Here is a 112,807-nt window from a genome sequence, read left to right on the forward strand (position 1 = left end):
CCTCGATGTAGCGGCGGATCGCGACCACAGCCGCCGGCGTGCAGGTCCGGTAGGTCTGCTGGAAGCCGTTATAGCCGCGGTTGAAGCCGGCGATCATGCGGGCGCGGCGGTCGCCGGACGGGGTTTCGGCGTCGATCAGGGCCTGCATCTCGTTTCGCCATTTGGCGCCTTCGTTGGAGCCGCAGATGCCCCGCAGATAGTGCAGGGTGCCGAGGATTTCGGCGAGCCGCTGCAGGTCGCCGTCGAACGGCGCAGCCGCGTCCTGCGCCCGCGCGGGCGTCAGGAGGCATGCCGAGGTCAGGATCAAAACGGCCAGAATGGCTTTGCGCATCAGGGGTTCCGGAACGGCCCGTGGTATGCCTCCTCAATGCGCCTGAGGCAAGGCGGTCAAGGCCCGGAATCGGGCCTCAGACCAGCTGCCGGGCGGCTGCCAGGACCTCCTGCAGGCCACCGGTGACCTTGAGGTCGCCGATCTCCTCCGGGGCCAGCCATTTGAAATCGTCATGCTCGTCGTTCAGCACCGGTTCCCGGGATACCCAGCGCGCCGCGAACGACATGATCAGATAATGCCCGCTGCCTGGGCCGGTCGGCAGCACCTCGCGCCAGCCCGCGAGGCCCCGAATATCGATCCTCAAGCCCGTCTCTTCATCGACTTCGCGATGCAGGGCGGTGTGCAGCGATTCGCCGAATTCGACCCGGCCCCCGGGTAGCGAATAGAACCCCTTGCCGGGTGAGCGGGCGCGGCGCACCAGCAACACCTTGCCGTCGCGAAAGATCGCGCCTGAGACGGCGAGCTGCGGGCGGATCGGGGGTTCGGGAGAGGTCAAGGCAATCGGAAACCGGTTTCGCTCGCTATCATGCCCGATAAATCATGCGCTCGCCATGATGCTGTCGACGTCGGCCTCGACGGCGCCGTTGATCACACCGGCGGTCAGCATCACCAGCGGCTTGACCCAGACGATCGCCTGCTCGGCGAGCGCCACCCGGCTCTTGTCCTGCTGCACCTGGCGCATCGCCGATCCGACCTCGGTCAGGATCCGCGTCATGCTGTCGGTGAGGTGGTCGAATTCGGTGCGGATTTGCGTATCCGCGGTCTGATAGGCCTCGATCGCCAGATCACGCGCCCTGAAATTGGAGGCGGTGAAGTGCTCCGCATAGGACAGCGGACTCCATTCCAGGAAGTCGCTGGCGCATTCCGGCATGTCCGGAACCATCTCCAGCAGCATGATGGCTTCGTTGAAGTGATTGAGGTAGTCGGTGGCGAGCCCGGTGCGGGGATTGATGTTGCCGGCGCGCAATTGCGCAGCCCGCGCCTCGTCGGGATACGTCGGTCGCGGGGATGCACCCGCTATGGCGGCCGTTGAGGTCATCTGTCGCAGTTTTTAACGGTCCGGGTTAAAGGGGGATAAACGATTACCGATCTGGACGGGATATGTGCGGACGCTTTGTGATCACCTCGCCGCCGGCGGCGTTGCGGCAGATGTTCGGCTACATCGAGCAGCCCAATTTCCCGCCGCGGTATAATGTTGCGCCGACCCAGCCGATCCCGGTGGTGATCCTGGCGAATGGCGGCCGGCATTTTCAATTGATGCGATGGGGCCTGATCCCGTCCTGGGTCAAGGACCCGAGGGGCTTCTCGCTCCTGATCAATGCCCGCTCCGAGACGGTGCGGGAGAAGCCCGCCTTCAAGAACGCGATCAAGCGCCGCCGCGCGTTGATTCCGGCCGACGGCTATTACGAATGGCAGGATGCCAGTGGCCGCAAGCGCCCCTTCTTCATCCATCGCCGCGATGGCCACCCGATCGCCTTCGCCGCGCTCGCCGAGACCTGGATGGGACCGAACGGCGAGGAGCAGGACACGGTCGCGATCGTGACCGCGCCGGCGAGCGCCGATCTTGCGCGGCTGCATCACCGCGTTCCCGTCACCATCACGTCTGATGCCTTCGAACGCTGGCTCGATTGCCGCGCCAATGACGTCGACGACGTCATGCCGATGCTGAAGGGACCTGATGTCGGCGAATTCGACTGGCACCAGGTGACGATGCGGGTGAACCAATTCGCCAACGACGATCCGCAATTGCTGCTGCCGATGACCGCGGACGAGATCGCCGCCGAGGAGGCGCCGCGGCCGAAGAAGCCCGCGCCGCGCAAGGCGACGGCTCCGCCCGAGGACGACGGGCAGGGGTCGTTGTTCTAGCGAAAATCCATCCTTCGTCGTCCCGGGCTTGACCCCCCCCGTGGCACAAGAGCTTTTTGAGCGGATCGGATCGCTTGCATCCATATGTCCGGCCTTTTGAGTGCGATCGGATGGATCGCTGGCCAAGATGGTTTGCGCGATGCGAGTTCCAAACAACCACGCGGCCTGTTGACGGCCGATGGGTCCCACGGACTGTCTCGCATCGTTGCTCGATCGATCGCTCCATCTGCTCCTGCAGCTCCGGGTCGGCTGACGAGCGAGCCCGCCAGCCGGCCAATCTGTTAGACGGCGACTGCCGCGGTGGCATTGATCCGTGCGGCGTCATAACTCTCGCCGGTCGCCATCAGCTTCCAGGCGATGCGGGCCACCTTGTTGGCGAGCGCCACGGCGGCAAGCTTCGGTGGCTTGCGCTTGATCAGTGCCAACAGCCAGCGCGAGTGATGGCCGCGCCCGCGTCTGGCCTGCTGGATGACCGCCGTTGCCCCGATCACCAGCAGGCGGCGCAGGTCCTCGTCGCCCGCCCGCGTGATCCTGCCAAGCCTGGTTTTGCCGGCGGTGGAGTGATCCTGGGGGGGAGGCCGAGCCAGGCTGCGAAGTGACGGCCGGAGCGGAAAGCATGGGGATCGGGTGTCTTCATCACGAGCGTCGTTGCAACGATCGGCCCGACAGAAGGGATCTGCGCCAGACGCCGGCCCACGGCGTCGGAGCGGTGCCAGGCCATCAATCTGGCTTCGATCTCCTGCAGCTCGCCCACGAGTCTGGTGTAGTCGCGGCCCAGCACCGTAAACAGCTCGCGTGCCAGGGCAGGAAGCGTCTCGTCCTGCGCAATCCGCGCCAGCAGCGGCTCGATCTTGTCGGTCCCTTGGGCCCCGATCAGGCCAAACTCCGCCGCATGGCCGCGGATCATATTGCCGAGCTGGGTGCGCCGGGCGATCAATCCAGCGCGGACACCCGTCAGCATCAGCGCGGCCTGCTGCTCGACCGTCTTGACCGGCACGAACCGCATGCTCGGCCGGCTCATCGCTTCACACAGCGCCTCCGCATCCCGACCGTCGTTCTTGTTCCGCGACACATAGGGCTTCACCAATTGCGGCGCCATCAACTTCACCTCGTGGCCCAGCTTGCGAAGCTCCCGTGCCCAATGGTGCGAGGCCCCACAGGCCTCCATCCCGATCACGGTCGGCGGCAACTTGGCGAAGAACTCCAGCACCTGCTTGCGCGCAAGCTTCTTGCGCAACACAGGCTGTTCCGCCGCATCAATCCCATGCAGCACAAAAATATACTTCGACGTATCCATTCCAATGCGGATAATCTCTCTCACGGACGGCTCCCTTGTCTGAGATTTGCAACAACCTCATTCTGGCACACTGATGCCGTAGGGGGCCGTCCACACCATCAACCACAAGTGTTTGTTATGCGCCGCGCTGTGGCCCCAGCGTGCCTCAACAACTTCACCCTGTGGTTATGGGTCCCGGCTTTCGCCGGGACGACAGTGTGGGTTGGGTCAGCCTTCATCGAAACAAATTCAGCGCTGCGTATTGCAGTAGCATGATGGTCTTGGCATCGACGATGCGGCCGTCGGCGATCATCGCGAGTGCCTCGTCGATCGCAAGCTCGAGCACCTCAATATCCTCGCCTTCGTCGGCAAGGCCGCCGCCGTCGCCGATGCGCATCGTGGCGTCGTATTCGGCGACGAAGAAATGCAGCTTCTCGGTCACTGCGCCGGGGGTCATGAACGCTTCGAACACCTTCCGCACGTGGTCGAGCCGGTAACCGATCTCTTCCTCCGCCTCGGCACGAATCCGCGCCTCGGGCGCGGCGTCGTCCAGCATGCCGGCGGCCGCTTCGATCAGGAGGTCGTCATAGCCCTTGACGAAGGCAGGATAGCGAAACTGCCGCACCAGCACGACGGTGCGGGTCTTCAGATTGTAGGGCAGCAGCACCGCGCCGTTGCCGCGGTCGTAGCTCTCGCGGATCTGTTCCTGCCACTCGCCATTGCTGCGGCGATAATCGAAGGTCGTGCTGGTGAGCAAGTAGCGTGCCTTGGAGAGGACGCGGACGTCCTTGACGCGGACGCGGTCGGAAATGCTCATGCGCAGACCCTGACTTCACTCACGGTGTCGGCTCGCGGCCGTCGAGCCATTTGGCGAGCATCACGGACGTGGATTCTTCGTAGCCGAGTGACTGGTAGAAGCCGCTTGCCTTGGCGTTCTCGCGCCGGACCAGCAATTGCAGCTTCGGCACGCCGGCCTTGCGCAGCCAGTCTTCAACAGCGCTCATGACGATGCGGCCAAGACCCTTGCCCTGGTGATCGGGATCGACCGCGACGTAATAGACCCAGCCGCGATGGCCGTCGTGGCCGACCATCGCGGTGGCCACGATCGCGCCACTGTGGCGGCCGGCCAGCAACGCCGAATTCGGTCCGCGCCGTGCCAGCGCGATGTCGGCCGTGGGATCGTTCCATGGCCGCGTCAATCCGCAGCGCTGCCACAGCGCGACGACGTCGGCGACGTCGCTGTCGGCAATCGGAGCAATGGAGAGGGTGGAAGAAGCCGTTGTCGATAGCGTCACAGCACTTTGCCCGGGTTCATGATGCCCAGTGGATCGAGCATCGCCTTGATAGCGCGCATCAGCTCGATCGCGACGTTGTCCTTTACGTCGGGCAATTCGTCGCGCTTCAGCACGCCGATGCCGTGCTCGGCCGAGATCGAGCCGCCCATGCGCAGCACGATCTCGAACACGACGGCGTTGACTTCGTGCCAACGCGCCAGGAAATCCGCGGCGTTGCCGCCGATCGGCTGGCTGACATTGTAGTGGATGTTGCCGTCGCCGAGATGGCCGAACGGCACCGGCCGCGAGCCCGGGATCAGCTTGACCACCGCGGCATTCGCCTGCTCGATGAAGGCGGGGACGGCGGCCACCGGCACCGAAATATCGTGCTTGATCGAGCCGCCTTCCGGCTTCTGCGCCGCCGACATCTCGTCGCGCAGCTTCCAAAACGACTGGCGCTGGCTCAAATTCGCGGCGATGACGGCGTCGTCGACGATGCCGTCCTCCATACCCCGGGCCAGGATCGCCTCCAGCGTGTCGCGGGCGTCCTCGCGCGACGACGACAGCTCCATCAGGACATACCAGGGGTATTTGGTCGTCAGGGGATCGCGGATGTCGATGCCGTGTCGGATCGAGAAGTCGACCGCGATATCGGCGAGCAGCTCGAAGCTGGTCAGGCTGCCGGCCGCCTCGTTGCGCGAGATCGACAACAGCTTCAGCGCCGCCTCAGGCGACTGCAGGCCGACATAGGCGGTCTCCACCGCGCGCGGCCTTGGAAACAGCTTGAGTGTCGCCGCCGTGATGATGCCGAGCGTGCCTTCGGCGCCGATGAAGAGGTTGCGCAGGTCGTAGCCGGTGTTGTCCTTCTTCAGCTTCGAGAGCGCGTTCAGCACCCGCCCGTCGGCCAGCACGACCTCGAGCCCCAGTGCCATCTCACGCGCGACGCCATAGGCCAGCGCCGCGGTGCCACCGGCATTGGTCGAGAGGTTGCCGCCGATGGTGCAACTGCCCTCGGCGCCGAGCGACAGCGGGAACAGCCGGTCGACATCGGCCGCGCGCTGTTGCGCAACCTGCAGCACCACGCCGGCCTCGCAGGTCATGGTGTTGGATTCGACGTCGATGTCTCGAATCTTGTCCATGCGCCGCATCGAGACGACCACTTCGCCATTGTGCGGCGTCTGGCCGCCGACCAGGCCGGTGTTGCCGCCCTGCGGCACCAACGCGATCCCGTGCTCGGTCGCAAGCCTGCAGATCGCGACGACTTCCGAGGTCGAGCCCGGGCGCAGCACCAGCGGCGAACGGCCGTGGAACAGGTCGCGCTCCTCGGTGACGTAGGGTGCGATGTCAGCAGCATCGGTGACCGCATATTTTTCGCCGACGATGGCGCGGAATTTCTGGATCAATTCGGGCGGAAGCGGCGGCACGGCAGGCTGGACGATATTCATTGTTCCTGGTCTTTCACTCCCGGTTTAGTCGCGTCCGACGGCCGCGCGGCGCAACCGGTCATTGATCGCTTCGCCGAGGCCTTCGTCCGGAATCGGCATCACCGCAATTGCATCAGCGTTTTTTGTGTCGAGCGTGCGAAGATAGCCGAAAAGATTGGCGGCGGCCTCGGCGAGATCGCCACGCGGGGACAGATTCATCACGGCAGAGGCGCTTTCGGCTCGCGCCACCTTGGCCGGCCCGAACGCCAGCAGCGCTTCGCCGACATGGACGTCGCTGGCATTGAGCCGGACCGGTGTGCGCGGTGCGTAATGAGACGCGAGCATGCCGGGCGCGAGTGGCTGGTTGTCGCTCTCCGCGTCGGGCGGCAACGATTGCAGCGGGTGGCCGAGCACGCGCTCGATCTCGGCGCGCGGCAGTCCGCCGGGCCGCAGCAGCACCGGATCGGAGAAGCAGCCGACGATGGTGGATTCGATGCCGACCTCGACCGCGCCGCCATCGACGATCAGGTCGATGCGGCCGGCGAGATCGCCGTTCACATGCTCGGCCGTGGTCGGCGAGACGTGGCCGGACAAATTGGCCGATGGCGCGACCACGGCGCCGCCGAAGGCTTTGATAATGTCGCGTGCCACCTTGTGGGCCGGGACCCGAATCGCGACGGTTTCGAGGCCGGCGGTGGCCAGCTCTGCCACCGGGCAGGACAGGGCCTTGGGCAGCACCAGGGTCAGTGGTCCCGGCCAAAAGGCCTGCGCGAGCCGCAGGGCCTGCCCGTCGAAGCGCGCGATCCGGCGGGCCGCGGCGAGATCGGCGACATGGGCGATCAGCGGATTGAAGGCCGGCCGGCCCTTGGCCTGGTAAAGGCGGGCGATTGCGGCGGCATTGCCGGCATCGGCACCGAGGCCGTAGACCGTCTCGGTGGGGAACGCCACCAGCCCGCCCTCGCCTAAAATGCCGGCCGCAGTCGCCGTGGCAGCAGCGCCGGCGGGCAAAAGCAGCGTTTTCAGGCCTGTTTCCACTGTGACTCAAATCCTCAATTCGGTGCCTTGCGGTCCCCGAAACCCGACGCTATAAGCCGCGTTCTTAGTCGGAGTGTGGCTCAGCCCGGTAGAGCACTGCGTTCGGGACGCAGGGGTCGCAGGTTCGAATCCTGCCACTCCGACCATTCTTTCAAGTACTTATAGATTCGATGTTTTTTGCGCGCAATGAAATGCGCAACGATTTGGGGCGTGACAGCCTTGTCTGTCGACGTCAAGGACGTCGAGGAGCCATCCGCGACGACCTTAAACTGTTCGAAACCGGAAAAGGGACGATCGGGGAGCGCGAGAGAACCAGCCCCTGGCAGGATGTTACGTAGAACAACATCAAGCACCACAAGTCCTCCCTTGGGACCTACGAGCTGATTTTGGTCGACCGCGCGGTTTGATCAGAAACGGTTCCGTTACGCGGCTTGATACCGGCTTTCCTGTTATTCTCGTTCGCGGTTCCGGTCGACCAATCGACAAAGTCGCGACAAAGCTGTGCCCTGAGCTCACTGACAGCTTTATCACCAAAGAAGTTGTTGAGATCGCGCAGGCGAATAAGGAGCAGGTCATGCTGCGACCACGCGCGTTCGTCGCCTTATTACGCGGCCTTCTACAATCGCGGGCTCGTGTTCATCGATAGGCAAGAATACGCAAAGGTGATCTCGGACTTTAAGTTCGTGTTGCAGGCTGATCCGAAGAACCCTCTTGTTCTCTATCGTCTGGGCGCGGTGCTTGTGAAGACAGGTGATACTGATGCTGGCAACGCCGATTTAGCTGAAGCAAAGGCAATCAAACCCGACATTGAGGAAGAGATTCGGCAGGGAGGTCCCTAAGTCCGGAGCTTAAAACTGCGTGTGCAGGCGCGTGGCGACCGCTGACACCGGGCCTCGATCTCTGTTGTAGGCTGGATTGGTGATGAACTGATAGTCGAACGTGAGCTGCCACATATTGATAGGTATCGTGTAGTACGTCTCCAATATCTTCTCAGGCCCGGGGTTTGGCAGCGCCCCATCTCCTATCAAGGCGGTGTAGCCGCCAGCGGCCAAGTAAGCCTGATGGGCTTTCGATATTGTGTTGAGAATGCCGGCGATTGCGAACGTATCGTTGGGTCGGCCCCAGAATTGCCCATTGACTTGTAAGCCCCCTGCGAGGGTCGCGTCGTCGTCAGTGAACGCATAGGCCTCGAGCTGACCTGGAGAGTAGCCCGCACGCATGAACAGGCCGAGACCCGGCAAGATTTGTTGCTCCAAGTTGGCGGAAATGCCTGACTTGCTGGTGTAGGTGCGCACCGATGCAAGGCTTGGTACGGTCCCGGTCAAGGCTGCGAGTTGAACCGCGTCGGTGAAGTTTCCGAGACGAGCGCGCGTCAGGTATCCGGTGACCAATACCTTGCCCGGTTGACCCCACAGGTCGTAACGCCGCTCAATTTCTCCCAACATCTGGAATTGACCAAACGATGGGTCAAGGTCGCTGCTGTTCGGGACATCCGGACCATCGAACACGCCCGCGCGAAACGTCCACTGCCCGGCGTACCACTCGACTGCCGCACCATAAGTGAATGCCCAAGCGTCAGCTGCGTAGTCGAAGGACCCGGTATTGACCAAGGTCCAATTCAGGAAGTCGCCACGCGGATCGTTCGCATATTTGTTCTTGTCGAAGATATCGACGACGCTGAGCTTGCCGACCGTCAACACGATCCGGTCGCTCGACTGCGTGCCGGCAAACTGATTGAAGCCAGCATCAACTTTCTGGCTTTCGCCGCCGAGGTCGATTGTCTGACGCAAGAATGCTCGCGGTAATCGCGCGTACGGATACGCCGAGCCGACCTTGTAGGCTTCTGCGCTTGGAAAGCCGGCAACACCAAACGTGCTGCTTAAACCAAAACCCTGGTCGATTTCCGGATCGATCCAAATCTCCGCGCCCTTCCAGGGTCGAAAGCCGAGATAAAGATCGAGGTCCCACGTTTCGCGCCCGGCATTCGGGGCAAGGCTGTTTTGCCCGCTATAGGGGGTGCTGAATGGAAAGGCGTATTGGGTGACTAAAGTCGTCTGACCGTGAATCGCGAAGTTGTCGTTTTCCAGCGATGGGACGCCCTTGGTGAATACATCGATCTTCGATGGATCAGCACCAAGCTGATAGTTCACGCCAAGCCTGACGCTTTGCATTGACAGGTCAGAACTGTACGTCTGGCCAGCTGCGGGAAAGCTCTTTTGGCGACTTCCGAAATTGGTTTCGAGGAATTCGAGTTTTGCTGTCCAGTTTGGCGCGATCGGAACCTCCACGCCTGCACCAGCTGCCCAACCCCATCGAGTCAGCAGAGCGGTATCAGTTGTGCCTAGGGTGACGTTGCCTCCCGCGAGTTGCGTCCGCTCCAGTTTGTCGTATGCCCAGGCAAGGCCGCCCGTCCCGTATACCAGCCAATTGCCGAAAGCGTAACCAAGGCGGCCGCGCAACGTTCCGTAATCCAACACGGTATCGGTATAGCTCGCCTGGCCGCTTAACGCCGACGCTATCGTTTGAGTGCCGGCAATCGTGTTTGGGGCCGAGAAATCCGCTTCAACGCCCAACAGGACGCGCGAAGGCAGCATGTAGTTGTAGCCCGCCTGCAATCCAAAGAGGTAGCTGCCGGTCCCCTTAAACGCATCGAATGAATTGAAGAAGTTCAGCGAACCATTCAAGGGTGCCGCTGCGCTTCCTTGGGTTGCGGTCCAGTCGGACGTGCCTGTCGCATAGCCAAAGTGGCTGCCGAGATAGAACCCGGTCCAATCCGAAGAAGTCGGCGCGGGCGGAGCTTTAACAGGCATGACCGGGAGGTCAGCTGCCGCCGCCGGACGGAAGACGAGAAAAGTAGAAAGAGCGACAGCTCCCCTCAAAAACGAGTGCCTCATATCCCGTCCCAAACGACATCCCACTTACTCAATATTCACGCAGGATTTGCAAGCGCACGTGTCCTTCTTCCATGGTTATGTGACGGATTTGCAACAGCAATTCGCCCTCGGCAGCAGGGATCGCAGGTGTCATCGCAGCGTGGGAGAAGGGCATCGAAAGCGGCGTGAGCCTCTGGCCGGATGGCCGTGCGTACCATCGGGCTTTCAGAAAGCCTCAACGTGACCATTGCGCTCGGTTCGCTTGAGGATTGCTTCGGCAGAGCAGATCTTTTTTGCAATGATAGGCCACACAGTGTTGGGCCGCTTACCGTGTCGAACTTTTACTCCCCCGCCCGCCGCCTTTTGCGCAAGTGCTGGGGCTTGAAGCGAATACAAAACGCAAATACAAAAGCCATGGCTCGCGAAACAAATTCGTTGGATTTATCAACGACGAAGCTGGCTGCAGGCAGTACCTACCCAACTGTACCAACAAAATCAATAGCTTATTCTAGTCCTCGCTCGAAGCCAATAACCGCTAGCTACCGTGAAGCTACCACGGCGACGGAAACGCGGTCTGGTTCTAAAAGCGGTCATCCGTAATGACGAGGTCATTGCTTCGAGTACTGTTTGCGACGTCACTCAACCTGATGAAATGCTCCCGAGTCCTTGCGCGATTCGCGGCGGTGATAACGTGAGAACGCAAGTCAGTCCCGACAGTCCCAGCGACCGACGGCAAGCGAATTCCCTACGCCGTCGTACCGGCTGATCGGTACGCATACGACGAAGACCGCCAGATTGACGCATGCGCGCGGGCATGGCGAGCTCTATGATGGCGTTGCGCGAAGGTCAGGCGGCCTGCTGATCGGCAGGCTTGTCGGCTTGGCGCAGGAGCTTCCATTCCCAGGGCAGCAGTTCGTGCAGACGCGATGCGGGAAGATCTGCGATACGGGCGAGGACGTCGGCGAGCCAGGCCTTGGGATCGACGTCGTTGAGGCGACAGGTCGTGATCATCGTCAGCATGATGGCGGCACGGTCAGCACCCCGCCGGCTGCCAGCGAAGGTCCAGTTGCGCCTTCCCAAGGCGATGCCTCTCAATGCGCGCTCAGCGCAATTGTTGGTCAAGCAGATCCTGCCATCGTCGAGGAAGCGGGCGAAGTCGTCCCAGCGCCTGAGCATGTAATTCATCGGTTTCAGGACCTCGGCAGAGCGCGACAGGGTTTCGCGCTCACGCAGCAACCAGGCGTGCATGTCCTCGAGAAGCGGCTTGCTCTTTTCCTGGCGCACGGCACGCCGCTCGTCGGCGCTACGGCCATTGATGGCGCGTTCGAGCTCGAACAGCGCGTCGAGGCGCCTGACCGCCTCCAGCGCGATCGGGGAGACCGGTTTGCCCTTGTTACCTTCCCGAGCATTTTTCTCGATGTCGGCCAGCTCGAAGAAGCCCCGCCGCGCATGGGCCAGGCAAAACGCCGGTGTGATCGGCAGCACCTTCTTGCGCGGGTCGAACAACGGCTCAAAACCATTGTAGCAATCGGCTTGCAGGATGCCGGCGAAGGCGGCCAGATGCTTCTGCGGGTGCTCACCTCGCCGGTCGCTCGAGGCGTAATAGACCGCCGCCGGCGGCGCAGGCCCGGCAAAGGGCCGGTCATCCCGCACATAAGTCCAGATCCGACCGGTCGTGCACTTGCTTTTGGCCAGGATGCGGATGGTGGTGTCGTCGCCATGAAGGCGCTCGGCAGCGAGCACATGGCGTTCGATCAAGTGGAAGAGCGGCATGACGGCGAAGGTCCCGTGGCCGACCTGGTCGGCCAGCGTCGACAACGGCAGGTCGATCCCCTCGGCCTTAAAGCGCGCACTCTGGCGGTTGAGCGGGATATGCATGCCGAACTTGTCGAACAGGATCGTCGCCAACAACTGCGGGCCGATGAAGCCGCGCGGCGTGGCATGGAACGGCGCCGGCGGCTGGCTGATCTTCTCGCAATCGCGGCAGGTGAACTTCTCGCGCACCGTCTCGATGACCTTGAAGCGACGCGGGATCTCCTCCAACGTCTTGGTCACATCCTCGCCGATCTTCGCCAGCCGCGATCCGCCGCAGCAGGCGCAGCTCGTCGGAGCCTCGATGACGACGCGCTCGTGTTCGATGTCATCCGGCCATGGCTTGCGCACCGGCCGCTTGCGCATGAAGGGGCGGACGTTCTGCGTCTTCGCCGCCGCGGCCTGTGCGGCAAGCTCATCCTCGCTCGCCGTGGTGACGAGTTCTTCGAGCTCCAACTCCAGCTGCTCGAGCAGCCGTGCCGTGCGCTCGGAGCGCTGCCCGTACAGTTCGCGTTTGAGCTTCTCGATCCGCAGCTCGAGATGCGCGATCAGCGCCTCGTTGTCCGACAGCTCTGCCCGCGCGCTGGCAGCCACCGCTTCGGCTTGCAGCCGCGCCTCACGCTCGGCCTGCAGTGCCGCCAGGGCACTCACAAGGTCCGAAGGAAGATCGTCCGGCTTCGATATCATGAAGCCATTGAATCAGATCAAGCAGCAGATGCAAACCGTAAAAGCGGCTATCCGACCCGCGTCGGACGTTGGGTTTCTTGAGGATTGCGCCAATCGATTCCGGACAACAGATAGCTCAACTGCGCCGGAGAGATCGTTACCGATTCACCGGCAACCGATGGCCAGATGAACCTTCCTCTCTCGAGTCTTTTGTAACTCAGTTGGAAATGCAAGCGGTTCATCAGTCCCGTTGCAGCTTGTGACGGTGAGCCATCCCTTTCATCCGTATTCCGGCCAGAGAGGTGCCTGCGTCGGGAGGCGTGGCAACCGAGCGGGCAAGCTGTTGCTGCTGCGCTTTGACGATGGCCGAATTTGCTCTGTTCCGCCGCAATGGACCGATGCAGCAGGCCCCAATCTCGAGGGGGTGGTGGGAGATGGGCGCGCACTGTGCAGTCTCGCCGATCTACTGGCTCTCAGCGGCCTTGTAGAGCGCCTCATGTTGCAAGGCAGGTGCATGACGCCGAAAGGCTGTAAAGTAAATTTTGCCGGAAATGTAAGCGAAATAACGCCGCAAAGCCCATGGACGCTTCGCTAAATGTTGCCTATTTGTAGATCTCAAATACACCATTAGGCGGCAGCGTGGTGCTTGACCATTTAGTCTTGTGCGGCATATTAATAGTTACGTTTATTGAGTCGACCTTGGAGAGCGACGCAGGTGTCGGACGGCGTCAAACACAAGCGATCGAAGGTCAGCGCTCTGGCCGCGGATGGGGTGCTCAATCCGGCTCCGGAGAAAGTCGGCGACCCGAAATTCCAGGAGAACGACTTCTTCGACCCGCGAGACATCGTGCAAGTGAAGTACGAAATGCTGCGGCGCGTATCGGTCGACAAAATGTCGGTAACGGAGGTGTCCGACGAATATGGCGTCTCTCGGCCAACTTTCTACCAGGCCAAAGCGGACTTCGAGGACGCGGGTCTGGCCGGTCTGGTGCCCAGGAAACGCGGACCGCGCGGGCCACACAAGATCCAAGGCGACGTACTGGCCTTCCTCAAGGCACAGGTGGAGCCCGGCGAACCCATTCGGGCGCGCGCACTGGCAAACCAGCTTCGGACCGAGTTCGGCCTCGATATCCATCCCAGAACAATCGAACGTGCGCTCGGCGTAAAAAAAACAGCGTGACCAATCGTGGCCCGGGACCGCATTGCACGATGTCGTCCAACGCCACCGAACAATACGAAATACTGCGCGCAGCCGCGCTCGGCGCCGTTTTGCCGCCGGAGGCGCGCAGCGGCCTTACCATCCTTCTACACCGCGGCATGTGGGCGTGGACGCGTGCGATTTTGCGTGAGCCTTGCCGGCGCCAACCCATTGCCGTGCCGCTGAGGGCTGGCCTGCCCATCGCGGACGAAACTTCCGAGCGACACACAATCATCCACTTGCTCGCCGCCATCGTGATGGCAACCCCTGAACGGAAAACAGCATGAACGAAAAGCTCAAGGTCCAATCGCATCATCTCGAGCGGAGCGCCTATCTCTACATCCGGCAGTCGTCGATGCGACAGGTCATGGAGAACGTCGAAAGCACCAAGCGTCAATACGATCTTCGCGGTCGCGCGATCGGACTTGGATGGCGCGACGACCAGATCATCGTCATCGACAGCGACCAGGGCGTATCCGGCGCATCTGCGTCATGGCGCGAAGGCTTCCAGCACTTGGTGTCCGATGTCGGCATGGGGCGCGCGGGGATCGTCATGGGGCTGGAGGTATCCCGCCTCGCCAGAAACAATGCAGACTGGCACCGACTGCTAGAGATATGCGCCTTGGCTGACACGCTTATCCTCGATGAAGACGGCGTGTACGACCCGGCCAACTTCAATGACCGCCTGTTGCTCGGGCTCAAGGGCACGATGAGCGAAGCTGAACTGCATGTTATCAAGGCCCGATTACGCGGCGGCATCCTCAACAAGGTGCGTCGTGGTGAATATCGTTGCCCTCTGCCGACCGGCTTTATCTATGATGAGATTGGCGATGTCGTTCTCGATCCGGACGCTCAGATCCGGGAGATGATCTCCCACTTCTTCGAGACGTTCTCGCGGGTCGGGTCGGCTACGCAGACCGTCAAGACGTTCACCAGGGAAGGTCTGCTCTTCCCCTCACGTCTGCGCAACGGCAAACAAGTGGTCTTCCAACAGCTGACCACATCGACCGCCATGCGCATGCTGCACAATCCTCGTTACGCGGGTGTCTATGCCTATGGCCAGCGCCTTTACCGCCGGACCGTCGATGGAAAGAAGCAGCTCCGCAAACGGGACCCCAAGGAATGGCTCGCCTGCATTCCGGACGCCCATCCCGGCTATATCAGCTGGGAGCAGTTCCAGCACAACCTCAAGGTACTCGAGGCCAATGGCCAAGGTTATCAAGCCGTTCGCGCTTCGCCACCGCGCGAAGGCGCGGCTTTACTACAAGGGCGTGTCATATGCGGGCGTTGCGGCAGTCATATGAGCGCCCGTTACGCGGCCCGACGCGGCCAGGTGGACACCTGGTATGTCTGTCACCGCGCTTACGCCTCTCGCGGCGAACCCCACTGTCAGTCGATCGCAGGCTGGCCTGTCGACGAAGCGGTCGGCGAATTGATCGCCGCCGAAATGACGCCTGCCGCCGTGGAGTTAGCATTGGAGATCCGAAAAGAGATCGAAGCGCGTCATGACGAAGCGGACAGACTCCGGCTCCGTGCCGTCGAACGCGCCCAGATCGATGCCGATCTTGCACAGCGGCGGTTCATGCTGGTTGATCCGAACAACCGCCTGGTTGCGGACACTCTTGAACGCGAATGGAACGAAAAACTGCGCGTGCTGGCTGATGTGCGAGAAGAAAGAGAACGTGCTCTGTGCGAAGATCGGGTGACGCTCGACGATGCGATCCGGGATCGATTGATCGCCATGACGGCCGACTTCAAAACAGTCTGGTGTGATCGGACCTTGCCGAACCGCGAACGCAAGCGGCTCCTTGCCTATCTCGTCGAAGACGTCACCTTGCTCAAGTTCCCGGCCGAGGGAGAGACCCGGATCCACATCCGCTTCAAAGGCGGAAAGACCGAAACATTGACCACTCAGAACCCAAAATCCTCCGCACAACAGGTAAAGACCCGGTCCGAGGTGGTCGAACTGGTCGACAAGCTTCTCGACGATCATATCTGCGCCGAAATCGCTGACATCCTGAATGACCGAGGGATCCGCCCCGGCGGCTCAGCACGCCGTGCTAAAGCCGACGCGAAGTTCACTGATTTGCGGGTCATCTATCTTGTTAAACAATATGGTCTGCGCTCTCGCTATGATCGGCTGCGCGAACGGGGGATGCTGACAAAAGCGGAGGCCTGCGCCAAACTCGGCATCACCGAAAGTACCCTGGTCAGATGGGCGAAATACGGCATCGTGAAAAGACATGCCTACAATGGCTATATCGGCCTCTATGAACCGCCAGGACCGCACGTTCCGGCCAAGCAATGCAGCCGATGGAATCAGCTTGCCCACCGCGCTGAGATCATTCGTCAGCTCAACTCATCAAAATGCACCGATCCCAAAGAAAGGGCTGTAGTATGAAGCCAATTAGTTGGTAAACAGGCATGCTCCCTGGCCATCGTGCCAAATGACCTTCAAAAGATCGCCGCGTTTGCCCCTGAAGCAGAAAAGACCGCCGCCCATGGCGTCGCGCTTGAGCACTTCCTGCACGCGCAGAGCCAGGCTCGGAAAGCCACACCGCATGTCGGTATGGCCCGTCGCCAGCCATACTCGCACGCCTGTCGGTATCGGGATCACCGTAGTGTCTCCAGCCCTCGCATGATCCGTAGCAAAACCGCGACATCGACGTTGCGATCCACGATCACGCGGCGGCCATTCGCGGTCACGACTTCCAGAGTGCCAGTCGCCGCCGGTGCCGCACGCTCCGTCGTGGACTGGACTTCCGACACAACCCGGGCCGGGACAAATCCACCTACCTGACAGCCGCCACCAAGCTGGCCGTCGCGATAGGCCTTGCGCCACGAAAACAGAAGCTGTTTCGAAAGCCCATGATGCCGTGCCGTCGCCGACACCAGCCGCGGACCCGAAAAACTTTCCTCGACAATCCGCAGCTTCTCGGCAGCCGACCAGCGCCGACGCCGACCAGTCTCCACAATTTCAAGGCGACGCACTTGGCGACTATCAGTAAGGATATCCATACCGACAGTCAGCTACAGACCGGATAAACTCGCAAGACGGCCGTCTTCGGACGAGTACGCTGATCGCGACGGCCAGTCAAGATCAGCGTCGACCCGGTTCGCAATGCGCTGTCGGTAGCGAGCCAAAGACGTTCATGGAAAAGCAAGCTAGGCGAGAAAGATCGTGAGTTTCTTCGAGCGTCTAAAGACAGAAGCATCAGCTGAGTGGCGGGCCTACACCGAGCATCCCTTCACCAACGGATTGGCAGACGGCTCGCTCCCAGAAGCGGCGTTTCGCCACTACCTCGTTCAGGACTACCTGTTCCTCATCGAGTTTGCTCGCGCTTACGCGCTCTCGATCTACAAGTCGCCCAAACTTGCCGACATGCGTGAAGCAGCGGCAGGCCTTTCGGCCATCCTTGATGTCGAGATGAACCTGCATATGAAGCTCTGTGCCAGTTGGGGTCTATCCCCTAGCGACCTTGAACAAACCCCTCCGGCGGTCGAGATGCTGGCCTATACACGCTACGTGCTCGACGCAGGAATGCGCGGCGATTTGCTGGCACTCAAGGTGGCGCTTGCCCCCTGCGTCATCGGGTACGCAGAGATCGCAACGCGGCTCGCCTCGCGACCCGATGCGGACGCTGCGACGAACCCCTATCGCGTTTGGATCGCCGAGTACGCCGGCGTGCCGTACCAGGAGGTCGCGGCAAAAGCGCGGGCGCACATGGAGCATCTCGCCGATCTCTACGCCACGCCGGCCCGCGAGGCAGAGCTGATTGCGATCTTCAAGGAAGCCACCCGACTCGAGGCAGACTTCTGGGAGATGGGCTGGCGCGCGGGCCAGCGTGTTGAATAACCCTTTCGGCAATCGTCGGGCTCATAACTTGAAAGTTATAGGTTCAAATCCTATCCCTGATTTGAACCTATCAAGCAGATAGCGTTGCACAGCTAATCCCTTTGACTGCCGCACAAGCGTCTATTTTGCGAGCTTGGCGAGTCTACGAAATTCATTGGGTAGGACACCATAGGCATCCCTGAAGCGGCGTCCAAAGTGGGTCATATCGGAAAACCCCCAACCATACGCGATCTCACTCACTGTTCGATGCGCCTGAGCCGGATCTTGAAGCGATTGTCGGCATCGGGCAAGTCTTTTGGCCAATATCAGGCGGCCGATTGACGTACCTTGTTCGGCGAGCAGGACGTTGGCATATCGAACGCTGATGCCCACCACATCCGCGACGGTTTGTGCGTCCAGATCGGGATCAGCTATTCTCGATTTGATAGCGGTTCCTATATTCGTAAGCATTATCGCTTTAGCAGACGAAACGCGTGCTCTGTTGTCCATCGTATTCGCGAGCGATATTGCCACCAAATCGAGAATGTGATTGGCGACTATCTCGTCGCTTGCGGCGCTCATCTTCCCCACAAGGCCGGGCATCATTGCCGAGAATGTTGATGTTAATTCATCTTCCGCCCGATCAGTCGTAATCAGACGTGCGGCAACGTTCCGAGCACTTCCCACACGAGCTTCCAAACTGGTTCGCGGGATCTTTAACACCAGCATCTGGGAGTTTCGCAGGAACTTGGCGCCGTATGGCAGCAGGGGATCCAACAGCGTCAAATGCCCTGTCGTCAGGATCACCTCTCGATCATTCTGCTCAAGAATGACCGAGCCAGATATCTGCCGACAAACAAACAGCTCGTCCGAGCCGGTGCGCGACACATGCACTGCCGTGTGCGACACGTTCATCGGCGAATTGCGAAAAAGAACAAGACCTAAGTTTCCAAGCGATCCTGCTTTGATCTCGGCCTCAAATTCCAGACGTGTCTCCGGCTCGGAGGAGTGACTAACCAACTGTTCGCAGGCAACGCTGTGCCAAAAGTCAAACCGCTCGCGCGGGTGCAAGAGAGAAGTCGTAAAGACGGTCTCCACTTAAAGTTCCTTTGCGTTGAGTGGCCGAGCCATATTTCCTACACGGCCGATCTACCTCTTCGTCAATGTTATATGACAAATCGGACGTCGGTTGGGAGGACTGACGCTACACAGACCAACCGCGTCCGCGCATCTGCGGACTAGGCGCGGTCTAATGCGAGATTGCGATCCTTAACCAACCAACCTGGCAGAACGCCTCCGACGAGTCCCGGAATCGACGCCGTTTCCGAACGACCTGCCAGCAAACGAGCCCGGTTCGTCTTGACCAGGGACCTGAGAGGTGGCGACGCGGAAGCCCCGGTATCGCTTGTGCGACCTCAAAAGAAACTGAAGAGCGTAACGTTCGGTCCCCCGCTGGTGGCCAAATGCGCATCGATCGATGGCACCGTGTGCACCGAATGCACCATGCTGACAGTTTGGGCTGATGGCGCGCGACGTAAGGTCAGCCCGATGGCGGGATCATTTACGGAGTTTCTCCTGCTGCTTGGTTCGTCACCGAAGCCGGTTGTTCGTCAATGCAAACGAGTTTGGGCGTAGGGTGACGAAATTGGCGTCGAATACGTCGACCTAGTCTCTTGGCGCACATCGATGGCCTATCAAGATCATAGTCCCGCACGCCTGTCATCAAGTTCTTGGTTGAAGCGGCTTGCTGACGATTTGGCGGCTGATGTCGATGCCTATACAGGGGAGACGCGCTTCACAGTCGAAGAGATGAGACGCTTTCTGGCAGTAAAGGGCTATCGGGAGCTATTGCAGCGCATGCAGGCAGCCCGAGACGGGAAGTGCGGCAGCGACGCCCTCAGGTGCGTCGCGCGAGCAATGCGGGACTACGCGCTCGAACGGCCAGCCCTGTCCGTGGCTACATTTCGCACGCCGACGACGGACACGCCTGAATGGCGCGCGGCCGAGGCCCAGATTCGCGAGTTCATGATGAGCTTGTTCGCAGAATGCGGGCTGCAAAAGGATGCCGCAGTGCAGGCGATCCGCATCTTGAGGAGTATCGTGCGCGGTTTCGTAATCCATGAAGTGATGAACTCCTTCTTCGATCCCGCTTCTTACGAAGAGTCTTATGAATGCGGTATCCAACTGTTCATCGCCGGACTTCAGGCGCTTGACCGGTGTGCCTTCGATGCGGACGCTGTCGGTGCGGACCGCGCATGACAACATGCAATGCCAAAGCGACAAAAGTCTCACTTTACATTCGGATCAAAATTGCAACTACTGGGCGTAATATGCTTCGAACCTCTCACGAATGAGATCTACGATGCCCGCACACACATCGTACTGCAACATTCCGATAGAAGTTGTTCGGACCGTGATCGCAGTTGCTGAAACAGGGAGCTTTACAAAGGCAGGTGCACGATTAGGCCTCAGCCAACCGGCGATAAGCTCGCAAATAAAGCGCATTCAAGGGCTGCTTGGCGGAGACCTTTTCACGCGTACTCCAAATGGAACATCAGTCACGGCTTTGGGCAAGCTGGCTCTTAACGAGGCACGAAAAATCATAGAAGCAAACGATCAAATGCTTCGATTGGGTGGAATTGCGGACGGGCCGCCGCCGCTTCGGCTCGGCGTCAGTTCACTGTTCGTGAGAGAGTTTTTGAGGAGTCAGAACCCACGGAGCCTCTCGGGGATCGTCATCCATACAGAAAACTCGATTGGCATCGCGCGGAGCTTGCTTGACGGATACATTGATATTGCGTTCTTGCTGGAAAGGTCCGAGAGCGCGATACTCGCCGATCTTGTAATCAATCAGTGCGAGGAGCCCTTTGTCTGGGTTCGGTCAAAAGACTTTGTTCTGCGGCCTGGAGCGCCCCTTCCACTGGTTACCTGGCCGGGGGATACTTTGATGATCCGCGCGCTGACCGAAGCCGGTCTGGGGTACAGTATCGTCTTTAACAGCCCTGACTATCATACGAAAATCGCTGCGCTGGAAAGCGGGCTGGGGCTGGCCGCTCTTCCCCGGCGCGTGATTCCACCATCTCTCGTGGAAGCCAAAGACTACTTCTTGCCTCGCTTACCGACTGTACGGTTACTGCTATGCGCTCAAAAAGACGAGCGAACTAGAGCGGCACCGATCCTGAGGGAACTTTCACCTCGCTTTTTCGGACAAACCCGAAATCCGGCATTGGATCAAATTTCATCGTGACGCGTAGTCCGGCCACACGTACCTTGCTACCTCGTCGTTGAGACCAGACTCGACGGTGCTGTCCGCGTTTGACACCTCGTGTCCTAATTCGATTTGTGGGTGTCCTTAATTGCTTACGCCGCGTTTTGCTGGGACTTAAAGAACAAAAAATAACCTGCGTGAGTTGGGCTCATGCTAGGGGAAAGCGCCATGTGCGAAGAATGCATCGGAATGGATCGGAAGCTTGAGCGCTGTTTCCGGCTGCAAAAATCAGTTACCGACAGCCAGTTTCTGATGCAACTCCAAGAGCTGATCGATGAACTCGAGTCGCGGAAGCTGGAACTTCACCCCGAGATCGACGACGGCTAAGGGCCGCCTCAGTTGGTGGCGTTCGCGTTCGGCTCCGGGCTTGAGGTTGGCGGCCTTCGAGCGCGCTGCATCTGCCAGTTGGAGCACCGGTCGATCCTGGCACGCTGGTCTCTCTGGTCCTTGAAGGGTGAGCGGGTAAGGTTGAGACAGATCGAACCGACCAAATCCGCCAACGCCCAAGCCCGGATCATCCTGCTGCCTTCCGGTGCAACTCTTCGTTTAGGAACTAATGGACCTCCCAAGAATCGATTCCGCGTGCCGACTGACTCCTCAGCACCAGGTCGGCTCGAGTGGCTCCGGGCTATCTGACGGTCGTCCGGCGCCGCTTGCTTGGCGGTAGCGTTGGATCGCCTGATGTCCTCTGACCAGGAGTTTCTGTTTTATCCGATCGACACGGGCGAAGATCCTGCGTGTCTCGGCTGCAGCAGGCTGATGCTTTTCGCCAACTACGAGGCTCGCGAAGGTAAGCCCGACTTCATCAACTTCCGCTGCGAGAATTGCGGCCGGTCCGAGAAGTTCATTTGCGAGCCATGACTCGCGAAGTCAGCGTCGGTGCTGATTCCGCTCGATGTCGCCCACCATTCCGGAATGATGTCGCCCACCGTTCCGATTTGATCTCGCCCGCCATTCCGAGATGATCTCGCCCACCATTCCGGGATGATGTCGCCCGGGGGTGACGAGGCCTCTTCTGGCTCCGCTACGGTCCCGCCTTTCGGCTTTGCGAAGGGGACCTGGATGCCGACGGAGAGGTTTGCGATGCGCCATGTGCGCGATGTGATCAGATTGAAGTCGGCCGGGATGCCGACCCGTGAGATTGCGCGGCGGTTGGGAACGGCGCCGTCGACGGTGCGTTTGACGATCCGCCGGTTCGAGGCGGCGGGCTTGACCTGGCCGTTGAGCGATGACCTGACGGATCCTGTCCTGGAGGCCCGGCTGTTCGCGGGGGGCGGCGCCGGTTCTGGCACCCGGCGGGGCCATCGCCGGCAATCCGAGCCGGACTGGGCGGCGGTGCACCGCGAGCTGCGGCGCAAGCACGTGACGCTGTCGATCCTGTGGGAGGAGTACATCGCGGGCGAACCCGGCGGGTATCGCTATTCGCGTTTCTGCGAACTCTACCGCACCTGGGAAGGCCGGCTGTCGGTCACGATGCGCCAGTCGCATGCAGCCGGCGACAAGCTGTTCGTCGACTATGCCGGCGACGGCGTGCCGGTCGTGATCGACCGGCTGACCGGCGAGCGGCGCACCGCGCAAATTTTCGTCGCGGTGCTCGGCGCATCGAGCTTCACCTACGCGCAGGCGACCTGGACGCAGGGGCTCGCCGACTGGATCGGCGGCCACGTCGGCGCCTTCGAGGCGATCGGTGGCGTGCCGGCGCTGCTGGTGCCGGACAACACCAAAACCGCAGTGATCAAGGCCTGCCTCTACGATCCGCAGATCAACCGCAGCTACGCCGACATGGCGGCGCATTACGGCATCGCCATTCTGCCGGCCAGACCGCGACGGCCGAGGGACAAGGCGAAGGTCGAGCAGGCGGTCCTCATGGTCGAGCGCTGGCTGCTTGGGCGGCTGCGCCACCGCATCTTCCACAGCCTCGCCGAGGTCAACGCGGCGATCGCCGAACTGCTCATACGGCTCAACGAGGAGCGGCCGATCCGACGGCTCGGCATCACCCGCCGCAAGCTGTTGGAGGAGATCGACCGGCCCGCGCTAAAGGCCTTGCCGCAGAGCCCTTACGTGTTCGCCGAGTGGCGGATCTGCCGGGTCAGCATCGATTATCACGTCGAGGTCGAGGCGCATTACTACAGCGTTCCGCATCGCTTCGTCCGCGTCGAGGTCGAGGTTCGCTTCACCGCCCGCACCGTCGAGATTTTCCACAAGGGCGAGCGGATCGCCGCGCATCAGCGCATGAGCGGCAACCACAAGCATACGACCGTGCCGGAGCACATGGCCTCCAGTCATCGGCGCTACGCCGGCTGGACCATCGAGCGTATCCGCAAGGACGCAGCCTCGATCGGGCCGGCCACCGCCGCGCTCTGCGACCTGATCCTCGACGAGCGCGCGCATCCGGAACAGGGTTTCCGCGCCTGTCTCGGCATCATCCGGCTTGCCCGATCCTACGGGCACGAGCGGCTCGATGCCGCCGCCGCGCGGGCGATCGACATCGGCGCACGCACCTACGGCTCGGTCAAGTCGATCCTCGCCAACAATCTCGATCGGCGTCCTTCACCCAAGCGCTCCGCGGACGACGCGCCGATCCTTCATCCCAACATCCGCGGGCCGCGCTACTACAACTAGGAGATCACGTCTTGCTCAATCATCCGACTCTCGATCAACTCCACACGCTCGGCCTTCACGGCATGGCCAAGGCCTTTGCCGACATCGAAGCCGGCGGCGAGGCCGCAAGCCTCGGCCACGCCGAATGGCTTGCCCTCCTGCTCGAACGCGAAGCGTCATTGCGGCGCGACAAGCGACTGTCGAAGCGGCTGCAATACGCCAAGCTGCGCCAGCAGGCCTGCATCGAGGACATCGACTATCGCACCCCGCGCGGCCTCGACCGCAGTCTCTTGACGATGCTGGTCGAAGGCGGATGGATCGACGACCACGTCAACCTTTTGATCTGCGGGCCCTCCGGCGTCGGCAAGAGCTGGCTCGCCTCGGCGCTCGGCAACAAGGCCTGCCGCGACAATCGCTCTGTGCTCTATCAGCGCGCACCCCGGCTGTTCACCGATCTCGCTTTGGCGCGCGGCGACGGCCGCCACTCCCGTCTGCTGCGGGCGCTTGGCCGCGTCGATCTGCTCATCCTCGACGACTGGGGCCTCGAACCGCTCGATGCCACGGCCCGCCACGACCTCCTGGAGATCCTCGAGGACCGCTACGGTCGCCGCTCCACCATCGTCACCAGCCAGCTCCCGGTGGATCAATGGCACGCGCTGATCGGCGACCCCACTTACGCCGACGCCGTCCTCGACCGCCTGGTCCACAACGCCCACCGCATCGACCTCAACGGCGAGAGCATGCGGCGAACCCGCAAACCCGGCCGGAAGGCCTGAACCCGTGGCGCTGTGGACATGCCGCTGCGCTTGGACAACGCGAAGTGCGTTGCCCACATGCCCACAGCAGATGCAGCAACAGACAACGAAGACTTCAAGCCGTGATTCAAGGTTGACCTCGCGGCTTCGCCGATGCCAGAAACCAGACAGCCAGAACGCCTCGCGCCCCGGGCGACATCAAATTGGAATAGTGGGCGAGATCATCTCGGAATCCTGGGCGAGATCAAATCGGTACACCCGGGCGAGATCATCGGAATCTGCAAGCGTCGGCGACTTCCATCCTAATGCTGAACGATTAAGCCACGGAATCGGTGCGAGAAACGAGATGCTGCCAACGGCGGCAGGTATGCGGCTGGGACGGCGGGACACTAGGAACCACGGGCAGCGTGAACGGTTGCAGGCAAACACTTCAAACCCGGGAGGATGAAATGCCTGAAAAGGATCTGAACGCCCTGTTTCTCGATACGCTCAAGGATATCTACTATGCGGAAAAGCAGATTTTGAAAGCGCTGCCGAAGATGGCCAAGGCCGCAGCATCGGAGCAGCTTCGCGGGGCATTCGAAAAACACCATGACGAGACCGAAGGCCAAGTCGAGCGCCTCGAACAGGTCTTCGAACTCCTTGGCAAACCGGCGCGCGGCAAGAAGTGCGATGCGATCGAAGGCATCCTTGATGAAGGTAAGGAGATCATGGAGGAGTATAAAGGAGAGCCCGCTCTAGACGCAGGCCTCCTGGCCGCGGCGCAGGCGGTCGAGCACTACGAGATTTCCCGGTACGGCACATTAAAGACGTGGGCCACCAAACTTGGGATGAAGGACGCCGTGAAGCTACTCGATCAGACGCTTGCGGAGGAAAAGAAGACAGATGATGCCCTGTCAAAGATCGCCGACACGGAGGTCAACGCGGAAGCTGCATAGTCGCACGGCCCAATTAGGCCAAATTCAAGCATTGAACTTAAGGCTGTGCTGAATTCGAAAAATGCAGAAACAGTAGCTAACCACAGCGCGCAACTGGCCTTCTCGGCGGCCGCAGTTGTCGCGGAACGGCGTAACGCGCGGGTCGTTCCTTCCAAAACAACACAGGAGGACGACATGGATTGGAACCGCGTGGAAGAAAACTGGAAGCAAGTTAAGGGCAAGGTCAAGCAGCGGTGGGGCAAGCTGACTGATGACGATCTCGACGTCATTAACGGAAAACAACAAGAACTCGGAAAACAACAAGAATCCGAAGGTCGACTGCAACAACGCTATGGCTATGCTAAGGATAAAGCGCAGCGTCAGATCTGGTAGGTCTCTCGCAACTTCGCGTTTGAGAAGGCGTAGCGGACAGCAACCATTGCTGCCGCTGCGCCGCTTTTTTAAATGAGGGGTGACGAACTAGGAACCTTCCGGTCTCCGCACCTTTAAACCGGCGTCGAAAGGTCGGAGGAGCGGATCATGGACGGCATTATTTATCTTGTTGGCCTCATAGTCATCATCATGTTTGTTCTGTCGCTCTTCGGCCTTCGTTGAGGCCGCTATGAGCATGGATGCTACTTTGGAACCCGCTCGTGTCGAATCGGCTCCGATGCCGCAGCGTGGAGGTATCTGGCGTTTCCAGTGGTCGCCCATCATCGTGGGCGCGTTCGCCTCGACCGCGGCCTCGTCAATAATGGTAACCTTTGGCGCATCGCTGGGACTTGGCGTGAGCTCGACGGCTCCTACCTGGCGAGACGCCTCGGTGGCGCTGTGGGTTCTTTCTGGTCTGTTCCTTATTCTTCAGGCCTTAATCAGCTTTGGTTGCGGCGGCTATCTCACCGGTCGCACCAGCATCCCCGTAGCCGAATACGATCACGAGGAAGTCGAGCGATATGATGGGTTACATGGCATTGCCGCTTGGGCGCTTGCCGTCGTTCTTGGCGTGTTCCTTGCTGCTGTCATCACAATTGCGGCAAACCGTCCTTCGGCTTTGACGGCGCCACCTTCTGCCACAGAGCCATCAGCGCTAAGCTATGAAATCGACATTCTTTTCCGGTCAACGCGCCGCCCAGCCAATGTCGATCTTGCACCGCAGCGTGCCGAAGCCGGACGCATCCTTCTGACATCGTCTTCCCATGAAGGGGTAACGACCGAGGATCGAGCTTATCTCGGCCAATTGGTGACAGCGACGACGGGTCTCAGTCCTGCAGATGCCGACAAGCGCGTGGATACGGTGATCGGGGATTCTCGCAAGGCCATATCGCGCGCAAGGGCAAGTGGCATCATTTTGGCCTTCTCGATCGCGGCAGCTTTGCTGCTGGGCGCGGTTGCGGCCTGGGGTGGTGCGGCTGCTGGTGGGCGTCATCGCGACGGAATGCCATTGTCGGGCTGGATGCTTCACGCCAACCGTCTGGGTTCACGTCGTCGCTCGCTATGGCGCAGACCCTCCGCAGCATCCGTGCTTGGCGGTGATCCGGTCGACCAGCGCAGCACCGGCTGAGGGCACCCTGTCCCTACGCTGATGGGCGCGGGGAAGGCGATGCTTGGATCATTCCAAGGCCGCCTCAGTTGGCGGCCTCTTCATTTGCCACCAGCTGCTTCTCATCTGTCTGCCCAGAGGAGATTGGATCGAAGACACGGGGTGTGATCGCCTTGCGAGCCTGCACGAGGTCAACTTGCGCGCGATCCTTGAAGCTTCCGAAAATGCTAAGCGCACGTTCAATCACGGTTGGAGCGAACACGTCTTCAAATCACACGGAACAAGGCGTTAGCCTTCGTTTGGTTCCGGCGTGTCGATCGACGAAGTCCTGGAAGCCCTTTCCAGTCTGGACCACTCGCCGCGAACGCCATCCGGTGGTAAGCAGGCAAGGCTGAAGTCGACCTGCATTCGCAACGACCGCTTTTGGTACAACTGCTGCAATCGGTCGGATGGCTTATAAATTGCGTCTCTCGATCAATTATCGCCGCGGAAAAGCGACAGTGCTCACCCGATTAAGCCATTCGGGGGCAAACTAAATCCTGATCGAATAGGTAAATTGACAATCAGGTTCCGCAAGGAGGAACCCATGATGCTGCGTTGCGTTGCTCATGGTCCCCGTCATTAACTGCAGGCCATTTTGTGAACCGCAGACACTTCCTCGCAGCTTCCGCCTTGCCGCTCGTATCAATCGCGGCACCAAGACTCCTGACGGCCGCCCGCGCGCAGCCGGTGCCGTTTGACCGATCCGTTGTGCGGCAAATGGCGCGTGACCTGGCCGGCAAATCGTTCAAGGCCCCAGATAATAAACTGCCGGATAATATGAAGGACCTCGACTACGATCGTTACCGGGCGATTCGGTTTTTGCCGGAACGCGCGCTCTGGCGCGGCGAACAGCTAGCTTTCGAGGCGCAATTCTTTCATCGCGGATTTTTCTATACCAATCGAGTCGACATCTATGAGGTGAAGAACGGCCAAGCGGCGAAAATCGCCTATCAACCCGACCTTTTTTCATTCGGGGACTTGGCGCCTCCAGGCGCAGGTGTCGATCTCGGCTTTGCCGGCTTTCGGCTCCATGCACCGGTCAACAAACCCGACTATTATGACGAGGTTTGCGTCTTTCTCGGCGCGAGCTACTTCCGGGCTGTCGCTAAGGGCCAATTGTATGGTCTCTCGGCGCGCGGGCTTGCGATCAACACCGGCGAGGCCAAGGGCGAAGAATTCCCGTCGTTCAAGGCATTCTGGATCGAAAAGCCCGCAGCCAACGCCAAATCCATTGTCGTGCACGCCTTGCTCGACAGCGAGAGCGCGGCGGCGGCCTATCGCTTTACTATCCGTCCGGGCGATACGACCGTCTTTGACGTGGAAATGGCGATCTATCCCAGAGTAGATCTGGAGCACGCCGGCCTCATGCCGATGACAAGCATGTTCTTTTTCGGACCGAACGACCGCAAGGACGTCGATGACTTCCGACCATCGGTACATGATTCCGACGGGCTGGCCGTGTTCAACGGCCGCGGCGAGGAACTCTGGCGGCCCCTTCACAATCCACGAGATCTTCAGATCAGTTCATTCGCTGATCTCAACCCACGCGGTTTCGGGTTAATGCAGCGTCAGAAGGATTTTTCTGCCTATCAGGACCTCGAATCCAATTTCGAACGCCGGCCAAGTTTATGGGCCGAGCCAATCGGAGACTGGGGTGAGGGTTCGGTCAAGCTAATCGAAATTCCGACCAAGGAAGAAGTACACGACAACATTGCGAGCTTCTGGCAGCCCACGTCAGCGCTGCAGGCAAAGGGCGAGCACACCTATACCTACCGGCTGCACTGGGGGCCGGACACTCCGAAACCGACCGCGCTTGCGCGATTTTCCCGGACCGCCATCGGCGCGAGAGGCGATAACGCGACGCTGTTCGTGCTGGACCTGATCGGCGACAGGTTGAAATCCGTTGACCCAAAGACTCTGCGAGGCGTTGTGACCGCAGAGAAAGCCAAGATCCAGAATACCGTCACCCAGCCGAATCCGGCCTCCGGCGGCTGGCGCTTGAGTTTCGAACTCTTGAAGGAGAAGAATCCCGTCGAGATACGCGCATCGCTCATGCAGGAGAATGAGGCGGTATCGGAGGTTTGGGTATATCGATGGACACCCTAGGGAAAGTCCACGGACCGCTTCAGCGCAGCGATCCTCCGCTGAACCAATTCCTTCCCCGGGAAGCGCCATTGGAAATGGCGGTGCAGCCGTTGCCGCCGTTTCGGCCGGAAGCTCAGGCTGCAGAGTTCGTCGCGGCATGGCCGCGACGTGCATACCTCCTTGCGGGCACCGTCTTCCTGACCCTGGTGGGCTGCTACGAGATGTACGAAGTGCTCCAAGTGGGCGGCGTGACGATCCTGGAGGCGATCATCCTCGCTCTGTTCGTCCTATTGTTCGCATGGATTGCGCTTTCCTTCATGTCGGCCATTGCCGGTTTCTTCGTGCTGCTGTTGCGACGGAAGGACGAACTCGGCATCGATCCCCGCGCGCCTCTACCGACGATCGAAAGCCGGACCGCGATGTTGTTGCCCACCTACAACGAGGACCCCTATAGGGTCCTGGCCCGGTTGCGTGCGGTCTATGAATCAGTCGAGGAAACCGGATGCGCCTCCAAGTTCGACTGGTTTATTTTGAGCGACACGACCGATCCCGCAATCTGGATCGCCGAAGAAAAGTGTTTTCTTCAACTCCGGGCCGAAGCTGGGCCAACGGCGAGAGTTTTCTACCGTCACCGCCCGGAAAACATCGCGCGCAAATCCGGCAATATCGAGGATTGGGTCAAGCGGTTTGGTTCCAGCTATGAATGCATGCTTATCCTGGATGCAGACAGCCTGATGACCGGCGACACCATCGTGCGGCTGGCCGCGGCGATGGACGAACATCGAAACGTAGCCTTGATCCAAACGCTGCCGATCGTGGTCAACGCCCGAACCCTGTTTGCACGGTGGCAGCAATTTGCCGGGCGACTGTATGGTCCGTTGATTGCCGCCGGTATTGCATGGTGGCATGGATCCGAAGGCAATTACTGGGGGCACAACGCAATCATCCGGGTTCGCGCTTTTGCCCGAGACGCCGCCCTTCCCGAACTGAAGGGCCGCAAGCCGTTCGGCGGGCACATCCTTAGCCATGATTTCATCGAGGCTGCGTTCATGCGACGTGGCGGTTGGGCCATCCACATGACGACAACGCTCGGCGGCAGTTACGAAGAAAGCCCCCCATCGCTGCTGGATTTCGCCGCGCGCGACAGGCGATGGTGTCAAGGCAATCTGCAGCATCTGGCACTGCTTCCGGCGCGCGGCCTCCATTGGGTCTCGCGGCTCCATCTCCTGACCGGAATTGGATCCTACCTGACGGCACCACTCTGGTTCATTTTTCTGTTATTCGGAATGATGGTATCATTGCAAGCGCAGTTTGTCAGGCCCGAGTATTTTCCAAAGGGGTTTTCGCTATTTCCGACCTGGCCCGCGCAGGATCCAATCCTGGCGGCATGGGTATTCGTTGCCACGATTGGCATGCTGATCCTTCCCAAGATGCTCGCCTACATCGTCATGCTCACTCACAAGGACGAACGAAAAAAGTTCGGTGGCAGCTTTCGTGCCTTTTCCGGTATCCTTGCCGAGACATTCCTTTCAGGCCTGACGGCGCCGGTGATGATGATCTTTCAATCGTCTGCGGTCGCAGGGATACTGTTAGGACATGATGCGGGGTGGCAGGTTCAACGCCGTGACGACGGCGCGGTGTCATATGAGGACACGCTTCGGAAATGCTCGGTTCCGACGCTTTTTGGGGTCGCCATGGCCATTGGCGCCTACGCGGTGTCATTGGCGCTGCTGCTATGGATGATGCCGGTTATTCTCGGCCTCCTGCTTGCCATTCCTCTTGCCATGTTGTCTTCCTCAGCAAGCGCCACGTCGATTTCCAGCCTGTTCAAGACACCGGAGGAGACCTCCCCGCCGCAGGTCTTGCTGAGGGCTAACGAGCTAGCCAACACCTTGCACCGGACGGTTTGCTGCCCGCTTCTCGAACTCCACCGCGATGCCGACCTGTGCGCGGCGCATCTCAATAATCTATCCGGTCCAAAACCGCGGAATCGTGGGGAGGTCGATCCTAATCTCGCGATTGCGCGCGCCAAAATCGAAGACGCTGAAACCTTCGACGAAGCGGCCGCATTCCTCTCCCCGCGCGAGAAATTTGCCGTCCTTAGTTCACCGACGGTCCTTGGCGGGCTGTTGGCCTTGCCGCCCTCCTAAACGGCACGGCGGGCGGAAGTTGTTTGGCGACGACCGGGGCGAGCGCCGGGTAATCGAAGAAATCGACTGAGGCGATTTCACCAACAGGTGCACGAAGGCGGCCCGGTGGGCCGCCTTCGCCTTTCTGCTTCGGTCGGCGCAGCCAAGATTCGGGAATTTTCGGCAATGTTGAAGGACGGCATATTGTGCATTGCCCAACGCAATTCTCCGCCGCAAGGAGTTGGGGCGGGTCGCACCTCCAATTACGTGGAAGGCGGAAGCCTGCCTGAATTGGCAGATCGCTCGTTATGAGGGAGGGGTGTCTAGTGGCACATCGAGTTTAATTGTGGCGCCCTTTGGTTCGGTCGCGGACACAGTGATGCGCGCGTCCAACTGGCCGACGAGGCTCTTGATCACCTTAAAGCCAAGGCTCGCGCGAGGCTGATCGAGGTCGAAATCTTTCGGGAGTCCAATGCCTTGATCGGATATCTCGACATGAAGGTCTTGGCCGCGATGTTCCCCGGAGACGCGGATCTCGCCCGAACCCGCAGGGTAGGCATGCTTGGCAGCGTTGGTCACAAGCTCGTTGATAAGGAGCCCGAGCGGTATCGCCTTATCGGCTGACATCATCAGATGGCCGAACTTGCAGCTTATGTTGTGCCCTGGCGAGGTTTCCTGCAGCTTGTGGCAGAGCTCACCGGCGAAGTCGGCGATGTCAACAAAGCCGATCTGGTTGCTTCGCCATAGATGGTCATGCACCTCCGCTATGGTCGTGATGCGCGACGCAGCGTCCTTGAGCGCGTCCTGAACGTCCTTAGACTGCGCGTTGCGGCCTTGCACGCGCAACAGCCCGACGACGGATGCCAAGCTGTTCTTGACGCGATGGCTCATCTCGCGCGTCAGCATGGCCTGGTGTTCGAGGGCGTCGCGAAGCTGGGCGTCCGCTTGTTGCCGCTCGATGGCGATGCCGAGCAATCCGGCGAAACCCGCAAGGAAATCCGCATCGGCAAGGTCGAACTGGCCCGCGTCAGGACTGTCCACTTCGAGTACGCCGAACGGCAGATGGCCTTCGCCGCCGCGCGCGATTAGGACGTTAATAGCCCGTTTGACGCCATGGTCCGCCAATAATCTCGGCGTTCGGAACCGGGTTTCTTCCTGAAGGTGGTTCGAGATCACGATTTGCCCGGTATGGAACGCATACCCCGCTGGCGATTCCATATCGATCCCAAGAGAGACGTTGCCTATCGTTTCCGGTGCCCACCCGACGCCTGCACGCACCAGCAGCCGCTTCTCGTCTGGCATGTATTCCAGGACCTTCGCAAACGGAGCATCGAGACCTTGCGCGCACAGTTCGGTGGCACGCTGGAGAATCTGTGTGATGTCGCGGGTCTGCAGGGCGGAACGTCCGAATTCGCCCAGCAGGGACTGCTGCCGCAAACGGTACGGAAGCTCCTCTCTCGACCTCGCGGTCGATGCCGCTGGAGACGATACCGACTCCTTTCCCGGTGAGATTGGCATGATTTGCCAGTCCTTATTGCCGATCTCGAACGAGGTCGAGGCCTGGCACCCTAGCATGCCCCAGCTTGGCGGACATAGGAATCCGGTTGGGAGCGTTGCAAGCCGCCGCTCCCAGGGTTCGTTAGCGCTAGAAAAACAACCTCGAAACAATCGTGGGAGACCCGAAAACCCCGATTCAGAAGCAAAAAATCGTCAATCGTGGGAGACCCCGGGCGGCTTCCGCCGTGCCTTCGGGTTAGGTTCTTGCATACCGGGCCCGCCGTTGTGGCCGAATAGACGAACGGCACGACAACGACGGCTCGCACTTCGCGCCGATTTGTTTAGGGCTTCCGGTCGGGTGCCACGAACGGATTGGTCTCTGCACCCTCTCGGCTATTTTTCTCGAAACAAGCCTCGAGGCGCTCAAACGCTGCGGAACTACCATCCAGCGGGATACGCAGCGTAGCGCCGTCTCCGCGAACATCAAGAACGTTAGCTGATCGAAGCTTTCCGTTAAACGGACGATCGGCAAGCGCGACCGTCACACCCCTCGTTTCAGCGAGGGCTTTGGCTTCAACGGACTGCGAACCCGCAACCAGGCGGACGGGGTAGGCTTTACCCCGATCGAGCTTCCATTTCGGAGAATCCAGAAACAGCAGAAGCCCGTCTTGAGTCCGCGTAAAGCTGATGCCGAGGCCGCCTACTGAACGATTCATGACGCAGGAATCGAACTTGTCGGCCTTGTAACTCGTCGCAATTTCCCAAAAGCCGACGGTCACGGTCTGGCTGTTCTGGGATTGTGCGACGGACGACGAAGTTGAACAGATAGAAACTACCAGAAGTGAAAGTGCTAGCAGCGTTCGCATGGGCTTACCCTCCATTTGGGAATACTCCATCTTCGCCGTTCGTCGAAGCGACGGTAAAAGGCTTTCTAGCAACCTCATTGTTTTGACCCTACCCGAATGCCAAATCTTCGAAGCGCGGCCAAGAGTTCCTCGGGATTAAATGGCTTTGACAGAACCGCCAATCGATCATCCTGTGCAAACCGAGTACGAACACTCTCGTCGGCGTAGCCGGTCGCAAGGACAATGGGCAAATCAGGCTGGACCACGCGAATATCTGCGATCAATTCATCGCCGCGCCGATCAGGTAATCCGAGATCGATAATAGCGCCGGCAAGGCCGTGCTGCTCAGCGCGAAATTTGGCCCATCCCTCTGAGGCGCTGGCAGCTTCGATTGAAACGCATCCGGCGTCAGCGAGAGTGTCTGCGACAAACATTTGCAGCAGGAACTCATCCTCAACCACCAGAATACGAATTTCTCGCTGCTCCTTCTGACGATCCAGCAATTCCCGAATTCGCGTTGCGAGCTCGGAATAAGAGAAGGGCTTATTGAGTAATTCGATCTCGGCATCGAGCCTGCCCTCGTGAACCAAAGCGCCGGCGGCATAGGCGGTCGTCATTAATATTTGAATGGAGGCGCGGATTGCCCGAGCGCGTTCCGCCAGGACCCGTCCATCCATACCGCCCGGCAGTCCAAGGTCGGTAAACAACAGGCAAATATCGTTCTCACGCGCCAGGATATCCAGCGCGGACGCGCCGTCGATTGCTTCGAAAACCCGATAACCCAGCTCCCGCAGGCTATCAACCGTATAGCGTCGAACGTCCGCCTCGTCCTCGACGACGAGGACCATCTCGCCTTGTTTGCCATGCGGCGCACCGGCAGTCGCTATGGGCTCCGCGACGGGGGCCCATGTGGGAGCAGCCGCATCCAGGACCTTGGGTAGATAAAGTTTGGCCGAGGTACCGATGCCGGGTTCGCTGTAGAGCCTCACGTGGCCACCGCTCTGTTTGACGAACCCGTAGACCTGGCTCAGCCCCAAACCTGTTCCACGTCCACCGGTCTTTGTCGTGAAAAACGGCTCAAAGACCTGCTGAAGCACATCGGGTGTCATGCCTGTTCCCGTGTCTGTAACCGTGATGAGAACATAAGATCCAGCAACAACGTCGATATCGGTCATTGCGGAGACGGCCTCAATCTCGGCATTGTCCGTCTCGATCACAAGTTGCCCGCCCGATGGCATCGCATCCCGCGCGTTGACGGCAAGGTTTATAATCGCTGCTTCGAGTTCCGTGGGATCAATTTCAACGCTCCAAGGGTCTTTGATCAACCTGGTCCGCACCACTATCTGCTCCCCCAGTGTGCGCTGAAGTAGATCGGACATGCCGGAAACAAGTACGTTGACATCAAGCACTTGGGGTTCAAGGGGCTTCCGCCGTGCAAACGCCAGCAACTTCTCGGTGAGCTTCGCGGCTTGTCGTGCACCGCGGGTAGCATTCTCTAGTGCACTCAACAAAGCGGGATCGGCGATTTTGAATCGTCGTTGAGCGCTCTCCAGATTGCCGAGCACGACCGTGAGGAGATTATTGAAGTCGTGTGCTATCCCCGCCGTCAGCAGTCCGACCGCCTCCATTTTTGCCGTGTGCCTCAGACGTTCCTCGGCTGCCTTGCGGGCCGAGACATCTCGAAGGCTTGCAAGGCGGGCAGGCTGACGGTCCCAGGTCGTTTCGACAATACGAATTTCTGCGTCAATTTGATCGCCGTCCGGTTTGTGAATAGCTATTTCGGCTGTGTCTCCGGCGAGAAACGGTATTCCGATCGGACGCCCGACCAATAGCTCGGCCTGCCGCCCGAAAATCTCCTCGGCCGCGGGGTTGGCAAATAGGACAGTCCCGCCCTCATCAATGACAATAATCCCATCGGCATTCTTCTCGACGAGGAATCTGATCTCGGCTTGATCGATGCCGCTGCGAGACTTGGCATCCGCACTATTCATGGATCGACCTTGCCGCGTGTTCACCGCTTATTGTGCAATATCATCACCGGTGAACACGTTTGGCGCAACTTTGAAGGAATCGCCAAAGTGCATACCGCCGCTATCGATTGTGAACTTCCGAATTTCCTTGGCATGCTCGCTGCCACGCATCTTCAGAACCATAAGCCCTCGATTCATGGTGTTCTGCTCCTGGATGTAGCGCAGCAAGATGATGGAATCGGTCAACGTCGAGATGTGTTGCTCGCTGACGCTCTCGCCACCGATAAGGGATTTGCTGGTGGCGGTACAAAGCCCGGCAATTTCCCGCTTCTTGATGAAGGAGGTAAGGCTGATCAGAAATTCGCGGAACCCGGTGTCCGGGGCGATCCGTTCCAGTGCCGACAGGCTGTCCACCGCGATCCGGTTCGGCTGGAATTCGTCGACCAGGCTCTGGATCGTAAGCAGATGATCCGGCAGACCTTGCGCTTCAGGATAGAGACAGACGATTTTTAGCTTTCCCGCGGCTTCCATCTGAGCGAAATCGGCGCCCCAGCCGCTCGCGTTGCGGAAGAGCTGGCCTTTGCTTTCCTCATATCCAAACAGGATGGCTTTCTCTCCGGCCATTACGCCGCCGGCGAGAAAGTTGGTGACGAGCAGGGTTTTGCCGGTGCCGGTAGCGCCGCTCACGAGCGTTACGCTGTCGCGAAAGAAACCACCTCCGCACATTTGGTCGATTTCAGAATTGCCACTTGTGACGCGCACCGTGCTTGATTGCTGTTCTAGTCGAAGCGAGGAAAGCGGGACCGCGACGACGCCTTGGTTCGCCAGCAGGGTAAAGGGTGCCTCGCCTTCGGCGTGGTGGCTGCCGCGCATCTTGAGGACTTCGATGGTGCGGCGACGCTTTTCGCGATGAAGCACGTTGCGCAAGATGACGACGTTATCGGCGACGAATTCTTCCAAGCGATGTCGCGTGATCTCTCCATATTCACTGTTGCGTTCCGCCGTCATAAGCACGGTGAGACCGCTCCTTTTGAGGGCGCTGCTAATATGAAATAGCTCGCGGCGCAGGATCTTCGGGTCGCCGATAAAATGGTCAAAAAGTTGAGTAAGCGAATCGAGAACGACGCGCTTCGCATTGACCGTCTTGACCGCGTGCTGAATGCGCGAGAGCAAGCCCACTAGATCGAAATCGCCGATAATCAGTTCATCGCTTGCTGGCGGGCTGGCGTCCACAAACCCCAAGCGGCCGTCCTTGCGCCATTTCGCCAGTTCCCAGCCAAATCCCAGCATATTGGCTTCAATATCCGCCGGCGGCTCCTCGAACGTTACAAGCACGCCATTCTCACCAAAAGTCGTAATTCCGTGAGCGAGAAATTGCGTGGCGAAGACTGTCTTGCCGCTTCCGGGTGTGCCGCCAACCACGGTGGTTCGAGCGCGAGGCAACCCACCCATGACCAGTTCATCGAAGGCCTGAACGCCGGTCTGCACCCGATCCAGCACGGCGGCAACGTCGACATCCTCTGTGATCATGTTTTCTTTCCTTCAGAGTCGATACCGAGAAAATCAAGAACCCTCTCCACGTCGCTGAGATCACCGATTATCCGCCGCGGGCGAACAGGGTGTTCAAACGCGAGTGTTGGCGTAGCGATGATCGCAGCTTGTTCGGCCCGCTCGGGATTCTTGATTACGTCGATAATTTCGACTTCCAGTCCGTTGTGCATCTTCGCGAGGTCTTGCAGGCGGCGCAGATTCTGCTCTGCCCGACGAGAGGTCGCTGACGGTCCGGCGATGTAGAGTCGAAGCAAGAGGTTGGTCACGTCGCAATCGCCTTCTTGGCGCTGAAAACATCGGGCGTCGCCGATGAAGCCGCAGCTGACCTCGCACCCGGCGTGCGAACCATGGCGGCGCATCCGAGTGCCCCATGAGTCGTCTTAGGAAACACGGTGCGGCGGTTTCAGACAAGAGAGAGAGAAATACCAACCCTACTAGTAGAGGCCGTCGCCTCGGGGCATTTGGCCCGAGCGTCTGGATGACCGTCGCGGGCTCGACGCGTCGTCACTTGTGACCGCACGCTCGCGCGCCCAGATGACAGCCGCACTACGGCGGTTTACGCCAATTTTGCGGTACAGGGACGCAATATGATTTCGAACCGTGTTCTGGGAAAGATGGAGCGTCTCGCTCATCTCGGAATCGCTTCGCCCTTCGCAAATAAGCCACAGCACTTCGCGTTCCCGGCCTGTTAAGATATCAATGTCGGACGATCGCGGGGGCGACCGCGTGCCTTGGCGCAGTGCGCTGAATTTCTCGACGATCATCCGGGTGAGCCAGGAGCTGTCGGCCATGATGGCCTCAATCGCGGCGATGAACTGCCACGACTCCTTTTGATCGCCGGTCTGTTGAATGACGCATACCGGGCGCGGCTCGTTATCGATCAAGACGTCGGCGGTCGTAATAAAGCAATCCAGCGCCGGGCGCTCAGACCTGCGAATCGGCAACTCAAGCTTGTGGAGGCCACCGTTAAGCCGACGGCGCAAGCTGTCGTCGATCCAGACGATTTGTCCTGTCGTATCTACGAGAATGGCACCATCCCCGAGAGCAGAAGCGATTGGCTTCATCTCTTCATCATCTCGTGCAGAATCCTTCGTCACCTGGTCCATGACGGCCCCCTGTGTTGCTCAATGACAAGCAGGAATTGAAATGTTCGGAGATAACGTTACGAGGCTAAACTGGTTCCGGCCTACTAACTCCCTAGTAGATCGGAACTATTTCGGCCTAAAGGCACGGAGAAGGGATCGCTCGGCGTGCCACTGTCGTTGAGCAAACGGTGGACAGGCGTCAGAAATGGCCTTCACCAATTCGCTGGCTTCGGATCAGAAATTCGTTTGCGACTGCATGTCGCCGCCACACCCCGCGATGGCTTGATCTACCGCAGCCTGGAGCGCAGCATTGCGGTCGCCTTCATCGGCGCGTCGCTCGCCTGGGTAGCCACCTCGGGGGCGGCCTGGTGCGTGCGCCAGAAGCTGCGGTCGGTCCAGAGGAGGCGGATCCCGGACAGCGGGACGCACGACCGACAACAAGTCAGAGCGCAACGCAGCGCTGGCCTTAGAACGAGCAGCGGCAGCGCGAAATCGAGCGCCGAAAGGAAGAGGCGACAAGGGAACGCGAGCGACGACGACAGGTAACCGCCAAGGCCCCGCGGCGCTCGAAAAGTCGAACGGGAGCACGACGGAAGAGCTGCGGACATCGAGGCCGAATGCGGCGTGCTCGAAACACGATCCGACGCCGAGAACAATCGTTGGCAGAAGCAAAAGGATGAGCTGGAAGCGGCTCTCCGCCGGGCGCGAGATTAGGAGCGGAATGCGCAACTTAATCTGCCGCCCCGATACGCGCTACCGAGGCGGCAGGATGTTCTCAGTCTAGTCCGGCGCGTCTTCTACCTGACGGTATCGGGCCGTCAGTGATGCAGGAGCATGATGAGGATGATGAGCGGAATCGGTATTCCGACGAGCCAAAGAAGAATGGGCATGGTGTCTCTCCTTGCGTCTCCGAGGGTTAGTGATTGATTGCGGTAGTGGCGTAGGCTTTCTTTCCCCATGTCCCGTCACGAAGTCCGCCGCCTTCGGTAGCGGCCAGCGACGCTGAAAATGCGCCGATGAATAGCGACAGCGTTAGCCAGATCGCCGTCTGCATCGCCGCCTTGCGCGCACTGTCCAGATCCGCCTTCACCCGGGTGACGGCATCGTTAACGCGCTTCTCGGCGTCGGCCTGGCTCAGACCGGTCCGAGCCGCCACAACCTTGGCGACGTAGGCCCGATCCGCCGGGTTGAGATCGCTTCCATTGTGGAAGCTGGTCGTAAACAGACGGACCATCTCGCCGCGGGAGTCCGACGAATTCTGCTGGGCTGGCGCGGAAGGATTGTCGGAGCGCAACAGCGTATCGACATAGCCCTCCATAGGAGACGCCTGAGCGGAATTGGCCGCAGCCTGCGTTGCGCCGCCAAGCGTGCCGCCCAACAACGAACTTGCCGGCGAGGCTAGCAACACAACGCCCAGCACGGAGGCGGCCGCCCAGGCCAGGAAGCCGTGCGCGGTATCGCGGAAGTGCACCTCCGTGGTCTGAACGCCGACCCACTTCGTCCGGAGGCGGCCGGCGAGATAGCCGCCGATCGCGGAAGAGATCATCGCCATCACGATGAAGTACAGCCCGGTGCCGATTTTGAATGTGGTCGCGGATACGCCGGAACCACCCCAAGGCGAGACGACCGAGAATCCCATTCCCCCGCCAAACGACAGGAGAACGAGCGTCAGCGCGAGGGATGCCACGGCACCTGCCAAGACAGCGGCCCAGGAAACCCCCGGCACGGACGGTTCAACCGCTTCTGCCTGCGTCGTTTGTCGAAGTGCTTGGTCCATTGGTTTCTCCCAGCAGTCTATTTGGCTGCCCGGAAAATGCGCAGATGGAACGAAAGTTCCTGAACTGATACCGGCCACCGCGGGATGGTCAAATCAGCGTCGACCCTCATCGAAAAAATATTGGTTCTCCCCTTGAAACCAAAACCGGTTTTGCTAATTCATTTTTCGCCACTTGACGTGGCTCCCGCGGTGCCCTCTGGGGCCTCGGGACTGAGACGGGCACCGGTCGTGTCCGGTGCCTCATACCCATCTTGCTCTTTGGAGGATTTGGCTATGCGCACTTATGACTTCTCTCCCCTATTCCGATCGACCGTCGGTTTCGATCGTCTGTTCGACCTCGCCGAGACCGCCCAGCGGGCCACGGACGAAGGCTATCCGCCCTACAACATCGAACGCTTCGCCGAGGACCGCTACCAGATCACGCTGGCAGTCGCGGGCTTCTCGCCCGATGAAATCTCCATCACGGCCGAGCAGAACGTTGTTACGATCGAAGGCGGCAAGACCGAAAAAGCTGAGCGCGAGTTCCTTTACAGGGGCATCTCGACCCGGCATTTCAAACGGCAATTCAGCCTGGCGGACTATGTTCAGGTGAGGGGCGCGACCTTCGACAATGGCTTGCTCAAGATCGAGTTAGTGCGGGAAATCCCCGAGGCTATGAAGCCGCGGCGGATCGCCATTAACGGCACATCGACCGCTGACAACATCCATCAGCTCGAGGCCAAGGCGGCCTAGTTTTCTGCTTCAGCAGCGCCGCGCGTCGCTTGACGCGCGGCATCGGAGTACGTCTAAGAATGGAGGAGACCATGCGGCCGACGACCGCTTTCAACGACAATGTTTTCGACATCAACGCGCTGCTGCATCCCGGAGCGATCTTCGACCATCCGAGAGACGTCGTGGCGCATCCCTCCCTGACGCTCGCCGAGAAGCGAGCGATCCTCGCGTCCTGGGCTTCCGATGCTTCGGCGATCGCTTCGTGCCCGGCGCTGCGGGCCCCCGAAGGATTGAAGGGGCCGGTGAGCATCGATGCCATCCTGGAGGCGCTGCGCGAACTGGACGGCGGCCCCCGCCATCCGCCGGGCGGAAAGCCCAAGCGCCGCTTCTCGACGGCGCGTGCGCTGGCGGCTTGAGGAGGATTCTCATGGAGGACATCCGACTACCGCGCCATGTGATCGACCGTCTCGAACACCGCTGGGAGGCGGTGGAGAAGCCCGTCAAGAAAGTCGGCAACGCGCGCAAGCGATGAGCGTGTTGACCCCGGGATGATCGAACGGCTTGAGATCTACGTTGAGCAGCTCGTGGCCAACGGCCTCAATCCAGTCGCTCCAAAGCGTGTAGAGCAATTCCAACCGCGAGCCATTGTGATCTGAAATCCGCACGGCCACGTCGTCGGGAAGGTTCATCATTCCCTTCCAGATTACAGGCTTGATCTGGTCGCTGGGTGGTGGGTCGTCCTCGTCTCCGCCTAGAGCAAAGTCCTGCGGCTCCAGGATATGCCGAACCGAGCGAAAATCTGTCAGTGGTAAAGCTTTCGTCATGTGATGCCGATCGGCCCCTCCGAGATTTTTCGGTCTTATGTAAATTCAGCACGTTACGTGAGCGGTGGTGCGGCCGCGACCGACGGGCATTCTAAACTATGCCCTGGACACAGATTTTGTCGTACTTGAAGTCGCTTAATGTATGGATTTGACCCCAAAAATTGAGAGGCTAACTGAGCCATCAATAAACCTGACGTGGATCGGCTAGGTCTGCTGATGAGCCAGTGGGCCGGACCAACGCCAGCCCGTCAAGGCCAAGCCGCTTCGCGGTGGCGCTCCGCGCCAGCCATTGACCGGTTGTCGCCGGCCCGGCAGGGGCTCTCCATGCAGTAAGGCGGATCGGGAGCGGAAGCGCTCCTGGGCTGACAAGCGGCAGGTCGCGGGGGGATGCTGCAGGTGCAAACTTGTCCTTTGAACCATAGTGTGGTACATAGGGTCATCTATCTGGATCAGTGGAATGATCGTCGGCTTTCGGGATCGGTGGCTGCGGGCTTTCTTCGTGGATGACGTCCGCTCGCGCCATGTTCCGCCCGATCTTGAGGCGCGCCTATTCCGCAAGCTCCAGATGATCGACGATGCCACGAGCGATCAGGATCTGCGCGTGCCGCCCAGCAATCACTTCGAGAAGTTACGGGGTGATTTGGCGGGATTCCATTCGATCCGTGTCAACCAGCAATGGCGGCTAATCTTCCGCTGGAACGGTACTCACGGCGAAGCGGCAGATGTCTATCTGGACGACCACAGTTATCGATGAGGGAGACGAGCCATGTTGATGACGAAGCGCAAGCCGGCGACGGTCGCCGAAATCCTCACAGAGGAATTTATGCAGCCTATGGGATTGACACAGGGCGCCCTGGCTCAGGCAATGGGTGTGCAGCGCAGGCACGTCAATGAGCTTTGCAACAATCGCCGAAACATCACAGTGGCCACCGCCCTCATTCTCGCCCGCGTGTTCGGCAATAGCCCGGATTTCTGGCTCAATGTGCAAAGGCGCAGCGACCTTTGGGAGGTGATGCACAGCCCGAAGGAGCAGGCGCGCATCCAACGCGCCCGCCCCTTGAAGAGCGCCGCGTAGTCGAGACGAGGCAATGATGCGCAACGCCAGGCCTGATTCACACGAGGATTCTATCTGCCGGCTGGCCGGCGTGCCTTGGCGTAGAATTGCGTCATTCTTTAATCCGAGCGGCCATGCGATCTTGTCAGGATGCCCCGAAAGCCTACGCGACTCCGCAAAGAGCGTGGCAGCGCGCCGCATTTCGGCGTTCTGCCTGACGATCTCTTCATCAAGCTCGAACCACGACCGCCTCGTCGTCCGCCGCGCAGATCGGAGGCTGACAGCGTCACGGTTACCGACGACTGGCCATCGATGGTGCCAATCACCGAGGCCGAGCTTGAGGTGTTCGAGGCGTATTTCCGGGAAGAGCCTGATGAGCTATTCGGACCGTTACCCCAGCCTTCAGCGTCATCGTCGTTCACAGCTTCTCGCGCTTCTTCCGCGACCAGTTCCGGTTCGAGTTCTATGTCCGCAAGCTCGCCAAGAATGGCGTACGGCTCACCTCCATCACCCAGGGTCTTGGCGACGATCCGATGAGCGTGATGATGCGGCAGATCATGACTCTGTTTGACGAATATCAGTCCAAGGAGAATGCAAAGCACACGCTGAGGGCGATGAATGAGAACGCCCGGCGAGGCTATACGGCGAGAAGCCTGCCGCAGGGTTGCGCGGACGCGGACGCTACCATCGGCGCCACCCGCCCGCTCATTCCGCGGGCGTCGCATATGCGCCATGCGGCGCGGCCTCGTGGCGCCTGAACAGCCACATCTGCAGCCGATCCAGATAGAGATAGACCACCGGCGTGGTGTACAGCGTGAGCACTTGCGACAGCGCGAGGCCGCCGACGATGGCGTAGCCGAGCGGCTGGCGGATTTCCGATCCGACGCCGGTACCGATCATCATCGGCACCGCGCCGAGGAGCGCCGCCATCGTCGTCATCAGGATCGGACGAAAGCGCTTGATGCAGGCCTGATAGATCGCCTCTTCTGTCGTGAGTCCCTCGGTCTGCTCGGCCTGGATGGCGAAGTCGACCAGCATGATACCGTTCTTCTTGACGATCCCGATCAGCAGGATGATGCCGACGATCGCGATCACGCTGAGATCGAAATGCGCCGCCATCAGGAGCAGCAAGGCACCCACGCCGGCCGACGGCAGAGTCGAGATGATGGTGATCGGATGGATCATGCTTTCGTACAGCACGCCGAGGATCAGGTAGATCACGAACAGCGCGGCAGCGATCAGGATCGGCGTGCTCTTCAGCGACGCGCCGAACGCCTGCGCATTGCCCTGGAAGCTGGTTTGCAGCGACAGGGGCGGGTGGAGCTGTTTCTCGACGGCCTGAATGCCGCTCACCGCCTGGCCAATGGCCGCACCGGGCGCAAGGTCGAACGAGATCGTCACCGATGGGAATTGTCCCTGGTGATTCACGACGAGCGGCGAGACCTTCACGACGGTATCGACCAGCGTCGACAGCGGGACCTGCTGTCCGCTCGACGACTTGACGTAGATGCCGTTGAGGGCCTCGGGGCCATACTGGAACTTGGGATTGACCTCCAGGATGACATGGTACTGCTGCAGTGTCGTGTACATGGTCGAGACGATGCGCTGGCCGAACGCGTCATCCAGCGTATTGTCGATCGTGTAGGGCAGGATGCCGTAGGAGGATGCCACCTCGCGCTTGATCTTGATGTCGAGCAGCGGCCCCGAATTGAGCTGGTCAGTCGTAACGTCAGCGACGCTTGGCAACGTCTTGATCCTGTCCAGGAACACGTTCGCCCAGTGACCCAACTCACCGCCATCGGCGTCGGTCATTGTGTACTGGAACTGCGTCTTGTTCAGCCGTGCGCCGATGGTGATGTCCTGCGCCGGCTGCATGTAGAGCGTGATGCCCTGGATCTTTGCGAGATTGGTACGCAGCCGGGCGATGACCTTGTCGATGGGGTCACGTTGCGCCGCGGGCTTGAGCTGAATGAACACGCGCCCGTCATTCACCGTGTAGGTGCCTCCGCCGGCGCCCACCGCCGAGCCCACCGTGAGCACGGCAGGATCGCGTAGGATGGCGTCGAGCATGGCTTGCTGGCGCTGTGCCATCGCCTGGAACGAGATGTTCTGGGCGGCTTCCGATTGACCCAGGATCAACCCGGTGTCCTGCTGAGGGAAGAAGCCTTTCGGGATGATCACATAGAGATAGCCGGTGACCACGATGGTGCTGACCATCACCATCAAGGTGATGAGGCGGTGCCGAAGCACGACCTTCAATCCTGCCTCGTAAATCCCGAGCAGGGCATCGAAGCCGCGCTCCGACCAGCGATAGAGCCGGCCATGTTGCTGGCTTTCCGGCTTCAGCAGGTAGGCGCACATCATGGGCGTCAGGGTGCGGGAAATGACCAGCGAAAGCACGAGCGCAACGCTCACCGTGATGGCGAATTCCCGGAACAGCAGTCCGACGTAGCCGCCCATGAAGAACAGCGGGATGAACACCGCAATGAGGGAGAAGGTGATCGCCATCACGGTGAAGCCGATCTCACCCGATCCCTTCATCGCAGCGTCATAGGGCGAAAGGCCCTCCTCGATATGCCTTGTGATGTTCTCGATCTCGACGACGGCATCGTCGACCACGAAGCCGACGGCAATCGACAGCGCCATCAGGGAAAGATTGTCAAGGCTGTAGCCCAATTCATAGAGGATCGCGAAGGTTCCGACCAGCGACAGCGGCACGGTTACGGCCGGGATGATGGTCGCCCAGAAGCTGCGCAGGAATATGAAGATCACCATCACGACGAGTGCGATGGTCAGGAGCAAAGTGAACTGGACGTCACTGATCGAGGCGCGGATCGTTTGGGTGCGGTCTGAAATGACATTGATCTTGATGGCGGCGGGAATCGAGGCCTGCAGGGTCGGCATCAGGGCCCGGATCCGCTGCACCGTCTCGATGACATTCGCGCCGGGCTGGCGCTGGATCGCCAGGATGATCGCACGCTGGTTGTTGTACCAACCGGCGATCAGATCATTCTCTCCGGCGCTGACGGCTCGCCCGATATCGCGAATGCGGACCGGCGAGCCGTTGCGATACGCGATCACCAGGTTGGCGTACTGATCGGGATTGAACAGCTGGTCGTTGGTGTTCAGCGTATAGGTCTGGCGCGGGCTGTTGAGCGTGCCCTTGGCCAGGTCCACATTCGCCTGACCCAGGACGGTGCGCACGTCCTCGAGGTTGATGCCGCGCGCCGCCAGTGCCTCAGGATCGACCTGGACCCGGACTGATGCTTTTTGTTGACCGCCAATTCCGACCAGGCCGACGCCTTGGATCTGCGAGATCTTCTGCAACAGAATGTTCTCGGCATAGGCATCCACCGTGGTGATAGGCAGGCTGTCCGAGGTGAGGCCGAGCACGAGGATGGGCGTGTCGGCGGGGTTGACCTTGCGGATCGTCGGGGGATACGGCATCCCGGTCGGCAGATAGGCGTTGGCGGCGTTGATGGCCGACAGCGTGTCGCTGACCGCGCCGTCGATCTGACGGTTCAGATCGAATTGCAGCGTGATCTGGGTGTAGCCGAGCGCGCTCGCCGACGTCATCTGGGTAAGGCCGGGAATTTCGCCGAACTGCAGCTCGAGCGGCGACGCGACAGATGAGGCCATGGTCTGCGGATCGGCACCCGGCAATTGAGCAGTGATCGAAAGCGTCGGATAGTTGACGTTCGGCAGCGCCGCCACCGGCATCAGCGGGTATGCGACGAGACCGGCAGCCAGCAACCCCACCATCAGCAGGGCGGTCGCGATTGGTCGTTTGATGAAGGGTGCGGATATGTTCATGGGATCGGTGCCTGCATTGCGTCCTGTGCGGCGGCTTCTTCCGCAGCCTTGCCGTGGAGCACGGTGACGTGCGTTCCCGGCTGCAGCTTGTACTGTCCGTCGACCACGATCTGCTCGTTGGCTGCGAGACCGGAGTCGATGAGGGTCTGGCCGTCGCTGACCTGCGTAACCTTGACCTGGCGGATCGAGACGGTGTTGTCGGGATTCACGACATAGGCGTAGGAGCCGTTCGGCCCCTGCTGGATCACCGCAGCGGGAACTGTGAGGCCGTTATGCCGGGTGTCGAGCAGCAGCCGGGCGTTAACGAGCTCGCCGGGCCAGAGGCTTCTCGACTTGTTCTGGAAGTTCGCCTTGAGCTGGATCGAGCCGGTGGTCTGCAGGATCTCGTTGTTGACGAGACCGAGCTGACCCTGGCCCAACCGGACCGTATTGTCCTGATTGTAGGCAAGCACCGTGAGGGGCGAGTTCGTCTTCTGCTGTTGCTGCTGGACCAGCGGCAGTACGGTCTCGGGCAGGGTGAAGATCAGCGAGATGGGGTTTAGTTGCGTGACGACGCAGAGACCGTTGGCGCTCGAGGGGCTTATGATGTTGCCGACGTCGATCTGACGGATGCCGACCACGCCATCGATCGGCGACGTCAATCGGGTGAAGCTGAGCTGCACCTTCGCGGCATCGATCAGCGCCTGGTCTGCCTTGATGGCTGCGGTCAACTCTCCGACCTGGGCATTTTGTGTCTCGATCAGCTGGGGCGTGGCCCAGCCCTTGTCGCCGAGTTGGGCGTAGCGAGCCTGGTTGGCCTTTGCGTTGACGAGCTGCGCCTGGTCGCGCTCGAGGTTCGCCGTATATTGATCGATCAAGGCCTGATACGGCCTGGGATCGATCTGGGCCAGCAGATCGCCCGCATGAACTTTCTGCCCCTCGGTGAAATTGATGCTGACGATCTGCCCCTGGATTTGAGCGCGGACGACATCGGTATTGTAGGCGATGACCGTTCCGACGCCGGTCAGGTAGATCGGGACGTCATGTTGTGTCACGGTCCCGGCAACGATCGGTACCGGAGGCGGCGGAGCCGGCTTGGCTACGGCCTTTTGCAGAGGCAGGACATGCGTCGCAAACAACAGTCCGGCAACCGCGGCGGTCGACACGACCACAGATGTAATGATTGTCTTCTTCATGAACGTGGCTCCGAAGGAGAGATGGCCTAGCAGCCGCCCGGCGTGGTCAACGCTGTCGATGTCTGGGTAGAGGAACATCCGGTCGTCGCAGGCGCAGTGACCGGCAGCACGCCTTGCGTGGGGACGAGCGCGTCAGAGCTGACGCCGAGATTGCTGATCTCCGTCGAACCCAGAGGAATGCCGGTTCGCGCGCCCGCGCCGGGTGCTGTCGGCGAAGTCGACGTCGGGCTGGATGAGGCGGCAATGCTGCTCGATCCCGAGCCGCACATGCCGGACATTCCGGCAGTGTCCAGCATGCCGGACGACGCCGTCGTTCCGGAGCTCTGTGCCATCCCCGATGTCATCGACATTCCGGAGGTGGCGGACATCCCCGACGAACTGTCTGCGGACATTCCGCCGCCGTCATAGGTCGACGACGAGCCGTACATTCCGGCGGGTGACGTTCCAAGGCTTGTGCATGCGGTGCCGGCCGACGGGACAGCGATGCTGCCGGTGGTGGCTGGCGCAGGGCTGATGCCGGGCGACGGCAGTTCAGTTGCGCCGAGGCCAATTCCCTCGGGTGACACCGGCGAGCCCGTCACGCTGGTGAGCGGAGACGTCGCGGTGACCGTTGGCGTCGGAACAGCCATGCCGGTGACCTGGGCCGATGCGACCCCGCTCGTGGCGAGTGCGACACAGATGGCGATTGGCCAGCATCTCATGTGGAGTCTCCGTTCAACCGATTGCGCAATTCAAGTCTATGGCGGCCATGCCGTGTATCCTTGCGCCTTCGCACGATTGGACTGGATCAGCTGTCCGTGGCGGCGCGGCGAGCGTGGCGGTTGCGACTGTGTCCGGCATCGTTCCACCCGCCGCGATCATGGCCAATAGCTGTCGGGGAGGTTCACGACGATCGGCGTCGCCGTGCTGCGCACGACGACCCACCGGAATGGCAACATCCGGGACGGATTGATCTCCATATGCGGCAGAAAGGCGGGGACGTGAATGAAGTCGCCAGCCACGGCGCTCGCGGAGAATTCGCCCCGTTCGCCCCAGCGAATTTCACACCGCCCGAACAGCACGTATGCGATGGTGTCCTGTTCGCCGTGATGGTGGATGCCGGTGCGGGCTCCCGGCTCGACCTCGAACAAGCCGGCCCAGATCGCCGACGCTATTCCGAGCGAAGGCGCGATCGCGGCGAAGCGATGCGAGCCGGGCGTCTGCGCTGTTGTGGAATCGAGTCGATCCCGCTTCACCACATTGATTGCAGCTGGGGACATCACGCGATCTCCCGATTGGAAGGCGCCATGAATTCCGGGCCGACAGGGCTCCTGATCGTCTCCGCAAGGATGCGGTCGATATCGGTCATCGCAGCTTCGTCGATCCGCCAGCCGAATACGGCGGCGATCGGCGCAAGCTGCTCTGCGCGGCGGGCGCCCCACAGGGCGACGTTCAATGGACCGCGGTCGAGGACCCAGCGCGCGGCAAGCTGGATCACCCTTCTGCCGAACCATTCCTGCGCGAAGCGATCCAGCCGCTTGACGGCCTCGAGATATTGCTCGAAGCGGGGCGATCGAAACTTTGGATCGCTGTGGCGGAGATCGTCTCCGGCAAACTGGCTGGAGCGGGACATCCGGCCCGACAATAGGCCGCGACACAACGACCCGTAGGCGAGCAGAGCGATGTTGCTATCCCGGCAGAAGGGAAGCACGTCCTGCTCGATTGCGCGTTCGAACAGGTTGTAGGGGGGCTGCGCTGTATGCAGCGGTGCGACCCTGCGGAACTCCTCCATCTGGGCCGGGCTGAAATTGCTGACGCCGACAGCGCGGATCTTGCCGGCGCGATAGAGCGCGCCGACCGCCTCGGCGGTTTCCGCGATCGGCGTCTGCGGATCGGGCCAATGCACCTGGTAGAGGTCGATCACATCGGTGCGGAGCCGGCGCAGCGACTGCTCGACTTCTGCAACGATGCGCGCTTTGCTTGCGTTCCGGAACGGTTTGCCGTCCTTCCAGTCGAGCCCGACCTTGGTGGCGATGACGGCGCGTTCGCGCCGGCCGTCGGCGAGCGCTTGTCCGACGATTTCCTCTGACCGGCCGAATCCATAGACGGGCGCGGTGTCGATGAGATTGATGCCGCGATCCAGTGCCGCATGAATCGTCTTGATTGCCTGGCTTTCGTCGCTGCCGCCCCACATCCAGCCGCCGATCGCCCATGTCCCGAGCGCGATGCGGGAGACGCGAATGGAGGTCCCGGGAATCTCGATGAACTCCATGTTGAGAGAGGGGGCAACGTTCATGGTCTACTCCTGCTTGGTGCTGCTGCTGCCGCCGGTCCGGATTCGCCCAGGCGAATTCCGGACCGAGGCTGGGTTGGATTCTGGCTTAGCCGCAGCTGAGCGGCAGGGGTGTATCCGGGTGCAACTCGTACCAGTCGTAGCAATCCGGATCGCCATAGCTGGGCGAGTATCGATCGTAACGGTGCATGGCGTGGTGGACGTCCGTGCCGTGGGCATGATCACCAATGCCGATGCGATCACCACCAAGCGGCGTCGCGCCGCCGACATGCATGCCTGTGCCGAGGCCGCCGATATGCGCAACGCCGACGCCGCCGATGCGTGCACCGCCGCCGAATGCGCCGACATGCGCGCCTCCGGTCATGGCGCCGATGTGCGCGCCGCCGCCGAAGCCGCCCATATGACCGCCGCCACCGAAGCCGCCGCCATGACCGCCGCCGCCGCCTCCGCGTGCGTCGGCGGCGCCCATTGCGAGAGCTGAGGCAACCGCTGCGGTTGCCAGGATCATCATCATTCGTTTCATTATGACACTCCTTTCCGTGTCGAAGCGCCAGGCGATCGATGTCGATCTGTCGGTCGCAACGCCGCCTGGCTTCCTGATGAAAGATCGGGAGCGACGAACGGCCTCGCCATTAAATTCAACTTCAGGAACGGCTGAAGCCGCCCGCTTCCCGAGAAGTTGAAGACGTCATTCGCCGCTGCAATTGCGTGGCGTCTTCTCACAATCGACCACAAACGAGAGAGCGGACTGGAACATGATTCCGGCCCGCTCTTTCCGACAATAGCGCTGATCAAATGGCCGCTTCGCCTGAAGCTGCGCGAACACGCGCGGCGCGCTGAAGCGTGGGCGCTCTCCGATCAGAAGCCGCCCGTATCCGGTTCGCAGGGAACATTGTTGCCGGTCCACGGCGCGGTTGCAAACGCGCCAACGCGCGGTGCCGGAACACAGGCGCGGCCATCAACGATGATGGGAGCCTGGGCCGCAGTGGAATCGGCTTCCACGGCGTGCCGCGCGTAGCGGACGTGTGCTTCACGAGCCATAGCCGGCGTTGCCAGCATCGCGATCGCAACCAGTGCGGTGGACAGCAGTGTGAGTTTGGTCATTGGGGTTCTCCGTTGAAGACAGCGGGCCGAATCAATGTCGGTCCGTTGCAGAAGATATTCACGATGAGAGATCATCCCAATGCACGAGCTGCTCACGCCTCTTCAATGCGATGTGAGTTAGTGATCGCGACAGCGGAAGGGGATCAGGAAGCATTGTGCTCGCAACCATTGCGTCGCCGCGGAATTACCAGGCCGCGCAAGCGCCGGCAGGCCGGGCACTGATCGACGTGCGGGAGTCTCGCAGAGTTGGTGCTCGCGGCCGAGCGTTGCTGCAACGGGTCGGCAGATCGAGCACGTAGTTGTTGAAGACGCCGCGTCAGGCGGATCGTCAGTGGTCGACGGCGCCGATCCCGGCTTCCTCGGACGCCACGAGGCCGAGCGCGGTCCAGTCGAGCCCGCCATGGCCGCGCGCAATTCCGGTGATCAGCCGGTCGCGAACGACGCCGACCGATGGCATCGGAGCGCCGGCGCGTTCGGCTTCTGCGAGCGCAAGGCGGACGTCCTTGAGCGCCAGCGGCATCGTCAACCCCGGCGCGAAGCTCTCGGCGATGAGCCGTCCGCCGTAACTCCTGTGGACCCGGCTGTCGAACATCGTGCCGGTCATGATGTCGACGAATTGCTGCGGATCCTGTCCACGCTTCTTCAACACCGTGATGATCTCTCCGAGGACCTCGAGACTTGTCGCCGTCATCATGTTGCCGAGCAGCTTGATCAGGTTGGCGCGCGCAGGATCGTTTCCGACCACGAAGGTCTGCCCCAGCGCGTCGGTCAAAGGCCGGCAACGTTCGCAATATTGCGGCGGCCCGGCGAGAATGATGGCGAGCTGCCGGGCCTTGGCCGCGTCGGGGTTCCCGAACACCGGGGCGGAAACATAGCCCTGGCCGCGATGCTCGTGCTCGCGCAAGAATTCGGTCGAGGCGCTGGTGCTGATCGTGCTCATCGAGAGATGGATCGCGCCCGACGGCAAGCAATCTGCCATGCCTGACGATCCGAAGAAGACGTCGCGAACGGCCGCGTCGTCGGGGAGCATGCTGATGAGGATGTCGCTATCGAACAGACGCGGAAGATGCGTGGTCGCCTGGATGCCGAGTGCCTCGAGATCTTGCACGCGCTCCGGCCGGCGCACATAGGCGATCACGTCGCGTCCGTCGGCGACCAGGTTGGCCGCGATCGCCGTGCCCATCAGTCCGAGCCCGATCACTGCGATCGTTGCATGCTGGCCTGGACCGGAGAGCGTGTTGCGCCTGATGCCCGATTTGCTGTCGTTTTGCATGTCCCGCTCACCCTGATGGCCTCGTGGATGGGCTACACTTAGGGTGGTCTCGCAAAGCTGTCGTCTAAATTCGATTTTAGGCTGCGCAGAAGGCGCGGCAGGACCACGGTGCGGACGCCCGCGGATATCAGCCAAACTCCCTAAATTGCTATTTAATGGTCGGGTGTCGGAAAGCGGGCTATTTGTCCAGATGGGATCCCGGCCGCGCTCCTGGAGGCGGTGAACGACCCCGGAGCGGACGGCGCCGGTTCTCGCCAGATCGGGCGGGCGGCGCGGTCCGGCTCATTGCTCTATTAGTGTCCTCGGTAGGAGGAGAGCTATGCCTTTGCCAGTCAGCGAGCGTATGCTGTCCTCTCCGGGAGCGAAGTGCTTCGGAGTGTTTGAGATCGAGCGGATGGCGAAGGTTCTTCTGATAGAAGACGACGACGGAACGGCCGAGGAGATTGTCGCCGAGCTGAGCGGGCTCGGGTTCGAGGTCGAGCGGGCGTCGAACGGTGTTCACGGTCTTGCCAAGGCGCGTGCGATTGATCCCGACGTCCTGATTGTGGACCGCATGCTACCCGGGATGGATGGCCTCACCGTCATCGAAACCCTGCGCAAGGATCAGGTGGCCACCCCGGTCCTCGTGCTGAGCGCGCTTAGCGCGGTGGATGACCGGGTACGCGGTCTGCGCAGCGGCGGAGACGATTATCTGACGAAGCCGTTTGCGGTCGTCGAACTGATCGCGCGCATCGAGGCTCTGCTTCGCCGTCCGGTCGATGCCCGTGAGATTACGTTGCGGGTCGGGGCTCTCGAGCTCGATCTGATCGAGCGGACGGCTCAGCGAGGGGACCGCAGAATGGATCTGCTGCCGCGCGAATTCCGGCTGCTCGAGTACATGATGCGGCGGAGCGATCAATTGCTGACTCGGGCGATGCTGCTCGAGGAGGTCTGGAACTACAAATTCGTGCCGGCCACAACCAATCTTGTCGACGTGCATATGGGCCGCTTGCGGCACAAGGTCGACGGCCCCGGCGAGACGCAGATGATCCAAAATGTGCGCGGCTCCGGGTTCATTCTCAGAGCGCAATCATAGTCCTCTCGGTGCTCGACATGTTGGCGGGAGATAGCAATAGCGGCCCGGCGGGATCGGTGCGCCAGTTCCACTTCATGCGTTCCAACACGTTTCGCTGGACCTCGATGGTGGCGATCTTGTTTGCGGTCGTCGTGATCGTATTATTTGGCTTCATCTACTTGAAGATCGATGCTTACCTGATTGACCGGTCCGATCGTGTGATCACCATGCAGACGGACTACATGGCGGCGCTGCCGCATGATCGTCGCATTGATGCTATCGCGGACCATCTCGGACAGGACTCCAGGCATGTGCAGTTTGCCGGATTGTTCGACGCGCGCGGCAACCGGCTTGCCGGTAATCTCGAAAGCGTCCCTCCGGGGTTCAGGATCGATGGGTCGGTGCAAGGCACCAAAGTGGCGCGAACGAACCCGGAGGATGGCCGCGACCCGATGATGCGGGCCGTGGGCAGGCGCCTGGAGAACGGCGACCTCCTGGTCATCGGGCGAAACGTCGACGAGACGCGGGAGATATCGAGCGTGGTCGGGCAGGCGCTCGCGCTTGGTCTCGTGCCGGCGCTCTGCCTCTGCCTGCTCGCAGGCGCTTGGCTCAGCCTGCGCGCGCAGCGGCGCGTCGAGGAGGTCAACCAGCGGGTCCAGCGGATTGTTGCCGGTGACCTGCGCGAGCGCCTGCCGCATCACAATGTCGACGATCCCTTCTCACGACTAGCCGTGATCGTGAACGGCATGCTCGATGAAATGGAAACCATGATCAACGCGTTGGCTGGCGTCGGCAACGATATCGCCCATGACCTCCGGACCCCCCTGACACGGGCGCGGCTGGCGTTGGAGCGAGGCCGTACCCACGCAACCACGCTGGAGCAGCTCCAGGACGTCGCCGACCGGGCTGTCGCCGGCATCGACCAGTCTCTTGCTATCATCACCGCGCTCTTGCGGTTGACGGAGATCGAGAACAGCCGCCGTTCCGCGAACTTTGGCAACGTCGCCCTGCATGAGATCCTGCGCGAGGTCTGCGACGTCTACGAGCCGATCGCGGAGGACAAGCAGATCGAGCTCGGCGTCGATATCGATCGCAAGCTCTACGTATGGGGCGATCCTGACCTGCTGTTCGAGGCCGTTGCCAATCTCGTCGATAACGCCATCAAGTTCACCGCTGCCGGCGGCAAGGTGAGCCTTGTTTTGTTGCGAGGCGAGAAGGAGTCGATCGTTCGGGTGAGCGACACCGGGCCCGGGATCGGCGAGGAGGAGCGCGAGGCGGTGCTGCGGCGCTTCTATCGGTCCGACAAGATGCGCAACACACCCGGTGTCGGGCTTGGACTGAGCCTGGTCACGGCCATCGCCAAGCTGCATGGTTTCCGGCTCGTCATTCAACCAGGTCCCAGCGGCCACTTCGATATTGTGTGTTCCGACCGGCAAGACCGGTAGGAGTTCCTCACCTGCGCCGTTCTGATGGCGACGCAGGCCGACCTGGAGGAATTGGGAATCGGTTTTGCGCTGACGGAAGGTATTGTCGAACGAGCCGGCGAAATCGCCAGCATCGAGCTCGGCGAGAGCGATTCCAGAATCGAGGTTCGAATGTGGCTCGCATCCGCGGGTGATGACACCGGCTGTTTGGTTACGCAGTATCGCGCCACCCATTTGCTGTCGTCTTCGTGTGCGCGCCGAGACCGGCGGGCGAGTTGCCCGCGGCGCGTTCGGCGGCACTATCGACCATGGCGCCGTGGTTCAAAGCTTCGGCATCAGGCCGGGCGCGTTCTGCGGCCACCTGGCGATCGTGGCTTCGTCGACATTGAGATGCTGGGCCACGAGCTTCGGCGGCGTATGGGTGAGCCAGTTGGAGAGCGAGATCTCCTGGTAATGCGAGGTGCGGAACACGCCGATGAACACCAGGTCGGTATCGCCGGCATTCTCGACATAGTGGCCCAGATTGCGGCTGACATAGCCGATGTCTCCGGCATTGAAATCCATCGTCATCGCCTTCGGGCCGGTATCGAACACGGTCATGCGCGCCTTGCCCTTGATGTAATACTGCCACTCGTCCGCATTCGGGTGCCAGTGCATCTCGCGCACGCCGCCGGGTCGGACCGTGACCAATGCGGCTGCGATTGTGGTGGAGGCCTCGAAGTTCACGCTATCGGCGATCTGGATGCTTCCGGTTTCGGAAGACTTGGCCGGACGGGATGACCCAAGCGGGAAGATGAAGGGATGCGTTGCAACAGGCGCGTCATGCCGGACGGCTGCACGATCGGCCGCCAGATCGCCAGGTACAGTACCCTGGAAGATCCACAAATTGTGCAGCGGTACCTTGGCGAAGGTCTCGGCCGGAACGCCGAAATTCTTGGCCAGCACCTCCGGTGGGGTGTGAGCGAACCAGTCGGTGACGAGCAGGGTGTTGAACTCGTCGGCATGGCCGTCGTCGAAGCAAATGACGAATTCGCAGCCATCCGGCCCCAGGCCCTGCAGCGAGTGCGGCGCCCCGGCCGGAAAGTACCAGAGATCGCCTTCCTTGACGTCGGCGACGTAGGGACGCCCCTGTGCGTCGAGAACCGTCACGCGGCAGGTGCCGTAGGTCATGATCGCCCACTCGGCCGCCTGGTGCCAGTGCAGTTCGCGGATGCCGCCGGCCGTCAGCCGCATGTCGACGCCGGAAATCTCCTTCGAAATCGCAAAGTCGTCGACCGTGACCTGACGCGCCCAACCGCCGTTCTGGATTCGCTTCGGTGCGTTGTTGAAAGAGGCCCAGGTCTCCGGCATGCCGCCGACATCAGTGGCGGGCGGAGATTGCGCCGACGGAAACTGGTCGCCAAGCGCCCTGTTCTGCGGGCCCGGGTCGCTCAGATTTCCAGGACCCTTTGCATTGATCGCTCCCTCGGCCGGCTCGTCGGGATTGCCGAAGGTGTTGGCCTTGGCCGTGGACACGGTCATGGCGGCACCGATCGCCGATGCGGCAAGAAGGTCTCGTCTTGAAATCATGATCGTGCTCTCCAATGGTGTGCGAGTTGCCGACGGCGGCTTCCTGTCTCTTCAAGCTAGGAGGGCGCCGGAACGGACCAAGCCCGAAACGACCTCGGATTTTCCGGAATGCACTACGGCGTTTTGCGCGCTGCGATACAAACGCGTCACGCGATGCGATCCGGCATTTTCGAAAGAACTTTCCGAACAGGGACATAACTGATCCGACATCGGTATCCGCAAGAGGGACTCGCGATGTCAGATCGGAAAGCAATTCGCCCCTACCATCATCCTGCGGGAGGGTGGGGCGCCCTCAAGGCCCTCAGTGCGCGCCTGCTCGAGCAGGGCATCCCCGTGAAGGGAGCAATGACGCTCGGATGCATGAACCAGCCCGAAGGCTTCGACTGCCCGGGTTGCGCCTGGCCGGATCCAAAGCACACGTCGTCGTTCGAGTTCTGCGAGAACGGCGCCAAGGCGGTAGCATGGGAGGCAACTGCCAAGCGCTGCACGCCGGAGTTCTTCGCGGAGCACACCGTGACCGCATTGTCGGGCTGGACCGACTATGAGCTCGAAATGGTCGGCCGCCTGACGCATCCGATGGCTTATGATGCGGCCTCCGACCGCTACCTTCCAGTGAGTTGGAGCAGGGCGTTCTCGATCATCGGTCGCCATCTCAACGGACTGCCGGATCCGAACATGGCGGAGTTCTACACGTCCGGCAGGACCTCGAATGAAGCCGCCTTCCTCTACCAGCTGTTCGTACGGGAATACGGCACCAACAACTTTCCCGATTGCTCCAACATGTGCCACGAGGCCACCAGCGTGGGCTTGCCGCAATCCATCGGCGTCGGCAAGGGAACGGTCGTGCTGGAGGATTTCGACAAGGCAGATTGCATCTTTATCTTCGGCCAGAACCCGGGCACCAACAGCCCGCGCATGATGACCAACCTGCGCGACGCGGCACGGCGCGGCGCGCTGATCATCTCCTTCAACCCGTTTCGCGAGCGTGCGCTCGAGCGGTTTCAGGCCCCGCAGAGCCCCGTTGAAATGGCAACCTTCGGCTCGACGCAGATCAGCTCGCGGCTCTATCAGGTGCGGGTCGGCGGCGATGTCGCGGTCATCAAAGGCATCATGAAGGTACTGGTCGAGCAAGACGGCGCGGCGCGCGCAAGCGGAGAACAGGCTGTTCTGGACTGGGAGTTCATTCAGGGCCATACGGTCGGCCTGGATGCGCTCGCGGCAGACCTGAAGGCGACGCAATGGCGCGACATCGAGCAGCGCTCGGGACTGAGCCGCGAAGACATCGAGCACGCTGCGCATGTCTACATGCGGGCCGAACGCGCCATCATCGTCTATGGCATGGGGATTACCCAGCACCGGCGCGGCGTGCAGAACGTCCAGCAACTGGCCAATCTTGCCCTGCTGCGTGGCCATATCGGGCGTGAGGGCGCAGGCATTTGTCCGGTCCGCGGCCATTCCAACGTTCAGGGAGACCGCACAGTCGGCATCACCGAAACGCCAGCGCCCGATTTTCTTGATCGGCTCGAGGCGCGCTTCGGCTTCAAGTCGCCCCGTGCGCACGGCCACAACGTCGTCACGGCGCTCGAGGCGATGATCCGTGGTGAGGTGAAGGTCTTCATCGCGATGGGTGGCAACTTTGCCGCCGCCATTCCCGACTGGCAGCTGACGCAACAGGCCATCCGGAACCTCGACCTCACGGTGCACGTTTCGACCAAGCTGAACCGCAGTCACCTGATCCATGGGCGCGATGCCTTGATCCTGCCCTGCCTTGGTCGGACCGAGGTGGACGCGCAGGCGAACGGGCCGCAATCCATCACGGTGGAAGATTCGATGTCGATGGTTCATGCGTCCGCCGGACGCAATCAACCGGCATCGGAGCATCTATTGAGCGAGCCCGTGATCGTCGCCGGGATGGCGCGGGCGACCCTGGGACAGCGCTCGGTTGTTGATTGGGAAGGTTTTGTTGCGGACTATGATCGCATTCGCGACGCCATCGAAGACGTGTTCCCGATATTCCAGGCCTACAATGCGCGCATTCGCGAGCCGGGCGGTTTCCACCTTGTCTCGAGCGCGCGCGAACGCATCTGGGCAACTGCAACCGGGAAGGCCAACTTCCTTATGTTCGACGGTCTCGGCGAAGATCCGAACGACGACCATCCCGATACGCTCTGGCTGAGCACGATCCGCAGCCACGACCAGTACAACACGACGCTTTACTCGCTATCCGACCGCTATCGCGGCGTGTACGGCCAACGCGATATCGTGTTCCTGAATCAACACGAGATGGAAAAGCGCGGCCTTGACGATGGCGACAGGGTCGATCTGGTGACGGTATCGACCGATGGCATCGAGCGGCGGGTGCGCAACTTCCGCGTGGTCGGGTATTCGTTCCCGAACGGTGGCTGTGCCGCCTACTATCCCGAGACCAACCCGCTGGTGCCGCTCTACGCGCACGACCCCATCAGCTTCACACCGTCGTCTAAGGGAATTCCTGTCAGGATCGAACGCACGAGCGCGAGCGGTGAGCCATCCCCGTGATGTTTCAGTGATGGTCGGCGACTTCCGGTTCGGCGCGGATGTGCGCCGGCGCCTGATGAATCATGCGCCAGTGCCGCGGCGTGCATCCCGAGAATCGCTTGAACACGGTCGTAAAATGGGCCTGCGTCTGGAAGCCGACGGCCATTGCGATTTCCAGCAAGGTCATCGTCGGATCCTGCATCAGCGCCTCGGCGCTTCGGACGCGTTCGCGCAACAGGAACTGATGCGGCCGCAGGCCCGTTGCGGCCCGGAACTGGGATGCGAAGTGCATCCTGCTCAGTCCCGCGACGGCCGCCAGGTCGAGCAACGTAATTCTCGACGAGATGTGGCGTTCGATGTGGTCGATGACCCGCTTCAGCCGCCACTTCTGCAAGGCCTTGACGCGCCGACCGTTGTCGCCGGCCGCGCCCGATCCAGGTGTGCCTCGAACGGCGGAGCGCAGGCCGAACTGTCTGATCGCTGTCGCCAGTTGACGAGCTTCTGCACGCTCGTTGTCGTCACCATGAACGGCAAGACAGGGTGCTTCAAGGAATGACCGAATGAAGGCGCAGTCCGACTCCAGCAGGAGTGCCTCCTGCGGCTGTACCGAAAAGCCGCCGGCGGTGACGGGTGCCGCTGCGCTGCGGCCTCCGGCTGGCTCGGCGTTCGGTTGGCGCTGGCACGTCTCGCCTGACATGACGATTGCTCCCAATGTAATGTGTCGCTTCGACCGTTCACGACCCTTCTATGCCACCTGCTTTTCTCACCCCACTAAATTGCGATTTATGGATTTAGGAGCCGGCTGGACGACCACGCTGAAATCGGCGGTCGCGTTGCTTAAACGCGAATTCAGATTTCTTAATTCCAATTTAGTGGGCTCCCCATGGTGCACCGACCTACAGTCTTGCTGCCGGGCCTCGAAATGGGAGCAGCAGATGCAAGGTCAGAGCGCGTTCACAGGTGTCAGCGCCGTTGGTGCAGGAGGGCCTCAAGCAGCGGGCTTCTTCAACGGCTATTCCGCCGCCATCAGGCGCTTCGGCCTGCTGCAGCGTGGTCGGGAGCAGCAACTCGCGCGACGTTGGCAGGAGCGTCGCGATCGGAGCGCGACGGACGAGTTGATCACGAGCCATCTTCGCCTCGCCGCAAAGGTGGCGCGGCGGTACAAGGGCTACGGCCTTCCGATCGCCGACCTGATCGCGGAAGCGAACCTCGGCCTGGTGATCGCCGCGGCTCGTTTCGAGCCTGGGCACGGCTCGCGTTTCTCGAGCTACGCCCTGTGGTGGATGAAGGCCACGATCCATGACTACATCCTGCGGTCCTGGTCCCTGGTCAAGATCGGAACCACCGCTGCCCAAAAGAAGCTGTTCTTCCGGCTTCGGGGCGCGATGAGGGCGCTCGCGGCCGAGGGGTCCATGCTGACCCCGGAAGCTGCCCAGGCCGTTGCAGAGAAGCTGGATGTGACTGCGCGCGATGTGGTCGAGATGGATACGCGGCTGCACGGCGACCTGTCGCTGAATGTCCGGTTCGGCGATGAGGATCACTCGACGGAGTGGGAAGCGATGATCGCCGACGAGGGACCGGACTCGGAGACGATGGTTGCCGAGCATGACGAGGCTACACAGAGATCAAAGGCGCTTCATGCCGCTCTCGATGTGCTGACCGAGCGCGAACGGCGCGTGTTCGAGGCGAGACGGCTTACCGAGCAACCGTTGACGCTGGAGCAGCTGGGGCTCGAGTTGTCGATCTCAAGCGAGCGGGTGCGGCAGATCGAGACGAGCGCGTTTGCCAAGGTCAAGCGGGCCACGATTTCGGCCGCGAAGGGCCACGGCACTTTCTAAATCGAGTTCAAGAAGAACCCAACACACATGGAGCACGAAGATGAAACGTCTTTGGTTTGTTTGCGTCGCGGCTTGCCTTTTGCTTTCGGCCTCGGCTGCGTTTGCCCGAGGAGGCATGGGCTCGCATATGTCGATGGGCGGCGCGTTCGGTACGAGCGCGGCGACACCCGGAACGAATTCGCTCGGCACGGCGCTGCCAGGGGCCGAAGTCGGCGGTCATCCGATGAAGGGGCTGCCGCTCGGCACGAGTCCTGCCATCGATAAAGAGGATGCGCGGCTTGAAAAAATGCTTGAGGGATCCATCTGCCGCGGATGCTGAACGATCCCTCGTCCGTTCACCAAGATGACGTCGAGGGTATCCTCATGCGTGACGTGTTGGCTGCCGCAACGCTAGCTAGCTCTCGCGTGGCACATCGTGGTTGCGCTGCCGGGTGAGGGTGGTCACAGCGCCGTCCTTTCGCGGGGCGAGAGCTGCGGCAACTCGGCTGCAGGGCGCTTGCCGGCCCTGCCGGATTTCTCGCAGCGCAGCCGGTGCGCCAGGTCATGGACCAGCCTGGCATCGCCCGCGCACGGCCAAGTTCTTTCTTCAACGCTTTCCGGTCGCTCGCTGACAGCGGTGCCGGTGGTGTAAAGCGTGGGCTCTCCCGTTGAGCGGTGTGCCCTAAGCTGAACGATGGAACGGGGACCTCAGCCGCGGCTAGGTTGTCCGATGGCACGTCTGCCCGGAGGATGCCATCGTGCCGGTGATTTGCCCGACGAGTCAATCAAGTTCGGAAATGGCGTAACCCATTGATCCGGCTTGCATGACCTACTTTGCATGGGGTTGTTTTCGACATTTTTTGATGAGGCGGTTCCGAAGGGCACCAGAATGTCGACAATCAGCTCTGCACCCGGCAGGGTTCAGGCTGAATGGTGGACGCACAAGGGATCGAACCTTGGACCTCTCCCGTGTGAACCACAATCCGTAGACCATAGCTAACCAAATTCCGCCATAGTAAAAGCGCAGAATCCCTTGTAGCGAAGGGGTTTATTGCCGTAAGCCGCCATAGTTGCCCATAGCAGCCCCTACCGCATTTTGTATGCCCCGGCTGTGCCCTCGGTAAGTTTTTCTCCCGGGGCACACAGAGCTGGGAACGCAGAGGGAACGGTATGTGATCCGATTCTCGGGTCTCCCTCTTATGTGCCCCGGGGCACAAGGTAGAAGGGCACTAACAATGGAAACAAGCGGGAAGGATCTGAGTGCCGATGTGACGGCGAGCTACATGAAGCTCACTGACGCGGCGATCCGTGCAGCCACGCTGCCGTCGGGCAAGTCGCAGCACTATCTCCACGACACAGAGCAGCCAGGGCTTGCGATCAGGATGCGTGCGACTGGCGGCCGAACCTGGGTATACATGTTCACGAAGCCTGGGATGAGGGGCACCCAACGCAAGACGCTAGGTGCATGGCCCAAATTCAACGAGAAGGCCGCACGTCAGGCTGCCACCATCGCCGCTGGCGAGGTGGTCAAGGGTGTTGATCCGAACGACGCCAAGCGGGAAGCCAAGCAGCAGCAACTCGCCGACAAGCACTGCACCACGTTAGCCGCACTGATCATTGAAGATGGCCCCTACGAGACGTCCCTGACCGGACGCCAGGTGATCAACTGGAAGCCGGCAATGTCGGCGCTGCGACGTGGTCTCAAGGATCATTTCGCTCTCGCCATCGGCAAGTTAACGCGGCGGCAGATCATGGCGGCGGTTGATAAGATCGCCAAGACCGGCAAGCGCGGCGCAGCCAAGGACTTACGCAAGCATGTGCACACCTTCCTCGAATGGTGTGTCGGCGAAGGTTACGTCGAACACAACGTGCTCGCCGGCTATCGCGAGCCCAAGGAAACACGTGCGCAGAGGGTGGGACGCCGAACCAAGGGCCGCGCGCTGGCCGATGAAGAAATCATCAAGGTCTGGCATGCCTCCGCCAAGCTCGGAGCTTTCGGGCTATTGGTACGCATGTGCCTACTCGGCGGCCCGCGCCGCAGCGAGCCAACCATAATCAAGTGGCAAAAGCACATCATGGATGACCGCATCACCTTCGATGCGGCGTGGACCAAGATGGGCTTGCACCACGACGTGCCGCGCACCCACCTCGTTGACGAGGTACTCGCCACCGCCAAACACTTCCAGCGCGCGACCTCCGACCATGTCTTCCCGTCGCCGAAGACCGGGGGCCAGATGTCGGGCTTCACCAAGATGGTCAACCGTTTGGTCAAGGAAGCGCGTGTTGCCAAGTTCACCATGCATGACTTGAGGCGCAGCTTGCGCACCGTCATGTCACGCTGCGGCTACGACAACGAAATCCAGCGGCTATGTGTCGGTCAAAAGCCGCGTGGAATCGACCAGGTCTACAATCACGACGAACAGTGGATCATCCGCAAGATGGCGTTCGAAGCGGCTCACGACTACATCGCGGAATTGGTCGGCGCGAAACGGCTAGGCAAGGTCGTGCGCTTGCAGCGAACGAATCCTCTCGACCCCATCAAGGCCGAACTGCTCGGCCGTCTCCGCGAGCATTATGCGGCTGAGACGGCCTAGTTGGCTTTATCGCATCCGGCGAGGTAGTCGCGCACCGCATCGACACGATAGAGCGGGCGGCCATCGACGTGGCGCCATTTCAGCGGGTGGTTCGGGTGGCGCCGCCACTGCTCCAGCGCTCCTGGCGTGCGCCGGATGACCGCGGCCGCCTCTAGTGCCGTCAAATTTGAGCTGCCCGGCAGCGTATCTATATCGAACGTCGCGGGCGGCGGTGTGCCGCGGTTCTTGCGAGGGCGCTTCGCGGCACACGGCATTTGTGTACTGCCCGGTAACCCAAATGCTTCGACCGGCGTCTTTTTGTCCTTACCGCGCATGCTTGCGCCCCATGATGGTCTGAGGCAATAAGGTCGTAGACTTCTCCGGCAAGCAAGACATCAAGCGCGCAGGTATGGATGTTGGGTGGCTGTGGCGGACAAAAAGGACGAGCCGGTTCGACCGTCCTGGGGCCCACGGGGAGCGCTTCTCGCTTTCAATCCGGCAAATCAATAACCGGAACTGCGTCTTCGGCTATCTACCTGGCTTGCAGTGCTATTCGGGCACTCCAGTTGCGGGGTCGTCGGCCCGCACGGAAGTCTGCAACTGGGCTGGATCGACTTTCTTGCGCTGCGCCCATTCCACGAGATTCTTTGGCCGGTAGGTCGGGTCGGCTCGCCACCGCTTGAAGACGCTGGCGTCGATCGTTTCGTTGATGTTGATGTGGCTGCCATCGTCCCTTTCATCGGGGTCACGGCCGATGGTGCGGTAGAGTGGCGGAAAGACCCTGGCGTAATATCCGGCCAGGAAAGCCCCGTAGGAATCGGTGGTCGGTGCAGTCACCGAATCTCCGTCAAGATCGACTTCCGAGCGTAACGAAAGGCCGAGCAATTCCGCCTTCTTCATCATCCAGCGCAGGGGCGCCTGATTCAGAAGGTCGGTTTCGTAGCCGCCTCCCACGTTGGCATGCGCGCCCACGAACCAGCGCTGCTCGACGCCCGACAGCGGCCGCAGCGGAGGGACAGGCGCGCCGGGGTCTTTCGAATGATGGACGTCCCAGAGGGTGGGGGCGAAATCAGGCCGATGCTCGTCGATGGCGATGGCGTGATATCCATTCTGGATAGGCAGCCGCAGCCCCGTCTGAAGGTAATCGAACTGCGAGCGGCTGATGCCCCGAATGTTTCCGGCCGCAACGCCGACGGATCCCACGGTATCCCATACTCCGATCATCTTCACGTTCGCGAGCTGGGAATATTTGAGCAGCCATCGTTCCTGTTCGGTCAGTTTGCCGGTGTCGCTGGAAGCTTCTATTTCCTTCAGTTTCCAGATCGTTTCCTCGTTTCCCTTCCGGTAACGCTCGAACAGTTCAGAGACCCCGATGGGCGAGCCGGCCTTCAAAACGCCGTCGAGGGCGACCAAATTCGCCAACGCTCTCGCGGTGAACGCACCCCGACTGAAGCCGAAGATGAAGATCTCGTCGCCGTCATTGTAGTTCTCAACGATCCACTCATAGGCAAGACGAATGTTCTCATCGAGCCCTTGGCCGAAGACGCCACCCAAGAAGCCGTTGACTCCGATCTCGTAGTAGACGAGCTGGGGCTTGCCGTCCTGGCTCTTCGATGCACAAAGCGCCCGCATTCGCCAGACGTTCGTGTTGCTGTTGATGCTGTTCCACGTGCCGTCGAGGAATATGGCGAGGCGTTTCCTCTGCAGCTCCGCGCCCGCGAAGGAGGGCTGACTCCCGCTCTTCTCCGCAGGTCGTCCGATGAACACGCCGATCCATACGATGGCTATGATAGCAAGCAAAAGGCCGATGGAGTGGCCGACCCGTTCAATCAACCTGAGAAATTTCTTCATCACATGCTTCCAATTGGCCGCCGAGACGATGCGCGGCGGACTGAGGTCATGCTTCAATCCATGATCATCGAAGGTTGGTAGCTCTTGTTGCCGCGCCGATCGAAATCGAACTCGTAGACGACGCACGGCGCAATCGCCTGGTGCTGTTGGCCGAGATAAAAGACTATGGCGTTCGGCGCGGCGGCAAACATGTGCGCCACGGTGTCGGCGTCGTTGCCCTTGGTCAGCCGCAGGTGGTTCGCGAGGCTTTCGGCAAGGGCTGCCGCATGTCCGCCGCCCAATACGCCTCGCTGGCTTGGACCGGCCGGCAGCGCAAAATTAATCAGCCGGCCGACCTTCGGCAACGATGCCGAACAGTAGGCGCGTGCGGCAGCTTCAGCGGACTGCGCGACGCTGACGGCCACCGCGATCTCCTGCCCGTCGCCCAGCGCATGCTCGGTGACCTGGAACGCCGGAGCACCGTTCTCCGACCCGTCGTCTGCTCGCCACAGGCGCGAGCCGACACGGCCTTTCTGCACAAGCTCGATGGAGACCCCGGACTTCACGTCCAGCACCGAGCCGGCGATGAAGGCGACGGAGGCGTGGGCATCGAGGATCAGGCGCAGCTTCGGATTCTGCATGACCTTCGCGCGCAGGAAGCTGTCGACCTGCGGGCGAATGTCGCGCTGCCAATCGAGGTCGTCGCGAAGATAACGCTGTCGGAAGGAATCGGTCAGCAGAAGCGTGTTCTCCGGCGAGGCGCCGACAATGTCCGACGCGGGCCCGAGAAACGAGCGAACGGCGACGGGTAGGTAGGGGTCCGCGGCGGCGATGATCTCGGCGAGTAGCGCTTCGTCCTTGCACATCTGCTTGAACGTCTCTCGCGTGAACGAGTTGAGGCCGCGCTTCTTGAGCGCGCGCGCCAGCTCGTCGAGCCGGAAATCGGAGCTGGTGGGCGAGCTGGTGATGACGCCGACCGTCCTGGCGCGCAGCGTTATCGACTCCTTGAGCTCGTCGAGCGAGCGGTGTCCGTCGAATATTCGGAAACCGGTCAGCACCCCGCGCAGGGCATCGTTGTCCGCCAAGCCGAGGTGTTCACGCCACAGCTTGCGCACCTTACCCATCCGGCTGCCGTCGGTTTTGGTTCCGTCGAACAGCTTCTCGATCAGAAGGGACCGGTCGGTCCCAGAAATCAGTTCGGCCAGCGGATCATCATCCCTGATGCGGTAGGTCGTTAGGAACGTGAAACAGGCGCCAGGACCGGCCTTCTGCCGCGCCTCGGCCAAGCGCTGCAGGAGAGAGAACGTCTTCGCGCCGATAAACTCGGGATCGACGAAATCCGCGTAACCGAAGCGACCTCCGAGCTCGACGTGCCACTTCACCTGGTGATAATCGGCGGTGACGCGTTCGGGTCCCGATCGTGCCACCGGTGGATCGTAGCGGACGACGACATCGTCGAAGGCCTTGGGTCCGTCGGCCTCGAACGCCACCTCGACGATGCACGAGGTGCCTTCCTTATCCAGGAGGCTGAGGGCATTTTCCCAAAACACGCGCGACTGGTAATTGTCGCCATGCCATCTCGGTAGCACCGCGTCAGCCATGGTAGTGTACTCTGCGCTGGAGCGTCATGGCAGGCTCACGAGACCGGAAACTTGGGGCCGAACAGCGCGCGCCAAGCCTTGAGCGAATCGCCCTGCCGCCCCTTGCGGGCCAGGTCGATGGCGAAAGCGGCTTCGCGCTCGGCCGCCCGCAGGAGGTTGCGCGCTCGCTCCTTGCGTGCCTGGTCCATGCCGTCGCTGATCGGCGGCCCCAGTCCCGCCGGGTCGGGCCAAGTATCGAAGATCCGATCGGCCAGCGTCGCGAAAAATCCCTGGATCTCGCGGTCGAAGCTGCCGCCGAAACCGCCGTGAAGGATCGAAAGTGCCATGACTTCGATCAGGAACGACGGCTTGACCGGCTTCTCGCCGTGTTTCGGGTTGTTGTTCCAATATTTCACCATGCGCACCAGGCCCTTCCACTCGCTGGAATAGGCTTGATGGGCCGCGGTCGCCTTCTCGGCATGGGTCTTCGGGTTGGTCTTGATCCATTTGCCAAGATCCTTGTCCGGGATCTCGTAATCGTCGCCGGCCACGAACGCAGGGACGGCGTCCACGCTCATGATGCGGTAATCGGTGTTGTCATCGGCGTCGGCATGCACGCCGAAGTCGATGTTGATCGAACGGCCCTGCTTCTTGGTGGCCTTTTCGCCGTATTTGCCGACAAGGGCATCGTAGAAGTCGGTCAGCACCACCGACGGCGCCTTGGAACGATAGTCATGCTTGTTCGGATTCAGCACGAAGAAGATGTCGACGTCCTTGAGCGGCTTGGTCTTGGTCCATCGCGCATAGGATCCGGTCAGGAAATCGTTACTGATGGAAAACTTGGTGTCCAGGTATTCGCGCACTTCCTTTTCGCGGGACGACGCGTTGTCCTGTTCGCGCTGGTTCAGCTCCAGCTTGCTCTTAAATTTGTGGAACGCTTCGTTCGTCGTCAGCATCAAGCCCTCCTCAGGTACGAGGCGTTGCCGCTGAGACCGCTGTGCTCGACGGTCGTGCCGACGCTCTGGCGGACCATGCCCTCGGTCGAGCGCGCTTGGGCCTTGTTCCAGCCGGCGATGTCGTGACGTCCGGGTTTCGTCTTCGTCCGCAACTCGTATTTCGCGTCGCTCGGCGCCAGGCCCGCCTTGCGGATCGCGTACTTCAGCGCGTCCGTGTCGGCCCAAAAGCTGCCGTCACCGCCTGTCCAGCTGTAGGAGATCTCGATGTTCCATTGAAAGATCAGCTCGCCGGTCTTGGGATCGTAGATGTCGAGCATTACCCGCTCGAGATCCCCTGATTGCAGCCAGCCGTTGACACCGCGGAGGTTCACTTCCCAATCCCCTACGAACTCGGCGGGATCGAGCCCACTGAGGCGGATGATGTCCTTCAGGCTCTTAAGGATGTTCTCGGCCACGTAGGTGACCGAGTGCGTGTACGAATAGACGGAAACGGCGACGGCGGTCATGGTTCGAGCAATCCTTTCATGTCCGGCACCAGCGCGACCTGCGCCATCGCCGTTTTCTCCTGGTCTTGGTCGGCGGCGACGGCGGCGTCGAGTTCGCGTGCGGTGATCCGCGCGCTATGTTGCTTGAGCGCGCGCTGGACCCATTCGAGGTCATCAGCATGGCAGGGCAGCGATACCGCCCAGTCGCCCTTCAACGGGTCGTAGCCGAGCGCGGCTTCGTTGGCTTCGGAGCCATCGACCGCATCGTCGTCGAAGAGGCAGTAGATCCGCGTTCGTGGACCGTCGCAGGTCGCGACGATCGCATGGTCCTTCGGGGCATGGTCCGAGATGATACTGGATGCGATGCCGGCGACGTTCAGCATTTCCTTTCGTGCCGGATGAGCGGCGCCGGGCGCGAGCGCATCGACGACCGCGTTCCAGGTCCTGGTGGCGTCGCGGGCAGGCGTGCTGACGAAGGTGCGCCGGTAGACTGTGCTCATTTCAGCGCTCCGCCGCCGCGCGCGCGGCTTTCGCGCTCTTGGCCGCGGCCAGGATCTGCGCGATGGTGACCTTCTCGGGGTTCAGCGCGGTATCGATGTCGGTGGCGATCGCGCTTGCGACCATCTTGCGGATGGCGCGTCCGTCAAGCCCGACGCAGGCTGCAGCGCATTCCGCAAATCCCGGCTTGTCGACCAGCTTGCCGATGGCGGAATAGGTCAGGCCGAGCTTGGTCAGGCAATCCTTGAGGATATCCGTGCAGGCATCCTTGGGAGGAAGCGGGATCTCCAGGATGAGGTCGCAGCGCGACGTGAACGCGCTGTCGACCGCGCGCGGAAAGTTGCTGGTCGCGATGAACAGGAGCTGGGGATACTTCTCGGCGAGCTGGTCGAGCTGCACCAAAACCGCGTCGGTGGCGCGGTGCACGTCGACCGGATTGGCGTCCATGCTCAGCTTGGTGCGGTCGACCGCGAGCGTCTCGACCTCGTCAAGCAGCACCACGACCGGCCCCGCCGTGGCCGCCTCCGCGATGGCCTGGCTGAAAAGTTCGGTGACGGCACGCTGGCTCTTGCCCAGCGACGAGCTCGCCAACTGATGGGGCTCGACCTCCATCAAGCGGAACTTGTCCTGGGGGAAAGCCTTTGAGACTCGGTGAGCGAGACCGCGGGCGAGCGAGGTCTTGCCCGTGCCAGGCGGTCCGACCAGCAGGATGACGCCGTGCAGCGGGATCACGGTGCGCGACACCTTGCCACGCATGGAGAAATTGAGGGCTGCCTGAGCCAAGAGCTTCTGCTTGATCGCGGGCTCCAGGATGATCGACGTCCAGAGCGCGCCGAGCGCGTCGTCTGGAAGAGGACGGATGCTCTGAATACCCTTCGGCAGCTCGATTTCAGCGGCAAGAACCTTAAGTTGGGCCGTCACATTCACCTCCGGTTGCTGTTGCGGGTTCTCGCAGACGAGAACGCCCATTTCGTTGGTTCCAGCCCGGCGAGGATCATTCCAAGGTTCGTACGGGCGCATCACACCATTATACCTTTGCCAACAAATTTGTTGGTGACCATGGCTGAAGAATTACAGATTCGCAAGTCTTGCCAACAAAATTGTTGGCATGTAGGATGCGATCGTCGCGTCCGACGCTCGGGTATCTCGAAAAAGACAAATATTTCAGCGAGTTAGATGGCCCCAACGTTCAGGTTTAATCCCGGCTTCCAGTCGGACGAAGAGTCCGTCCAGAACTTCATTGTCCGGAAAGCGGATCTCGCCCACACCCTTAGGCCATTCCGCGACGATGCCCCGCTTCCACCTCGGGTCCTGCTCGTGGCGCCGCGCGGCGCCGGCAAGACAACCCTGTGCCGCCGCGTGCTGGCGGAAGTGAATCGCGACAGTACGCTGCACGCGCGCTGGCACCCCATTTTCTTCGGGGAGGAAAGCTACGCCATCACCACCCCGGGCGAATTTTTCCTCGAATGCCTGTTCCATCTTCAGGACCGCTCGGATGAGCGGACCATAAAGGATGTCTACGAGAACGCCCTGGCTCAGCCTGGCGAGAAAGAGCTCATCGATCTCGCCCTGAAGACATTGCGGTCCTATTCGAAGCGCATCGGAAAGCGCCTTCTGATCATCGTCGAGAACTTCCAGACTATCCTCGACGATCAGATCGGCACAGGTGCCAAGGATCTCCTGAAGCGACTTTCCGACGCCGACACCTTCGGCGTCCTGGCGACCTCCGTCGCGCAACTGATGACCGATGAGAACGTCGCCCTCCCGTCCGATTTCCTCCGACTCGATCTGAAGCCGCTTTCGCGCGAAGAATGCCGCGAGCTTTGGAATTCGCTTACGCAGCAGGACATCAAGACCGAACGAATACGCCCGCTCGAGATCCTGACCGGCGGGAGCCCAAGGCTGCTCCACATCCTCGCGGAGTTCATGCGGTCGCCTTCGCTTCACAATCTGATGGAAAACCTGAACTTCCTGATCGACCAGAACACCGAATATTTCAAAAGCCAGCTCGATCGCCTTCCTCCGACGGAGCGGAAGATATTCGCGGCGTTGCTGGAGGCATGGGATCCGGCCACCGCCAAGCAAATCTCCGAGGCGGCACGCGTGACTGTGAATACGGCTTCGACGATGCTTTTGCGCCTTGCCGAACGCGGCGCCGTCATCAAGAGCACCGGCACCGGCAAATCTGCCCTCTACTCCGCATCCGAGCGGCTTTTCAACATCTACTACCTGATGCGCCGCCGTAGCCACCCGTCCAGCCGCGTCCGCGCGCTGGTGTCGTTCATGACCGACTACTACGACCGCGACGAACTGATCGACACGGCCGCGACGCTTGCCCGTGAAGCCTGTTCGGTTCGTCCCGACAGCCGCATGGACTATCACGCGTTCTATGACGCCATTTTGGCACGCGTCCCGACGTTGGTCCCGACCCTCTTGGAACGAACGCCTCCCGACTTCCTGACTTCCTTTACGGCACACCAGAAGGCAACGGCCGAAACAGCCCGGGCGCAAGCGGCGCTGCCCATGGCGGAGCCCAGAGGAGCCGACGACGCGCTGGAGAAGTTGCTGAACAGGGCCGAACGGTCTGCGGAAGATGGTGACATTGAGCAGGCCATCCAACTGTATCTGGAAGCAACCGAATTACGCCCAAATGCCATGGCGCCGAGGATGAGGCTTGTCTCCCTCTATCTCAGCGAAGATCGAACCAGTGAGGCGATCAACGCGGCCGGCGAAGTCATTAGGCTGCATCCCACGAACCCTTCGGGCTATTCAATCCAGGGCTTGGCCTACCTGGTTGCAGGCGAGACCGACGCGGCCGAAACGGCCTTCGAAACTGCGCTCCAAATCGATGCCAACTACGGTCTGGCCATTGGTGAGCTGGCAGCGATCAAGGAAGCAAAAGGACAGCGAGAGGCGGCGATCGAGCTTTACGAACGAGCACATCGGCTCGACCGCCTGACCGACGGCGCCCGAGCCGCGTACGCGCGCATCTTGCAAGACGAAAGCCGGACGAAGGACGCCGAGGACCTGCTGCGCGACGGTGTCGACGAAGAAGAGCATATCCAGAGCCGCCGGGCACTCGTCGAGCTGCTGAGCGATACGGACAGGCAGCAGGAAGGAATCGATCTGCTCCGACGCGCCGCCGAACGACACGAAGATTGGCGGCTCTGGGCCGACCTCGGCTCATTCGTCCTCGCGCGCGACGGAAACGACGAAGACGCCGCCGATGCCTTGGAAAAATCAATCGCGCTCGGCGCCGAAGATCCCATGGTCTTCGTCAGCTATGCGCGAGCCCTGCAACGGAACGGCGAGCCGGCACGGCGTCTCCTCGATGTCGCGCAGGCGCTGATCGAGAAACTCCACGATGACCGCGATGCATGGACGCATGCCGTCTTCCTTGCAAGTGCGGGCGGCGACAAGGCGGTCGCCGAGGCGTATGCCCGCAAGGCGCTGGACAACGACAACGACGACGCGCGCAGTTGGCTGACGCTGGCCCTCCTCCTCCGATCGTTGCCGAAGCGGACGTCCGAGGCCGAAGAAGCCTTCCGCAGGGCCGCAGAGCTCGGCCAAAAGGACGGATTCTGCTCAGCACTGCACATGCTCGCCGAATTTCTCGTCCACCGCGGCGAGGAAACGGCTGCGCAGGAAGCGATGACGGCATGGTTCGCGGGCGACATGCCCTGCTACTGCTGCGCCGTACTCGAAGGCGACATCGCGGCACGAAACGGCAATCCCGAGAACGCCAGCCGTGCCTATCGAGGTGCGCTCGAGTTGCGAAAAGACGGCACCCAGGCGCTGACAGGACTGTCCCGCTGCGTGCAACGCGCAGAAGGCGAGGAACTGATAGCGCGCGCGATGGCTTCCGATCCTTCCGATCCCCGGTGCCTGCTTGCGCGCGCACGGCTTCGCCAAGACAACTTGGACAGCCAGATCGAAGACGCGTCCGAAGCGATACGATTGTCGCCAGCTTATGCAGAGGCGCACCTCTTTCTCACGCAAGCCCTGGTTCGCCACAACGAGGCCGAGCGGGCACAACGGCATCTGGAGCTTGCGCTGAAGGAACTGCCTCAGCAGCGTGAACTCACTTCCATGTTCGTGGATGCAGCCATGGCCGTGGCGGCAGCGGGCCACGGCGACGGCGTGAGCAGCATGCTCGCAAAGGACGAATTCGGATCCACCATGGAGCCTCTGATCATCGCGCTCAGAATTAAACGCGGAGACAAGCCGATCGTCGCCAAGGAGGTCATGGAGGTCGCGCTGGATATCGCGAACAACGCGCGGTCGTCAAAAGGCACCGCGCCGAAGCCGTCGTCGAATGACAAATCTTGATGACCTCATGACGAGCGCCGAACCACCGACGCCAGCAGATCCCTGAATGCCGGCGCTCGCGAACCAGCACTATGTCTGGGCCTATTATCTGAGAGCTTGGGCCGCGGAACGATTTTTCTGTTGGCGACAGTCTGAAAAAAGCTCTTTCCGAAGCTCGTGGCCAATGAGCGGGATTTCTACAAGACCTGCCGGCTATCCCGCCGGGCGCCAATTCGAACAGTTGCTTGAGATCGTGCTCACAAGAGGTCGATCAGGACAGATATTTTTCAGTGAATACCATTCCACCCGCGTTCATGAGAGTTCCCGGGCCATCCCCCAGTAACGCGGGATGGAGCAGGCCGGCAGTTCGTCAGGCTCGTAAACTTGAGATCGCTGGTTCAAATCCAGGCTCCCGCAACCGGCCTTGTTCGATGGAGGAGGGCGACCAACATCGTTCCTTATTTTTGAATCGTCGAAAGTCACTTAGTGATTTCGCGTTTCGCGCCGAAGTTATATCTTCGTTTGTTTGAGGGCGCGTTGAAATTCAGCTTTGTTTGAAAGAACGATAGGCCTTTCTTTGGGGTCGTCCAACTTCTCGGCCACGTCAAGCCGAAGGCGTTTATTGAAGTAGTAGAGGAGTGCGCGTCGGACCGGTAGGTGCAGCACACCATCAGTCATTCCATAGTCCCAGGCGATAGTTTCTTGCTGACTAGTTGTGAGTTCTGGATTCGGAACGAGAACGACGTCAAAATACTCATGCCAGTGTTTGTCCTCACTTATCAGCTTGCCAGGTTCAATTTCTTCACCTAGCTCGAGGATGCGCGACAAAATAAAATCCTTGAAGATCATTTCGATGTGACAGTACGCGCGCACATGCCATCTAAGACCATCGAAAGCAAACGCATGGGGCGTAATGGCTCGCCAAAGCGGCAGCGGCCATGTTGAGTTCATGGAATGATAAAAGACCCGCAAGCCTCGCTGGCCGCGAATAGTCCTAAGAAGTGGACGCAAAATATTCGGATCCACGCGACGATGCGGAATGGGCATCGCATCTATCGTAGGCATCCTTCCGATGCCCGTATCGGACAAAGATATAACCTGGTCTGCTATCGCCTTGAGTTGAACGAGATAACGATCAGCGTTGGGCTGGAAAATCGTCGGCGTGAAGTTCTTGGTCGCCACGAAGCATTTTTGCGACGCGTCATAGTCCAAGTTTTGCGGTGCCGCCTGCTTGTAAATTGCGAGATCCGCTGATGCCTGTGTAGGCGAGACATTGAACCGATCGACAATGTCGCCGCGGTTCAATTTGCCGTCCCAGAAGAGCCGAAACTCAATAAATTCAAGACGTTGGTCAGCTCCCCAACGCCGTTTACTTTCATGTTGATTACTCATCGTTCAAATTATAGCTCAAGTTACTTGACTATTCAATAAACTTGATATATCAAGAAACTTGACTAGTTAACGCCGAGGAGCACCGCCATGAGCGCCGACGATAGCAGCCAAAAAACACGCATCCACGTCGATGGAAGGCCTCTTGAATTGCCAAACCCTATCCCGGGCGAGGCGCTCTACGCGGCTGCCCATGTGCCGGAGGGCGAAGTGTTCTACCGCGAGGTGACCGGCGATCGCGAAGATGAGCTCATTTCGAAAGATGCACCAAGCATCAGGCTCGTCCAGGACGAACACTTCTACGCGAGTCATCCCCACAAGGTTGAGCATGTGATCATCGTCAATGCGCGGCGCAAGACGGTGACGGGCAAGAAGATCTCGTTCGAGCGTGTTGTGAAGCTCGCCTTTCCGGAGACGCAGCCGTCGCCGCAAACTGTTTACACGGTCGCCTATAGCAACGGGCCGGCTCGCAACCGCGAAGGCAAAATGGTCCCCGGACAAACCGTAAAAATCCAAGACGGAATGGTTTTCGATGTCACAGAAACCAGTCGATCGTAATCCCGATCTTCTTCGACTTAGGGATGAGGGTTATAACATCGACGTACGCGATGGGTACCTTGTGGTAACCGACATCCCGTACGTCGATGCTCAAAAAAACGTTTGCCGCGGCACGCTGGTTAGTGAGCTTACAATGCTCGGCGATCGTGCGCAGCAACCGAGCACTCACGTCATCCACTTTGAGGGGGGCTTCCCGTGTACGAACGAAGGAGCCCCAATCGAGGCTGTGCGGAACCAGAGCCAACGACAGCAGTTAGCGCCTGGACTCTTTGTGGACCACGCATTTTCAAGCAAGCCGAAGGTCGGTCACTACAAGGACTATTACGAAAAAGTCCGGACTTACGCTGACATTTTAGCCGGGTATGCGCAAGCAATCGACCCCGCTGCATCACCGCTCTTCGTGCGGCCGCTCATCAGCACCGAAGACAGTGCCGCTTTTCAATACATTGATACAGCTTCGAGCCGTGCTGGCATCGCGCTTCTCAGCCAAAAGCTGATGACGTCCAAGGTTGCTATCGTGGGTCTGGGCGGGACGGGATCATACCTTCTCGACTTGTTGGCAAAAACGCCGGTTGGCCAGATCCATCTCTTCGACGGTGACAGGTTTTTTCAGCACAATGCTTTCAGAGCGCCAGGTGCACCGTCTAGCGATGAGCTCGAAAAAGGTATGTTGAAGGTCGACTACTTCAAAGCGATCTATTCCCGCATGCATCGTGGAATCACCGCTCATCCCAATTTTGTTGGTCGATCAGAATTGGGTTTCATGCAGACAATGGATTTTGTCTTCATTTGCATGGATTCTGGACCAGCAAAGAAAATGCTAATCGATACATTGCACGTTGCTGATAAGCCTTTCATCGACGTCGGTATGGGGATCGAACTCGCCGACGATGTCCTGACAGGTATCGCTCGGGTCACGACTTCGACGCCTGGGCATCGTGATCACGTTTGGGATTGTATTTCGTGCGCGGATAACGCGGCCGAAAATATCTATACTCGCAATATCCAAATCGCCGAAATGAACGCGTTGAATGCGGCGCTGGCGATCATCCAATGGAAAAAACTCTGCGGCTTCTATTTCGACCCCAGCCCGAGCTTCAACACCACTTATGTGATTAGTACGAATAAGTTGCTGAAAGATGAGGGCGACGATGACATCGCGGCATAAGCACGGAACGTTGTCGCAAAGGCGATTGTCCTACTCACATGTCTTTGTAGATACCCTCCCAGACAAGCTAGACGAAGGCATCCTTTATGTGTGCATTAAGTACGCTACCTCGGCGCATAACTGTCTGTGCGGATGCGGACGCGAAGTAGTGACGCCGATACATCCAACGAAATGGCAGCTCACTTTCGACGGTATCAATATCTCATTGTATCCATCTGTCGGCAGCTGGTCGCTAGCTTGCAAGTCGCACTATTGGCTGCAAAACGGTCGTGTGTCGTGGGCGGATAGTTGGTCGGACGAAGAGATTCAGGCTGCACGCGCGGGCGATCTGACCGCGCAAGACAATTTCTTCGGAAAGGCAGGTGCTCAACCCGCGTCGCCGCCTAAGACGATAGTCGCGCAGCCCGCATCATTTTGGCGCGCAGTCGCCGATTGGTTTCAGGGGAAGCAATAAAATGTGGAACATTGAGGAATTTTGGAAGCAGAAGCTTGCAGGTGCCGAGAACGCTGGGATCAGCAAAATAGCAGGCTGGTCCTCAAACACCTTGGAGATGCCCGGCTTCGTCGAGCCAACACTGTCGCTGGTCGAGGGCGATCCCTCAGATGCGCAGTTATTCATTATCGCCGCTCCGGGTGCGGTCGGTAAAAGTTCCTACGCTAGGGCGCTCGCCGCCGCTACCAAATCCGTCATTGTGGACCTGGCCAGAACAGCGCCGCTGGGTGGGGGGTTCTTCAAAGGCGAGTTGGCAAATGCATTTGGACTTGATGCCCTGTCAAACGCCGGCAAGGGGAAGATAGCTCTGGTAGTCGATGCGCTCGATGAAGCCCAAATGCGAGTGGGACCTCAAAGTTATGAAGCAGGTCTCCTCGACTTGGCGGGAATCGCCGGTAGCGCTTCGGCATTGCCAGCGGTTCTCCTTGGGCGCGCTCTGGCGGCAGAAAACGCATTTTTGCTGCTGACCGCAAACGGGTTCAAAGTTGCCCTCTTCAAGGTCGAGTTTTTTGGCGACGATCAAGCGGCTCAATATCTGATCAACAAATTGCCGATCGTTGCAGCGCGCTCCGAAAAGGTCGCCGCAGCGTTCCGAACCCACGGTGACGTTTTTCGCGAGCTTGCGGAGTCGGCCAGAGTGAAGCTGAAAGCGCTTGCGGGATGCGATCAAACCAATTTCGCTGGATATGCGCCGGTGCTCGACGCCATCTGCGAGTTTGCTCTTGAAGGAGACGGCCTTAACCCAAAGGCCAAAATGGCAAAACTAACGTCGGCGAGCCAGATAGACCTGATTGACGACATCACGCTGTCGATTCTCGAACGTGAACAAGAAAAGCTCCGAGGTCAGTTCCAAGAGCAGCATGCCGATGCCTCGGCCAGTACGCTCAGTAAGTTATATACTGTCGAAGACCAATTAGAGCAGGTCTCGTTTAACTTGTTTGGCGGAACAGCGCCGCCGTATCCAGAACTCCCGAAGGAGGCTTACTACACAACCTATCAGGAGATGGTTGAGACTTTTGCGCCACAACACCCGTTCGTTTCCGCAAGCGGAGCAGCTTCGAATCCTGTGTTTGCCGCTTTTGTCGTGGCCTGGGCGTTGAGAAAATCGGGTCACGCAGATCTCGTCCGAAAGGCCGTGCTTGCAAAACCTAACCTCATGTCAGGTATTTTCTTCGAACTCTATGATCGTCAACTGCAGTCAGAGCCGGGAGCGAAGATGCCTTTGGCTGACGTTGGCATCCTTTATCAGGCGCTGAATTCGCAAATTACACCAGGTCAGCGCGTGCAGCTCGAGGTTTTGGACCAAGATGCTTCGACTATCGAGGTCAGTTTTGAAATCTTAGCAAAGGTCGATTCGAAGGGCGATCCGCTCGATGGAAAGACTTGGGGACCGTACCCGAGCGAAAATGATTCAATGCTCGAACTCCACTCGCCATTTTCAAATGTGTACGTGGACGCTCCAATAATGATGCAGTTGGGCGACGGTATCGTTCAGCAGATTGGCGCGCCCACCGAACTCGCCGTCCAGGCACTTATGATCTCGGCGAAACAAGTTCTAGTGCACCCAAATGCAGCGGATGCTGCAAAAGAATTTCAAACTGCCACAATCTTTGCCGAAGAAGCCGACCTCACTGGTGTTCAGACCGTGACCGTACGCGACGGAGCGACACTTTCGGTTTCCTGGCCGAACGCCACCATCTTCCCTTGGAATAGCCACGTCGTCGACATTCCGGCTGCTGCCGACGAGGGAGTGGACTTCATGCGACGTCGTGTGAGACGGATTCTTACAGCTTTTCGCTCTCACAGTAAGGGCGCGCTTGTACGGTTGGCAGCCAAGATTGATTCTAATCGGATGACCAAAGATGAACGCGGAGTAGCTCTCGTCGACAAGCTCATAAAGGATGGAATCTTGGTTCCGTTCGACGCCGGAAAGTTCTACCGGCTCGACCAGGATATCATGGGCAAAGTGATGGGGGTTGGATATCATGACTTGGCTCAATCTCGATTCACGCCGCAACTAGACTCTTATTTGACCGACGTATTGGCAGGTATGCCCAAGGCGAGATGACTCGTAATCGACAACCGCAAAGACCGGTTCTCACCCGCATAAGCCTTTTTGGCTTGCATCTTCACTCCAACGGTTACGGGCGCACGACGGCTATTTTAAGTTATGGACCCTTCTCGATGTCCTCCAGGAATTCAGATACCGGATCGATGCCGGTCACCAGCAGGAAATCTCGCGCGCGCGTACAGGCGACATACAGCAGATGCTGCTCAGTGTCATAAACTTCTCGAAGATCGGCATCCTCGCCGACGGTTTCGATACGCTCCCGTAAGGGAATGATGTCGTCGTCGCAGGCCATTACAGCCACGGCTCGAAATTCTAATCCTTCGGCGAGATGCATCGTTCCGATCGAGACCTTGCCACTGGTCGTCTCAACATTTTCGTCGAGAACCTTGAATGGTATTCCAGCCTTCATAACGGCATCGCGTGCGCGATCCAATTGCGCTTCGGAACGCACAAATACTCCAAATTCGTGAGGATGCACACCGTCTTTGGCTCGTGCAATAATAATCCAGTCGCTGACCGTCTTTGTCTCTTCCGCCTCATCCATCAGCGAGCAGATCGTTGGTGGAGGCCCGTTGAACACTGAGATGGTGTCGCTTCGTTCCTCACTGTTGCCATCAACGTCGGTAACGACCGGGCCGAGAAGACGATCTGCCTGAGTGCGGATTTGATGCCATTTAAATCAGGTGTTTATCAAAGCGCACCGTTTGAAGCCGCGGTATCAAAACGGTTTATCAAACGGTTCTTGTTCTTGCCGCCCTTAATTTGCCTGTCGCCGGACCTTCGGTCCGCAGGTAGTGTGCTCGTCTTGATGAGCAAATATATACGGCAATCCGTCGCCGAAATGATTATGCGCGTAGATGCATACAACTCAATGCTAGAGGCGCGGGGTGGCGAGAAAGTCATGCTCGACAGCTCTGCACGCAACGAGTTGCTTACCATCAAGGGTCTTGGCGACTAGATCTGTTCGCTCCTTGAAACGGTTTTACAACAAGAACCATAATTGCAAAGTCTGCGTTTGAAAAGCGAGCAGGACGCGTCATCGCAAAGCTGTCTACAATGCGAGTGGAATCTGCTTTGGCGTACCGTGATCGTCGGCTTCAAAGCTGGAAATCGATAGGCCGAGTAGTCTGACTGCCTTTTCCATGGGGAAGAGTGCTTTCAGCAATTCAGTCGATGCCGTTTCCAACTCGTTGCGGCTGCCGACGGTGCTGGCGACCGTCCGGCTTCGAGAGATTAGCTCGAAGTCGGCGAACTTTACTTTGAGTGTGACTGTCCGACCTCGCGAACCATTCTCTTCACAGTGCCGCCAGACCTTGTCGATCAACGGCTGCAGCTCAGAGAGCATCGTGTCAACCTCGGTGAGATCGGTGGAAAAGGTGTTCTCGGCGCCGACGGATTTCCGCACGCGGTTGGCCCTGACCTCGCGATTGTCGACGCCCCTCGATATCCAGTAGTAATAGCTTCCAGCCTTCCTGAAATTGGTCTGCATAAATTCGAATGACTGATTTCGGATACCGAGACCGGTGTAGAGCCCGAGTGCATTCATTTTTGTGCTGGTCGCTGGACCGATGCCGTGGAATTTGCCGACGGGCAGGGCTTCAACAAATGCGGGCCCCATCTCGGGCGTGATGACGTACTGGCCGTTCGGCTTGCGGTGGTCGGAGGCGAGCTTCGCGAGAAACTTGTTGTAGGAGATGCCGGCGGAGGCGTTGAGACCGGTCTCCTGCTTGACCTTGGCGCGGATCGCGAGCGCGAGGTCGCGCGCCAGCGGGATCCCTTGCAGGTTTTCGGTGACATCAAGGTAGGCCTCGTCCAGCGACAGCGGCTCAATGATGGCAGTGTGCTCGGCGAAGATCTCGCGGATCTGCTGGGAGACCGCCTTGTAGACCTCGAAGCGGGGCTTCACGAAGATCAGGTCTGGGCACTGGCGCTTCGCCGTCACCGACGGCATCGCAGACCGGACGCCGCACTTCCGCGCTTCGTAGCTCGCGGCCGCCACGACGCCGCGCTCGCGCGAGCCGCCGACGGCGACCGGCTTGCCGCGGAGATCCGGATTATCCCGCTGCTCGACCGATGCGTAGAACGCATCCATGTCGACATGGATGATCTTGCGCTGGCGGGACGGGCCGTCTTCGTCCGTCACGGCGCCGGCCCGGCCGGATCTTCCTTGACGCCGCGGGCGACGATCTGGAGCGACCCGTCCGGTAGGGGCCGCTGCAGCTTCAACGCCTCGTCCGTAGGGGCCGTCATCCAGGTATCGATTGCGTCCGGCGTCGCCAGGATCACGGGCATCGCCTTCGGGTGGACGGCTCCGACCTCCGCGTTGGGCTCCGTGGTGAGGAACGCGAAGATGTCATTGCTGGTTTCACCTTCCTTGACCTTCCTGACCGACGTCCAATTGGTCCAGAGGCCGGCGAAGCAGGCGAGTGGACGGGATTCGTCGAGGGCGAACCAGATGTCGCCGCCTTCGGCCTTGTTGAACTCGCTGAAAGAGTTGAACGGCACCACACAGCGGTTCTCGGCTCCCAGCCATCGCGTCCAGTGTTTGCTCTTCACGTTGCGGATGTTGGTCGTTCCGCCGTCCGGCTCCATCCTGAGCAGTTCTTTAAAGTCGACCGGCTTGCCTTTGGCCTCAAATTTTGCCGCGCGCTTCTTGGTCGCCTCCATGAGGGCATGCTGGGATGACGGCATTCCCCACCGCGCGGTAGCAAGCTCGCGGCCTTCGGCGCCGTTGCGCACGATTGGCGCCTTGTAGTCGGGGAAGACGCCCGGCATCGGCGCCAGGTTGCCGACGTATCGATTTACCACGCGAAACAGCGCGATGATGGCCGCCTGATTGGTGGTGATCGAGTAGAGATTGCAGATGTGGACGGCCCCCCACTTATCAGGATTGTAGCAGACTTCTGGCCAGATCGCTTGCTATCAGATGTCCGGCCTGTTTGCGCGGGCAAAGCCCGCTGGCCGAGATGGTGTTCGCTACGCACGTTCCAAGCACATGGGCGACATTCTTGGTGCCAGTGTAACCTTCGGAAGCTCGCGGGTATCGACCGATCGGTCCTTCCATCTACTGCGTCCTGCAAGTTCATGGGCAATCCGCCGAGCAACCTTGCTCGCGGGCCGATTTCAGATCAAGTCGGCATGGCGGCTACCGGCTGCTTGTACACGCCACCCGAAATCATCAAGCGCCAAGCGATGCGGGCAAACTTGTTGGCCAAGGCCACCGCGACCAGCTTCGGCGGCTTTCGCTCCAGCAGCGCGGCGAGCCATGGTGTGGGCTTATGACGACCCTTTCGGACATGCCTCAGCAGCGCAGTTGCACCGACGATCAACGTCGATCGCAGTACAGAATCTCCAGCCTTTGTGATGCCGCCGAGTCTTTGCCGGCCGCCAGTTGAATGGTCCTTGGGCGTCAGTCCGAGCCATGCCGCAAAGTCGCGACCCGATCTGAACGTCTCGGGCGGCGGTGCCTTCATGCTGAGCATCGACGACCCAATCGGACCGACGCCGGGAATTGTCGCAATACGCCTGCTGATGTCATCCTCGCGATGCCACTTCATCAGCTTAGCCTCGATCTTTGCTAGGCGAGCTTGGACCGCGGCATACTCGTCCGCCTGAAGGCGGAAGAGATCCCGCGCCATTTCCGGCAGGCTATCGTCTTCGAGCACGCGTTTGATGAGTGCCGCCACGTTCTGCCGGCCGGCGGGGCCGACGATACCAAACTCAGCGGCATAACTCCTGAAAGCATTGGAGAGCTGCGACTTCACGCTGACCAGGCGTTCCCGCACGGTCATCAACATGCAGGCCGCTTGCCGTTCCTTTGATTTCACCGGTACGAACCGCATGCTGGGCCGGGTGACCGCCTCGCAAAGTGCCTCGGCGTCAGCCGCGTCGTTCTTGCCGCGCTTCACGTAGGCCTTCACGTATTGAGGAGGAATTAGCCTTACCTCGTGCCCGAACGATTGGAGCAGGCGCCCCCAATGGTGCGAGCTGCCGCAAGACTCTATGGCGACGAGAACCGGCGGAAGCCGCTCGAAGTAGCGGATCATCTCGGCTCGCCGGAATTGGCGCCGGACAACCACGACCTCATTCTCATCAACACCGTGAAGCTGGAACACCGACTTCGAGGTATCCATGCCGATACGAACGGGAATATTCATCAGACTTTCCTCTCATCTTTCTGTGACGCCAAGAGCGCCATCAAACCGCGGGGATGAGAGGCCGTCCACACCAGCACATGTCAGGATTCCGGTCGGGCATGGCGCGGCTGCCATGCAAGCTGGAGCAGGGTCGCAGATGGACGCCGCCCCACCTTGGCGCACTTCCGGCAGCGCAGGCGGCTGGCGAGATCGTGCACGAACGTGGTCGGAGGATGCTTCATCGCCGCAAGATCGACGTCGCTGGGCGTCTTGCATCTCGCACACTGGATCTCCAGCCAGGGAAAACCGCCGTTGACGGCCTGGTCAATCGTGGGCGACGGATCGATTGGCTCGCCGTCGGACCACATCAGCTCATTCCAGCTTTCGCAGAGAAGCTTGTCGGCCTGCTGGATCAGCGCTTCGCCCTTGGCCCGCATCTGGGGCGACTGCGTGGCCAGAATATTGGCCATCGCGCGCGACTTGCCGAGCTCCTTCGCGAGAGCCTTGCGATCGCCGCCCGACAGGGGCGTGGGGTGATACTTCGGGGCCATCCGGACATCCAAGCGCAGAGAGATCGGATCGGCAATCCGTCGCGGGTCAGGGCGCCTCGACCGCCGGCCAGCACCCGTCTTCTTCGTGTCTTCCGGTGCGCTGCTGGCAGGTGTCGTCCAGCAGCCGCTGGGCGACGTCCTTCCAGACCGCATTCCGGCCATATAGCCGGACCGCATCGGCGGTCTGGATTTCCACCGTTCGGTCGCAGCGGCGGCAGTTGACGCGCAGCACGTGGCGCTGAATTTCCGAGAGGGGGCGTTGGCGCAACTGGGCGCCGGTCATGGCGGCGCGGGGATCCCTAAGCACAGAATCCCAATATTCGGGCGGGAGCGGTTCCTCGGGAGCTGCAGTGGGGGCCGCCTGTTTCCGGACGGCCTCGGCAGCCAGCTTTTCCATCTGTTTTGGCGTCGGCATGCGCCAGCTCGCGGGTCGATCAGTCATGCCCGAATTAGAACATAACAAGAACAAATGTCGAGTCCGCGGAGCACGAATCTGGGTAGGGCCTGTTGAAATTATCCGCACTGGCGCGATCCGGGGTGTCGGAACCAAGCTGGCTGGATCGTCTTGAATCCGGCATCAGTGTTGGAGTTCCCCCGCCATGGCCCCCCGCGCTAACTGGAAAGGCTTCCTTCGCCTCTCTCTCGTCACCTGTCCGGTAGCGCTCTATCCGGCCACCTCGGAATCCGAAAAAGTCTCCTTCAACCAACTCAACCGCAAAACCGGTCACCGCATCAAATATGCCAAGGTGGACGCCGACACCGGCGAGGAGGTTGCCAACGAGGACATCGTCAAGGGCTACAAGGTCGACACCGACACCTTCATCGAGGTGACGAAGGAAGAGCTCGAGAACGTTGCACTGGAGTCGACCCGAACGATCGAAATCGACGAGTTCGTCGACCGCAGTGAGATCGATCCGCGGTATCTGATCCGCCCCTACTATCTGTGTCCGGACGGCAAGGTCGGGCACGACGCCTTCGCGGTCATCCGCGAAACCATCCGCGAGATGAACAAGGTCGCAATCGGACGCGTCGTTCTGACGAACCGCGAGCACATCATTGCGCTTGAGCCTCTGGACAAGGGACTGATGGGAACGCTGCTGCGCTATCCCTATGAAGTCCGCGCCGCGGAGGAGTACTTCGACGATATCCAGGATGTCAAAGTGACCAAGGACATGCTCGATCTCGCCAGGCACATCGTCAATCAGAAGGCGGGCCATTTCGAGCCGGACAAATTCGAAGACCAGTACGAAACTGCCCTGCTTGATCTCATCAGTCAGAAGCGCGCCGGCAAACCCATCACCGCGAAAGAGCGTCCCCGAGGCGAGAACGTGGTGGATCTGATGGATGCGCTGCGCAAAAGCATCGGCGGCAGTGCGGCGGCGGAGACCAAGTCTCCGAAAAAATCGGGCAAGAAGCCGCGCAAAGCCGCGGCCGGCCAGAAGGAGATGCTGATGCCGATAGCCGGCAAGAAGTCGGCGAAGGAGACGCCCGCGAAAAAGACGGCGGCCAGGTCTTAGCGGAAGTCGGCCTGATGGCGTACCCTCTCGTCGGCGGGTTCCGACGCCGGAAGGCAAAATGGCGAGAAAGCTGAAGACCTACCAGACCTCGTTGGGCTTCTTCGATCTCGCTATCGCCGCACCGTCAATGAAGTCGGCGCTGGAAGCGTGGGTGCCGACAGCAACCTTTTCCACCAGGGCGCGGCGAAACAGAGCGACGATCCGGATGTTATCGCTGTCACCATGGCCAAGCCAGGCGTCGTGCTCAGGCGACCCGTGGGCTCCGGCGGATACTTCAGCGAGCATGCCGAGCTGCCCAACGATTTGGGTGGCGACGGGAGACGGACGAAGGGCACCCGCGAGGCGGCAAGCCGCGGGCCGAAGAAGCCTCGGTCCAGACCAGTCGACAAGGCGTCGGAGCGGAAGGCCGCTCTCGCCTACGAACGGGAGCAGAGTCGCCGCGAGCGCGAACGCGCGAAGGAAGAAGCCGCGAGGCTCAAGGAGCGCGAGCGCCGGCAGCAGGCCATCGACAAGGCGCAAGCGGCTTTGGACAATGCCAAACGCGAACATGCGAAGAGGGCCGAGGCCATCGAGGCCGAGTGCGAGGTCCTCGAAAAGAAGTCGCAAGCCGAAGACGCGCGGTGGGACAAGGAAAAGGCGCGGCTGGAAGCCGCGCTGAGACGCGCTCGCGGCTGACTGATTCGGAGGACCTCCTTCCTGAAGGGAATCTGCACAGGAGCTGACCTGACTTTGCCGGCTCGGTCGCTAAAGGACGTCCTCGCCGGCCCAGAGCCCCTCCGGCGCTAGTCCATCTAGGTTTCGTGCGGACACTCAGGGCAGGTGTCGCCGATCGAATCCAGCACTTCATCGATTGTAAGGGCGGCGGCTTCTGCTGACACGCCCGATGGCGGATCCTGGCGGGCAGCATTGGAGGCGCGCTCGCGAGCATGCGGATCGGCGCGGTCCTGCATCCATCCGTGCTCGCTGCACTCGCGGATGGCGCCGGCCTCCTGCAGCACGGAGATCGCCCAGCCACGCAGCGTGCGGATCGCCGGTCGTCGCTCCTTCGTCATCAGCATCGTATTCGCTCCTTCGGTACGAATCTTTGTGAGTGTTGTTTGTTCCAGGCGGCGATGTCTGGCCCGCGTAGGGCGACTCAGTCTAAACAATCCCCCATCAGACTATTTCGAAGGAATAAAATGGTGGTAGCGGTTGGTGAGCTTCCTGCTTCGGGTTATGCGCTCGAAGTTGACGGCCGATTCAAAGCCGAATTTGCGACCAGAGACGGGGCTTGGGCAGGAGCGGAAGAATTGAAGAGGCGCTTTCCCATGCTTCAGGTGCGGATTTACGACGCTCTGACAAAAGGTCGAGAGGAAGTCCAGCTGCCGCGAGTATGAGTGTCCTGCAGACTTCGTTTCTGCGCATGCGGCTATTGCCGCACCGGGCTCTCGTAAACCGAGCCGCTTGGGCGCGTCTCGTAGGGTAGGTGCGGGACACCTCGAAGAGGATATCCCTACGCCTCCCCCCAAACCGTGCGGGCACCTTTCAATGCACACGGCTTTCGCAGCCGATTGATGCATGCGTTCGAGCCGGCCGCGCTAGCAAGAACGATTCAGGACGAGGTCTTTCCCTACGTACCGAATTATTTCCGCGAAGGGTTGCGGTTGCAGGGAGCGCTGGCGCGGCTTGACGCCGCCTGGCTCGACGTCGCGGAAGCGGATGCGGCCGCCAAGGCTGACATCTTGCGAGCCCGTGAAGGCGTGGCGATGCTGGCGACCGCGCGATGGATGTACCGCAGCGCGCTTGCGCGTCAGGAAAGCCGTGGCATGCACCGCCGCGATGATTTCCCCGATCAGGACGACCGGCAGCATCACTACGTGACGACGGGCGGCCTCGACGAGGTCTGGACCTCGGTCCGCCCGCATGCCGACGTTGCGTATGCGGAGGCCGCGGAATGATCGAGATCATTGATGCCGAACGCTGCACGTCCTGCGACATCTGCGTGAACGTGTGCCCGACCAACGTATTCGACAAGGCCGCCGGAATTCCCGTGATCGCCCGGCAGGGCGATTGCCAGACCTGCTTCCTTTGCGAACTCTATTGTCCCGACGATGCGCTTTATGTCTCGCCCTTCGCGGATGGGACCCAGTCGATCGATGTCATCGCACTCAAACAAACGGATGCGATGGGCAGCTATCGCCGGGCCGTCGGCTGGACCGGGGAGACGCGGGATCTCCGCGGCGTTGACCGGAGCTATCTGCTCTTTGGTCATTGAGCTACGGTACTCAAATGAGCCTCGCCGTTTGTTGGTATGAGAGTCGGATATCGGTTCGACATGAACAGATCGTCGAATCTATTCAAATCGTTCAAACGCGGAATAGCGCCGGCGCCGGCAATCATGGTCGTCAAGGCGACATCGCTCAAAGCCGCCGGCGGCGTGTGCGCCCACGGGCGGCGATCGCGATGGACGCTCGAACAACATTGCTCAGCACCGGATCGGTAAGTCGCTGGTCGGTATGTCCCCGAGCTATTCTACGAGGCGGAGGGTAGACGCCGATTCGCAAGCCTCTTCGCTAGCAGTCAGCCGCATTCCTTCGCTCTTCTGGAGATACTTTCAGCCAGGAACGAAGCGAAGAGTTTATCGTCTCTCGATGGTGTGAACCAAGGGTCATCTGACGTTCAACATGACAGCATATCTGCTCTGGGACGATGCAGTGGCAGCTTTCGCGCCCCCATGCTGCCGCTCGACTATGTGGTGGGCTTGAAGGAGAATGTGATGGTGATCACGCGTGAAGTGTCTGTCGATGACGCCACAACAGTGACCGAGATGGTTGCTGCCCTAGTTGCAGAACTTGGGGCAGGCGATGTACAGGCCGGACTAGATGCCGAGCTCGTTGCCGATCTCCTCGCCATGAAAGAGCGCGTCTTTGGGTTTCTCGCTTTTGCCCAAGAACGCCCTGTCGGTGTCATCATGTTGTCGGAAAGCGTCGCCCTTTTTGCGCGCGGAACCTACGGCATTATCACCGAGCTTTACGTGCTGCCTGATCAGCGATCGTCCGGGGTTGCGATGGCCCTCATTCAGTCTGCCATGAGCCTGGGGGCGGCAAAAGGCTGGGGCCAGCTTGAAGTGGGAGCGCCCAGGCAGCCGATGTGGAGCCGCAGCCCCAATTCAGCACTGTACTTGAAGGCGGGCTTCGCAGAGATCGGACCACGCCTCAAATTGCCGTTGCACGGCGTAGCCAACCCACGAGCGCAAGGTAGCCCTGCGGCGCCAGTGCGGTTGGATCCCAGGCAGCGACGCGCACCGCGCCGCCGTATCCGAGACTCACCCGCTGCAAGATTTGCATGATCGTCGATTTACCGGCGTGCAATGACCGACGACGAAGTTCGTGGTGTCGGCTTGGCGCTCGCGGCGGACATGGCGGAGGACATCGATGCTGCGTTGCGATCGTTTTAGGGCTGTTGCCAAGCCAAAGTCTGGATGTGAGTCACCACCGATTGTGGCGCCGTTAGCATATTTGAATTCGGCGCCAATGCTGTTGCGTTAAGATAGGTTTTTCCCTTGGGGGTCCCATGCCCGATCCTGCCACCGCCGCGCTTCTGCGCGCAGTCCTCGATGAGGTCTGTGAAAACGTTCCCCGTTACGACACAGGCGCCCGCGCTCACGTGGCTTCCAGGATTCTGGAAGCCGCCTCGCGGGGCGACACGTCACCCGACCGCCTCAAGCAGATCGGGCGCGCGGCTCTCTCCGACGCCCCGACGATGTGGCGATAGCCGCGAGGGGCGCGGGGGTGAACTTTCAGGTCACGGTACTCAAGATCCTGGTGAGCTATCCGGACGGGTTCGCCGTGATGGCCGATCTCAAGCGCGACATGGCGATTCTAGCGACCAGCGGAGCCGACTGGACCGCGCGGACCAAGCGCCTGGCTGCGGGCGTACGGGATCTGGATATCTTCTCGCAAGCGCTCGTCGAGCGCCTAAACGGTGGCTGGCGCATCACCGAAAAAGGGCGGGCGATGCTCGAGGTTATGGAAGCCCGTTCGCGCGATCCGGAGCCCAAAGCGGCTCCGACCGAGCCGCCCGGCCCGGCCGTGCGGGCGCTGCGGCTCCCCGAGCAAAGAATGCGGCGCCGGCGCGAACGCCGCCAGCGGCGACGCGCCGGCCGCGAAAGGGGCAGGGTCTGGACTCAACCAGCCTGACTTTCGCGGGCTGCTGTCGACCAAGTCGAGAACGTGGGTGCGGATGACGCCAGGCCGAATCCTGACTCCTGAAAATCTGAGGGCGGCGGAAGGCGCATCGACCCAGATCGCCGCGAGTGGCCGTGTTGATGGCAGTCCGCTCTCCGTTGACGCCATTCCTCCAAATACTCAGGGGCGTCTACGAGCGCATCATCGAGAATGTAGGCGCGCTGCTCCTTCACCCAAGTCACGATCCAGGTCAGTTTTGATGGCCGCAGCGTGATCGTGACTAAGGAATGTTGACTGGCGGCATGGGCGCGGTCGGGTGCGGCACGAAGCCATCGCGGTGCTGACCGCGTGCCGTCAACATGATGATAGAAGCCGCGAGAAGGATTAGGAGCCCACGCATTTGGTGACCTTATTCAAAAAGCTATCGCGCAGTTATGAAACGGCTCACAGCCGGTGTTGCAATGAGCGAGGACCTTAGCGCAAGCGCTGCGGCGTTCAATGAGTCGGAGCATCTTGGGATCGTGAAACCCCGTAATCCATATTCCCTCCGTTCGCCGCGAGACGGCAAATCCAATCACGGTCTCGCCGAAAAAATGCATTCTGTCCTTACAAACGGCAGGAATAGTGCAGCGAATTTGAATAACAATGCTGACTGATCAAATGACGCAGGGTCGGGCCGCTGATCCTGCGGCGATCGAGGCATCCTATGCGCAATTGCGACCTTGTCTCAGGTAGCTTCTTGGTGCTGACCGGTGCAGGGATCGTGCTACTCTGCTCCGGCCTGCTCGCATTCGTGTTGATTTAGAATCCGCGATCGACCCTTCGTCCACCGTTGCGTCGGCCGAACGGGCTGCCGACCTCTAACTTGGTTGCATCGGAAAGCTTGGTGGAATCAACCATCAGGTGGTGCCACCATGGTCTCCTAGTGCCCCGAATTGTTGTTCACGGCGTCGAAAATCCCCACGACGGCGGTGACAAGAGCGTCATGCCGCCTCTTGTCATCGCGGTCAGTTGAGAGATGTAGCTCGGCCAAACACCTGCTCGAAGCCCGTGGCGAAAAGCATGTCGCGCGTCGCTTCATCAATGTCTTTTATCAGCCAAAAGCGAGCTGAATACCTCGGAGGCAAGAGGGCCGCCCCAATTGTAGGAAAAGCCAGCGCTTGTCGGAAGAATGAAAGTCATGTCTCACCCTGCTTTAGGCCGGTAGATTCCAACGTTTGTACTCGATGGCCAAGGCAGTCTCGTGGGTTGCCGGATGTGCATAACGGCGCCGAGGTTCAATTTTTTGCTCCTGGCCCTGCTTTGGTGCGTCCGCTCAACACAGGGTAGTGTACCGGGATAGACGGGGACAACAAAGCAGGTTGGCTTGCGATTGCGATGCAACCATCGGTAAATTTCGTGCCAAGATCGTCCGGCTCGGGGGTATGAATGTCGCGATTCTTGGTCGTTGCTGCCAGCGCCCTTTCATTGTTGGGAGCGATCTGTTGCGTTCCGGTGAAGGCTCAGCAACAGGTGTCACAGGCCAACTCCACAGGTCCGGTGAGTCAAACTCCGATACCCGAGCAGCAGCGTCCTGAACAGGCTGCTCAGAAGCCTGGGGCGATGCCTGCTGGCGCCGCGGCTCAGGGCGCCGCGCCAGGTGATCCGCAGAAGCAATGCGTAAAGCCGAATGAATTTGCAGTAGAGCTGCGGTCAGGCCGCAACCCTGTAGGCGCCTCTATCGTGCTTGCAACAAATTTCTTGCCGACAAACCAGCGGGTCGACGTAGGAGTGCGCGCCCCGTACGAGGAGGGTGTCCGATATTTTGCGGGGATCGACTACGGAGATGAAACCTATCTCTTCAAGCGGCAAGACGCCGTAACGCACCGCGCGACCGAGTCCGATTCGCTGGTGCAGAAACACCTGTTGGAGCCTGATCAGACCATTGTCACGCTCAACATGGGCGACGATCTCGCCTGGCTCTGGAGCCGGGTCGATCTATATCTTTATACCTGTAACAGCCCGGTCGGCCAATCGCCGTGGCGTGTCTCCTCCGTGAGCGTTCGCCTCAGTCCCTACTGGTTCAGCATTTTCGCGGTTATCGCAGAGGTGCTCATCCTGTACCTTTGGATTGCGTTTGCGCTCCGCAAGCAAGATCACACATTCGCATCGTTTCTCAGTGCATTGAACCCCGCGAAGGTTTCTGCCGGACCCGACGGGAAGGGTAGTCTCTCAACGTTCCAGACTCTCGCTTTCTCGCTGGCGGTCGCCGCGCTCATTACGCTTCTCCTGCTGCAGACGGGTACCTTGGTGGATCTGTCCGGTTCGATCCTGACACTTCTTGGCATCAGCGGTATCGGGGCGACGATCGCCAAGGGAACGGATAGCCAGCGCAATACACTGTCCGTAGACAACCGGGCATGGCTTCTGAGACATGGCTGGATTCCCATGGCCAAGACCGTTGTGGATCCATCCAAGGCGACATGGCGCGATTTTTTCACAACCGATGGTGTCTTCGACGTCTACCGCTACCAAAGTTTCATCTTTGGCCTCGTGGTGATCGGCGGCCTGATCGCGGCCGGAGTCAATCAGCTCTCAACGTTCGTCGTTCCGAATACGATCTTGGGTATCGTCGGCCTCAGCCAGGTTGTCTACATCGGTGGCAAGCTCGTAACTCCGACCAATATCTCCGATCTCAACGCCGCGATTGTCGGGCTTCGAACGGAAGAGCAAAAGCTCAAGGCTGCGGCGGTCGCGAAAAAGCAGGGTCAGGTGGCAAGCCTTGCTGAAGCTATTTCTCTGATAGGCCAGGACACCTACGACGCGTACCGACAGAAGGCCAGGGACGTCGCCGCGATCTTCACGGACGCGACCGGAATATCCATTGAAGATGCATCGATCGAGCCGATCGTCACTTGAGAGAGGCTGCATGACCAAGAACATCCTGGTGTTTGCGGACGGCACGGGAAACGAGGGCGGCCTCTTGCCGGACGAAAGCCGTACGAACGTTTACAAGCTGTATCGGGCGACGCGAACGGGGCCCGACTCCATCATCGACCCCAAGCAGCAATTGGCGCTCTATGTCCCTGGCATCGGGACACCAGCGCCCGGACGCAGCAATGGTTGGAGCCGTCTCAAGGAAACCGTCCAGCAGATGTTTGGGTTCGGCATCACAAAGAAGATTGTCGATTGTTACGTCGCGCTCGTCGGCGTGTGGGAGCCAGGCGACCGGATCTATCTTTTCGGCTTCAGCCGCGGAGCCTACACCGCCAGGTGCCTGTCGCACGTCCTTGAGGTCTGTGGCGTTCCGAGACACGAGCCGAACGGCGATTCCATTAGCCTCGATCCGAAGTCGCTGCGACGGGTCGCCAAGGAGGCGGTCTCCTGCGTCTATTGGTTCGGGATGCCGCGAAAAGGCGCGGACATTGACGAGCGGGCGGCGCATTTCCGCTCTACCTACAAGTCGGAAGCCGGACGTGCTGCGGGCGCGCCCGCCTATTTCATCGGAATATGGGATGCAGTCGCTGCGATCGGATGGCAACGCTTCTTCCCTGATTGGGCCTACGACCGGCACTTCGCGTCAGATGTCCAGTACGCGCGCCATCTGCAGTCGATCGACGAAAGCAGGAAAGACTTCAAACGGGTCCCTTGGGGCGGCAGTGGGACCGTGAAGTGGCCCGACAGACAGGGTGAACCGGAGCAATTCGATCAGATCTGGTTCGCTGGCAACCACGCGGACATCGGCGGCAGCTATCCTGAAAACGAATCTCGATTGTCGGACATCACGCTTGCGTGGATGATAGATTTCATCACCCAGAAGATACCCGATGCAGGTCGCGTGTTCGTCGACAAGGGTATGTTGCGGCTATACCCGTCCGCTGACGGGATGATGCACGACGAGTGCATGGTTGGCATGGCCGGGACCTCGCTGCACTGGTCGAAAGCGGTCCGCGATGTTCCGGACACGGCGCAACTACACGAGTCAGTCTACGAGCGGCTCGCGATGAAGTCGGTGCGCAACTACACGAGCTTCGGTCCGTATCGCCCGGTCGCGTTACAGGGGCATCAGAAGGCGAAGGAATTCTTCGAAGCACCTTCAGTTGGTGATGTCGAGACCACACGCTAGCAACGAAAGGGCCTTCATCTAACACAATCTAAACAAGCTGTGCGCCTTTCCCGGTCTCGTTTCGAACGCTTGCCATCCAATATCGCCATATGCGTTTTGTCGGGCATGCGGTGATGTAGGGCCTCGCCTCCGGACGTTTCTCAAAACCTGTGGGCTAATCGGTATCGCATCGCTGCGGCGCTGACGCGGAATCGACGCGCGATGGGTTCAATACCCGCTTCGTCCTAGATGTCGAGCCCGCTGGCGCAGCAAGCTCGGAATCATCAATTTAAGACGCTTGCCGAAGATTCGATCTGAGGCTTCCCACAGCGCCACTAGAGTATGCCTGATAATAGCGCCTTAGGTCGGGCTCGCTGCTACGGGTTTGACTCGCCCGCTTCGGAATGCAGTCGGACTGCGCGGTCAATGGGACGTTCGAACCCAGCGTCCTGTCGCGGGATCGAAGGTTTCCGGAGAGCAATTAACGTGTCGTTAAGGTCAATCATCGGAACAGGTTTGCCGTCAACCAACCGTAGTTGAAACGTCGATTAGACGTTGAGGTCTCTCGTTTTGTCGGCGTGTATCAATGAGCCTTGCAACCGCACTTATTTACTGGGTTATTGTTTTGCTTTGGCTTGCGGTACTCGCCACGGTGTGCGTTGCGTTTGTTCGCAACCCCCGGACATTTGGCGTCATTCGCCTTCTGCTATCGGTGTTGTTGATCGACACTGCTCGGAATATCATCGAGAATGTCTATTTTGGCTTATATTTTGGAGGTCAATATGGCCTCTTTCCAGCCTCGATCGTGGGAGTGCTCGGCAATCCCAACTATCTTATCATCCCGAAGGTGATGAACGTCGTTGCAGCATGCACCGTCCTTGGCCTTCTTACACTTCGATGGCTTCCGTTGGCATCGAAAGAACGAGCGGAGGCTGATGCCGACATTCGCTTGAAGGGGGCGGCGTTGAGCCAGGAGGCCGAGGAAAGCCGACGGCTATTTGAGACGTCCTCGGACTTGATCCTCATAACTGATCCGAACGGAAAGTTTATTCGCGTAAGCCCCAGTTCCTTTGCAACACTTGGCTATAAGCCAGATGAGATGATTGGGCGCAGTGGGGCGGAATTCATCTTGCCCGAGGACCTCGTTGGTACGCGGCGCGAAATGAAATTGGGCCGCAGTGGCCAGCACAAGCGCAATTTTGAGACGAGGTACATTCACAAGAATGGTCATGTTGTGCCCTTGGTGTGGTCAGGAGTGTGGTGTGAGCCAGAGCAAAGGTATTTCTTTTTCGGTCGCGACATGACCGAACGAAAAGCCGCGGAAGAACAACTGCGGCGGTTGGCCCTCTATGATTCACTGACTGACCTTCCCAATCGGGCGAGCCTACGGGCAGATTTCGAAGAGCTATTTGAGCAGCGAGCGGACGCTCCATTCCGGCCAATATCCGTCGCGATACTCGATCTCGATGGGTTCAAGGACGTCAACGACACGCTTGGTCACTCTGTAGGCGACAGGCTTTTACATAAGGTAGGACAGCGGCTGGAAGCCGCCTCGGAGCAGATCCTTGTTTATCGGTTGGGCGGAGATGAATTTGTCTTGGTCGCAAGAGATTGCGGCGACCCGCTTGTAGCGACGGAGCTCGTAAGCTCCATCTTGAAGCGGCTGGCCGAACCCATTGAGATCGACGGTCACCAGCTGTTCGTTGGTGCCAGCGCCGGCATAGCGATCAGCCCGATACACGGGTCGAACGCCGATGACCTGCTTGCGAACGCGGACTTGGCGCTATACGACGCCAAGGCGAGCGGGACACGAACGTATCGACTATACGAGCCGTCATTGCGCGCGCGGGCAAATACCCGTCGCCAGCTTGATAGCGAGCTTCGACGAGCATGCGTAAAGCGGGAATTCGTCCTGTATTATCAGCCTCAGGTTCGATCAAGCGACAGCGCTATAATCGGCGCCGAGGCTCTCCTGCGGTGGGACCATCCCGAAAGAGGTGTCTTGGCGCCAGGACTGTTTATTGACGCGCTTGGCGAAAGTGCGGTCGCCATGGAAGTAGGTCGATGGATTTTGACCGAGGCGTGCATGGCGGCGGCCTCATGGCGCGCGAAAGGCCTTCCCGATATTCGGATCGGCGTGAATCTGTTCCCGGCGCAATTCCGCAACGGCACGCTCCTGCAAGATGTGGAGTACGCCTTGTCTGAGAGTGGGTTGCCTCCAGAAGCACTCGAGCTTGAGATCACCGAAAATATCGCACTTGGTCGTGAAGATGGAGCGCTGTCTCCATTGAAGGCGCTCCGAGCAACGGGCATAGGGATCGCGTTCGATGACTTTGGAACGGGGTATGCATCTCTTAGCTACTTGACGCGTTATCCGCTTACGCGAATCAAAATCGATCGTAGCTTTGTGCAGAAGATTGATATGAAATCCGCCTCGGAGGATACGGCAATCGTGCGTTCGATCATCGTGATGGGGCGTAACCTTGGACTTGAAGTCATCGCGGAGGGCGTTGAAACTACGGCACAGGCGGATTTTCTAAAGTCGGAAGGCTGTCACGAGCTGCAAGGGTTTCTGTTTTCGCGGCCGCTTCCGAAGGAGATGTTCGAGAACCTCCTAACATCGAGTTCGATAGAGACAAACAAAGCAGAAGACCAGATATCCCGACTAGCCGGATAGGTTGTGGGAAAACCCCAGGCGTCAGGCTGAGCTTGGAGCCTGCTGAAGGAGCCAAGTGCAAGGGCGTCGCCTTCGAGTTGACCACGAAAAGCGTCTCGCTATTCTCGCTCGCCACAGACTGACTGGACGTCGAGGGAAATTGATCATCGTCCTTCCAGAGCGGCAATGACGTCAATAGCGGGCTTATTCCATCCAAAGCAATAAGTGCGTGCCCCGGTTCTTGTGATTTATCTTTCTTTATGGGGCAATCTGTGAAAGCTGTGATATTAAGTCGCTCCTCTCAAAAGGAGCATCCATTGTGAAGAAAGCCACCAAGAAACGCGTTAAGCGGCGCGAGTGGACTAAAGCCGACGTCAAAGAACTCAGGACACATTCAAAGGCACGGACTCCCGTCGCAAAAATAGCCAAAGCGACTAAGCGGAGCGTCGGTGCGCTACGTCAAAAGGCATTGCAACTCGGAATCGGCCTCGGACATCAGCGTTAGCGCGCCGGTCGCCGCGCTCCAGCAGTGAGATCAGGAACGGACGCGAGAAGCGCGGCAAAACGACGTTCCACCGAAAAACACGGGACGGCTTCGTTTGGAATCGTGCCAGACTTGGACATGTGTATCGGCTCCGAACTTTGGGTCTGACTCACTTCCGATGATTTTCGCTGGCGACCTCGGGTTCTCCAATGGGAATCAACGCCATGCGAACCGGCTTTCGAATTTCGTCACTTGTGCCTCGTGGGTTGGCGTTTGACAGCCACCAATTAAAAGCCCCGGTCCCGGGGCTCGAGCGGACGGGGGCGGTAAGAGATGAAAGTCTCTAACCAATAGAGTGCTTGGCCACGACCGCAGACGGTGCATCGCGGATGGCGGCAGGTGGCAAGCGCCGAGTGGAACAGTAAACACTCAACCAGCTGGCGAGAAGCGAAATGTACGCGTGCGGCGAGGCTGCGGTCGCGAGGTATGTTGCGGCATCCGCCCGTCGATGCCCTCCAGCAGGTAGCCGAGCTGAGCGGCGGCCTTTACTTTTTGTCTAGCTCGACAAGTTGCTGTTCCAGATCGGCAATAATCCGGCGCAGTCTCTTCAATTCGGCGTTCGAGGCGGCGTCAGGTTCCGCAGCAAGCCGCTGCTCCACGAGGCGATACCGCGATAGCCTGGTCTCGATTCCTGCTCGTCTATCGAATGGCATGCCTTCAACGTAGCCACGCGACCGTTAAATTCAAATTAGCCGAGCGGCAAAGCGTGGCCCGGGCTGACCGCTCCACGAGACATGACGAAAGAGGCCGCTATCTGCGGCGCCCTTCACGCCGCTGGCTTGACATCCATCGTGCGCTCGATCTCCTCAGCCAGCGCCCGTTGACGCGCGGCGAGCTTTGCGAACAGTTCTTTCTTGGTCGCGTTGGCCGCGAACTTCCTGATCAATTTGCACTCCTCAGCTTCGGCCTGAAGCTTCACCAAGTGCGCCTTCATGTCCTGCATCATTGGAACCGCTCCATGGCGGACCAGACGGCCGAATGGAACTTGCGACCTATAACCTAGGATAACTGTGAAAGTTGTTCTCGCCCCATAAATGTTCTGCACATTAACGCGCACAATCCATGTCGGTGTCCTACTGAGACATCGGCCCAACCGATTGAGGCCACTGCCAAAGTCAAATCAGGCCGCTTGGGAAAGACGGGTATGAACATTTCGTGAACAAATGCTTGAACTGGAATCCTACGCCAACCTCCGACCCCTGCGCCGGATGGTAAAGCAGACCGAAAAGAAGCCGCCTGCACCTAGAGGCGTGTCGGCAGCCGAGCGGGCATTGGCAATATTTACGGCATTCCGCAGGGCCACAACGCCTTGAGCTTGGCTGAACTCGCCGAGCGGACGGGGCTGGTCAAGAGCACGATCCTGCGGCTCGCTTTGTCGCTGCAGCAATTCCGGTTGCTCGCGCGGCTACCGGACGGCGCTTACCCGCTTGATGCGGAAACTTTGCGCCTCGGTACTGCCTATCAGCGGGCGTTTCGACTGTCTGATCACGATTGGCTGCTGGCGTGCGTGTCTTGTTCACGCGGGCTCGCTCGCGATCTCCGGGACTAACTCCGAGAGCATCGCGCGCCCTATACCCAGGTGGGGGACTTCGAACGACCAATCGCGAAGCCGCGCGACCTTGACGAAAGCGTCCAGCGCCGGCGAGTAGCGGCGTCCCTGTACAGCCAGTAGGCGCACCTCCCGCGAAACCAGGTCGCCTTCGAGCGGGATGGTCTTGAGCGTTGGAAGTCGTGGCATGTGCTCGGGCGCGAGCATCACGCCGAAGCCCGCGGCGGCCATCCGCGACCGGCGCAAACGTCTCAAGCTCGATCAGTTGACGCTGGCCAAGCGCATTGGCGTCAGCCGTCAATGGGTCATCGAGGTTGAACATGGTCACCCGCGCGCTGAACTCGGTCTGGTCCTCCGTGCCCTCGATGCGCTCGGCATCCGGCTTGACGCGGACAGCGAGCCCACTGCTGGCCGCAGCGCGCCGAAGTCTGCCGTTGATCTGGATGCCATCGTGGCGAAAGCCAGAAAGGCCAAGACATGACCTCAGAACTTGTCGCACTTCTGGATGGCAACGAAGTAGGCCGCATGCGCAGCGACGCACACGGGCGGCTCGACGACTACAATGGGGAACGCCCGCACTCCTCGCTGTAATACCAGACCCCTGCGGCCTACGTCGCCGTATTCACCGCAACGGACAATCGGCTGCGTAACCCTGACCAGCTCCGCCAATCGCCCGTTGCTCCACCCGCGCCACTGGGCGTACAAAACCCCGAGACTCGAACTCCCGCTGAATGAAAGTTCGGTGCCAGGTCACGATCCTTATCGGCGGCGCTACTTGCCAACGGTGTGCTCATGCATGCCGAGCTTTGAGCCAACCAACGCCGCTCGGATAATAGCTGCCGACGAGTCAAGCAAGGCTGAATACGCCGGAGAAGACTGGCAGCTCATATCGGGCGACTATATTGTTGAAGCGAACATGAGTATCTATCAGTTCTTCGAGATCGAACCAGAATGGAATGCCCGTTTGCTTTACGACGAACGGTGTCAATATCGTCGGGGCAGGTGCTACGCCGATCTTCGCCAATGCTTCCAAACCATCGATCGTGTTCTCCGCAGCCTCAATTCCGGCCAGAAGGCAGCTTCCGGCGCCGAACCGACCAAACACGTCGACTGCGTCGGTAAAGATCGCCATGTACTCTTCAAAAGTGTATTCACCCTTCAAGCCACGGATATACTTTCTTCGCATTCCGGGATCGACGATTTCGACCCCCGTGTTGAATCGCGAAACGCCCGCATCTTTTAGAACTGAAAGGTAATCTATTCGCTTATCCCTGTCGTTTCGGATGCTCGACGGGACAACCTGGGATACGTAAATATTCTTTGTGTACCCCGCCTCTCTGAGCCGACGAGAGATTGTCGAATGCCGAGCCAATTCGGTCTTCTCATCTTTAATGCTTCCAGTGCATAGCCAAACGATATCGTATTTGTCATCAAACGTGTGGCCCTGTCTGTCCGCGTAATTTAAGCACTCTTGGAAATTGGCCTTGTAATTAGTTTTGCCTCCCTGAATGGCCAGCGCCTCCCATTCATTTTCTTTGAAACAGAAATCGCATGAATAACAACAGTAAACATGATAATCGAACACGAAACTCCTGGCGCCATTCGTGCGCATCGTGCCGAAATTATACATGCCCGAATGCGAGCATTCGGGGTCGACATGTTGTCGACAGCGGACTTGCTTGATCTCGTCGTTTATTGATGCAAGGAGGGCCTCTCCGTCAAACATAAATGGCGAGTTCGAATTGATACGTACGGTGATCTTTTTAACGAACTGCGGACCAAATATTTCGATTTCGAGTCTCGGTATGATTTGGCCAAGAATTGGAAATCCTATCTCGGTCGTGAGAAGCTGAATTCCGTCTCTCAGTGCGCCTAGTCTGAAGACTTCCTCGATGCGAACACCGTGCCTATTCTTGAGTGCAAAATCGAATTTTGCGACTCTCTTTTTCTGGATGCTCATGGCCACACTCGAGCTGCTGTAACGAATACTTCGAGGATTGTTGAAATCGACCGAACGCCATGCCCGCGATTTGAAATCCGGCCCCGACAGGATTGCGTGCTTTTGACGCCTGGGGCTTGGACTGCGGCAGCTGTTTCCATGCTTGGATCTCGAAAGAAAACCGCGGCTCTTTTTGTCGAGTTGCCTCAGCCGTGCATTTTTTCTGCGTTTCCTGTCAGTTGGCTGTCGAGAACCATTCGATATTCACTAGAACATTCGGAAAGGCAAGAATCTGAGATTAGATGACCAGTCGAGCGCAACTGACCTATATCCAGCCTGTTGGAAATCAAAAGACGTTGTAGCCAACGATCTCTGCCGTCGTATTTGGGTTGGTAAGCGCTCCGGCCGTGGACAAGATGTGAGTTGTCCATGATCAACAGGTCTCCGGCATTCAACCGCACTTCTACTGCAGCCTCGCCAATCGCGCGTCGCAGAGCATTGACTACATGCTCGGCTTCCTCACTAAGAGCCAAAAGATCGTCAACGTATCCGCAAATCATACGACCGTTGCGCTCTTCTACGATCGGGTGTGGGGCCGTGCAGCCCACGCCATCCTTCACGAGATGCGGATTGTCCGTCTTAAATGCGTAAAGGGGCATCCGAAGTAGCTTTTCCGCTCCGGGCGGGAGTGTTCCGATAGCGCGACGCAAATCGCAGAGATAGGTTGTGGCGCGATTGTCTGGGTCGCCTCGCAGACAGAGAAGACTGACATAATCAGGAGAGATATCGCGAAATGCTTTCTCTGTGTGCATCTGTAGCGACACGGAGTTTGATCCGAGCTGTATTGTTGCATGCTGCCGGATAGGATACTTGTTGTGAAGGAGAAGCCCACCCTCCCACTCGCGATAGCTGTAGGGATGGCCAAAGCTTGAGGAAATGGAAAAGAGTAGGGCTTCACTTCCGATCCTCTGCAAGCCGGCCTGGCGGAACGGGTTGATCGGAGTTGGCGGAAGATCAGCACAGAGGGGCAGCCCCGTCACCAAGAGCGCGCCTTGGCAGGGCGTTTGGGCGAATTCGTTTAAACCGGCCTGAAGGCTGCACGGCAAGTGGGTAAATCCGATTGCCCCCTGATCGGCAGCAGCCACGGGATCGCTATAAGGGTCAGGAAAGCTCGAAGACCAGTCAACGAAGCGGCTTAAATCGAACTGCACTGCATCAATAAGGTTAGGCAATGTTTGCATCGGCATGGCCCCTTCTCCATTCGAGTTACCTCGCGAAGCCAGGATCGGTTCGTTCCAGCATTCGCCTGAACGCCGCCCATTCGATATCAGGCGTTCCCTCCAGTTCGATGCTGTCGTAGAATTTTGCATATTGACGCGCGGAGTGGCTGGCGACGTCTTGGGAAACCAGTATGATTTCGGCGCCTGAGGCCTTGATCGCCAGCTGCGCACGGCAGGAGCGCTCCAGATTGTGCATCAGCTTAAATGCCTCTGCGACGGAACGTCCGCACGTGACCATGCCGTGATTGCGGAGCAGCATGACCGACTTGTCGCCGAGATCGGCTACAAGGCGGGCGCGCTCGTCATGATTGAGTCCCGCGCCTTCGTAATCATGATAGGCGAGACGATCAGTGAACTGCAAGGACCATTGAGTGAGCGGCAGCAGACCCTCTTTCAATGCTGAGATTGCGACGCCGGCCATCGCGTGAGTGTGCAGCACGCAGATCGCGTCTTCCCGCGCAGAATGGATCGCGCTGTGAATGGTGAAGCAGAACGGGTTGATGCCGAGCCCAAGAGGATCGTCGACGATTTTGCCATCGACATCAACGGTAACTAGGTTCGATGCGGTCACCTCTTCAAAGCGCATCCCATGGGGATTGAGCAGAAAGCGATCATGCGCGCCAGGCAAGCGGATCGAGATGTGGTTGTGGATGCCGTCATCAAGACCGAGCAGGTGAATCAGCCGAAGCGCTGCGGCGAGATCGATTCGGGTCTTCCGCATTCCATCTTTCATGGCCGATGGGCTCGAACAAGTTGTCATTGCTTCCCAATCTCTCAGTTGTGACGTTAAGCATTGTGCCCCGTTGGGGCGACCTGTGCCAGGCGATTGCGAGACTGCCGTGATCGTACAGATTGTTCGCCGCTTACAGGCAATCGGCGTGCCATGAGAGATGTGGTGCAAGCCGTTGACGAAAGGATGCGCTTTGCATTGCGCCAACGTAAAATCCGGATCTCAGTGTCGGGTCGCGGCCATCAACGTATCAAATCGAACAGCGCTAAACACGACGACGAGGAGTGTTATCCATGATGATATGGACATCGACGCCTGGAGCATCGTTTCTCTTTTTAGAGCTTCAAGAACTCGACGGCTCGATGACGCTTGAGGCATTTTCGGATGACGAACGCCGGGGCGACGTCGAGCGCGGCAAACAGTGACGTCGTCCCATGCCGCACATATCTGCGCCGTTCCGATACGCCAGGAGTCATCACCAAGACCGGCAGCTCGCGATTGGGTGCCTGGATCTGGCGGTTCTCATCGATGCTGGGGACAAGGGCGCGGTTCGGTGGGGACAGGTAAAGGCAGACGATATCGCGTACCTTGTTGACGAACAGCGGGTCGCTCGACATCTTGAATGTCCGGCTGTAAGCCGGATCCACAAATCGTTCGCGCTTCCAGATCTTTGGTCGACCGCTGGGTGAGGAGATTGCTGACGCCGTAGCACCGCTCAGAGTTGCTGCAGCGGCTCGCAAGCCATTGGTCGTTTTGGACTACGCGCAGCCCACGTATTTGCGGCAGTACCAAAGATGGCGCGGCGGAGCCGACGCGTGTCGGTGATAGCCAGTGTCCGCAACGCACGATAGCCCGTTAACGGGACATTCGTAGCGAGCGGCTCCGCCGGTTTGCACTGGCTCAAGCCTTGCTTCGTGCTCCGAACGAGGTTGGCAGAATAGGAGCCGCGTTGACACGCATCTGCGGTATCAAACTGACGCGCGATGGAGCCGTAGGCCTCGTTGAGGACGGGGGACTTGTGTTTTGTGTCGAGCAAGAGAAGCGGGACAACAATCCCTGTATCAGGCCATTGACAATCTCGACGCAATTCTCTCGATTTTGCGGAGCACGGCCTAGAGCCGCGAGATGTCGATCAGTCCGCTATCAATGGTTGGCTGGCGGATGTAGAGCCACAATTCGAGGTCCTCAGTGGTCGGCGCCTATCGCCTGAAAGGGGCGCCGTATCTTGGAAGCCAAGACGAGGGCCTCCCCATTTCGTGCGACCACTTCGGCCGGATGCTCGATGGAAGGGTCTTCCCCTATGCGAGCTATCCGCACGTTACCGGACATTTGGCCTCTGCATAAATTACCTCACTGACCTGTTCCGCACAGGGGAAGGTGCTGCGTGGGTTGCAGGAGCGCAAGATCGAGCGTGCCGGCGGCAGCAAAACGATCTCCCTCGATGTCCGGGTGGTCGCGGCCTCCAATGTCGCTCTCTTCGCGGAAGTCGCGGCCGGCCGCTTGCGGCAAGATCTCCATTTCCGCCTCTTTCGTCTTCCCGGTCGCGATCCCGCCGTTGCGCGAGCGACGCGATGACATTCCGCTTCTGATGGCGCATTTCCTCGGCCTCTATTGCGCCCGCCACGGGCGGCGTCCCACCGGCTTCAGCCGGCCTGTCACCGATGCGCCGCTCAAGTACAACTATCCTGGCAATATTCGCAAGTTGCAGAATCTGATCGACGCGGCGTGGTCTAGCCCTTCGGACTTGCCGATAACGTCCGCGATCCTGCTTGGGATCCACGCCTCGCACGGCTCCTGGCGCTCGCCCAGGGCGCCGAGGTGTGGGTGAAGCTGTCGGGGATCGGACACGTCCCAGATGGCTGGGCCCAGGCAGCTGTAGCCAGAATCCTGCAGGAACTCGGGCCGAAGCAGCTGCTCTGGCGCTCGGAGTGGCCGCACGTCGCAGCCGCCCACGCCTACGCGCCATCCTATCCGCAGACACTTGAGTGGCTTGAGGAACTCGTTCCGGACGAAGACGCCCGAGGGCGAGTCCTCCTCGGGGAGACGCCTGCGGCCCTTTACCGACTTCGGTGAGTTGAGACCTGGACACCTGCCGAAATGACCAAATGAGCATCGTCCACCGGAGCGCGGGCTCGCCGCTGAAAGAGATTTCGCTCAAGACGTCGACAGGTCGAGGCGGTCCATCGAAGCTTTCTGAGAACCCACACCGAGTGCGCGTAGAACCAGTAGAGCGGAAGAGGAAGCCGGCACCGCATAAGTTTGGCGGTGGATGCAGACGAGCAGACTACGGGTGGAGGTTATCTGTTGAGGGGCTGATGACATGTCTGATCGATTTCCAATCTTCGACGTTGTCCTGGAACGGCGCGGACGAAGGTGGCTTTGGTCGGTTCGCACGAGCGACGGCGCGCTGGTCATGACAGGTTCAAGAAGCAGCCGATCCGCGGCTCGCTATGAAGCCGACCGGGCGCTCTTTTTGATGCTGCTGAGCGCGCCGTGCTATTCGCGGCTCTCGGGGCGAAAGATCCAGGCTAACCAACAGGCTCGCGCGCGGCGCTCGCTTCCGCCCAAGCTTCAGAGTCACTTGACCTGCGGGAAACCGCGCGCTGGTAAGCCGTTTCCGTCGGGTCCTGGACCTAAATTAGCGGAGTGGCCAGATCTCGACGGTGATGAAGGTTTCCCTCAACCGCTCGATATGGCCACCGCTGTGGGTCCGAGGAAAAGCGGTCTCAATATTGAGGATTTGCTGTTTCAGAGGCGCCGCGATCGCTCACGCGATGTCAAGCGGCTTCCGGGAGGGCGGCCTTTTTGCAAAGGCGGACGAGCCACCGGCAAAATGCACGCGCGATTTCAGAATTGTCACTGCGGTCGACCGCATAAGCCCGATATTGCATGCCGCTGCCAGTCCGTGACCCCGGCACCACGTGCAGAACGCCTCCGCGCACCAAATCGCTGACGACAATTTCGGGCGCTACCAGAAGGCATTTTCCCGTCATGACCGCCGGCAGAGCAAGGTAATTGTGATCATATCGCGCGCCCGACTTGACGTCTGCAAAGCTCAGGTTCATCGCCCGCAGCCACGTGGGCAGTATGTCGGGCCGGGATGTGATGTTCAGAATTGGCATCGAACGAACGACCGAGAGGTTCTTGCCATGGACGTGATTTGGCGAACCTACGCAGACGAGTTGCTCGTTGTAGATGTCCCGGTGCTGGCGCTCGAAGTGTAGTTGCCCGATGATGCGCCGGGAGTTCTAAGGAGGATCTTTGGTGCAGGCGCAGATCAGTGACGTGCCGTAGACATTCTTCGGCAAAAGGCGGCTTTCCAGACAAAATGCAATTCCTAATAGTTTGTGCAACCGGGGTGCTTTGGGCGCGAACGCAGTTCCACGCCTCATGCCTAGAGTCTTCAGTAATAAGGTCGGCACATATAACGCATGAAAGAAGTAACTGTAGGAGTTTATCGAAAGGCGCGACCGAAGCGCCAATTTGCGAAGTTCAGTAACATCGTAGCGTAAGAAATGGCGGTAATGTTCATCAAAGTTCGACCACAGCTCTTGCCGCGCTGGCAGTGCGATGATCAGCGAACGCAGCGCCGGAAGGGTATGAAAAATTGCTTCGATGAATGGGATCGGCTGCTCGATGTGCTCAAGCACGTCCAAGAGCAGAACCGTGGTGACTCGGTCGCGCAGCTCCCTGTCGATATCCGCGAAATCAGTCTTCGTAAAGACAAACGGTTTCGCCTCCTCGTGCACCCATGGATCTCCTAGATCGCAGCCGTACGATTCGAATCCAGCTTTACGCAAGACGCTAACGTAATGACCCCGAGCAGCGCCGATTTCGAGTAGCGTATCGCTGAGGTCACAAAACGCGTGGACATAGCTCTTAACAATGGCACTCCGAGCGCGATGCCAATAGTGTCGCTCATAACCGGGAGGAAAGAGTTCATCGAACTCGTTGTCCGAAAATTCGGTGCCGATTTGGTGATGATCGGAAACACTCACTTCATCGATCATTCGAGACCTGTTGTGTAGCGCACAGTTTGCGTAACGAGGAATGGATCCGAATTGGGAAATCTTAAAGGCAGGCGCTCCTACCACATTTGAGGGGTGAAATGTGAAACCCGATGAGTTAACTGCGGGCGCTCCTTAGGCGTTCGCGGTCTCCGCTCTGGGACTTCTCGGATTTGCGATCTAGTACTGTCAATCGCCGTGACTTGCTACAGCGGGGTCTTCGGGCTCCACAAGCTAGTTCGCCGTGCGGGTGGCGTTGTCAGTCGGACTGCTTAACCTCGCGCTACCGGGATCAATTTGGCGGCGATCCAGTCGCGGCTGAGCCACATCAACCCGCTCTGGATCGCGCTTGCCATTGGAGTCACCATCTTACAGATCTCCTGGGTACGCCGCGCTGGCGCGAGATTTCTCGTCTGTGCCATGTGCCCTTAAACGACCTCAAGGCATTCCGCTACAACATGATCGACAGCCTCTCCGACCAGACGCTACCGATCATCGATGCGCGCGGACGCGCCACGGGAGGCATCCTCTCCTTCCCTTGGAGACCGCGTGCCCCTGTCTCTGAGAGAGGCTAGCTCTGCAATTTAGCTTTAGCTTAGGAGAGCAACATAGTGATGCGCATCGAGTCCTTCGCTCCTCCGATCAAAGTGGAAAGCTGGCTGCGCGGCCAGCCCCTCACGAGCTTCCAACCCGGGAAAGTCTACATCGTCCAATTCTGGGCAACTTGGTGCCTGCCGTGTACGGCGGCGATGCTTCATCTGGTAGATCTGCAAGAGAAATACAAAGACGGCGGACTTGAGATTATCGGAGTCGCAGCTAACGAACGCGGTCGAACGCGCGACGAGGTCCGAACCAAGTTGGACGCGTGGTTGACCAAAAATCTCCCGAATCCGAATTATCGGATCGCGTTCGAGTACACGGGCGAAATGAGCAAGCTTTGGGGCTTATCTTGCGGGATTGCCACCTCGTTCGTCGTCAGTAGTGACGGCTACGTTGCCTTTATCGGTCGTCCGATGCAACTCGACGACGTTATGCCGAAAGTCCTCAACGGCATCTGGCACACCAGCGATGATGCTAGAGCCCCTGATACGGAGGGTTCCCGCGATAAACCGTTGGTAGTAGATCTAAACGGATCTTTGTTGCTAACAGATGTGCTGTACGAGTCGTTTTTGAACATCTTGCCACTTGGGTTCTACGCGAATTTTGCTGCGGTCCGGGCTGTGGCTAACGGCAAAGCAGCCGTAAAGCATCGCCTTGCCCAGGCCTCCGAACTAGATTATGCGACTCTTCCGTATAACGCCTGCGTTATGGATATAATCCAGGCAGCCAAAGCGCGGGGCAGGAAAGTTTACCTGGCTACTGCAGCCAACTCAAAGCACGCGAAGGCCATAGCAGATCACTTGGGCATCTTCGATGGGTGGTTTGCGTCTGACGCAAAAGCGAATTTGTCCGGAGCTTTGAAAGCCGAGATACTAACAGCTGCCTTCGGTAAGAAAGGATTTGATTACATTGGCGACGGGTCGTCAGATTTACCGGTGTGGGAGATGGCCGATAAGGCCTACGGCGCTGGCCTTTCCACGGCGGTAAAGGCTCGGCTCGTCGCGCTCAAAGGAAACTACGTCGCCTTAGATGACGAGAATCCGCGAAGTCGGACGTGGTTCAAGGCCCTTCGAGTCCAACAGTATGTTAAGAATCTTCTTGTGTTTGTGCCGTTGCTGACCTCGCATCAATTCACGTTGGCCAACATCACTACAGATGTGATCGCCTTTCTAGCTTTTTGCGCTTGCGCGTCAGGAGTCTACATCCTCAACGATCTACTTGATCTTAGATCTGATCGCGCGCACTCTACCAAGCGTGCTCGACCCTTTGCGAGCGGCCTTCTCCAGCCTCGGACTGGCTTGCTTATGGTTCCGCCGCTCCTCCTATTGTCTCTGATGCTGGCAATCACAATTTCACTTGAGTTTGTCAGCATATTGTTTGGCTATCTTGTGCTAACAAGTGCCTATTCTATCTATTTGAAGCGGAAGATGCTTGTAGACGTTGTTGTGTTGGCAATGCTCTATACGACACGCATTGTTGCAGGTGGCGTGGCAGCTGAAATTCAGATTTCGGAGTGGCTTTTCATCTTCTCCACGTTCATCTTCACATCGCTCGCGCTAATCAAGCGGTATGTTGAGCTGGCCACGAGGCTAGACCGGGGCCTCCCGGATCGTTCAGGTCGTGATTACAGGATCGGCGACCTTGATGTCGTTGCCGCTCTAGTTGCTGCGGCTGGCATGAATGCTGTCACGATCTTTGCACTTTATGTCACATCGCCCGATGTACAGAGACTCTATCGACATCCAAAGGCACTATGGCTCATCTGTCCAATTCTTCTCTATTGGATAGGCAGGGCGCTCATGATGGCGCACCGGCGTCTAATGGACGACGACCCTATTGTCTTTGCACTGAGAGATCGTATCAGCGCAATCGCCATTGCCTTGATGATTGCCGTAGTTATTATCGCCATTTGACGCATTCCCGAGTTTCCCCGAGGGCGGCTGCATTCTTGCGTTCGGATCCATAGCCGTTGCGACAGCACCCGAGGATAGGAATAGTCGAGGACGAACAGGGGCCGCTGTCGTGTGCGCGTTAAGCGGGATTTGGACGCATCGGCTCGAGGTGGCGAGACGTGCTCTTCGAAAATTAGTCCCAACTGCTGGACCAAGCGAGACGAACGCTCTGACCGCTGGCCGTAGTGATTGACGTTCGCAGTTTTCACGACCGCCCGCGACAACCCCATGCGCCGCTTAGGCAACGCCAAGCTGCGCCAGGTCGGCACCATCGAGAACGTCGACTATTGCACCGGTCGCGGTCTCGACGTTTGCTGTTCCAGACCCTCGCCACTTGCCAACGGATTCCGCGATCGCAATTATCTGCGTCATTGCGGCCCGACTGGCACCGGAAAGTCCCGGCTTGCTTGCGCGCTGGGCAACGGAGCCTGTCGCAACAGCTTCGCCGTCTTCTACAAGCGCCTTTCCCGCATGTTCGCCGAGCTCGCTCAGGCACGCGCTGAAGCCCGGCTCGCTCGCCTGATCGCCGCGCTGGAGCGCGTCGATCTTCTTGTCCTTGACTTGTGTGGAGCCCAGTGGCGTAGAATTGATGGTCGACGGCCTGAGCCCCTTCTTTCATCCAACATTGAGCAGGAGTCCCAAGCGGCTCTGGACGCAAGTCAGTTCGCGCAGTCCGATCTCGAGGAGGTTGCCCGGCTCGCCTCTCTTCGGATGCTGAAAACGCGAGACGTAGTCACCGAGATCTTTCAATCGAGAAATGTAAAGCCGTATATGCAGCCGCCGTTGACCGGCTAGCGCGTCGGCTCCGCTACAATTCGGAGATGATGCCTGCGCGGCGACAATCGAATAGCAGAGCTGTTCAGCGACGTCGACGTTGAGGGTATTCCTCCGGGGTAGGCCGCCTTGTTCAGTGACAGGTTTCCGGGGAAAGATGTGGCTTTAAGGCCAGCCTTAAGGTCGGTTGATGCGGGTAGAGGTTCTGGGTGGGGTTGAGCGTCGCCGTCGCTGGTCTCGCGACGACAAGATGCGGATCATCGAGGAGACGCTGGTGCCCGGCGCGGTGGTAACGGAGATCGCGCGGCGGCACGGCATTGCGACGAGTTTGGTGTTCACGTGGCGGCGGCGGGCCCGCCTGGCAACTGTCGCTTCGGCGGGACCGCGCCTTGTCCCCGTTCAGGTCGTGGCGGCTGCGGCCGAAAGCCTCCGATCGATTGAAGCCCCAGCGGCGATGCTGGCCCGGAAGCGACGCGGTCTGATCGAGATCGAGCTCGGTGACGGCAAGCGCGTCAGCGTTGACGAGAATGTCGACGCTGAGGCGTTGGGGCGGGTCCTCGATGTTCTGAGCCGACGATGATCCCGATACCGAGCGGCGTCAGGGTCTGGATCGCCACTGGGCACACGGACATGCGCCGCGGCATGCAGGGCCTGGCTTTGACGGTTCAGGAGAGTTTGAAGCGCGATCCCCATGCCGGCGATCTCTATATCTTCCGCGGGCGTGGGGGCGATCTCGCCAAGATTCTTTGGCACGATGGCATCGGCTTGTCGCTATACGCCAAGCGCCTGGACCGCGGGAAGTTCATCTGGCCCTCGGCGTCATCGGGCGCGGTGTCGATCTCGCCGGCCCAGATGGCTTATATGCTGGAAGGGATCGACTGGAGAAATCCGCAGCTGACATGGCGACCGCAGAGCGCCGGCTGAGCCAAATAAATATTGGGTCACGTGGATTTTAGGGCGCCACAAATCACTAAATTTATGATTCTCTCGTTTGCATGGACACGGCTCGCGACGCCCCTCCCGACGACATAGCCGCTCTGAAAGAGGCGTTGGCGACCGAGCGCGCGAAGGCGCTGGATATTGCGGCGGAGCTCGCGGTCGCCCATGCGAAGGCATCGGAAGACAGCGCACTGATTGCCCAGCAAAAATTACGGATCGCCAAGCTCGAGCGCCAGATCTACGGACAGCGGTCAGAGCGTTCGTCTCGGCTGATCGACCAATTGGCGCTGACGTTCGAAGAGCTGGAAGCCGACGCCACCGAAGACGAGCTTGCGGCCGAGAGAGCTGTCGCCAGGACGACAATTGTACGCGGCTTTACGCGCACGTGCCCCGAACGCAATACGTTCCCCGATCATCTTCCCCGCCAGCGCGTGGTGATCGATCCGCCAACGGCCTGTGAATGCTGCGGCGGCAATCGCTTGCGCAAGCTCGGCGAAGACGTGACCCGGACGCTGGAATCGGTGCCGCGCCAGTGGAAAGTGGTCGAGACGGTGCGCGAAAAGTTCTCCTGCCGCGACTGCGAGAAGATCAGCCAGGCGCCGGCACCGTTCCATGCCGTTGCAAGAGGTTGGGCTGGCCCAAGCCTGCTGGCGATGATCATGTTCGAGAAGTTCGGTCAGCATCAGCCGTTGAACCGCCAGGCTGAACGCTATGCGTTGGAAGGCGTGCCGATCGCGCTGTCGACGATGGCCGACGCCGTGGGGGCGGTCTGTGCATCGCTCGATCCGCTCCTTCGTCTTGTCGAAGCTCATATCATGGCAGCCGAACGCCTCCACGGCGACGACACCGCGGTGCCTGTATTGGCCTTGGGCAAGTGCGATGTCGCTCGATGCTGGGTCTATGTGAAGGACGACCGCCCCTTCGGCGGCTCAGATCCGCCGGCGGCGACGTTTTATTACTCGCGCGATCGAAGTGGTGAGCACCCGCAGGCGCATCTGGCCAACTACACCGGGATCCTCCAGGCCGACGCCTTCGGCGGATACATCAAGCTCTACGAGCCCGAGCGAAGTCCTGGGCTTATCAGGGAAGCGGCCTGTTGGGTTCATGCCCGGCGCCCGTTCTTCGCCATGGCGGATCTTGAGGAGAACGCGCGGCGCAAAGCGGCCGGAAAGAAGGAGATCGTCATCTCGCCCGTCGCCATGGAGATCGTGCGCCGCATCGACGCTCTGTTCGAGATCGAGCGCTCTATCAATGGCCAAAACGCCGACCAACGAAAGGTTGTTCGCCAGGCGCAGAGCGCGCCGCTCGTCGCCGATCTGGAAGCCTATATGCGCGAGCAGTGCGCCAAGCTCTCTCGCGGTCACGATCTGGCCAAGGCCATGAATTACATGTTCAAGCGCTGGGTTTCCTTCACACGCTTCCTCGACGATGGCCGCGTCTGCCTCTCGAACAACGCCGCCGAAAGAGCGCTGCGCGGCATCGCATTGGGCAGAAAGTCGTGGTTATTCTGCGGGTCCGACCGCGGAGGACGTCGCGCCGCCGCCATGTATAGCCTCATCGTCTCAGCCAAGATGAACGACGTCGACCCTCAGGCCTGGCTCACCGATGTGCTCGCTCGCATTGCTGCACACCCCGCTCACAGGCTCGATGAGCTGTTGCCTTGGCATTGGAAGACTGCTCAACAGCAAGGCCTTGCGATGCAGGCGGCTTGATGGGGCACGTCAACAAAGTCAGCCACGTGTTCACCCTCGGCCATGTCGCCGAGACGCTTGGAGAAGACGAGGAATGGCTGTTCGAGGTCGCGGAGGAAATGGACACCGAGGATGGCCAGCTATGGGTCGTCGGCGTCGGCGAAGACGGTGTGATGGCGTTCACCGATGATGGACTCGAGAACCTCAAAAATCTGATCCAGATCCACAAGGACGCTCCTTGGATCATTGAAGAACGCCGCAAGGTGCTCGCCGCGATCGTTAAGCCGACGGCCGAAAAGCCAGACGAGGTTTAGCCGTTAGCCGGACAAGCCAGCCAGCCGGCGGCCTACGCCGCATGCTTACCGTTGAGGCTCGGTGCGGCGTGATCATCCGCTGCGAGCGATCCAGACGATTGTGAGCAAGGCGCCATCGGGGCTGGAGCGTCAGTTTGCCCTGAAAGGATTTCCGCTCGATGTCGCCCACAATTCCGGATGGTGCCGCCCCCGGGTGGATGCCCCCGAACAAGGCACCTCTCAATCGGCCGGTTACGGTTACGCAATAAAAAGATGTGAAGCTTAAATTGCGTGGCCGTTCTTCAAGCACGAGTCGACCGAAAGGCGCATGCCTTCTCGCAAGGAGATCTTGGGTGCATAACCGAGCACTTTTGCGGCCTTTGTGATATCGCAGGCAATTGTCTTGTTCATTTCAGACAGGACATGAATTTTCTGGTGATAGATGCCGGCGTACTGAAGAGTTGCATCGACCATCGTTGCGACTTCGGCCACAATGCTCGGCAAACGGACCCCGTTAGGCTTGACCGTCATGCCGAAATCTTCATGCAGGACCCTGCCGACGGTCTCGACAATTTCGTTCATCGTGTACGACGTCTCGTCCGCAAGCCAGAAAATCTCGCCAGCCGCATTTTTGTGAGCTGTAGCGAGCAGGATACCCTGCGCCAGATTGCCGGTATAGCCCATCGAGCGGCGGTTCCGCCCAGATCCGACGATGGGAAATTTGCCATTCCTGACCATCTTCAAAAAGAGTGTTTGCCTTGGCGGTTGGTTAGGTCCGTAAAACCAGGGCGCACGGACGATGACAATCTCTGTGCGGCTGCCAGCGGCAATCTCCGCACGTAGCGTCTTTTCCATCAGCATCTTAGAGCGGCCATATGCCATATAAGGCTTATAGGGGCTTTCCTCTATGAATCTGTGATCCGGATGTGGGTTGCAACCCATCGGCGAATTCGACGACATGATAGTCGCGCGCCGTACACCTACCTTTTGCGCTGCCGTAAGCAGATTGATCGTGCCTTGTGTGTTGATCGCTTCAAACTGAGCAACCGTTTTGGGATGAATAACCCCCGCCATATGGATCAATACGGCGTCCTCGGCACCGGCCACGAATGCACGGACAGCTTCCATGTCCCGGATGTCACCTATCACGATTTCCACGCCCTGTTCACGTAGCTGCGACACGTCCTCTGCCGGAAGCACGAGCGCCTTTACCCGGAAGCCTCCGGTTGCC

108 protein-coding genes, 2 tRNA genes and 7 pseudogenes (2 of these 117 cut by a window edge) are annotated in these 112,807 nt (G+C 59.8%); 60 read left to right on the plus strand and 57 right to left on the minus strand.

What is annotated here, in order from left to right:
• The 3 genes from ACP2YO_RS11290 to ACP2YO_RS11300 form a co-directional block, all read right to left on the minus strand.
• On the minus strand, positions 1-331 hold the 5' portion of the coding sequence (locus tag ACP2YO_RS11290; RefSeq protein ID WP_426440950.1) for a TIGR02301 family protein. Its footprint begins 47 nt before the window's first position; the window shows 331 of its 378 coding nt (coding positions 1-331); it begins with the start codon at positions 329-331; its stop codon lies off the left edge, out of view.
• Between the two features lie 76 nt (positions 332-407).
• Positions 408-827, minus strand: coding sequence for an NUDIX hydrolase (locus tag ACP2YO_RS11295; RefSeq protein ID WP_426440951.1), 420 nt, complete (start codon positions 825-827; stop codon positions 408-410).
• Between the two features lie 42 nt (positions 828-869).
• Positions 870-1,370 carry a hypothetical protein gene (locus tag ACP2YO_RS11300; RefSeq protein ID WP_426440952.1) on the minus strand — a complete coding sequence of 167 codons (501 nt, stop codon included), beginning with the start codon at positions 1,368-1,370 and terminating at the stop codon, positions 870-872.
• 62 nt (positions 1,371-1,432) lie between these two features.
• On the opposite strand from ACP2YO_RS11300, the gene ACP2YO_RS11305 reads away from it, so the two are divergent.
• Positions 1,433-2,197 carry an SOS response-associated peptidase gene (locus ACP2YO_RS11305; RefSeq protein ID WP_426440953.1) on the plus strand — a complete coding sequence of 255 codons (765 nt, stop codon included), beginning with the start codon at positions 1,433-1,435 and terminating at the stop codon, positions 2,195-2,197.
• A 281-nt stretch (positions 2,198-2,478) separates the two neighbouring features.
• On the opposite strand, the pseudogene ACP2YO_RS11310 reads toward ACP2YO_RS11305, so the two are convergent.
• From ACP2YO_RS11310 to ACP2YO_RS11330, 5 genes and pseudogenes are all read right to left on the minus strand, one after another.
• Positions 2,479-3,518: pseudogene (locus ACP2YO_RS11310) on the minus strand (IS110 family transposase).
• Positions 3,519-3,708: 190 nt separating this feature from the next.
• On the minus strand, positions 3,709-4,290 hold the full coding sequence (locus tag ACP2YO_RS11315) for a GDP-mannose pyrophosphatase (RefSeq protein ID WP_426440954.1): 582 nt from the start codon (positions 4,288-4,290) through the stop codon (positions 3,709-3,711).
• A gap of 19 nt (positions 4,291-4,309) precedes the next feature.
• Entirely contained in the window at positions 4,310-4,768 is a 459-nt protein-coding gene (locus ACP2YO_RS11320; protein WP_426440955.1) for a GNAT family acetyltransferase, read from the minus strand.
• Positions 4,765-6,192: an FAD-binding oxidoreductase gene (locus tag ACP2YO_RS11325; RefSeq protein WP_426440956.1), complete on the minus strand. Its 1,428-nt coding sequence runs from the start codon at positions 6,190-6,192 to the stop codon at positions 4,765-4,767. Before ACP2YO_RS11325 ends, ACP2YO_RS11320 begins: the two co-directional genes overlap by 4 nt.
• A gap of 24 nt (positions 6,193-6,216) precedes the next feature.
• Positions 6,217-7,206 (minus strand): L-threonylcarbamoyladenylate synthase, encoded by a 990-nt coding sequence (locus ACP2YO_RS11330; protein ID WP_426440957.1) that lies wholly within the window; start codon positions 7,204-7,206, stop codon positions 6,217-6,219.
• A gap of 69 nt (positions 7,207-7,275) precedes the next feature.
• Between ACP2YO_RS11330 and ACP2YO_RS11335 the strand changes: the two genes are divergently transcribed.
• Positions 7,276-7,352 (plus strand) — tRNA-Pro (locus ACP2YO_RS11335).
• A 486-nt stretch (positions 7,353-7,838) separates the two neighbouring features.
• A complete protein-coding gene (locus tag ACP2YO_RS11340) occupies positions 7,839-8,045 on the plus strand; it encodes a tetratricopeptide repeat protein (RefSeq protein WP_426440958.1) in 207 nt (68 codons plus the stop codon).
• A gap of 9 nt (positions 8,046-8,054) precedes the next feature.
• Here ACP2YO_RS11340 and ACP2YO_RS11345 read toward each other — a convergent pair whose 3' ends face one another.
• The 3 genes from ACP2YO_RS11345 to tnpB (ACP2YO_RS11355) all read right to left on the minus strand — a co-directional run bounded on the left by ACP2YO_RS11345 (position 8,055) and on the right by tnpB (ACP2YO_RS11355) (position 12,799).
• The gene (locus tag ACP2YO_RS11345; RefSeq protein ID WP_426440959.1) at positions 8,055-10,100 is read right to left on the minus strand and encodes a carbohydrate porin; all 2,046 of its coding nucleotides are present in this window, start codon (positions 10,098-10,100) and stop codon (positions 8,055-8,057) included.
• Positions 10,101-10,925: 825 nt separating this feature from the next.
• Entirely contained in the window at positions 10,926-12,578 is a 1,653-nt protein-coding gene (gene tnpC, locus ACP2YO_RS11350) for an IS66 family transposase (protein ID WP_426440432.1), read from the minus strand.
• A gap of 47 nt (positions 12,579-12,625) precedes the next feature.
• Positions 12,626-12,799 carry an IS66 family insertion sequence element accessory protein TnpB gene (gene tnpB, locus ACP2YO_RS11355; RefSeq protein ID WP_426437454.1) on the minus strand — a complete coding sequence of 58 codons (174 nt, stop codon included), beginning with the start codon at positions 12,797-12,799 and terminating at the stop codon, positions 12,626-12,628.
• 23 nt (positions 12,800-12,822) lie between these two features.
• On the opposite strand from tnpB (ACP2YO_RS11355), the gene ACP2YO_RS11360 reads away from it, so the two are divergent.
• The 4 genes from ACP2YO_RS11360 (at position 12,823) to ACP2YO_RS11375 (ending at position 16,156) form a co-directional block, all read left to right on the plus strand.
• Positions 12,823-13,152, plus strand: a complete 330-nt coding sequence (locus ACP2YO_RS11360) for a DUF5372 family protein (RefSeq protein WP_426443101.1) — start codon at positions 12,823-12,825, stop codon at positions 13,150-13,152.
• A 120-nt stretch (positions 13,153-13,272) separates the two neighbouring features.
• On the plus strand, positions 13,273-13,737 hold the full coding sequence (locus tag ACP2YO_RS11365) for a helix-turn-helix domain-containing protein (protein ID WP_426437455.1): 465 nt from the start codon (positions 13,273-13,275) through the stop codon (positions 13,735-13,737).
• Between the two features lie 29 nt (positions 13,738-13,766).
• A complete protein-coding gene (locus tag ACP2YO_RS11370) occupies positions 13,767-14,042 on the plus strand; it encodes a hypothetical protein (RefSeq protein ID WP_038388924.1) in 276 nt (91 codons plus the stop codon).
• Positions 14,039-16,156, plus strand: a complete 2,118-nt coding sequence (locus ACP2YO_RS11375; RefSeq protein ID WP_426440433.1) for a recombinase family protein — start codon at positions 14,039-14,041, stop codon at positions 16,154-16,156. Before ACP2YO_RS11370 ends, ACP2YO_RS11375 begins: the two co-directional genes overlap by 4 nt.
• Before the next feature lie 6 nt (positions 16,157-16,162).
• Here ACP2YO_RS11375 and tnpB (ACP2YO_RS11380) read toward each other — a convergent pair whose 3' ends face one another.
• Both tnpB (ACP2YO_RS11380) and tnpA (ACP2YO_RS11385) read right to left on the minus strand, forming a co-directional pair.
• Positions 16,163-16,372 (minus strand): IS66 family insertion sequence element accessory protein TnpB, encoded by a 210-nt coding sequence (tnpB, locus tag ACP2YO_RS11380; RefSeq protein ID WP_426437457.1) that lies wholly within the window; start codon positions 16,370-16,372, stop codon positions 16,163-16,165.
• Positions 16,369-16,773 (minus strand): IS66-like element accessory protein TnpA, encoded by a 405-nt coding sequence (gene tnpA, locus ACP2YO_RS11385; protein WP_426437458.1) that lies wholly within the window; start codon positions 16,771-16,773, stop codon positions 16,369-16,371. The genes tnpB (ACP2YO_RS11380) and tnpA (ACP2YO_RS11385) overlap by 4 nt, the downstream gene beginning before the upstream one ends.
• 163 nt (positions 16,774-16,936) lie before the next feature.
• On the opposite strand from tnpA (ACP2YO_RS11385), the gene tenA reads away from it, so the two are divergent.
• The gene (gene tenA, locus ACP2YO_RS11390; RefSeq protein WP_426440960.1) at positions 16,937-17,611 is read left to right on the plus strand and encodes a thiaminase II; all 675 of its coding nucleotides are present in this window, start codon (positions 16,937-16,939) and stop codon (positions 17,609-17,611) included.
• 120 nt (positions 17,612-17,731) lie between these two features.
• On the opposite strand, the gene ACP2YO_RS11395 is transcribed toward tenA, so the two are convergent.
• Positions 17,732-18,688, minus strand: a complete 957-nt coding sequence (locus tag ACP2YO_RS11395; protein ID WP_426440961.1) for a helix-turn-helix domain-containing protein — start codon at positions 18,686-18,688, stop codon at positions 17,732-17,734.
• Positions 18,689-19,276: 588 nt separating this feature from the next.
• Here ACP2YO_RS11395 and ACP2YO_RS11400 point away from each other — a divergent pair.
• From ACP2YO_RS11400 to ACP2YO_RS11440, 9 genes are all read left to right on the plus strand, one after another.
• Complete coding sequence (locus ACP2YO_RS11400) at positions 19,277-19,849, plus strand: TetR-like C-terminal domain-containing protein (RefSeq protein ID WP_426440962.1); 573 nt, start codon at positions 19,277-19,279, stop codon at positions 19,847-19,849.
• Between the two features lie 103 nt (positions 19,850-19,952).
• The gene (locus ACP2YO_RS11405; protein ID WP_426440963.1) at positions 19,953-20,837 is read left to right on the plus strand and encodes a LysR family transcriptional regulator; all 885 of its coding nucleotides are present in this window, start codon (positions 19,953-19,955) and stop codon (positions 20,835-20,837) included.
• Positions 20,838-21,047: 210 nt separating this feature from the next.
• Positions 21,048-21,185, plus strand: a complete 138-nt coding sequence (locus ACP2YO_RS11410; RefSeq protein ID WP_426440964.1) for a hypothetical protein — start codon at positions 21,048-21,050, stop codon at positions 21,183-21,185.
• 354 nt (positions 21,186-21,539) lie between these two features.
• The gene (locus ACP2YO_RS11415) at positions 21,540-21,719 is read left to right on the plus strand and encodes a hypothetical protein (RefSeq protein WP_426440965.1); all 180 of its coding nucleotides are present in this window, start codon (positions 21,540-21,542) and stop codon (positions 21,717-21,719) included.
• A 222-nt stretch (positions 21,720-21,941) separates the two neighbouring features.
• The gene (gene istA, locus ACP2YO_RS11420) at positions 21,942-23,480 is read left to right on the plus strand and encodes an IS21 family transposase (protein ID WP_426443134.1); all 1,539 of its coding nucleotides are present in this window, start codon (positions 21,942-21,944) and stop codon (positions 23,478-23,480) included.
• A gap of 11 nt (positions 23,481-23,491) precedes the next feature.
• Positions 23,492-24,235 (plus strand): IS21-like element helper ATPase IstB, encoded by a 744-nt coding sequence (istB, locus tag ACP2YO_RS11425; protein ID WP_426433809.1) that lies wholly within the window; start codon positions 23,492-23,494, stop codon positions 24,233-24,235.
• A 428-nt stretch (positions 24,236-24,663) separates the two neighbouring features.
• Positions 24,664-25,152 carry a ferritin-like domain-containing protein gene (locus ACP2YO_RS11430; RefSeq protein ID WP_426440966.1) on the plus strand — a complete coding sequence of 163 codons (489 nt, stop codon included), beginning with the start codon at positions 24,664-24,666 and terminating at the stop codon, positions 25,150-25,152.
• A gap of 174 nt (positions 25,153-25,326) precedes the next feature.
• Positions 25,327-25,524, plus strand: coding sequence for a CsbD family protein (locus tag ACP2YO_RS11435; protein ID WP_426443135.1), 198 nt, complete (start codon positions 25,327-25,329; stop codon positions 25,522-25,524).
• Positions 25,525-25,753: 229 nt separating this feature from the next.
• Positions 25,754-26,692 (plus strand): hypothetical protein, encoded by a 939-nt coding sequence (locus ACP2YO_RS11440; RefSeq protein ID WP_426440967.1) that lies wholly within the window; start codon positions 25,754-25,756, stop codon positions 26,690-26,692.
• Positions 26,693-26,756: 64 nt separating this feature from the next.
• On the opposite strand, the gene ACP2YO_RS11445 is transcribed toward ACP2YO_RS11440, so the two are convergent.
• Positions 26,757-26,933, minus strand: a complete 177-nt coding sequence (locus ACP2YO_RS11445) for a hypothetical protein (RefSeq protein ID WP_426440968.1) — start codon at positions 26,931-26,933, stop codon at positions 26,757-26,759.
• A 377-nt stretch (positions 26,934-27,310) separates the two neighbouring features.
• Between ACP2YO_RS11445 and ACP2YO_RS11450 the strand changes: the two genes are divergently transcribed.
• A complete protein-coding gene (locus ACP2YO_RS11450) occupies positions 27,311-28,819 on the plus strand; it encodes a glucan biosynthesis protein G (RefSeq protein ID WP_426440969.1) in 1,509 nt (502 codons plus the stop codon).
• Positions 28,807-30,948, plus strand: coding sequence for a glucans biosynthesis glucosyltransferase MdoH (gene mdoH / locus ACP2YO_RS11455; RefSeq protein ID WP_426440970.1), 2,142 nt, complete (start codon positions 28,807-28,809; stop codon positions 30,946-30,948). Before ACP2YO_RS11450 ends, mdoH begins: the two co-directional genes overlap by 13 nt.
• A gap of 285 nt (positions 30,949-31,233) precedes the next feature.
• Here mdoH and ACP2YO_RS11460 read toward each other — a convergent pair whose 3' ends face one another.
• The 7 genes from ACP2YO_RS11460 to ACP2YO_RS11490 all read right to left on the minus strand — a co-directional run bounded on the left by ACP2YO_RS11460 (position 31,234) and on the right by ACP2YO_RS11490 (position 39,652).
• Positions 31,234-32,445, minus strand: coding sequence for a sensor histidine kinase (locus ACP2YO_RS11460; RefSeq protein ID WP_426440971.1), 1,212 nt, complete (start codon positions 32,443-32,445; stop codon positions 31,234-31,236).
• A 320-nt stretch (positions 32,446-32,765) separates the two neighbouring features.
• Positions 32,766-33,290 (minus strand): hypothetical protein, encoded by a 525-nt coding sequence (locus ACP2YO_RS11465; protein WP_426440972.1) that lies wholly within the window; start codon positions 33,288-33,290, stop codon positions 32,766-32,768.
• Positions 33,291-33,364: 74 nt separating this feature from the next.
• Complete coding sequence (locus tag ACP2YO_RS11470; RefSeq protein WP_426440973.1) at positions 33,365-35,260, minus strand: response regulator; 1,896 nt, start codon at positions 35,258-35,260, stop codon at positions 33,365-33,367.
• A 27-nt stretch (positions 35,261-35,287) separates the two neighbouring features.
• On the minus strand, positions 35,288-36,769 hold the full coding sequence (kaiC, locus tag ACP2YO_RS11475; RefSeq protein WP_426440974.1) for a circadian clock protein KaiC: 1,482 nt from the start codon (positions 36,767-36,769) through the stop codon (positions 35,288-35,290).
• On the minus strand, positions 36,766-37,149 hold the full coding sequence (locus ACP2YO_RS11480; protein WP_426440975.1) for a circadian clock KaiB family protein: 384 nt from the start codon (positions 37,147-37,149) through the stop codon (positions 36,766-36,768). The genes kaiC and ACP2YO_RS11480 overlap by 4 nt, the downstream gene beginning before the upstream one ends.
• Before the next feature lie 75 nt (positions 37,150-37,224).
• Entirely contained in the window at positions 37,225-37,896 is a 672-nt protein-coding gene (locus tag ACP2YO_RS11485; protein WP_426440976.1) for a response regulator transcription factor, read from the minus strand.
• An 895-nt stretch (positions 37,897-38,791) separates the two neighbouring features.
• Positions 38,792-39,652 (minus strand): hypothetical protein, encoded by an 861-nt coding sequence (locus tag ACP2YO_RS11490; RefSeq protein WP_426440977.1) that lies wholly within the window; start codon positions 39,650-39,652, stop codon positions 38,792-38,794.
• A gap of 273 nt (positions 39,653-39,925) precedes the next feature.
• Here ACP2YO_RS11490 and hspD point away from each other — a divergent pair, with 273 nt between their 5' ends.
• Together hspD and ACP2YO_RS11500 are read left to right on the plus strand one after the other, a co-directional pair.
• Positions 39,926-40,384 (plus strand): small heat shock protein HspD, encoded by a 459-nt coding sequence (hspD, locus tag ACP2YO_RS11495; protein WP_426440978.1) that lies wholly within the window; start codon positions 39,926-39,928, stop codon positions 40,382-40,384.
• A 71-nt stretch (positions 40,385-40,455) separates the two neighbouring features.
• A complete protein-coding gene (locus tag ACP2YO_RS11500) occupies positions 40,456-40,779 on the plus strand; it encodes a hypothetical protein (RefSeq protein WP_426440979.1) in 324 nt (107 codons plus the stop codon).
• Between the two features lie 84 nt (positions 40,780-40,863).
• On the opposite strand, the gene ACP2YO_RS11505 is transcribed toward ACP2YO_RS11500, so the two are convergent.
• Positions 40,864-41,187, minus strand: a complete 324-nt coding sequence (locus ACP2YO_RS11505) for a hypothetical protein (protein WP_426440980.1) — start codon at positions 41,185-41,187, stop codon at positions 40,864-40,866.
• Between the two features lie 457 nt (positions 41,188-41,644).
• Here ACP2YO_RS11505 and ACP2YO_RS11510 point away from each other — a divergent pair, with 457 nt between their 5' ends.
• From ACP2YO_RS11510 to ACP2YO_RS11520, 3 genes and pseudogenes are all read left to right on the plus strand, one after another.
• Positions 41,645-41,941 carry a type II toxin-antitoxin system RelE/ParE family toxin gene (locus ACP2YO_RS11510; RefSeq protein ID WP_426440981.1) on the plus strand — a complete coding sequence of 99 codons (297 nt, stop codon included), beginning with the start codon at positions 41,645-41,647 and terminating at the stop codon, positions 41,939-41,941.
• 12 nt (positions 41,942-41,953) lie between these two features.
• Positions 41,954-42,262, plus strand: coding sequence for a HigA family addiction module antitoxin (locus ACP2YO_RS11515; RefSeq protein WP_426440982.1), 309 nt, complete (start codon positions 41,954-41,956; stop codon positions 42,260-42,262).
• Between the two features lie 365 nt (positions 42,263-42,627).
• Positions 42,628-42,900, plus strand: a pseudogene (locus ACP2YO_RS11520) (recombinase family protein); the annotation flags it as partial.
• Between the two features lie 46 nt (positions 42,901-42,946).
• Here the strand turns inward: ACP2YO_RS11520 and ACP2YO_RS11525 are convergent.
• From ACP2YO_RS11525 to ACP2YO_RS11560, 8 genes are all read right to left on the minus strand, one after another.
• Positions 42,947-46,054, minus strand: a complete 3,108-nt coding sequence (locus ACP2YO_RS11525) for an efflux RND transporter permease subunit (RefSeq protein ID WP_426440983.1) — start codon at positions 46,052-46,054, stop codon at positions 42,947-42,949.
• Positions 46,051-47,229 (minus strand): efflux RND transporter periplasmic adaptor subunit, encoded by a 1,179-nt coding sequence (locus ACP2YO_RS11530; protein WP_426440984.1) that lies wholly within the window; start codon positions 47,227-47,229, stop codon positions 46,051-46,053. The genes ACP2YO_RS11525 and ACP2YO_RS11530 overlap by 4 nt, the downstream gene beginning before the upstream one ends.
• A 26-nt stretch (positions 47,230-47,255) precedes the next feature.
• Positions 47,256-47,930 (minus strand): hypothetical protein, encoded by a 675-nt coding sequence (locus tag ACP2YO_RS11535; RefSeq protein ID WP_426440985.1) that lies wholly within the window; start codon positions 47,928-47,930, stop codon positions 47,256-47,258.
• A 156-nt stretch (positions 47,931-48,086) separates the two neighbouring features.
• Entirely contained in the window at positions 48,087-48,488 is a 402-nt protein-coding gene (locus ACP2YO_RS11540; RefSeq protein WP_426440986.1) for a cupin domain-containing protein, read from the minus strand.
• The gene (locus tag ACP2YO_RS11545; protein WP_426440987.1) at positions 48,488-49,504 is read right to left on the minus strand and encodes an aldo/keto reductase; all 1,017 of its coding nucleotides are present in this window, start codon (positions 49,502-49,504) and stop codon (positions 48,488-48,490) included. The genes ACP2YO_RS11540 and ACP2YO_RS11545 overlap by 1 nt, the downstream gene beginning before the upstream one ends.
• An 85-nt stretch (positions 49,505-49,589) precedes the next feature.
• Complete coding sequence (locus tag ACP2YO_RS11550) at positions 49,590-50,024, minus strand: hypothetical protein (protein ID WP_426440988.1); 435 nt, start codon at positions 50,022-50,024, stop codon at positions 49,590-49,592.
• A gap of 335 nt (positions 50,025-50,359) precedes the next feature.
• Entirely contained in the window at positions 50,360-50,605 is a 246-nt protein-coding gene (locus tag ACP2YO_RS11555) for a hypothetical protein (protein WP_426440989.1), read from the minus strand.
• A 328-nt stretch (positions 50,606-50,933) separates the two neighbouring features.
• Positions 50,934-51,878 carry an NAD(P)-dependent oxidoreductase gene (locus ACP2YO_RS11560; protein WP_426440990.1) on the minus strand — a complete coding sequence of 315 codons (945 nt, stop codon included), beginning with the start codon at positions 51,876-51,878 and terminating at the stop codon, positions 50,934-50,936.
• A gap of 394 nt (positions 51,879-52,272) precedes the next feature.
• Between ACP2YO_RS11560 and ACP2YO_RS11565 the strand changes: the two genes are divergently transcribed.
• The 3 genes and pseudogenes from ACP2YO_RS11565 to ACP2YO_RS11575 all read left to right on the plus strand — a co-directional run.
• On the plus strand, positions 52,273-52,953 hold the full coding sequence (locus ACP2YO_RS11565; protein WP_426443136.1) for a response regulator transcription factor: 681 nt from the start codon (positions 52,273-52,275) through the stop codon (positions 52,951-52,953).
• Positions 52,954-52,970: 17 nt separating this feature from the next.
• On the plus strand, positions 52,971-54,377 hold the full coding sequence (locus ACP2YO_RS11570; RefSeq protein WP_426440991.1) for an ATP-binding protein: 1,407 nt from the start codon (positions 52,971-52,973) through the stop codon (positions 54,375-54,377).
• A gap of 24 nt (positions 54,378-54,401) precedes the next feature.
• A pseudogene (locus ACP2YO_RS11575) lies at positions 54,402-54,602 on the plus strand (formate dehydrogenase accessory sulfurtransferase FdhD); the annotation flags it as partial.
• 75 nt (positions 54,603-54,677) lie between these two features.
• Here ACP2YO_RS11575 and ACP2YO_RS11580 read toward each other — a convergent pair.
• On the minus strand, positions 54,678-55,925 hold the full coding sequence (locus ACP2YO_RS11580; RefSeq protein WP_426440992.1) for an oxalate decarboxylase family bicupin: 1,248 nt from the start codon (positions 55,923-55,925) through the stop codon (positions 54,678-54,680).
• Between ACP2YO_RS11580 and ACP2YO_RS11585 the strand changes: the two genes are divergently transcribed.
• Both ACP2YO_RS11585 and ACP2YO_RS11590 read left to right on the plus strand, forming a co-directional pair.
• Positions 55,876-56,127 carry a hypothetical protein gene (locus ACP2YO_RS11585; RefSeq protein ID WP_426443548.1) on the plus strand — a complete coding sequence of 84 codons (252 nt, stop codon included), beginning with the start codon at positions 55,876-55,878 and terminating at the stop codon, positions 56,125-56,127. The two genes, ACP2YO_RS11580 and ACP2YO_RS11585, sit on opposite strands and share 50 nt — an antisense overlap.
• Positions 56,128-56,159: 32 nt before the next feature.
• Complete coding sequence (locus ACP2YO_RS11590; RefSeq protein ID WP_426440993.1) at positions 56,160-58,463, plus strand: FdhF/YdeP family oxidoreductase; 2,304 nt, start codon at positions 56,160-56,162, stop codon at positions 58,461-58,463.
• 4 nt (positions 58,464-58,467) lie between these two features.
• Here ACP2YO_RS11590 and ACP2YO_RS11595 read toward each other — a convergent pair whose 3' ends face one another.
• Positions 58,468-59,139 carry a helix-turn-helix domain-containing protein gene (locus ACP2YO_RS11595; RefSeq protein WP_426440994.1) on the minus strand — a complete coding sequence of 224 codons (672 nt, stop codon included), beginning with the start codon at positions 59,137-59,139 and terminating at the stop codon, positions 58,468-58,470.
• 238 nt (positions 59,140-59,377) lie between these two features.
• Here ACP2YO_RS11595 and rpoH point away from each other — a divergent pair, with 238 nt between their 5' ends.
• The 3 genes from rpoH to ACP2YO_RS11610 all read left to right on the plus strand — a co-directional run bounded on the left by rpoH (position 59,378) and on the right by ACP2YO_RS11610 (position 62,853).
• A complete protein-coding gene (gene rpoH / locus ACP2YO_RS11600; protein WP_426440995.1) occupies positions 59,378-60,280 on the plus strand; it encodes an RNA polymerase sigma factor RpoH in 903 nt (300 codons plus the stop codon).
• Between the two features lie 115 nt (positions 60,281-60,395).
• On the plus strand, positions 60,396-60,599 hold the full coding sequence (locus ACP2YO_RS11605) for a hypothetical protein (protein ID WP_426440996.1): 204 nt from the start codon (positions 60,396-60,398) through the stop codon (positions 60,597-60,599).
• Between the two features lie 895 nt (positions 60,600-61,494).
• Entirely contained in the window at positions 61,495-62,853 is a 1,359-nt protein-coding gene (locus tag ACP2YO_RS11610) for a tyrosine-type recombinase/integrase (protein WP_426440997.1), read from the plus strand.
• On the opposite strand, the gene ACP2YO_RS11615 is transcribed toward ACP2YO_RS11610, so the two are convergent.
• The 7 genes from ACP2YO_RS11615 to ACP2YO_RS11645 form a co-directional block, all read right to left on the minus strand.
• Positions 62,850-63,167 (minus strand): hypothetical protein, encoded by a 318-nt coding sequence (locus ACP2YO_RS11615; protein ID WP_426440998.1) that lies wholly within the window; start codon positions 63,165-63,167, stop codon positions 62,850-62,852. The genes ACP2YO_RS11610 and ACP2YO_RS11615 overlap by 4 nt on opposite strands.
• Before the next feature lie 214 nt (positions 63,168-63,381).
• On the minus strand, positions 63,382-64,740 hold the full coding sequence (locus ACP2YO_RS11620; RefSeq protein ID WP_426440999.1) for a DUF2235 domain-containing protein: 1,359 nt from the start codon (positions 64,738-64,740) through the stop codon (positions 63,382-63,384).
• Positions 64,737-66,263: an SAVED domain-containing protein gene (locus ACP2YO_RS11625; RefSeq protein ID WP_426441000.1), complete on the minus strand. Its 1,527-nt coding sequence runs from the start codon at positions 66,261-66,263 to the stop codon at positions 64,737-64,739. The genes ACP2YO_RS11620 and ACP2YO_RS11625 overlap by 4 nt, the downstream gene beginning before the upstream one ends.
• Before the next feature lie 35 nt (positions 66,264-66,298).
• Entirely contained in the window at positions 66,299-67,198 is a 900-nt protein-coding gene (locus ACP2YO_RS11630) for a CBASS oligonucleotide cyclase (RefSeq protein ID WP_426441001.1), read from the minus strand.
• Positions 67,198-67,704 carry an HORMA domain containing protein gene (locus tag ACP2YO_RS11635; protein WP_426441002.1) on the minus strand — a complete coding sequence of 169 codons (507 nt, stop codon included), beginning with the start codon at positions 67,702-67,704 and terminating at the stop codon, positions 67,198-67,200. Before ACP2YO_RS11635 ends, ACP2YO_RS11630 begins: the two co-directional genes overlap by 1 nt.
• Positions 67,701-68,183, minus strand: coding sequence for a hypothetical protein (locus ACP2YO_RS11640; protein WP_426441003.1), 483 nt, complete (start codon positions 68,181-68,183; stop codon positions 67,701-67,703). Before ACP2YO_RS11640 ends, ACP2YO_RS11635 begins: the two co-directional genes overlap by 4 nt.
• A 1-nt stretch (position 68,184) precedes the next feature.
• Positions 68,185-69,102, minus strand: a complete 918-nt coding sequence (locus ACP2YO_RS11645; protein ID WP_426441004.1) for an AAA family ATPase — start codon at positions 69,100-69,102, stop codon at positions 68,185-68,187.
• Between the two features lie 255 nt (positions 69,103-69,357).
• Here ACP2YO_RS11645 and ACP2YO_RS11650 point away from each other — a divergent pair, with 255 nt between their 5' ends.
• Entirely contained in the window at positions 69,358-72,510 is a 3,153-nt protein-coding gene (locus ACP2YO_RS11650) for a tetratricopeptide repeat protein (protein ID WP_426441005.1), read from the plus strand.
• Between the two features lie 322 nt (positions 72,511-72,832).
• Positions 72,833-72,907: transfer RNA gene (locus ACP2YO_RS11655), tRNA-OTHER, on the plus strand.
• 92 nt (positions 72,908-72,999) lie between these two features.
• Here ACP2YO_RS11655 and ACP2YO_RS11660 read toward each other — a convergent pair.
• Positions 73,000-73,881: a transcriptional regulator gene (locus ACP2YO_RS11660; protein ID WP_426441006.1), complete on the minus strand. Its 882-nt coding sequence runs from the start codon at positions 73,879-73,881 to the stop codon at positions 73,000-73,002.
• An 87-nt stretch (positions 73,882-73,968) separates the two neighbouring features.
• On the opposite strand from ACP2YO_RS11660, the gene ACP2YO_RS11665 reads away from it, so the two are divergent.
• The 4 genes from ACP2YO_RS11665 to ACP2YO_RS11680 are packed head-to-tail and all read left to right on the plus strand — an operon-like array spanning position 73,969 to position 78,165.
• Positions 73,969-74,436, plus strand: coding sequence for a multiubiquitin domain-containing protein (locus ACP2YO_RS11665; RefSeq protein ID WP_426441007.1), 468 nt, complete (start codon positions 73,969-73,971; stop codon positions 74,434-74,436).
• Positions 74,411-75,604 (plus strand): ThiF family adenylyltransferase, encoded by a 1,194-nt coding sequence (locus ACP2YO_RS11670; protein WP_426441008.1) that lies wholly within the window; start codon positions 74,411-74,413, stop codon positions 75,602-75,604. The genes ACP2YO_RS11665 and ACP2YO_RS11670 overlap by 26 nt, the downstream gene beginning before the upstream one ends.
• Positions 75,588-76,058: a DUF6527 family protein gene (locus ACP2YO_RS11675; protein WP_426441009.1), complete on the plus strand. Its 471-nt coding sequence runs from the start codon at positions 75,588-75,590 to the stop codon at positions 76,056-76,058. Before ACP2YO_RS11670 ends, ACP2YO_RS11675 begins: the two co-directional genes overlap by 17 nt.
• A gap of 1 nt (position 76,059) precedes the next feature.
• Positions 76,060-78,165, plus strand: coding sequence for a hypothetical protein (locus tag ACP2YO_RS11680; protein WP_426441010.1), 2,106 nt, complete (start codon positions 76,060-76,062; stop codon positions 78,163-78,165).
• A gap of 100 nt (positions 78,166-78,265) precedes the next feature.
• Here the strand turns inward: ACP2YO_RS11680 and ACP2YO_RS11685 are convergent, their stop codons facing one another.
• Positions 78,266-78,712 carry a 3'-5' exonuclease gene (locus ACP2YO_RS11685; RefSeq protein ID WP_426441011.1) on the minus strand — a complete coding sequence of 149 codons (447 nt, stop codon included), beginning with the start codon at positions 78,710-78,712 and terminating at the stop codon, positions 78,266-78,268.
• A gap of 123 nt (positions 78,713-78,835) precedes the next feature.
• Here ACP2YO_RS11685 and ACP2YO_RS11690 point away from each other — a divergent pair, with 123 nt between their 5' ends.
• Positions 78,836-79,126, plus strand: coding sequence for a hypothetical protein (locus ACP2YO_RS11690; protein ID WP_426441012.1), 291 nt, complete (start codon positions 78,836-78,838; stop codon positions 79,124-79,126).
• A 93-nt stretch (positions 79,127-79,219) separates the two neighbouring features.
• Here the strand turns inward: ACP2YO_RS11690 and dinB are convergent, their stop codons facing one another.
• The 5 genes from dinB to ACP2YO_RS11715 all read right to left on the minus strand — a co-directional run bounded on the left by dinB (position 79,220) and on the right by ACP2YO_RS11715 (position 83,297).
• Positions 79,220-80,260 carry a DNA polymerase IV gene (gene dinB, locus ACP2YO_RS11695; RefSeq protein WP_426443137.1) on the minus strand — a complete coding sequence of 347 codons (1,041 nt, stop codon included), beginning with the start codon at positions 80,258-80,260 and terminating at the stop codon, positions 79,220-79,222.
• Between the two features lie 47 nt (positions 80,261-80,307).
• Entirely contained in the window at positions 80,308-81,033 is a 726-nt protein-coding gene (locus tag ACP2YO_RS11700) for an SOS response-associated peptidase (RefSeq protein ID WP_426443138.1), read from the minus strand.
• Positions 81,034-81,296: 263 nt separating this feature from the next.
• Positions 81,297-82,325, minus strand: coding sequence for an IS110 family transposase (locus ACP2YO_RS11705; RefSeq protein ID WP_426441013.1), 1,029 nt, complete (start codon positions 82,323-82,325; stop codon positions 81,297-81,299).
• An 80-nt stretch (positions 82,326-82,405) separates the two neighbouring features.
• Positions 82,406-82,855: a hypothetical protein gene (locus tag ACP2YO_RS11710; RefSeq protein WP_426441014.1), complete on the minus strand. Its 450-nt coding sequence runs from the start codon at positions 82,853-82,855 to the stop codon at positions 82,406-82,408.
• Between the two features lie 46 nt (positions 82,856-82,901).
• The gene (locus tag ACP2YO_RS11715) at positions 82,902-83,297 is read right to left on the minus strand and encodes a hypothetical protein (protein WP_426441015.1); all 396 of its coding nucleotides are present in this window, start codon (positions 83,295-83,297) and stop codon (positions 82,902-82,904) included.
• Between the two features lie 157 nt (positions 83,298-83,454).
• Between ACP2YO_RS11715 and ACP2YO_RS11720 the strand changes: the two genes are divergently transcribed.
• Positions 83,455-84,372 (plus strand): Ku protein, encoded by a 918-nt coding sequence (locus tag ACP2YO_RS11720; RefSeq protein ID WP_426441016.1) that lies wholly within the window; start codon positions 83,455-83,457, stop codon positions 84,370-84,372.
• A gap of 58 nt (positions 84,373-84,430) precedes the next feature.
• A pseudogene (locus ACP2YO_RS11725) lies at positions 84,431-85,047 on the plus strand (cell envelope biogenesis protein TolA).
• A 116-nt stretch (positions 85,048-85,163) separates the two neighbouring features.
• On the opposite strand, the gene ACP2YO_RS11730 reads toward ACP2YO_RS11725, so the two are convergent.
• Positions 85,164-85,430 (minus strand): hypothetical protein, encoded by a 267-nt coding sequence (locus ACP2YO_RS11730; RefSeq protein WP_426441017.1) that lies wholly within the window; start codon positions 85,428-85,430, stop codon positions 85,164-85,166.
• Positions 85,431-85,925: 495 nt separating this feature from the next.
• Between ACP2YO_RS11730 and ACP2YO_RS11735 the strand changes: the two genes are divergently transcribed.
• The 8 genes from ACP2YO_RS11735 (at position 85,926) to ACP2YO_RS11770 (ending at position 95,299) form a co-directional block, all read left to right on the plus strand.
• Positions 85,926-86,309, plus strand: coding sequence for a hypothetical protein (locus tag ACP2YO_RS11735; RefSeq protein WP_426441018.1), 384 nt, complete (start codon positions 85,926-85,928; stop codon positions 86,307-86,309).
• On the plus strand, positions 86,306-86,626 hold the full coding sequence (locus ACP2YO_RS11740) for a 4Fe-4S binding protein (RefSeq protein WP_426441019.1): 321 nt from the start codon (positions 86,306-86,308) through the stop codon (positions 86,624-86,626). Before ACP2YO_RS11735 ends, ACP2YO_RS11740 begins: the two co-directional genes overlap by 4 nt.
• A 459-nt stretch (positions 86,627-87,085) precedes the next feature.
• Entirely contained in the window at positions 87,086-87,700 is a 615-nt protein-coding gene (locus ACP2YO_RS11745; protein ID WP_426441020.1) for a GNAT family N-acetyltransferase, read from the plus strand.
• Positions 87,701-87,924: 224 nt separating this feature from the next.
• A complete protein-coding gene (locus tag ACP2YO_RS11750) occupies positions 87,925-88,125 on the plus strand; it encodes a hypothetical protein (protein ID WP_426441021.1) in 201 nt (66 codons plus the stop codon).
• Positions 88,126-88,142: 17 nt separating this feature from the next.
• Positions 88,143-88,550, plus strand: a complete 408-nt coding sequence (locus tag ACP2YO_RS11755) for a hypothetical protein (protein WP_426441022.1) — start codon at positions 88,143-88,145, stop codon at positions 88,548-88,550.
• Between the two features lie 1,416 nt (positions 88,551-89,966).
• A complete protein-coding gene (locus ACP2YO_RS11760) occupies positions 89,967-91,436 on the plus strand; it encodes a hypothetical protein (RefSeq protein ID WP_426441023.1) in 1,470 nt (489 codons plus the stop codon).
• A 64-nt stretch (positions 91,437-91,500) separates the two neighbouring features.
• Entirely contained in the window at positions 91,501-92,643 is a 1,143-nt protein-coding gene (locus ACP2YO_RS11765; protein ID WP_426441024.1) for a phospholipase effector Tle1 domain-containing protein, read from the plus strand.
• Positions 92,644-93,208: 565 nt separating this feature from the next.
• On the plus strand, positions 93,209-95,299 hold the full coding sequence (locus ACP2YO_RS11770; protein ID WP_426441025.1) for a putative bifunctional diguanylate cyclase/phosphodiesterase: 2,091 nt from the start codon (positions 93,209-93,211) through the stop codon (positions 95,297-95,299).
• Positions 95,300-96,588: 1,289 nt separating this feature from the next.
• Here the strand turns inward: ACP2YO_RS11770 and ACP2YO_RS11775 are convergent.
• A complete protein-coding gene (locus tag ACP2YO_RS11775) occupies positions 96,589-96,765 on the minus strand; it encodes a hypothetical protein (protein ID WP_426441026.1) in 177 nt (58 codons plus the stop codon).
• Positions 96,766-97,137: 372 nt separating this feature from the next.
• On the opposite strand from ACP2YO_RS11775, the gene ACP2YO_RS11780 reads away from it, so the two are divergent.
• Positions 97,138-97,371: a hypothetical protein gene (locus ACP2YO_RS11780; RefSeq protein ID WP_426441027.1), complete on the plus strand. Its 234-nt coding sequence runs from the start codon at positions 97,138-97,140 to the stop codon at positions 97,369-97,371.
• Here ACP2YO_RS11780 and ACP2YO_RS11785 read toward each other — a convergent pair.
• Positions 97,339-97,560: a hypothetical protein gene (locus ACP2YO_RS11785; protein WP_426443549.1), complete on the minus strand. Its 222-nt coding sequence runs from the start codon at positions 97,558-97,560 to the stop codon at positions 97,339-97,341. The genes ACP2YO_RS11780 and ACP2YO_RS11785 overlap by 33 nt on opposite strands.
• Between ACP2YO_RS11785 and ACP2YO_RS11790 the strand changes: the two genes are divergently transcribed.
• Positions 97,559-97,852, plus strand: coding sequence for a helix-turn-helix domain-containing protein (locus tag ACP2YO_RS11790; RefSeq protein WP_426441028.1), 294 nt, complete (start codon positions 97,559-97,561; stop codon positions 97,850-97,852). The genes ACP2YO_RS11785 and ACP2YO_RS11790 overlap by 2 nt on opposite strands.
• A 366-nt stretch (positions 97,853-98,218) precedes the next feature.
• Here ACP2YO_RS11790 and ACP2YO_RS11795 read toward each other — a convergent pair whose 3' ends face one another.
• From ACP2YO_RS11795 to ACP2YO_RS11810, 4 genes and pseudogenes are all read right to left on the minus strand, one after another.
• Entirely contained in the window at positions 98,219-99,331 is a 1,113-nt protein-coding gene (locus ACP2YO_RS11795; protein WP_426441029.1) for a hypothetical protein, read from the minus strand.
• A gap of 185 nt (positions 99,332-99,516) precedes the next feature.
• The gene (locus tag ACP2YO_RS11800) at positions 99,517-100,557 is read right to left on the minus strand and encodes a TauD/TfdA family dioxygenase (RefSeq protein ID WP_426441030.1); all 1,041 of its coding nucleotides are present in this window, start codon (positions 100,555-100,557) and stop codon (positions 99,517-99,519) included.
• A 19-nt stretch (positions 100,558-100,576) separates the two neighbouring features.
• Positions 100,577-101,350, minus strand: a complete 774-nt coding sequence (locus ACP2YO_RS11805) for a class II aldolase/adducin family protein (protein ID WP_426443139.1) — start codon at positions 101,348-101,350, stop codon at positions 100,577-100,579.
• Positions 101,351-101,606: 256 nt separating this feature from the next.
• Positions 101,607-101,955: pseudogene (locus ACP2YO_RS11810) on the minus strand (IS630 family transposase); the annotation flags it as partial.
• Positions 101,956-102,269: 314 nt separating this feature from the next.
• Between ACP2YO_RS11810 and ACP2YO_RS11815 the strand changes: the two are divergent.
• The 3 genes and pseudogenes from ACP2YO_RS11815 to ACP2YO_RS11825 form a co-directional block, all read left to right on the plus strand.
• A pseudogene (locus ACP2YO_RS11815) lies at positions 102,270-102,661 on the plus strand (carbamoyltransferase N-terminal domain-containing protein); the annotation flags it as partial.
• A 36-nt stretch (positions 102,662-102,697) separates the two neighbouring features.
• Entirely contained in the window at positions 102,698-102,895 is a 198-nt protein-coding gene (locus ACP2YO_RS11820; RefSeq protein ID WP_426441031.1) for a sigma 54-interacting transcriptional regulator, read from the plus strand.
• Between the two features lie 249 nt (positions 102,896-103,144).
• Positions 103,145-103,393, plus strand: a complete 249-nt coding sequence (locus ACP2YO_RS11825) for an amidohydrolase family protein (protein WP_426441032.1) — start codon at positions 103,145-103,147, stop codon at positions 103,391-103,393.
• A 704-nt stretch (positions 103,394-104,097) separates the two neighbouring features.
• On the opposite strand, the pseudogene ACP2YO_RS11830 reads toward ACP2YO_RS11825, so the two are convergent.
• Together ACP2YO_RS11830 and ACP2YO_RS11835 are read right to left on the minus strand one after the other, a co-directional pair.
• Positions 104,098-104,520, minus strand: a pseudogene (locus ACP2YO_RS11830) (LysR substrate-binding domain-containing protein); the annotation flags it as partial.
• Between the two features lie 48 nt (positions 104,521-104,568).
• Positions 104,569-105,330, minus strand: a complete 762-nt coding sequence (locus ACP2YO_RS11835) for a methyltransferase domain-containing protein (RefSeq protein ID WP_426441033.1) — start codon at positions 105,328-105,330, stop codon at positions 104,569-104,571.
• Between the two features lie 611 nt (positions 105,331-105,941).
• On the opposite strand from ACP2YO_RS11835, the gene ACP2YO_RS11840 reads away from it, so the two are divergent.
• From ACP2YO_RS11840 to ACP2YO_RS11865, 6 genes are all read left to right on the plus strand, one after another.
• Positions 105,942-107,840 (plus strand): UbiA family prenyltransferase, encoded by a 1,899-nt coding sequence (locus tag ACP2YO_RS11840; protein ID WP_426441034.1) that lies wholly within the window; start codon positions 105,942-105,944, stop codon positions 107,838-107,840.
• 228 nt (positions 107,841-108,068) lie between these two features.
• Complete coding sequence (locus ACP2YO_RS11845) at positions 108,069-108,674, plus strand: ATP-binding protein (protein ID WP_426441035.1); 606 nt, start codon at positions 108,069-108,071, stop codon at positions 108,672-108,674.
• Between the two features lie 229 nt (positions 108,675-108,903).
• Positions 108,904-109,233: an IS66-like element accessory protein TnpA gene (gene tnpA, locus ACP2YO_RS11850; protein WP_426441036.1), complete on the plus strand. Its 330-nt coding sequence runs from the start codon at positions 108,904-108,906 to the stop codon at positions 109,231-109,233.
• Positions 109,230-109,577 carry an IS66 family insertion sequence element accessory protein TnpB gene (tnpB, locus tag ACP2YO_RS11855; RefSeq protein ID WP_426441037.1) on the plus strand — a complete coding sequence of 116 codons (348 nt, stop codon included), beginning with the start codon at positions 109,230-109,232 and terminating at the stop codon, positions 109,575-109,577. The genes tnpA (ACP2YO_RS11850) and tnpB (ACP2YO_RS11855) overlap by 4 nt, the downstream gene beginning before the upstream one ends.
• Before the next feature lie 71 nt (positions 109,578-109,648).
• Positions 109,649-111,304 (plus strand): IS66 family transposase, encoded by a 1,656-nt coding sequence (gene tnpC, locus ACP2YO_RS11860; protein ID WP_426441038.1) that lies wholly within the window; start codon positions 109,649-109,651, stop codon positions 111,302-111,304.
• The gene (locus tag ACP2YO_RS11865; protein WP_426441039.1) at positions 111,304-111,597 is read left to right on the plus strand and encodes a hypothetical protein; all 294 of its coding nucleotides are present in this window, start codon (positions 111,304-111,306) and stop codon (positions 111,595-111,597) included. Before tnpC (ACP2YO_RS11860) ends, ACP2YO_RS11865 begins: the two co-directional genes overlap by 1 nt.
• A 261-nt stretch (positions 111,598-111,858) precedes the next feature.
• Here the strand turns inward: ACP2YO_RS11865 and ACP2YO_RS11870 are convergent, their stop codons facing one another.
• Positions 111,859-112,807: the 3' portion of an NAD-dependent epimerase/dehydratase family protein gene (locus ACP2YO_RS11870; protein ID WP_426441040.1), read on the minus strand. The gene runs 122 nt beyond the window's last position; only the last 949 of its 1,071 coding nucleotides appear in the window; the start codon falls outside the window, past its right edge; its stop codon occupies positions 111,859-111,861.

Origin of the sequence: Bradyrhizobium genosp. P (assembly GCF_049949265.1) — a bacterium.
In the GTDB taxonomy this organism is placed as follows: Bacteria; Pseudomonadota; Alphaproteobacteria; order Rhizobiales; family Xanthobacteraceae; genus Bradyrhizobium.

What these genes read in the sequence shown, in the direction of transcription:
- ACP2YO_RS11300 (WP_426440952.1), bottom strand. Translation starts at nt 1,370, where the DNA reads ATGACCTCAACGGCCGCCATAGCGGGTGCATCCCCGCGACCGACGTAT.
- ACP2YO_RS11305 (WP_426440953.1), top strand. Translation starts at nt 1,433, where the DNA reads ATGTGCGGACGCTTTGTGATCACCTCGCCGCCGGCGGCGTTGCGGCAG.
- ACP2YO_RS11315 (WP_426440954.1), bottom strand. Translation starts at nt 4,290, where the DNA reads ATGAGCATTTCCGACCGCGTCCGCGTCAAGGACGTCCGCGTCCTCTCC.
- ACP2YO_RS11325 (WP_426440956.1), bottom strand. Translation starts at nt 6,192, where the DNA reads ATGAATATCGTCCAGCCTGCCGTGCCGCCGCTTCCGCCCGAATTGATC.
- ACP2YO_RS11345 (WP_426440959.1), bottom strand. Translation starts at nt 10,100, where the DNA reads ATGAGGCACTCGTTTTTGAGGGGAGCTGTCGCTCTTTCTACTTTTCTC.
- tnpC (WP_426440432.1), bottom strand. Translation starts at nt 12,578, where the DNA reads ATGATATCGAAGCCGGACGATCTTCCTTCGGACCTTGTGAGTGCCCTG.
- tnpB (WP_426437454.1), bottom strand. Translation starts at nt 12,799, where the DNA reads ATGAACCGCTTGCATTTCCAACTGAGTTACAAAAGACTCGAGAGAGGA.
- ACP2YO_RS11370 (WP_038388924.1), top strand. Translation starts at nt 13,767, where the DNA reads ATGTCGTCCAACGCCACCGAACAATACGAAATACTGCGCGCAGCCGCG.
- ACP2YO_RS11375 (WP_426440433.1), top strand. Translation starts at nt 14,039, where the DNA reads ATGAACGAAAAGCTCAAGGTCCAATCGCATCATCTCGAGCGGAGCGCC.
- tnpA (WP_426437458.1), bottom strand. Translation starts at nt 16,773, where the DNA reads ATGGATATCCTTACTGATAGTCGCCAAGTGCGTCGCCTTGAAATTGTG.
- ACP2YO_RS11400 (WP_426440962.1), top strand. Translation starts at nt 19,277, where the DNA reads ATGGCCTATCAAGATCATAGTCCCGCACGCCTGTCATCAAGTTCTTGG.
- ACP2YO_RS11405 (WP_426440963.1), top strand. Translation starts at nt 19,953, where the DNA reads ATGCCCGCACACACATCGTACTGCAACATTCCGATAGAAGTTGTTCGG.
- ACP2YO_RS11410 (WP_426440964.1), top strand. Translation starts at nt 21,048, where the DNA reads ATGGATCGGAAGCTTGAGCGCTGTTTCCGGCTGCAAAAATCAGTTACC.
- ACP2YO_RS11415 (WP_426440965.1), top strand. Translation starts at nt 21,540, where the DNA reads ATGTCCTCTGACCAGGAGTTTCTGTTTTATCCGATCGACACGGGCGAA.
- istA (WP_426443134.1), top strand. Translation starts at nt 21,942, where the DNA reads ATGCGCCATGTGCGCGATGTGATCAGATTGAAGTCGGCCGGGATGCCG.
- ACP2YO_RS11430 (WP_426440966.1), top strand. Translation starts at nt 24,664, where the DNA reads ATGCCTGAAAAGGATCTGAACGCCCTGTTTCTCGATACGCTCAAGGAT.
- ACP2YO_RS11435 (WP_426443135.1), top strand. Translation starts at nt 25,327, where the DNA reads ATGGATTGGAACCGCGTGGAAGAAAACTGGAAGCAAGTTAAGGGCAAG.
- ACP2YO_RS11440 (WP_426440967.1), top strand. Translation starts at nt 25,754, where the DNA reads ATGAGCATGGATGCTACTTTGGAACCCGCTCGTGTCGAATCGGCTCCG.
- mdoH (WP_426440970.1), top strand. Translation starts at nt 28,807, where the DNA reads ATGGACACCCTAGGGAAAGTCCACGGACCGCTTCAGCGCAGCGATCCT.
- ACP2YO_RS11460 (WP_426440971.1), bottom strand. Translation starts at nt 32,445, where the DNA reads ATGCCAATCTCACCGGGAAAGGAGTCGGTATCGTCTCCAGCGGCATCG.
- ACP2YO_RS11465 (WP_426440972.1), bottom strand. Translation starts at nt 33,290, where the DNA reads ATGCGAACGCTGCTAGCACTTTCACTTCTGGTAGTTTCTATCTGTTCA.
- ACP2YO_RS11470 (WP_426440973.1), bottom strand. Translation starts at nt 35,260, where the DNA reads ATGAATAGTGCGGATGCCAAGTCTCGCAGCGGCATCGATCAAGCCGAG.
- kaiC (WP_426440974.1), bottom strand. Translation starts at nt 36,769, where the DNA reads ATGATCACAGAGGATGTCGACGTTGCCGCCGTGCTGGATCGGGTGCAG.
- ACP2YO_RS11480 (WP_426440975.1), bottom strand. Translation starts at nt 37,149, where the DNA reads ATGCGCCGCCATGGTTCGCACGCCGGGTGCGAGGTCAGCTGCGGCTTC.
- ACP2YO_RS11485 (WP_426440976.1), bottom strand. Translation starts at nt 37,896, where the DNA reads ATGGACCAGGTGACGAAGGATTCTGCACGAGATGATGAAGAGATGAAG.
- ACP2YO_RS11490 (WP_426440977.1), bottom strand. Translation starts at nt 39,652, where the DNA reads ATGGACCAAGCACTTCGACAAACGACGCAGGCAGAAGCGGTTGAACCG.
- hspD (WP_426440978.1), top strand. Translation starts at nt 39,926, where the DNA reads ATGCGCACTTATGACTTCTCTCCCCTATTCCGATCGACCGTCGGTTTC.
- ACP2YO_RS11500 (WP_426440979.1), top strand. Translation starts at nt 40,456, where the DNA reads ATGCGGCCGACGACCGCTTTCAACGACAATGTTTTCGACATCAACGCG.
- ACP2YO_RS11505 (WP_426440980.1), bottom strand. Translation starts at nt 41,187, where the DNA reads ATGACGAAAGCTTTACCACTGACAGATTTTCGCTCGGTTCGGCATATC.
- ACP2YO_RS11510 (WP_426440981.1), top strand. Translation starts at nt 41,645, where the DNA reads ATGATCGTCGGCTTTCGGGATCGGTGGCTGCGGGCTTTCTTCGTGGAT.
- ACP2YO_RS11515 (WP_426440982.1), top strand. Translation starts at nt 41,954, where the DNA reads ATGTTGATGACGAAGCGCAAGCCGGCGACGGTCGCCGAAATCCTCACA.
- ACP2YO_RS11525 (WP_426440983.1), bottom strand. Translation starts at nt 46,054, where the DNA reads ATGAACATATCCGCACCCTTCATCAAACGACCAATCGCGACCGCCCTG.
- ACP2YO_RS11530 (WP_426440984.1), bottom strand. Translation starts at nt 47,229, where the DNA reads ATGAAGAAGACAATCATTACATCTGTGGTCGTGTCGACCGCCGCGGTT.
- ACP2YO_RS11535 (WP_426440985.1), bottom strand. Translation starts at nt 47,930, where the DNA reads ATGAGATGCTGGCCAATCGCCATCTGTGTCGCACTCGCCACGAGCGGG.
- ACP2YO_RS11540 (WP_426440986.1), bottom strand. Translation starts at nt 48,488, where the DNA reads ATGTCCCCAGCTGCAATCAATGTGGTGAAGCGGGATCGACTCGATTCC.
- ACP2YO_RS11545 (WP_426440987.1), bottom strand. Translation starts at nt 49,504, where the DNA reads ATGAACGTTGCCCCCTCTCTCAACATGGAGTTCATCGAGATTCCCGGG.
- ACP2YO_RS11550 (WP_426440988.1), bottom strand. Translation starts at nt 50,024, where the DNA reads ATGAAACGAATGATGATGATCCTGGCAACCGCAGCGGTTGCCTCAGCT.
- ACP2YO_RS11555 (WP_426440989.1), bottom strand. Translation starts at nt 50,605, where the DNA reads ATGACCAAACTCACACTGCTGTCCACCGCACTGGTTGCGATCGCGATG.
- ACP2YO_RS11560 (WP_426440990.1), bottom strand. Translation starts at nt 51,878, where the DNA reads ATGCAAAACGACAGCAAATCGGGCATCAGGCGCAACACGCTCTCCGGT.
- ACP2YO_RS11565 (WP_426443136.1), top strand. Translation starts at nt 52,273, where the DNA reads ATGGCGAAGGTTCTTCTGATAGAAGACGACGACGGAACGGCCGAGGAG.
- ACP2YO_RS11570 (WP_426440991.1), top strand. Translation starts at nt 52,971, where the DNA reads ATGTTGGCGGGAGATAGCAATAGCGGCCCGGCGGGATCGGTGCGCCAG.
- ACP2YO_RS11585 (WP_426443548.1), top strand. Translation starts at nt 55,876, where the DNA reads ATGGCGGCACCGATCGCCGATGCGGCAAGAAGGTCTCGTCTTGAAATC.
- ACP2YO_RS11580 (WP_426440992.1), bottom strand. Translation starts at nt 55,925, where the DNA reads ATGATTTCAAGACGAGACCTTCTTGCCGCATCGGCGATCGGTGCCGCC.
- ACP2YO_RS11590 (WP_426440993.1), top strand. Translation starts at nt 56,160, where the DNA reads ATGTCAGATCGGAAAGCAATTCGCCCCTACCATCATCCTGCGGGAGGG.
- ACP2YO_RS11595 (WP_426440994.1), bottom strand. Translation starts at nt 59,139, where the DNA reads ATGTCAGGCGAGACGTGCCAGCGCCAACCGAACGCCGAGCCAGCCGGA.
- rpoH (WP_426440995.1), top strand. Translation starts at nt 59,378, where the DNA reads ATGCAAGGTCAGAGCGCGTTCACAGGTGTCAGCGCCGTTGGTGCAGGA.
- ACP2YO_RS11605 (WP_426440996.1), top strand. Translation starts at nt 60,396, where the DNA reads ATGGGCTCGCATATGTCGATGGGCGGCGCGTTCGGTACGAGCGCGGCG.
- ACP2YO_RS11610 (WP_426440997.1), top strand. Translation starts at nt 61,495, where the DNA reads ATGGAAACAAGCGGGAAGGATCTGAGTGCCGATGTGACGGCGAGCTAC.
- ACP2YO_RS11615 (WP_426440998.1), bottom strand. Translation starts at nt 63,167, where the DNA reads ATGCGCGGTAAGGACAAAAAGACGCCGGTCGAAGCATTTGGGTTACCG.
- ACP2YO_RS11625 (WP_426441000.1), bottom strand. Translation starts at nt 66,263, where the DNA reads ATGGCTGACGCGGTGCTACCGAGATGGCATGGCGACAATTACCAGTCG.
- ACP2YO_RS11630 (WP_426441001.1), bottom strand. Translation starts at nt 67,198, where the DNA reads ATGCTGACGACGAACGAAGCGTTCCACAAATTTAAGAGCAAGCTGGAG.
- ACP2YO_RS11635 (WP_426441002.1), bottom strand. Translation starts at nt 67,704, where the DNA reads ATGACCGCCGTCGCCGTTTCCGTCTATTCGTACACGCACTCGGTCACC.
- ACP2YO_RS11640 (WP_426441003.1), bottom strand. Translation starts at nt 68,183, where the DNA reads ATGAGCACAGTCTACCGGCGCACCTTCGTCAGCACGCCTGCCCGCGAC.
- ACP2YO_RS11650 (WP_426441005.1), top strand. Translation starts at nt 69,358, where the DNA reads ATGGCCCCAACGTTCAGGTTTAATCCCGGCTTCCAGTCGGACGAAGAG.
- ACP2YO_RS11660 (WP_426441006.1), bottom strand. Translation starts at nt 73,881, where the DNA reads ATGAGTAATCAACATGAAAGTAAACGGCGTTGGGGAGCTGACCAACGT.
- ACP2YO_RS11665 (WP_426441007.1), top strand. Translation starts at nt 73,969, where the DNA reads ATGAGCGCCGACGATAGCAGCCAAAAAACACGCATCCACGTCGATGGA.
- ACP2YO_RS11670 (WP_426441008.1), top strand. Translation starts at nt 74,411, where the DNA reads ATGTCACAGAAACCAGTCGATCGTAATCCCGATCTTCTTCGACTTAGG.
- ACP2YO_RS11675 (WP_426441009.1), top strand. Translation starts at nt 75,588, where the DNA reads ATGACATCGCGGCATAAGCACGGAACGTTGTCGCAAAGGCGATTGTCC.
- ACP2YO_RS11680 (WP_426441010.1), top strand. Translation starts at nt 76,060, where the DNA reads ATGTGGAACATTGAGGAATTTTGGAAGCAGAAGCTTGCAGGTGCCGAG.
- ACP2YO_RS11685 (WP_426441011.1), bottom strand. Translation starts at nt 78,712, where the DNA reads ATGGATGAGGCGGAAGAGACAAAGACGGTCAGCGACTGGATTATTATT.
- ACP2YO_RS11690 (WP_426441012.1), top strand. Translation starts at nt 78,836, where the DNA reads ATGCCATTTAAATCAGGTGTTTATCAAAGCGCACCGTTTGAAGCCGCG.
- dinB (WP_426443137.1), bottom strand. Translation starts at nt 80,260, where the DNA reads ATGGATGCGTTCTACGCATCGGTCGAGCAGCGGGATAATCCGGATCTC.
- ACP2YO_RS11705 (WP_426441013.1), bottom strand. Translation starts at nt 82,325, where the DNA reads ATGAATATTCCCGTTCGTATCGGCATGGATACCTCGAAGTCGGTGTTC.
- ACP2YO_RS11710 (WP_426441014.1), bottom strand. Translation starts at nt 82,855, where the DNA reads ATGGCCCCGAAGTATCACCCCACGCCCCTGTCGGGCGGCGATCGCAAG.
- ACP2YO_RS11715 (WP_426441015.1), bottom strand. Translation starts at nt 83,297, where the DNA reads ATGACTGATCGACCCGCGAGCTGGCGCATGCCGACGCCAAAACAGATG.
- ACP2YO_RS11720 (WP_426441016.1), top strand. Translation starts at nt 83,455, where the DNA reads ATGGCCCCCCGCGCTAACTGGAAAGGCTTCCTTCGCCTCTCTCTCGTC.
- ACP2YO_RS11730 (WP_426441017.1), bottom strand. Translation starts at nt 85,430, where the DNA reads ATGCTGATGACGAAGGAGCGACGACCGGCGATCCGCACGCTGCGTGGC.
- ACP2YO_RS11735 (WP_426441018.1), top strand. Translation starts at nt 85,926, where the DNA reads ATGCATGCGTTCGAGCCGGCCGCGCTAGCAAGAACGATTCAGGACGAG.
- ACP2YO_RS11740 (WP_426441019.1), top strand. Translation starts at nt 86,306, where the DNA reads ATGATCGAGATCATTGATGCCGAACGCTGCACGTCCTGCGACATCTGC.
- ACP2YO_RS11745 (WP_426441020.1), top strand. Translation starts at nt 87,086, where the DNA reads ATGCTGCCGCTCGACTATGTGGTGGGCTTGAAGGAGAATGTGATGGTG.
- ACP2YO_RS11750 (WP_426441021.1), top strand. Translation starts at nt 87,925, where the DNA reads ATGCCCGATCCTGCCACCGCCGCGCTTCTGCGCGCAGTCCTCGATGAG.
- ACP2YO_RS11760 (WP_426441023.1), top strand. Translation starts at nt 89,967, where the DNA reads ATGTCGCGATTCTTGGTCGTTGCTGCCAGCGCCCTTTCATTGTTGGGA.
- ACP2YO_RS11770 (WP_426441025.1), top strand. Translation starts at nt 93,209, where the DNA reads ATGAGCCTTGCAACCGCACTTATTTACTGGGTTATTGTTTTGCTTTGG.
- ACP2YO_RS11775 (WP_426441026.1), bottom strand. Translation starts at nt 96,765, where the DNA reads ATGCAGGACATGAAGGCGCACTTGGTGAAGCTTCAGGCCGAAGCTGAG.
- ACP2YO_RS11790 (WP_426441028.1), top strand. Translation starts at nt 97,559, where the DNA reads ATGTGCTCGGGCGCGAGCATCACGCCGAAGCCCGCGGCGGCCATCCGC.
- ACP2YO_RS11785 (WP_426443549.1), bottom strand. Translation starts at nt 97,560, where the DNA reads ATGCCACGACTTCCAACGCTCAAGACCATCCCGCTCGAAGGCGACCTG.
- ACP2YO_RS11795 (WP_426441029.1), bottom strand. Translation starts at nt 99,331, where the DNA reads ATGAGCATCCAGAAAAAGAGAGTCGCAAAATTCGATTTTGCACTCAAG.
- ACP2YO_RS11800 (WP_426441030.1), bottom strand. Translation starts at nt 100,557, where the DNA reads ATGCCGATGCAAACATTGCCTAACCTTATTGATGCAGTGCAGTTCGAT.
- ACP2YO_RS11805 (WP_426443139.1), bottom strand. Translation starts at nt 101,350, where the DNA reads ATGACAACTTGTTCGAGCCCATCGGCCATGAAAGATGGAATGCGGAAG.
- ACP2YO_RS11835 (WP_426441033.1), bottom strand. Translation starts at nt 105,330, where the DNA reads ATGATCGATGAAGTGAGTGTTTCCGATCATCACCAAATCGGCACCGAA.
- ACP2YO_RS11840 (WP_426441034.1), top strand. Translation starts at nt 105,942, where the DNA reads ATGCGCATCGAGTCCTTCGCTCCTCCGATCAAAGTGGAAAGCTGGCTG.
- tnpA (WP_426441036.1), top strand. Translation starts at nt 108,904, where the DNA reads ATGCGGATCATCGAGGAGACGCTGGTGCCCGGCGCGGTGGTAACGGAG.
- tnpB (WP_426441037.1), top strand. Translation starts at nt 109,230, where the DNA reads ATGATCCCGATACCGAGCGGCGTCAGGGTCTGGATCGCCACTGGGCAC.
- tnpC (WP_426441038.1), top strand. Translation starts at nt 109,649, where the DNA reads ATGGACACGGCTCGCGACGCCCCTCCCGACGACATAGCCGCTCTGAAA.
- ACP2YO_RS11865 (WP_426441039.1), top strand. Translation starts at nt 111,304, where the DNA reads ATGGGGCACGTCAACAAAGTCAGCCACGTGTTCACCCTCGGCCATGTC.